The sequence below is a fragment of the Paenibacillus sp. CAA11 genome, assembly GCF_003060825.1.
Lineage (GTDB): Bacteria > Bacillota > Bacilli > Paenibacillales > Paenibacillaceae > Fontibacillus.
The window spans coordinates 2,618,700-2,734,042 of sequence record NZ_CP028922.1; the positions used below are offsets into that span (position 1 = coordinate 2,618,700).

A 115,343-nucleotide genomic window follows, 5' to 3' on the forward strand; every position below is an offset into this window, starting at 1 on the left:
AGTCATACCAATCGTATCTGAATAGCCATGAAGATTCTTCGGACAATAGTTACCGAAGCATTGCTTCTTGTTGCTGAGTTTGGAGTTTATTGTAAACTTCCCTGTCTCCAGAGCAGGTGCATAATCAATAATCGGCTTTAATGCTGAGCCTGGCTGTCTGCGGCTGTTAATCCGGCTAAAGCCTTTACGTTCATAATCGCGTCCGCCAAGCAGCGCCACAATCGCTCCGTTCTCATGGTTCATGATCACAATGGAGCCCTGTACCTGTTGATCATCCTTGCTCTTCTCAAATAGACTGTCATTCGCGAACGCCTTCTCAACCGCCTTCTGCGCCTGGGCATCCATAGTTGTGTAAATCTTATAACCTCCACGGACGATCTGGTCCTCGGTCAGTTCTGGCGCCACATCCTCCGCTTCATCCATGACATAATCGATAAAAGCGTTGTAATTCTGCTTCTTGACCGGAGGCTGGTAATCGTATTTGACGGCCTTCGCATGGTCCCGCTGCTCTGCGGTGATATAGCCCTGTTCATACATCAAATCCAGTACGACGCCCCTTCGCTCGGTAGATGCTTCCGGGTTGCGCAGTGGATTGTACTTCGATGGACCCTTCGGCATCGCTGCAAGGGTGGCCATCTGCCACAGCTCCAGTTTGTTAAGATCACCCTGACCAAAATATTTCTCGGCAGCAGCCTTAATTCCATAGGTGGTTCCGCCAAAATTAATTCGGTTCAAATACAAGGTCAGTATCTCATCCTTCGTCTTATTTCGCTCCAAGGCGGTTGCTATCGCAACCTCGGTAGCTTTACGGAAAAAGGTCTTATCCCGTGACAGGAAGATGTTCTTGGCAAGCTGCTGAGTGATCGTACTCCCGCCCTCCAGCTTCTTCCTGGCTACAATATCCTTAACGGCCGCCCGGCCGATGGACCAGATGTCTACCCCATTATGCTCGTAGAAACGCTTATCCTCCGTAGCTACAAAAGCGTCCTTGAGGAGCTTGGGGATCTGATTGCTATCCACTGGCTCACTCTTGTCGATAGACAGCTCACCCATCAGCTTGCCGCCGCGGTCATAAACCTTAGTCGATTCATAGACAACCAGCTTATCCTGGTTCTCGCGGAGCAGCTTTTCTCCGTTGAACATAATGAACAGATATCCGATTATTCCGCAAATAATTGCGAATGCCATGGTAAAAAACGTGGTCCACAGCACTTTCTTGGCAGACAATTTCTTCTTTTTTTTCTTTGGTTTGTCTTTGGATGAATCCGACGCCTTGTGGTTGCGATCCATTCTAGACGGTCTTTGTGTCGGCATGTTCTCTCTATAGACTCCCTTCATTCTAGCCTAAACGCCCCCGGAAAGGAAAAGAACAACCCTTATCGTTCAGGTTGCTCCATTCTAATTCCTATACATTTAAACGTTAAGGTTTTAAAAAAGTTTCAGGTCTTGGGGGTTAGCCCTCGCCTTGATTATCCTGCATCAGCGAAACATTTCGCTGCGGCTGGAAGGTGGAGATAGCGTGCTTGTACACCATTTGCTGGCGTCCGTCACTGTCGATAACGATCGTGAAGTTGTCAAAAGCTTTGATCGTTCCCCGAATTTGGAAGCCGTTCGTTAAGAAGACCGTGACCGGAATGCTTTCTTTGCGCAATTGGTTTAAGAACGTATCTTGGATATTGATGGATTTGTTCATTTAGCCGTACCCCCAAATGTTCAATTAGTGTTTTGTATTATATTCAAGAGATGCTCCGAACTTTCCTGCTATTATAGCATGGATGTCCGCCAAATTCTTTGAAAAATTTCCATCCGTGCAGTCTACCCAATGAATCTCCTTCATGTGGCGGAACCAGGACAGCTGACGCTTTGCGAAATGACGCGTATCCCGCTTCAGCTTGACAATGGCCTGATCCAGAGGGACTCCATCCACCAGATGCTCCACAATCTCCTTATAGCCAAGCCCCTGCATGGAGACCAGGTCTGGCGTATAGCCCTTATTCAGCAGAGACTCCACCTCTTGAACCAATCCCTGCTCGATCATGGCATCAATGCGTTCCTCTATTCGGTTATATAGCAATTGACGGTCCATTGTCAAACCGATCAGACATAGATCATATGGAGACTGCTTAGTCTGCCCCTCCAATTGAGCCGACATTGTGATTCCGGTGAGGTGGTGTATTTCAAGAGCACGAATGACCCTTCGCTGATCATTCGGATGCAGCTTGGCGGCAGAAGCCGGATCGATCTGGGCCAGCTTGTCATGAAGAGCCTGCACCCCAAATTCCTCGGCATATTTGACCTGAGCTTGTCTGAATTCCTCATCTGATCCTGCTTCCGAGAACTGGAATTCGTAACAAACCGATTCCACATACAGCCCGGTGCCTCCAACGATAAATGGCAGATGCCCCCTGGATGTAACTTCTGGAATCAGACGGCGGCAAGCCTCTTGGAACAGCGCTACCGAAAAAGGCTCGTCCGGCTTGAGAACATCAATAAGATGATGGGGGACCCCTCTCATTTCATCCTGAGTAATTTTGGCAGTGCCGATGTCCATTTCCCGGTAAACTTGCATGGAATCACCAGAAATAACCTCACAGGAATAAGCTTTGGCAATTTCAATACTAAGCCTTGTTTTTCCAACTGCTGTTGGACCTACCAGGACTAGAAGCTTAGGTTTATTCTCAGCTGTCAAGACGCATCACCCCGTACGTAATTTTGGAGCGGCTCCGGTCGGGCAGGTCAAATCCTAGCCGGGTGAATTCTCCGCTATCTCTTTTCTCCTTAAGGACCACTGCTTTACGTGCAACCCTTCTCGCTTCAGCTATCGCTTCCAAGCTGATTTGATCTAGATTCGCGTAACTGCGGAGAGGTGATATGGAGGATGACTCTGTCGTCGGCTCCCTGAACATCGGATCAAAATATACGATATCCGCGCTTTGATCAGGCATTTGCTTGAGCCAGTCCAGATGATGGCCGTGACGGACCTCAATCCGAGACAAGGCTTCATCAAACTCTTTTAACCCTGAATGGTAGCTTGCTAAACCCTCACGCAGCAGCATATATAATGGAAATGAGCTTTCGAGTGAGACCACCTCCCCCAAAGGCCCGCTGCCCATGGAGAAAATAATGGAATCTGCACCGAGACCGGCCGTGCAATCTATGATGCGATCTCCTGGCACAACACCAGCAGCTTCGAGCATGAGATCCTTCCCACCCTTTAAGAGACGTTTGGCTCTAACAAAGGACATGCTGGGATGAAAGAACATAGGCTCTCCATCCTCGCCTGCAATACGAATCCCGTTCTCCAGGACAATCAGAATATCCGGATCATTGTATTTCTTGCGAAGCTTGCTCAGCGAAAGGCCCGATCTGCGGACATAACGAAGTCCTGTGCCTGCGGCAATCTGCAAAGCGCGCTGCACCGATCCCTGCGCTTCATGATCACCAGTAGTTATAATCAAGGTTGATTCCTCCGTTCACTTACATTACTCTCTTAAACAGCTTTTCCAGGTCATAAGTGGAAAAGGATACAACAATCGGCCGCCCATGCGGACAAGTATAAGGCTGGCGGCATGCAGCCAGACGGCGCAGCAGCGTCACTGCCTCTTCCTGAGTCAGCTTCTGATTCGCTTTGATCGAGGCTTTGCAGGAGCAGAGAATAGATGATTTCTCCCGGATTTTTGCCAAATCAATGGACCGTTCATTCAGTACCCAATCAGCCATCTCCTCAATGATCGCCGCCTCTTCCCCTTTGGGGAACCAATAGGGGTGAGATACTACGCGGAATGTCTGTCCTCCGAAGTGCTCTAATATGACTCCAGCACTCTCGAACCAATGCAGGCGGTCCTTCAGCTTCTCACTGTCAGAAGGAGTGAATTCTAAGGTTATCGGCAGAAGCAGCTCCTGTGATGCATCCGCTGGCGAACCAAATTTCTCATAGTAATATTCGTAATTCACCCGCTCATGGGCCGCATGCTGATCTATCAAATATAATCCCGTGTCATTATTCGCAATCAGATAAGTGCCATGGTGCTGACCGATCAGAGTGAGCTCCGGGAATTGGGGAACCTGAGGCGCTTCCGCGGGCGATTCATACAACCTCTCAATATGTTCAGGCTTAGGCAGCGCTGACGTTCGCACCTCATTCTGCCAGCCCTTCTGGTTATAACTACCCCCTGCTCCTGCTCCAGCCGCATATCCAGCCGCAGCTCCTTCCCGAACTTGCGGACTCCGAACCTGGGACATGGAGGATGAGACAGAAGGGACGTCCATTCCCTGTCCTTGACCTCCAGCCGTACTCCCTTCCCTGGAAGGACTGCCGCTGACGGGAGCGGAGTTACCGGAATGTATAAACTCCTGCCGATTCGCAGTATCCACAGGCGCCTGAGAAGGAGACGGGAAGCTGAACTGCTCCTGAATCACAGAACGGCTGTCACCTTTCCCAATTTGTTGCTTAACGACCTGTGGAATCAGCACATGCTGGGACAAAGCCCCCTTGACAGCGGTCTCCACGAATGTGTTCAATTCCCCTTCCTTACTGAAGCGTACTTCCAGCTTCGCTGGATGCACATTCACATCGACCAGTGAAGGATGCATCGTCAGCTGGAGCACAACCAGGGGATAACGACCGATCGGCAGCAAAGTATGATAACCGCGAAGAATGGCTTGCTGCAGCCCTGTATTCCGAATATAGCGGCCATTGACTACGGTGGATATCGCGTTCCGGTTGGAACGGGTCAAGTCCGGCCGTCCGATGAATCCCCGCAGGGTGTAATCGGGATCTTCATACTCAATCGGTACCATCGCTCTAGCTGCATTATTTCCATATATGGCTGCAATTACTTGCAGCAAATCTCCGTTGCCCGGCGTCTGCAGCAGCGCGTTGCCGTTATGTCTGAGAGAGAAGCCGATCTCAGGATGGGCCAAGGCCTGGCGATACATCACGTCGGAAATATGGCCGAGCTCTGTCTGAATCGTCTTCATGTATTTCAGCCTGGCCGGGGTATTGTAGAATAATTCTCTGATGACGAGGTCCGTGCCCTTTGGGGCTGGTGCTGCTTCGCTCTCCTTCAGCTTTCCTCCCTCAATCGACACCTTATAGCCGAGCCCGGAGTCGCTGCTGGCGCTGATCAGCTGCACCTTCGCGACGGCTGCAATACTTGGGAGAGCCTCGCCGCGGAACCCTAGACTCCGGATCTGGAACAGATCCCGTCCGCTGGAAAGCTTGCTGGTGGCGTGGCGGTAGAATGCCGTCTCACAGTCCTCCGGTTCAATCCCCGAACCGTTGTCCGTGACACGGATGCTCATCAGACCGCCCTCCTCCACCATGACGTCCACCTTCGTTGAGCCTGCGTCAATCGCGTTCTCAACCAGCTCCTTGACCACGGAGGATGGCCGCTCTACGACCTCACCCGCCGCGATCTGGTTCGCAATATGCTCGTCCAGTATCTGGATTTTAGCCATATCTGAATCCACCCGCTCTCTTTCTATTTCAGAATTTCTAGCGCCTTAACATTCCAATTTACAATAAATGCCTGCCCCGGCAAAATAACTACAAATCTTTGGCCTTCATCTTCAAATCATTCAGAAACTGCAAAGCCTGCAGAGGTGTCATGTTCATCACATCAGCATCCTTCACCTGCTTGATGATCTTCCGGGATCTTGCGTCTTCCTGAGAACCCTGCGAAGGAACGACAGGAGCGGTCGGCTTTTCTGGCTCCTCCTCCCCGAAGATCGACAACTGCACCACGCCATCCGAAGTCTCAGCGGCTGAAGGCTCGGCCGATGTTCGGCGAGGCTCCACTTCCTCTAACGCAGGAAGTGAGACGGCCGAGTCCTCCTTCTTCTCCGCTACAGGCTTCGGCAGACTGGCTTCGGCCGCCGGCGCCGCTGCAGCGTCTCGATCTGACACTGGGCGGGGGGCTGCCTCTTCCAGGTCCTGCAGCAGGCCGTAAGCCCGGTCAATGATGCTGCCTGGTAGCCCGGCAAGGCGGGCGCAGTAGATGCCGTAGCTGGTGCTGGCCGCACCTGGCACCAATCTGCGGAGGAAATGGACCTTGTCTCCGCTCTCCTGAACAGCCATACAATAATTATGGAGCCCTTTAAGCTCTAACTCCAGATGGGCAAGCTCATGGAAGTGCGTTGACACCAGTGCTTTACAGCCTATATGGTCATGGACATATTCAATAACCGCTTGGGCAATAGCCATCCCTTCCGTGGTAGAAGTACCGCGCCCAAGCTCATCAATAATGATCAGGCTTCGAGGTGTTGCCTTCTCGGTCATCACCTGAATATCGGCCATCTCCACCATGAAGGTGCTCTGGCCGCCAATCAGGTCATCGGCAGCACCGATTCGGGTGAAGATGCGGTCAATCATCGGAATTTCAGCCTTAGTGGCAGGCACAAAGCAGCCGATCTGCGCCATGATGGAGATCAGGGCTACCTGCCTCATATAAGTGCTCTTACCGGCCATATTAGGCCCAGTGATAAGCAAAATATTGGCATCCTTCTGCCGAAGCTCTGTGCCGTTAGCGATAAAGGCTGTGCCTTCCATCACCGACTCCACAACAGGGTGGCGGCCCTGATCAACGACAAAATCATAACCGTCGGTGAGCACTGGCTTCACGAAGCCCGAATCCGCACTGACCGCTGCCAGAGAACGGTACACATCGATCTCCGCAACGGCTTCAGCTAAGCGCTGTAGCCGGGTGATCTCGGCATTGAGCCGTTCCCTGAGCTCTGTGAACAGCGAATATTCCAGGTCAAGCATCTGATCTTGTGCCTCCAGGATGAGTGTTTCTTTCTCCTTCAGCTCCGGCGTCACGAATCTTTCTGCATTAGCAAGCGTCTGCTTGCGTTCATACCGCCCTTCAGGAAGGGCGCCCAAATTGGACTTAGTCACTTCGATATAGTAGCCAAACACTTTGTTGTAGCCAATCTTCAGTGACTTAATTCCGGTCGCCTGCCGCTCTGCCGCCTCCAGCTCAGCAATCCAGCGCTTGCCATTCGCGCCCGCTTCACGCAGCTCATCGAGGCGTGCGTGATAACCGGGCCGGATCAGGCCTCCGTCCCGCACGGAGACAGGAGGATCCTCCGCAATAGCCAGATCAATGGCTTCCGCCAGATCCCGGCAGTCATCAAGCTCCTCCGAAATTCGCTGGAGCGTCTTAGACGACGAGGAAGCGCACAGCTCCTTCAAATCGGGAATCTGCCATAGCGACTGTTTCAGAGCCAGCAGGTCTCGCCCGTTCGCCGATCCGAAGGCGATCCGTGCGACCAGACGCTCCAAGTCATAAATCTCCTTGAGCTTCTCACGCAAGTCCTCCCGCAGCATATAGCCTGCATGAAGCTGCTCTACCGCTTCTAGTCTTGCCTCGATGCGGCTTCGCTGCAGCAGGGGCTTGTCCACCCAGCGGCGGAGCAATCGTGCTCCCATAGATGTCTCCGTCCGGTCCAGCAGGGACAATAGTGAGCCCTTCTTCGAGCGGTCACGCACCGTCTCAACAAGCTCTAGATTTCGCCGTGTGAACGGATCGAGAATCATGAAATTTTCCGGCTCATAGGACGAAATCCGGGTAAGCTGGCCAAGCGAGCGCTTTTGCGTCTCTGCAAGATAGGATACAAGAAGCGATACGCAGACCTGCCGTTCAGGCTCAAGCCGAACCCAGGCGGCCTCGCCAAACTGGCGGCGCCCAGCATCGTCCCGGCTCTTCTCGCGAGCGGTGTACACAATCGGGCGGGATATCGGACCAGCCTGCTCCCGCAGCCAATCCAGCAGCTCAGCATCGCCAATGATCTCGGACGGCGTGTACAGACCCACCTCATCGCGCAGCCATTCCCTGCTTGCAGGTGCGCTGGTCACATGCAGCTCTCCTGTAGACAAGTCGCAGGCGGCAACCGCCATCGACGCTTCCGTCTCGGTAACGCAAACCATGTAGTTATTGGATTTTTCCCCAATGGTCTTGCCTTCCATTACTGTACCAGGCGTAACAACTCTAACAATCTCACGCCTCACCATTCCTTTGACCTGCGCGGGATCATCCAGCTGTTCGCATATAGCTACCTTGTAGCCCTTCTCTATCAATCGGTGTATATAGTTCTCAGCAGAATGATAAGGGACCCCGCACATAGGAATGCGCTCGTCGCCGCCCCCGGCCCGTCCGGTAAGAGTGATTTCCAGCTCTTTGGCGGCAAGAATAGCATCATCAAAAAACATCTCATAAAAGTCACCTAAACGAAAAAAAAGAAAAGCATCCTTCGCTTGTTCTTTGATCTTCAAATATTGTTCAATCATCGGCGTATATTTGGCCATGACGTACCTCCATACCCATTCATAGAACTCTATTATACCAGAAAGAAATTAGAGGCGCTTGTGATAGACTTCCTCTTCCCTTCCGGTATGTGAATTCTCCACGGCGGGCGCACATCTGTCAGCTCATCCCAGACCCAGCCGTCCCGTACAGCTGCGAACATAGGCCTAATGTATGCAGCATGCTGCTCACATTCATCTAGTGTCTCCAGCTCCTGAAGGAGCGGCAGCACGGCTGTCCGAAGCTTCTCGCGTTCTCCCTGATAGAAGGCTTTCTGAATATGGATGTCCTGAAGAGGACGCTGCTTCAATTTCCCATATTGATTCGCAATCAAGAATGCTAGAGCAATTACAGCTTTGGTCACCATAGGGGACACAAGAAAGCTCGGCAATGTCCGGTATTCAAAACCGCCATGCGGCTGCAGCCTGAAGTCCCCCAAAAAACCGTAACGGGGACGGCGTTTCAGGCTTCTTGAATCCTCCAATACCGCAACCAGCAGAGCCAAATAATTATCCAGAGCGCGCAGCAGCTCCGGGCTGAAGGGAACCCCGCTGAGGTGAACATGCCCTCCTAGGGGCAATCCTTCAAGAGGCATGCCTCCTGCATACCAATGCAAAGAAGTATCCTCTATTTCACGAGCTGCCAGCGCCATCGAGGCTCTGAGCTGTCTGAACAAGGCGCTAGGATGAGTGGCAGGAGCTGGTCTTAACTCGGCTACTGGATAGTAGCATTTCCCGCGAATCCACACTGCGTCACAGCCCGCACGTCCCTGGCGTCCCAAAAAACGGGAAGCCGGTATGACTTTGCCGCTCTTGGGATCAAACAAAATAAATTCAGGATCCAGTCCCACCCTGACTTGCTGGGTCTGTATCTCATCCTCTGAAGCTGCTGCCAGGCCCGCTGAATTTGCCCGGACATAACGAGCAGCATCCTCCTGCCAGCCCTTATCTAGAGGCTTAATCCCTGCAACTGCGCTGCCGCGTTCTTCACCCGGTAAAATGGTGACGATCCCAGAATCCATTCCCAGGCTGTACAATGTACGAACTGCCAGCTTTTCCAGCCTCTTCGCAATCTTCTCTCCGGTCTTTCCCTCCCAAGATTGCCTGGACAGGAGCAACGGGGAACCAGAACGCCCTCCGGATTCTTCAACAATTCCTATAGACCGCAGCTGTGTAACATATACCTTGTAACCTTTCGCATAGCGGGTATTGGCATCCATATCAAAGGCTCCCTTATGAGAGAACTGATGCTTGATTCCAGCCATTCTCAGCCGTTCTTCCCAATTCCGAATTTCTCTAGCCGGGATCCAGTCCCATTTGTTCCGCTGCTTCTGCATACGTTACTTCTCCCCTTTTTAACAAGCTGCATCCAAATGAAATCAGAATATAAAAAAAGAGGGCATCCGCCCTCTCCGCCGTCATCACGACTGCATATAATGCATTACCTTTTCATACAAAGCGGATGGGCATAGGTCACAGATCTTCATCCAAGAGGTCCGGATCTAACTCATCGTAATCCCCATCATCCAGCGCGAAATCATATTCCTTGTCACCCTCATCACTGCCGGGCACTACGAGCACGTTGATCTTGGTCTCAGCCACCAGCTCAACAGCGAACTCCCGCTCAACCCGGATGATGACGCCGCCCCCACCCGAAACAACAGCCTCTACGGTGCTTGGCTCCTGCGTGGCTTCCGCCGATACCTCGACAGTGGAAGAACGATGTCTTCCGTCAAGGTAAGTGAGCGGCACATTCTCCACGTAGGAGACCTTTTCTTTAGCAACCGCCGTTTGCGAATTCTTGTCATACGAATACCAGATGTTCACATCGTAAGTACCAATAACTTCAATTCCTTCCCCCGCAGCAACCGCTTCGTACTGGTGGTTAATAATCCAAGCCCCCAGAATACTCGTCGGATTGTGAGGCGGAGTCACGGTATGTGTTACGGTAGAGAACTTACGACCCTTGCCGCAGATCGCTTTCGTTATAATCTCTCTACTTTGAAATTGCGATGGCATGTTTAAACCTCCTCCATACAATCATTCACTACATATGTATGCAGGAAGTAGGCAAATGTTGATAAGGAGGTTCCACTAAAAAAAGAATATTTAATCTACATTTATTCGCCTTGGTTAGAAGTGTCAGGAGCACCGGGAGGCTCGGAAGTTGCAGAACTTCCTGAAGAGCCTTCTACAAAATTTCCTACGGTAGAGTTTTGAGCCCCATTCTGCTGCATTTTCGCTTCATCGGAAATCGTAACCGTATCTCCGTCTTGGTTGGTTTGCGAAATCAAATTTTGCTTTGCTGCTGCTTCCTCGCTTTTCTTGTCCTGCTCCTTCTGAAATTTTTCAAGCTCTCTAAATTGGCCTGAATCTCTTTTGATTCCTTTTCTTGCATGAGAGCTTACAGCATTTTTCGTTTTTCCTTCTCGAAGGCACCACTGGACTAAAAGCTAAGCAGTTTTTGAAGTATTTCATCTTGCGGTTGACTTTTTCTTGATGCAGCAGCAGAACTTAGTGCAGCGGGGGCTGCTTGAGGCTGAATACGAGCATTCATGCTATCCCTCCGATATGTATTTTTCTGGAACATCTACATTAACGGACAGTTAGCGTCGAAAGGTTAGCCTTATCTTTAGCCAAGCTTCATCACAGCGGGATCCCAGGCTTTCCCTTGCGAACATTCAAAGCTCCTTTATCTTTCTTTGAAATACGCAAATATTGGTCAAGTTCCCGGCACAACTGAAGGATTGCAGAACGATTCTCGAACTCCTCTCGAGTTGAAGGCAGCTCCATTTGCGCAAACTTGACTTCCAATTCCAGAAGCAGCTTCTCTGTGACTCCGCAATAGGACTCCTCCATGACGTCCTCGCTAAGCTGGTCAAAAAGGGCTGCTGCAAGTTCCCCTTGAGGCATTCTTCGGTATACTTGCGAAATCAGCTCCATCATGCTCTCAATCCGCTCCAAGTGCTCCTTCCGCATGAAGAAATAGACCATCCACGACTCATCGGAAGAGATCACCTGATTCTCCAGCGCACGCTTCGCAATGGACAACCCCTTCTCAATCTCCCGGGAGGCCTGGGTCAGCTCCTTGCCATCCCATTCATCATCAGGATTTCGCAGGGTATCAGCAATATGCGCAAAAATCTTAGAAAAGAGCCCATCCACCTCCCGGCGGATCCAGCTGAGCTTCACTTCTTCTCTTGGCATATAAATGAGATTCACCAGCATCGCCGATCCGAGGCCGATCAAGAGCAGCAGAACCTGAGTAACAAACACCTCTAAACTGAGTGTTTCCTCGCCAAATACCCGAAAGACAACGACCGAACTAGTCACAATCCCTTCCTTAAAATGCGCTTTGGAGATAAGCGGAAAGGCAATAAGTATATAGACGAACAACACCCAAATATGAAATCCAAGAACATAAAATAAACCAAAAGATAAGGCCAGTCCTAAAATCGAAGCAAAAAAACGGGAGGAGACAGACTTGATGCTCCGTTTGCGCGTCACATCCACGCCCAGGATGGCTAGCAACCCAGCAGACAACGCCCCATGAACTCCGGCTGTATCTGCTATTAATATGGCCAGAAGCGTAGCAATCGCTGTTTTTATAACCCTAAATCCCATACGATCCCTTCCATTTCATTCTTTCAAAATCTGTTGTAGTCTATCGTACTCGATTTGGAAGTTGAGCTCAATCACCAATCTATAGATGCAAAAAAGGAAGCGTTACCGCTTCCTAAGAATCAGCCGCTCTATATAAACAACCATTTGGTACATGGCCGTCGCGACGATGGCAATGATGACAAGGCTGGCAAAAACCAGCGTGAAGTTAAAGACTTGAAAGCCGTAAATAATCAGGTAGCCCAGTCCAATCTTCGCCACAAGAAACTCCCCGACAATCACACCCACCCAAGCTAAACCAACATTGACTTTCAGTGTCGATACGATAGCCGGAAAGGAAGCCGGGAGCATGACCTTGCTGAAAATATCGCGCTTGCTGCCCCCAAATGTGCGCACCACCTTCGTATAATTCTGATCTACCTCTTGGAAGCTTGTATATACGACGAGCGTGGTCGTAATCACCGTGATAGACAGGGTTGTCATGACAATAGCGGTAAATCCGCCTCCAAATAACACAATAAAAATTGGCCCCAGAGCCACTTTAGGCATACTGTTGAAGACTACCAGATAAGGGTCCAATACCTTGGCCAAAAAAGGCGACCACCAAATAAGTACGGCAAGCCCTGTTCCAGCCACCGTACCCAGCAGGAACCCTGCAGCCGTCTCGAACACAGTCATTCCCAAATGGGGCCAAAGCTCGCCGCTTGTAATGTCTCTCATGATTTGAGCAAACACTTTGGACGGATAGCTGAAGATCAGCACATCGATCCATTTGAACCGACCTGCAAGCTCCCAGGCCAGAATACCGACGAGGAGGATTAACAGCTGTGTACCCAGCACCATGCGGCCTCTGGTTTTCCGCCGTTTCCGGTGCATTCCCAATTCTTGCTGCACCCATTCTTCAGCTGCTTGGGAAGATTGCGGTAGACTTTCCATATCAGCCATCACTCCTCTCTGAAGCTTCGAGCTCTCTCCAGATTTGCTGAAAGATCTCATTGAACCCTTCCTGCTCCCTGGCATAAAAAGGAACGGCTTCCCGGATTGCGGCAGGGATCGTGAATGTGCTGCGAATTCGGCCGGGCTTAGCACCCAGCACAATGACGCGGTCACTTACGGCAATTGCCTCACTGAGGTCATGAGTCACCAGCACGGCGGTCTTTCGCTGTGTTCTAAAGGTTTCTACAACCAGATCCTCAAGCTGCAGCTTGGTCTGATAATCGAGGGCAGAGAACGGCTCATCCAGCAGCAGCAGCTCCGGCTCAGCGGCCAGCGTTCTAACGAGAGCCACTCTCTGCCGCATCCCCCCGGACAGCTGATGCGGATACTGCTGCTCTGTCCCACCAAGCCCCATGCCTTCGAGCATAGAGCGCACTTTGTCTTTCGCCTCCCGGCCACTTTGACCCGTAAGCTCAAGTCCGAGCATGGCGTTCTCTAGGATCGTCCGCCATGGAAAAAGGTAGTCCTGCTGCAGCATATAACCGGCTGCGCTGGCTGGACCCATGACGGGTTTGCCTTCGAGCAGCACTTCCCCTCTCGACGGCTGAATAAGGCCGGCCATAATCGAGAGCAGAGTTGTTTTTCCGCACCCGCTTGGACCTACCAGGCTGATGAATTCCCCCGGCATCACAGATAGATTCATTCCCTCTATAGCCAGGACCGCTTCGCGATCCGTCACATAAACATGATCCACATTTTTAAGTTCCAGGACAGGCAATGACACTTGAGGCACCCCCTTCCTTGATGTGGTTACTGCTTTACAGCCTCATCTGAAAATTTAGAGTTGACCAGAACCTCTGGACCTACCTTCTCTTTGAGCTCCCCGGCATGGTCCATAATCTCCAGCAGGTGATTCCAGGAATCGGCAGAAATGGCAGGACTGTCCGCATAAGTTCCTTGTTCTTTATAGCGTTTGACAGAGCTTGCCAAGATAGCGGGATCTGTGTCCTTGAAGAAGGGGGCGATTACCTCTGCGGTCTCCTCAGGCGAATGCTCTTGTACCCATTTCTGTGCCTTATACAACGCATTCGTAAATTTCTGAATTTTCTCTTCATTCCCCTTCAAATAGCTTTCCTTCGCCATATAAGCCGTATAAGGGAGCTTTCCTCCTTCCGCGCCGAAGGAAGCTACCACATGTCCCTTCCCTTCCTTCTCGATGATGGATGCTTGGGGCTCGAACAGCTGTACATATTCACCTGTGCCCGAAGCAAAGGCTGCGGTAATATTGGCAAAATCAATATTTTGAATCAGTTCAAGATCTTTATGCGGATCAATGCCATGCTGGCTGAGCGTGTATTCCCCAGACATCTGCGGCATGCCGCCTTTCCGCTGGCCAAGGAAAACCTTTCCTTTCAGCTCAGACCAATCAAAGGAAGTTCCCTTATTCCGCGCAACCAAGAAGGTCCCATCCGTCTGTGTCAGCCCCGCAAAATTAATCACCTTATCTTCTGCCCCTTGCTGATATACGTAAATAGATGTCTCTGCGCCAACCAGCGCCACTTGAATATTGCCCGAGAGAAGCGCCGTCATGGTCTTGTCGCCTCCGAACGTGGTCTGAAGCTCAACCTCGAGTCCTTCTTCCTTAAAGAACCCCTTCTCGATCGCAACATATTGCGGTGCATAAAATACGGAGCGGGTAACCTCTCCCACTTGCAGCTTATGATCCTTGCTGCCGCAAGCACTCAGCAAAGAAGCCACCAGCATGAACACAAGCAGTGTGCAGAGCCTAGTTTTTCTCATCCCTTTCCCTCCTTATCTGTATGTCTGCAGCCGGCTCTTTTCCGGTTAAAAAACTAGTTTATGAATTAATGTATGCGAGAGTGGAGAGATTGGTTATGACATGCAAAAGGCCGAAGCGGGGTTGAATGCCCCGCTTCGGCCTTTTATGGCTTATGCTAATATTTTTATTTTTCGTTCAAACCGTAAATTTCACTGTATTTCTGCTCCAGGTAATCCGCGAGATAATCCGGATTTAGATCTTCTCCCGTAATATCACGAACGAGCTCAGCCGGCTTGCGGCTCTTGCCGTAGCGATAAATTTTTGCCGTTAGCCACTCGCGAATCGGAGCGAACTCTCCTTTGGACACAAGCTCGTCAAAGTTCGGGATCTCCTTACGGATGGTATTCGCAAACTGGGCGGCATACATATTGCCAAGCGAATAAGATGGGAAATATCCGAAGCTTCCGCCAGACCAGTGAACGTCCTGCAATACACCCAGACCATGATTTGGCGGGGTGATCCCCAGATATTGCTGATACTTCTCATTCCATACTTTTGGCAGATCCTTTACAGAAAGCCCATTGTTGAAAAGCTCCTTCTCAATCTCATAACGGATAATAATGTGCAGATTGTAAGTCAGCTCATCCGACTCTATGCGAATCAGGGAATTCTCCACCTTATTTACTGCGCGGTGGAACTGATCTAGCGAGACGTCAGCAAGCTGCTGCGGGAAGTGCTGCTGCAATTCGCCGTAGTAGCGCTCCCAGAAGAAGCGGCTGCGGCCGATCATATTTTCCCAGAATCGGGACTGGGACTCATGAATCCCCATTGAAGTACCTTGAGCAAGCGGCGTGCCGATCAAAGCTTCGTCCATATTTTGCTCATAGAGGGCATGTCCGCCTTCATGCAAAGAGCTGAATACCGCGCTAGCTACATCATCCTGCAGGTAATGCGTCGTAATCCGGATGTCTTTCGGATTGATGCCCGTCATAAACGGATGAACGCTCTCATCGATCCGTCCTGCCTCAAAGTCATAGCCCATCTCCTCCAGAAGATATCTGCTGAACTTATCCTGCTGATCTTCAGGGAAAATCTGGTTCATAAATGCCGTATCCGGTTTGTTTGGTGAAGCCAGAATAGCTTCCACAAGTGGCACCAGACGCGCTTTAAGTCTGCCGAATACTTCGTCCAGCTTGGCGGACGTGAGGTCCGGCTCATACATATGTAATAGCGTATCGTAGCGAGTATCCTTAGGTCCCCATAAGTCGATAAATTCCTGGGTCTTCTGTACAATTTGAGTCAGGTAAGGCTCAAATCCTTCGAAGTCGCCGCTCTCCTTGGCATCCTCCCATAAGGTTTCCGCATGTGCAGTTAGTACGGAGTATTCTTGGAATTTGTCCGCAGGAATTTTGATGCTGCGCTCGTATTCCTCGTGGACAGCAAGAACCGACCGGCGGTCAATGTCTTCCAACTGATCCAGCACTTCTGGCTGTGCTAGAGCCGATAGCAGCTCCCCCATCTCTTTGGATGTTTGCAGTTTAAAAGCCTCCGTAGACAGCATACCAATAGTTTGGGCACGAAGCTCAGCACCTTTGCGCGGCGCGCCTGTTCGCAGATCCCAAGCCATAAGCGATACGGCTTCGTAGTAGCTTCCAATCTTGGTGTTGAGCGCACGAAATTCTGTCAACTTATCCTGGATATGTTTTTCCATATTACCGGCTCACCTCACAGGTATATTTTACTTCCCCTCTTGATGATACTTTTTACAAACCCTATAATCAACATTTAGAACCTGCTTTTAAGTGGATGATAAGGAGATGACCAGTCTAAAATGCAGATAACTTTAGATCAGGCAGCCAAAGAAATGATATCCCGGCAGCTTGGAGATCAGGAAGGACAACTGCGCTTGGTTTATGATACGGAAGGCTGCGGATGCTACGGCATTACCGTACTTCACATTGTAAACAAGCCACAGCCTCATGACGAGAAGCTTCTGAACGATGATTTCCCTTTCTGGGTTGATCCGCAGCATGCAGTCTTCTATGAAGATCAGCTCACCCTCAAAGGGGAGCCGGTTACTCGATCCTTCAAACTTTCAGGCCAATCGCAAAGCTACAATCTCAACATGCGACTTGAAGATCAGCGCTGATTGCTGATCTATGCCAACCATGCATAAATATACACTCATATACAATTAGGAGGCTGAAGTACCTTGAGCAGAATTTCCGAAATATTAGATTACAACCGCAAGTTCGTAGAAGACAAAGAATATGAAGCTTACATTACAGACAAATTTCCATTCAAAAAGCTTGCCATCGTAACTTGCATGGACACCAGACTCGTTGAGCTGCTTCCTAAAGCTATGAACCTTCGCAATGGCGATGCCAAGCTGATAAAAATTGCCGGGGCGATCATCAATCACCCCTTCGGGAGTGCAATGCGAAGCGTGCTCGTGGCCATTTACGAACTGGGTGCCGAGGAAGTCATTGTCGTAGGCCATCTTGGCTGCGGCATGACCGGTCTGAATGCGAACCAGGTCATTTCGTCCATGAAGAAACGCGGAATCTCTGACGACGTTTTCAACACGCTTGAGAATTCGGGCATCAAGCTGGAGAACTGGCTGCATGGGTTTGACAACGAGAAGGACGGGGTAATCCATACTGTGGATATTATCAAGAAACATCCACTGCTTCCCCCAGGTCTGCCGGTTCACGGCATGCTCATCGACCCAACCACCGGCAAACTTGAGCTTGTCGTAAATGGGCAAGAACACATTTAGGCATCTCTCTAATCTAAACGAGCGTGGAACCTTAGCGGCTCCACGCTCATTTTTTATTCAGCAATTCTGTATGATCATTCATTATCAATTCATGATTATTGTCCGCGTCGTTGCTGCTCCTTAAGCAGGTCACGAATTTCGGTCAACAGCAGTTCCTCCTTCGTCAGCGAGGGAGCTTCCGCCGGCTTTTCCTCTTCCTTCCTTCTCAGCTTGCCCAGCAACTTGATAAACAGGAAGATGGAGAAGGCAATCAACAGAAAATCGATCACACTTTGAATAAAGTTGCCATAGGTAATGGAACTATCTCCTACGGTTAATTGCAACTTTTTAAAGTCAAGCCCACCAATGATGATTCCCATGATTGGTGTAATCAGATCATTTACGATCGAGGTTACAATTTTTCCGAACGCAGCTCCGATCACAACCCCAATGGCTAAATCCAGCGCATTCCCCTTAAAGGCAAAGGCTTTAAACTCTTTCCACATCCTAACCCTACTCTCTCTATAAAATTTCATGTAAAGTGTATTATAGCTGATCATTTGCCTTCAATTCCACAAAATCATCTAAGGAATCTAAACAATTATCAACGAACTGCCGAAATACTAGAGTTGAATCTAGATATGCCATAGGAGGAAACTATGCAGCGTTCGCTACGTTTAAGACATGTTCATGGACTACCTAATACAGAAGCATTCAAATCTGTTGTTCTCAGAGTTCAAAGCGATGGGATTCTTTTTAGCACGGACCAAAAACTCCCCTACAAGCGAATTCAGGGATGCGATCTCTATCAAAGCGTGATTAAAGCTCCCGGCTCCCCAACAGGAGAGGCCGTTTCTTACGGAATTATTTTATTTCTCCTTGGTGCCTTTCTAGGAGGAACTGTGGCGGACCTCCCTGCAATAGGCGTGCTGTCAGGCTTGATAGGAATCATTGTGGGGGCCATTAAGGGCACACAGGTATCAGAGAAGAACTACACTATTTTATCCGTACAATACAATTCCATTCACGGCTCACCTTCTGTTATTCAGTTGGCACTAGCTCAGAAGAATGCCAGAAAAACATTAATCGACATTGCCCGTCATATTAATCATAGCGTGGGATGTACTTTACCTTTTACCGACCCTCATTCCAGAAAGCCTTATGAAATCTAGTTAAAGAAAAGAAGAGTCGTTTATACGATTCTTTTTTATAAAATAAAATTGTTAATATATTGATATATTTACTATATATGTTATACAATAACTCCAGGATCGCTTTCTGGATCATTTGTCCATCCCTTCTGACGATCCATACGAATTTCTAGGGAGGTGAATTGGTAAGCGGTGATCGAATAGGCATATTCGCCAGCCTGCCCGATGTACGACTCACTTACAGAAATGCATCTGTGAACTTTCAAGTTGTAATAGCAGGAAAGCTACGCCTTCACTTTGCTTTACACAACTTATAAGGAGATGATCGTATGAAGCGGCTTCAAAAGTCCAAATTTTTGATTGCGCTTACATCCTTGCTTATTGTAGGTGCTGTGCCATTAAGTTCGCCAAGTCTGTCCGCAGCTGAGGACCAGGTTCAAATTGAAATAGCGGCCTCTGCATTAAACGTGATTTATGTCTCCCCTAACGGAAAAGATAGCAACGCCGGAACCCTCAATAGTCCGACAACCTTAGCCTCAGCTATAACCAAGGTTCAGCCAGGAGGAACCATATATCTGCGGGGAGGTACTTACAGCTTCGCCTCTCCTATTACCATTGAGAGAGATAACGCAGGAAAGTCTGGTTCATACAAGACCATCACTGCAACCCAAGGTGAGAAGCCCGTGTTAGACTTCTCTGCAGAGGCCTTTGATTCCGCCGCCCGCGGTCTGCAAATCTTTGGACACTACTGGCAGGTTGAAGGCCTAGAAGTGCGCGGGGCAGGCGATAACGGAATTTTTATCGGAGGCAATTACAATATTGTCAAGAATGTCGAAACCCATCACAACCGGGACTCAGGTCTGCAAATCAGCCGCTCTTCCTCCTCTCTCTCCAATATCAAAGACTGGCCAAGCTATAACCAGATTATCAACGTGTATTCCCATGACAATTTTGATCCGGACAACGGCGAGGACGCTGACGGCTTTGCCGCCAAACTGACCATTGGACCGGGTAATGTATTCGACGGCTGTATTGCTGCCTGGAATACAGACGACGGCTGGGACCTGTATTCCAAATCAGAGACGGGCCCCATTGGGATCGTCACGATTAAGAACAGTATCGCTTATAAAAATGGACAAACCTCGGATGGCAATTCAACCGCAGAAAGTGACGGAAACGGATTCAAGCTCGGTGGCGACAAAATTGCCGTCAATCACATTGTTCAGAATAGCATTGCCTTCCAAAACAAAAAACATGGCTTCACCTATAACTCTAATCCGGGCTCTATTCAGCTGACCAACAACACCTCTTGGAACAATGGCGAGAGCAATTTCGCATTCGACAAAGGTTCCCATATCTTTACTAACAATCTTTCCTTCGCTGGCGGATCCAGTGACAAGACTAGCGGAACTGACGTGCAGAACACCAACGTATGGTGGAAGAATAAAGCCAGCTCGAACGGCAAAGGCCTCGTTGTTAGCAGCAATGACTTTAAGAGCCTGACGCCTTCCGTAACAAGAAACGCTGATGGCTCTTTTACACTTGGCAACTTCCTTAAATTAGCCACCGGCAGTGACCTGATCGGGGCCGGAACGCCTAGCGGCACAAACATCGGTGCTACCCTGCCTTGACTGCTTACTGGACACAGCAATTAAGTACTGGAATTTTTAGATTTATCCAAAATGTACCACAAAATGGGCCGCAGTAAATGCAATAATGTCTACAGAAACCTAATTCAATCTCAATATGGAGGTAACATATTTGCCAAAGCACGTTATTCGAAACCTGCGGCCAGAGGACTACGGAGCTGTTGCGAAGCTGCTAAACACCATCTTGTCAGAGCCTACAACGGCTGAGATGCTGAAAGATGAAGAAGACAAAATCCCCCCAGGAAAACTGCATTATAGTGAGGAAGGGATGCTGCTCGGCTGGGATCGGCCCAAGTGGGTCGTGGAGAATGAGCAAGATCAAATTATCGCCTATGCGATTGCATGGCGGGCGCCATGGGCTGAACCGGGAGAGCTTGCCTTTACGCTCGTCGTTGACCCGGACCGTTGCAGCGAAGGTGTGGGGACTGCACTCTATAACACGATTCATCATTGGGCGGAAGAAGTGAGGGCATCACGGTTAGTCACATCCATTCGGGAATCGGACAGCCGTGCTTTAACTTTTGCACAACAGCGAGAATATGTACAAGAACGCCATTTGTTTGAGTCCGTCTTGGATCTGTCTTCCTTTGACGGCGAGCCGCTGTATCAATCCATAGAAGAAGCTAAGCAGAAGGGAATTCAGTTCACTACACTTGCAGAGGAACCTGGAGAACCTAATGAAAGAAAGCTGCATGAGCTCTATGAGATTACAAGCAAGGATATTCCTGGTTACTCCGGCAGCTATCCTTGGTTCGAAGAATGGAAAAAATGGAGTATCGAGCAGAATGGGGTACGCCCGGAATGGATTCATATTGCCAAGGACGGTGATCGCTACATTGGCGTTGCTACCTTGCAGCAGAATGAGCAAACCCGCGCGATGTACCATGAATTCACAGGTGTGCATCCCGAGTATCGCGGGCGCCATATTGCACTCGCCCTGAAAATGCTTGCTATACGGACTGCGCAGGCATATGGTGTTCCCTACTTAAGAACCCATAACGATTCCCTTAACGGCCCCATGCTGAGGGTCAACCGGGACCTCCTTGGATTTACAGGTGAACCCGGGCTGTTTAAGATGGTGCGGGAGCTAAGTTAATCCGTTCAACCCAGGAAGAGAAATAGCGGTAGTGAGCAACACCTTTCCGTGTCAACGCTACCGCTTGTTTTGTTTTATATATCTTAAGATGTTACTTTGCCTTGAATTCCAGCTTTCCGGAATCCCTTGTAAGAATCGAGCGCCGCAAATCCCTCATATTCAACCGGAATTGCTCGCTGAACAGGTTAGGATTTCTAAGGAGAACAACCAGCACAACAGAAGAAACTGTATGAACAGCTAGGTTAAAGATCGCGACAGCCAAGGTCCACTGCTGCTTCATCCACTTGAAGATAGCCACAGCAAACTCAAGTATCATGACAAGGACCACGAGGGGCCAGTAAGAATGAAGCACCTCTTCATTAAATACGGGGTATGAGAATTCAAAGCCGTTTACTCCTTTTACATATACGCGAATTAGCTTGGATGCATTGAAGTAAACGGAACCCCAAACAGCGGTCCATAATAATCCGCCAAAGATCTCAGACTTGGTGAATGCCTTTTCTCGATCAAGATATTTAATTCTCTTCAGGTCATCGGGTGTCCAAAATTCGGAATAGGCGGAGACTGTCCCTATCCCTTCTCCGACAATTTGCTGGATAACAGCTGAGATCATCTGCTCTCCGTTATTGTGAAAGACTTCATTAGCAATCACCGAGATCAGGGAGATCGTTACCACGATAGGCTATATCATCTTGAGAAGATGAATATACCCATCATAATATCTGGGACCAATCAGATGCATAGGCCGATCTTTATAATTTCCTGCAAGAACAGCCGGATTCCCCAATTGGGCAAGAACGCCCTTGACTTCTTCTTCGGTATATTCCTCCGGTAACATATCCTCGATCGTCGAACGCAGCTCAAGCGCAATATCCGCCCGCATTTTCTCGGGAAGCCTGCGTGTCACTTCCTGAATATATAGCTCAATTAGATTCATGTTGATCTTCCTCCCCCTTCAATAGTTGAACCAATTCTTGAGTGGTCTTCTTCCACTCTGCCTTCAACTGCTGATAGATTTCCATACCGTACTCGCTGAGTACATAGTACTTACGCGGCCTGCTCTCTGATGTATCCCAGCTGCTGGTGACCAAATCCTGTTTCTCCAGACGGCGAAGCAGGGGATACAAGGTGCTCTGATCGATCGAAATTCCGCTCGCTTCCAGCAATTGAACGAGGGAGTAGCCATATTGAGGCTTGCGCAGCTGGCTTAACACGGCCAAAGTTAACGTTCCTCTCCTTAATTCTGTAATCAAAGTATTTAATAAATCGTTCATCCAGCCACCTCAATTGATGTATGCTGTGTGACATACAGTATTTATATACTGTGTATCGTACACTATTATGATTCTGATAACAATAAGATTATGTAAATAATTCAAAAAGATCTAAGCAGGATAGGTTTAAGTTTAGGGATAATAGTAAGATGGGAGGTGTCTCTATGAAATGAATATTAAAGCGACCTTAGTCAGTAAAAATAGCAGCAGCCAAGGACGGAAAATATAGTCCTAGACTGCTGCTATTTTATTGAACTAATATGTATCGTTAGTCCATAAGACGCTTCACTGCTTTAGAGGGGGTGTTCCCCTCAGTTTATTCTTAACTAGGAATAGTATACTTGTTCTACATTATATAATGTATGCTCGATAGTTGGACAAAGTACGGCATCTACTTTGTGAAATTTAACTCGAAAGTATAAACTTTTCAAGAAGTTCTTTATATTATTTTTTTGCTTAAAGGCATGAAGGAATTCTGGATTTTTCTCCACGTCCCCAAAACTTTGGATCCATTTCTCTACATAGGTTTGACTAAGTATTTTTTTATTTAAAACACTAATTATAGAATTCACCATTCTTTCATCTTCCCCATCGGAGTAAACTCGATCCGTTATGGTCATCTTTTCATAGACTAAATCGAGGATGATTAAGAGGTCTTTTTTGTCCAGTTCTGAGCATTGGGCCAGATCGTCCAAAGCATCTGCTGCATGAGCTATGGCATGAGCCCACCCTTTTTCTTCATCATACCCACGGTAATCTCGCTCCTTATGTATATTATAAAATACTTTCTCTTTGATCTGATGAATATGCTTACTTGATAAAAATGGCGATTCCCTATGCTTCATCAGGAGAAGCGGTATAACTAGCATAGAGAAAGATCTAGTGAAGACAGAGTCTGTATTTGTTTCACCCAGCCTGAAAAGTAAATGGTTTTTATCCAAAACAACGGATAGGAGTTGTTCCAGTTCGTTTACAGTTAGAGCATTACCCGGAATCCAATTGGATAAGGTTGTATAAATTAGCTCATCACGTAATTGGGCATCTATAGAACCGATGTTATCCATCATCTCTTGTATCAATTGGAATGTACCCGAAGGCGCTTGGTAACCATTGGTTTTTATCAATATCAGCTTTTCTTTAAGCGTCATTTTACACACTCCTACTATAAAGTTACATTTGCATTCAAAGATATAATGTACGTGCTTACCTCCTTCATTTAAAATGACATATAATTTAGAGGCTTTATAAATATTCCGGATATCTGGGGCGACAAGTCTTGTGTTCCAAGGAAAAAAATATACCTGCCCCTTTTTTATTTCAAACGTAAATCAAAAGATAATTGTTCCACGCTAGGGGAAGCATATATACTGTAAAAAGATAAGCTGAGCAGCTAAAGAAACCGCTGTCTCTCGTTCATTGAGAAGAAAGATCGCGGTTCTTCATGCTTCAGAACTAATTTTTCATAACTGCTGCAGCGCGGCTTCAATCGACGTATCGCCGGATTTTAAATCAAATGCCCTGCGATATGTCCGCGTATCATCTAATACCGCTTGTATCATCCTGGCCACATCCTCACGCGGAATCGCTCCCCGCTCCAAGTCTTCGGCACAAGCAATTCGTCCGGTTCCAGGCTCATTCAGCAGTGCACCAGGGCGAATAATGGTATAGTCCAGCGAAGTTGACACCAGTATTCGGTCGGCATAGTGCTTAGCTGCGTAATAAGGCTTGATCTGCTCTACCCAGCGATCCCTTCGGTGGGCACCCATTGCGCTCACCATAACGAATCGCTTAACACCCGCCAGCTCTGCGGCTTCCATCATTTTAACGGCTCCATCCAGATCGATAAGAAGGGTCATGTCTGCCCCTGTGCTTCCTCCTGAGCCGGCTGTAAACACAATAGAATCAAAGCCCGTAACCAGGCGAACAAGCTCCTCTACGCCGGCTAGAAGGTTGCCGTTCACGGCCTGAATCCCCTCTTGTAATAGCTTGTCGGCCTGCTCTTGACGGCGAACCATGGCCGTAACCCGGTGCTTCCCACTCTCGGCAAGCATACGCACAAGCTGACGACCGATCTGTCCACTCGCTCCTACGACAAGTACATTCATGTGATCTCCTCCTATCCATAGCTCTATCGCTATTAGTATCGCATGAACTAGATCCATTTCCAAATCCCGTAAGCACAGCTAGCCTCAAACATTTTTAAAGTGGAAATCCCCTGTTTTGATTGTTTTTGGCATAAAAATAGCCATGTCCGATACAACCGGCATGGCTATTATTCATCCTCCTTGCCCTCAGGCGTAATACTCATTCTTCAGGCTTGGAATATACAATTTTCTTAATACTGTGGCAAGACAAGCAGAACTGTGCTGCCAGCTGGTCAATGGAGATGCCGCTAGCGAATCGCAGCCTGATCTCTCTATTTCTCTGCTGCAGGTATTTTCTGCCCCCCGAAGCCTCGCCCCATTTTTTGTGCTGGTCTTCGGGTTTGGGGATATAGATCATCCCGCCGTTTACATACTTTTGAATCTCCCTAATGAGATGATCTGGGAGAATAACATCCGCATTTACATATTTCATGACCGCTTCGCTCCTTAAAATGATTGGCTCTTCTTAAGGAAGCAAAGTCTGGTCTACAGCTTTCGAGTCGTTAGACAAATGAGTTGACGGAAAATACCCGCCCTATGCAAACAACCGCCATTGTCTGTAAACCAGACTTTGCATAGAGCGGCTCGGATACTTCACCTTGTCAAGCATTCCCATCTTAAGGTCACCCTCCCTTCATAAGCTATAAAGTTATCTCCGCAAAGGCTATTACTCTTCACTTTGCAGCGTAATTAAAATCTCCGTAATATTCTGACGAAGCTCTTCATGGTTCTGTTCCACATACTGTCTATGTCCATCAATGCCGCGATGGATGATCGCGTTCATCACTTGGTGAACATCCGGATTAGTCGCCTGAATAAGGTCCTCTGTAAAAGCAGCTGCCTGCTCGGGACTGTATGCAAATTTGCGGATCAACAGGGACAGCATCAGCGCATGCGCATCATGTGGAGCCATGTGGTCCCGCTGAACAATGGCGTTAACGGCCCCGAAGCAGAAGGCTGAGATGACCTGACGCTCCAGCTCATTCGTCTCTTCAAAAGTAATCCCCAATCCCTCATAAATCACATCTGTAAAATCAATTAATTCGTCTATTGCCTGCATAACGGTCATAAGTGACCTCCTCATTAAAATCGATCAGGCTCCAAATTTGTATTCCATACGGCTTTTTTGTACAGAAGCGAGCTCTGGTCCATCAGATTGAACATACTTGTCATCATCATATAATGCTTGATTTCCGGTTTTGGCGTATCGAAATGGGAGCCGATCGCATTAGCCACAAAGAAATCGCTCCAGCTGCCATAAGTGCTCTGAGCCATTTTCGCAGCCTCAAGCTTGAAGTGCCATGCTTCTTCTGGGCTAAACCAGCCCTTCAACTGTCCGGCACGGCAAAGGGCAACTGCCCAGGACACCCCGTATCCGGAAATATTACCGGAAGGCAACTGGTGGAGACAAACCTCCACCATGGTCAGCTTCGCATAGTCCTCGTGCTGCTTATGGGCTTCAATGTATCTACTGCGCGCCGCTTCTGAGAGGCTGAACAATGCCGCGTGAAACCGCCGATATTCCTCATATAAATCAGCTTCCGGGTTAAGGAGCTCGGAAACCTTGGCTTTCAACCCTTCCGCATCCTGAATCTTCCACTTCTCCAGCAGCTGGGTGATCTGGCCTTTACGGAACCACTGATTTATTCGATTAAACTCAAACACGATAAAATAATTCCCCATTACACCTTCAAATCGGCTCGCGGAGAGGCAGCGGAAATACTGCTCCAGTGTTCTCCGCCGGGGAGCGCTGTACTTGGATAACATCGCCTTCACCCTCCTTTCGCTCAGCTGAAAATTCTCCATGTTGTCTTTGCCGTCTTCCAGGTGTTCCACAGCACGACGACTAGAAAGACCAGCCCGAACGAAGGATGGAGGTCAAAGGTCAGCTCTAAAATTAGATAAAGGAATATATACAACCAGTTGAGCCTTAGGAACAAAAACAAAGCTTCCAGCAGCTTATATCTCAGGATCTTCCGTCTTTCTTTTGGCGTTCGAGGATTCTCCTTCTGGGAGAACAAGTGCCGATTACGCAGACGTGCCATAACGGCATAATACCGGAAATGGAACAAGCTCGCCGACAGCTCACTATATTCACTGGATTCCTTCCAAGCTTCACTGGTTTGCCCTAGGGCTACGCGGCTTTCTAAGGATAGACTCAGCGCATCCCTCATCTTAGGATGATGCTCAAGCAAGAACTCCGCATCTCCTAAAGCCTCTATGTACTGCCCCTGGTCAAATAATAAACGGCCTCGCATAAGATAGGCTTCACGCATATTCGGATTGAGCACAATTACCTCATTCAGCGTATCCAGCGCAGCGTCAGCAGCACCCAGCATAACGAAGCCCTTCGCACGCATTAGTTCAAGATCAGGATCTTCCGAGAACAGCGTGTGAGCCTGTTCCAGACAATCCATAGCCTCAGACCACCATCCTTGCAGCAAATACCGCTGTCCGGTCTGGCGAAGCTCAAGATAAGCCTCAATATCCAAATGCTGCGGCCAAGCTGCAAAGCAGTCATACCCTAATTCCAATGAACCATCAATTTGCGCCTTAACGAATTCGATCCATTCATCATCATGGCCATGTCCCTGTTCGAAATTTTCACGGATCAGGAACATCTCATCCAGCACCCTCCATACCTCAACCGGCATATAACGATGATCCTGCAGGAAAAGCATAAGCTTGCTAAAGCGCTGCTCTTGAGCATTAATATCCCATAAATAATCATGCTCTGCCATCGCGCTCCAAGCCATAGGGTCGACACGCCGATCAAAATCCTCGTATAATTCCATTAGCTTCTGCCAAAAATCCTGGGACAGACTTGGAGAAGGCGGAAGATCGCTCTCAGTTTGCTGAAAGTTAGAACAACTCTGTACTGTATGCTCTTCTCGATCTGTTTCGAACTTCCGTGCTTGCTCCAGCGCTGCATCATACGCCTCTCTAAGCGCTTGATACCCGCTTGGATTCTCTTCGGGGTGCACGATCTTTAGCCTATCAGCATAAGCTCTCTTAATTCGTGATTTGTCATGGGTTGGATCAATGCCTAATAGACTCCAATTAATCATAGACTCGCAGTATCACTCCTAAGAATTCAAGATTATGGAATACTATCTATTCTATCGAAAGATGCGCACGGAATCCATAAGAGCTTCTTCCTAAATTACTCCAGTTTCTTATCTTCCTTCCCCCTCAGGATCAATATGCTGACCAGCCGGGTTTGTAGGAAATCCTTCAGGTAAACTAAATAACCCCTCACTGGTGAGGGGCTTGAGCTCATGGATTTATCAAAGCATAACGAAGATAACAGCAGCCAGTACAATTCTGTATAAGGCAAAAGGAACCAGCTTGATGCGGTTTATGAGCTTTAGAAAGAAGCGGATAGCAATTAGCCCTACGATGAACGAACTGATGAAGCCTGCTATGAAAAAGGGCATCATATCCATGGTGAAGTACTCCCAGTTCTTCAGCAGTGATAACCCGCTGGCACCAAGCATAATCGGCACGGCCATAATAAAGGTAAAGTCGGAAGCCGCCCGGTGACTCATCCCCAGTAAAACCCCGCCAGAAATGGTTGAGCCGGAGCGGGAGAATCCGGGCCACAAAGACAGGCACTGAACGACCCCTACACCAAGCGCTTGAACATATGTAACCTGGTCTACTGTCTCGGCTTGCCGCCGCTTTGGCCGCCATACGTCGGCTGCAATCATTAGAATCGCTCCGAGGATTAACCCAATCAGCACCGTCCGGGCAGAGAACAAATGCTCGTCAATATAGTCATTAAACAGCACGCCGAGCACACCTGCCGGAATAAGGCCGACAAGGACCTGGGTCAACTTCAGGCGTTCCCCTGACCGGCTTCCTCCGGCCTCAGGCCGCCTTCTCCGCAGGCCAAGCAGGTCAAGAAAACGGCTCCAGAACACCACGATCACGGCTAAAATTGAGCCCAGCTGAATGACTACTTTAAAAGTATTGGCCACAGGCGAAGTCAAAAATTCTCCAGTCTTCAGCCACATATCATCCACAATAATCATATGCCCGGTCGATGATACTGGCGCGAACTCTGTCAGTCCCTCGACGATCCCGAGGAGCACTGCTTTCATCATTTCGATCCAATCCAAAACGCTACACAACTCCTTTAGTTTACTTCTCGCACAGTTTGATTATAGACAGAGTTGCTGGCAGCCTGCCATCGTAAAACATGACAATGAGCTTACACATTTGTAAGCTTGAACAGGATACAGACGGTGATCTCCTTCAAGTTCTGATGATTCATCTAGCAAAAAAGCCGCATATTGTCTTCCTCGGCAAATTTCAATTATACCGGTGTTGCCTTCGGTAAGGTGACAATAATGCTTGTTCCACGGTCCAGCTCGCTTTCCACTTGAATGTCGCCATGGTGAAGCAAAACGATCTGTTTAACTATGGCCAGCCCCATGCCGCTGCCCCCATTCTTACGGCTAAGAGAACGATCAGCCTTAAAAAACCTTTCAAATATACGCTGCTGATCCTCTGGGGATATCCCGATGCCAGTGTCGGTAATTCGGAAGATGTCAGGTTAGGGTTTGGAAACTCGCGTAACGCACGTAAATGAGGTCGGTGAAAGCCGCTTACAGATATCGCGTATATAGTGAGCCAAAACCAAAAGGATAATTGCAGCCGTCTTGAAGCAGCGTCTCAGGATAACCCTCTTCATCTACTTGCAATAAAAAAGTAAATGACTCCTCCTTCAGCTTCGCAAAGTAATAGTCTTCATTCTGAATTAGTCTCGGGTTCCCGCCTACCTTGATCAAAAAAGACTGATCCATGGATTGGTCGTCATGGCTTAATTCCCCGTCTGAAATGGTGTGCTTTACAAGACCTGGGTTAGTAAACACAGCTTTAGCGCTTTCCGTTGAAATGGGATGTTCAATCACTTTAATTGAGCAATTCGGATAAATATTGTTTTCCAAATACTCATCATAGTCTTCAGGGATAAAGATCGAGATCATGCTCTCCGGTTTGAAGGGATGGACGAGACTCAAGTAAAAAACATATTTTGGGTTGCCTACGTGGATGAGGTCTGGTTGATCGTCAAAGAATTCCGGTGCATTCCCGCCAATCCAGCCTGCGCCTTGTTCTAACGGTAGGCCAGAATCGGCATAATAAAGAATACTGTCTGTTCTCTTAACTAGAATATTGGTCTGATTGTCCATAAGATTCCTACAGCTCCCCCTCAAGAAACTTAATGAGATACACTTCAGGCTGCACGAGGAACTCTGTAAAACTGCATAAATCTTCATAAGTCTGGTGCTCCACGTCATAACAGCCGATGATCCCTTTTTTCTTCGGATTCCAAACCAGCTGCAGATCAGAGTAATTGTCGATATCAGCGGAGAGACGCAGCAGCTTTTGTTTGCCGATTTTCATCTGAATCGTATCGGTCAATGTGAAAAAATCGATATATCTGATTTCATATTCATTTTGCGCAAGCTCAAGACGCAGCTTGTCCCCTGTAAGAAAGCTGACCAGCTCATCGGTTAAATTAAATTTTTTCAGCTCATATTTTTTGTTTTCCACATTGTGAAAATCAGCAGGCTCCAGCGCTTTCAGATAATCTGCCATGGCTTTATCCTTATTGCTGACCGCAATCGTATACGGCCGCTCGCCGTCTTTTTCCGCTAAAGTCACGTCCGCACCGTGTTCAATCAGAAATTTGACCATCGCCATATTCCCCATCCGAGCAGCCACCGTTAACGGAGTCGCTTGATAAGGGTAGACCCTATCCGGCTTATTATAATTAATGTCCGCCCCCTGATCCAGTAAATACGTGAGTGTCCTCAGATCATGGTCCGACGCGGCTTGCCGCAATACGGGACCCCCATGCAGTTTGATATCTAATCCCAGCTCATGGATAAGCGGAATGTTCTTTTTGTTGCCATAGTAGGCCTGTGAATATGCATCTGACCCCGTTGCAGTGAGCTTGTCCAACTCGGCCCCTTGCTCTACAATGTACCTGACCATATCCTCCTTACAATAACGAACCGCTTGCAAAAAAGCCGGATTGTGATGGTCATTCAGATTGACACCGTGCTCTACCAGCAGCTTTACAACCTCCATTCTCTGCGATACGAGTGCCAAATCGAGCGGGCTTAACGTGATTCGTTTGCTAAGTACGATGCCCTCTTCAATATCCCAGCCTGCTTCAAGTGCAGCGTGCAAAGCCGGAAGGTTACCATTGTAAATATGCATTGCGATTTCCGGCAGCTCCTCGAACCTCCCTATATCTTTCAGAACGATCATCTATACCACTCCCGTTTCCAAATCTTATGTATTGTTTCGCACCCTCTTATTTCCCATTATAGTGTTCAGTTGACTGCCGGAACCTGGAACACCCCCAAGCTCCGGCCTTTCATTCTGCAGTAACCTAATATTGCTATAAGCCATACTAGTCCATAAACATGGTAGTGATCAGTCGAACTTCGATTAGCCGCTGATTGCTCGCATTAAATTTGAAGTTTGCAATTACCTGTTCACTGTAATAGGTTAAAAAGCAATACTCCTCCGTAGCATGTACTTCTCCACTGCCCATCGATGTCTCAATTTGCTCAATAGTGACCTCAACTTCAGCAGGAACGGTAATAGCGTAGATTACCTCATCGCACAGCTCAATTTGAAATCCACCGTAATCGTAATGATCGTCATCCAACTGTTTCAGAGCTTGAAGCCCTGGAGTTGTTGCCTGGACAAATTCAGAATAGCTCTGCCCTATTGGAATCCCTCGAAATAATGAATTAGCCATTGTGGACTTCATCTCATCAATCCATGGACCAAACCTCTCCGGTTCAGGCCCCGGAAGGCGAATCGACTCGTATGCCATTGCCCGTTCTATGATTTGCTCAGGCTCAAGGTCCTCCCAATAGATCAGGTCTGACACTTCAGGCATAGGTACATTGGCTTCAAGGAGCTGCATATAGAATTTTGTATCCCCGTGAGAAAGCTCCTCATCCTGCAGCCGGCGCGCAATTTCAACCAGCTCTTCTCTAGTAATATCAGGGATGCGTGTGGGCTCTCCTTGGCAGGCCTCCTCAATCAGGTCCTCAAGAGAGATGGCACTCCAATAATGTGAGAAAATATAGGCATCATAGGTTCGGCCTGTGAGCTCATTGAAAGCCTGGATCTCTTCCTCGGCCCCTTGGCCCTCCTCCAGCAGGGTCTCTATGTGCTCAATCTCCCTTTTCAGTCTAGCTTTAAACGCTGGATCCCGCTTAATCGGCTCCAAGCAAGCTCGTAATTCGATGGGGTTCACTTCCTTCTTCAAAATATTAGCTATGCTGCATAGCTTTTGTTCCTCACTGAAACGGGTTTGGAACTTTCTCCGGTGAGAGCTGAGGTCCATACACGGTCTGAACCATAATCTGATTAGGTTCTAACAGTGAGGAAGTAATCATGTCCAGCTCGCCCACTTCATGCTCCATACTTTCCAGCAAATGATCGAACACCCGCACAGTCGGTTCATAATCATGAAGCAGATATAACTTGCCGGATCGTCCAATCGCCGTTACCGCCGGATAATAATATCCGCTTAATCCTAGACAATAACAATCCTCCTGAGCTGCTGTGGTAATGATGTGCATCTCAGCCTGGCAATTCAGCTCTTCTACGGCGTTAGGCACAAAGTGAAATTCATACTCGTGCCATTCGCTTTCCCTTGCAGGCCCATCCAAATGATTCAGCATATATTTGAAATGGGCCACTCGGTCAATCCCAGAATACTCTTCAAGAAAAGCTGCGGCAGCCGGGAACAACTCAATCCCTTGCTCTGAGCAGCGCTCTTTATATTTTGAAATATCAATACGTCTTCCTTGATACCATCCGGATTTTTTCAGCAGCAGTATTACCTGCTCCCGAAGTTCGGATTCGAGTTGTTCCGGCGTTTGCCCATCTTGCGTCATACGACTATATTCTCCTTCGTCAAGTTCATAGGTTGCCGATATCCTTCATTCGCTTGGCCAGATATGAATTTCTGTATAATTTTTTTTCAACAAGGCAGATCTCAATGTGTTTTTGCCGGATAATTCATGAAAAAGACGCCAGTAATGCTCCTCCAGCAGCTCATATTGATCAAACTCATAAGTTTGCTCAGATGTCGTTCCTTGGCACCATAAGTATCCCTTGATTGGCCCCTCCCTGGAATCACGCCAGTCCCCTATTAAAGGTCGCTTCCAATTCTCTCCTAAAGCTGAGGATAACACACTTTTGCCATCAAACGGACTTGTCTGGGCATATTCATCATTTGTGCTAAACAAGCGCCCACAAGCTACGCACTGATAGAAAGGCTGGGTTAATTCATAAGCCAGATTGCGAATCCTCATCACTGCCTCTTCAATATCTACAGGTTCCTGCCCTGATTGCTCAATTGCCTCATCAACGGCATCTAGAAAGTCAAATAAATCCTGATCGGCTATCATATGACCCTTATAGGGAAGATAGTCGGTGTTATCACGGATAACATGACCGCATTTGCATGTAAATTTCATCCCTATCAATCCGCCCTTTGTTTATTTTTCCATTATATCATAACCGGGATTACCGGCTAATTCGGCATACTCCCTTTCTTACTTCATTCTATTCCAGCCCAGTCCACCTGTTTACTGGATTTGATGATGTAATCTTCACCGCTAAATATGTATGAACCCATACGCTCCAAAGACTTACGCCTGTAAGGCAAGTATCTGGCACCGGCCAGAAATTAGTATAATAGCCTAGGATAACAACTGTAAAAGCAAAGAATTTGATGGGATCGTCCCACCCCCAAAAGAGCATTTCGGCAAATGGGCTGACGATGATCGGAATTAATGGGGGATAACCACAAATCCCCGTCAACCTTATGATTCAAGGTAACGGGGATTCATGCCTTCAAACCACTATTCAATTCAATCCGATCCTCCAAGCTGCAACAACTACGCATGTTTTAGACATGCTGTGGGTTGTCCTCAAATTTCATGATTATGAGTTCCCACGTACTAAGACGGTTCTAGAACAACGCTGTCACGGGCGCTCTTCTACAAGGTGAACCCTCTGTGAAGTACGCTTCGCTAACGTTACTCTGGTGGAACCACGCTCCTTCAAGTGCCTGTAATGGACTTTCTTCTTGAGCCGCTCGTTCCTCATACGTCTGATCGCCTTTAGTCCCCACATACCTTCAGTCTGCTTAGACAATAGTGTCACGGCTATTCTCCAAATTTTGCAGCTGATTTCCAGTATGCTTCGCTAACCTAGATCATCGGAACTCTCTCCTTTCCCTCATCTCGTATACATGATAGGAATGAATCAAGCTCACCAGCGGAATTCTGAAGAATTTCCAGATATCCTTTGGTGATGTCTATATGATAACGCATTCTTTGGAAATTTGAAAATGCCCGTAACTAGGGTTAACCAGACTATAGCTTTATATTTCAACAATATAAGCGCTCGTCTGCATCATTCTTTTTTTCTCTCAAAATTATTCTTAATTTGTATAAATCCCTTAAAAATCCCTCGCTCGCTAACTTTCAGCAAGCACTGCCACAAGAAAAGAAAATTAAGGCTGATAAGGCATTTTATAAAATTTAGAACAGGAACAGCGGGATCCTTCTGTTAAAGAAAGGGACCCCGCTGCAGCTCCAACGACAATCATCGCCGTCATTGTAATGGTCTTAAAGGAGATTCAATCACGCTGCGTCTCCCCTCAATATGCCACTGCTCATAAATATCACCAATCTTCGCAAATGCTTGATGAAGCATAATAGTGACTTCCTTAACTCTATCAGCCGTGAATCTTAAAGGCCTCTCATTTCTGTATTCCTCTAGAAGCTTAAGATAAGCAATTCGGAAAAGGACATCCTCCATGATCCAAAATATCACCACATCCACCTGGTCCGTAAATTTATTCAGCGCAAGCATTCCCCGTTCATATTGAACAAGCTGGTATCCGTTCTCCAGAACCTCAATATATGGAGCAAGGTCGTCATGGAACCCGTTCTCTGGATAAAAAGCCCCGCTAACAAGCTTCTTATACTGGTCTTCATATAACGAAGTCTGCCGGAGCAAATCAATAATTCTCCCGATGATCTCCTGCTCCTCATAGACCTTTTCCATAGGGTAGCCCTCCTTCTTGTTAGGATTCCCAATCTTCAACTCGTGTCCAGGACTCCCCAAAATGTTCCCGCTCGTAAGCAGCCCCAATTCCACCCTTAAGCGGTTCTACTAAGCTCGGGTCCCCGTCAATCAGTTCAGCAACGCTGAGGATGACTATGTTTCCAGGATTATCGGTATACTCCTCGTCCTCTTCACCAGAAATTAGCCTCCATCCGCAATCCTCGGCATGATCCCCTTCCTCCCGGTACATCCAGCGGACAATACCGCCAGGTGGATCTTTCTCTGTAATCTCAACCCACATTCTCTCTCGCGCGAACTATCTAGTTCAGGCTGTGCTAAGACAAAATGGAGTCTTACCAAACTGCCCACTTCCTGTCCCTGTCGCTCCTGAAGAGGAGGAATAAAGAACGTTTCCGGATGAAGCCCTGCTGAACCCTCCTTCCTTGGATGTCAATGCCTTAATTTCTTTACATCCTATTCGACAGGGTACAGCAAAAATCCCCCAATTCTCTGTAGAATTGCCGACTATCTTCCCTGGTACAATTTATAATCCGAATGATCGCCTAATGCTTCTTGAAGCGTAGACGATGACGCCCCTTTCAGCTTCTCGTCAAAAAAAGCAAGAACGAATTTCTTGATCACACGGTGATTCTCCTGGGGAGCAATCCCTTGGAGCCTGGACAGCAGCGGGGAATAGAGAGGAAAATCCGAGAAACTCGTATGATCACTGCGCTTCACCGTCAGCACATAATTACCACCATCGGCCGCATGCTTCTGACGTTCCATCAGCTCGCTGATGGTAGCCTCATAATCGGCACGTGTCTTATTTAGCCTTTGCAGCTCTTTATCCGAGACAGCATCACTTGTAAACGTGCTGTCAGCACTGATCAGCATGAATGGATGATTCAATCCGTTTATCGCTCTATGCTTACCGAAGAAACCGCCGTCCATATTGATTCCTGCCTTAACCCGTTCATCCGTAAGCATAGTCTGCACTGTTGTTGCTCCTCCCAAGGAATAGCCAAGCATCCCGATACGGTCAAGATCCAGGCGGCCGGTAAATCGGCCATCCTTGTCATGGGTATTCAGCTGTTCAATCTGGTCCAGCACAAACTTCGTATCCTTGATCCACACCTGGTCAACAAGTCGGTCAAATTCGGAATTGCCTAGCGTATGTCCAGCATCCGGAAAATATTTAAATACCCTTCCATCGGGGAACACGGTGACATTGGAGCTGCCTACATAGTCGATAGCAATTACTATATAACCATGGCTGACTAACGACTCTGTCAAAAAAGTGCTTTGACTCCTCCAACCCATATTGCCATGGGAATAGACAATCACCGGATACTTGGCTTCATGGTTAGCCAGGGCTACACCCGGAATGGAATGGGTCTTTACAAGTTTAAGGGAGCTATAGAACATCTCGGGCAGCCCCTGATTCTTGCTGATTGCCTTCGTGAAAATAGCAGGGTGCTCCACATAGGGGGCGGTTTCTCCCGTCGCATTCGCATCTGCCGGATACCAGATTTGAACCATCAGTTCACGCTGAGTACCGGGCCCAGTATGAACTTGCTCTCTGGATGAATCGGTCCATAGATAGGATACCGTCCCTATTTTGTAAGGTCCATCTAAGGGACTGAATGAGAATACTGGAAACGTAGTAGGAACGACAATCCCTACACCAGCTAACAAGACCGCTCCAACGATCCGTAATATGAATCCAGCTTTACTTCTTCGCTGCCGGGGCTCATTCGATTCTTTATCACTGCGTCTCCATCCTTTTCGGCGAATCCACACCGCGAGCGGCAGGATGCCGATCACATAAACGAATGTCATTTCCCAGCGAAGACTTTCCATAAGGCATTGAAGCAAGGTGGCCGCTACAGAGATTGCGAAGCCTGCAAGCAGCATTCGCTTAGCTTTCTTAGGATAAAAAAGCAGCCATGCCAAAATAGCAAAATTAATAACTGCTAAAGCGATTTCCAAGGGTCTCATAAGTTGCTACTCTCCCACTCTCTATAAATATGAATTGAGTACAAGTTAATTTTTTTAAAGTGCTGCAGCATCTATTTAATACACTCGTACTAAATCGGATTTATTTTAGCACATATGTATTAAAAAATACAACAAAAAAAACCCTTCAACCATGAAGGGTTCTCAAAAGCTATTAAACGGGTTACTGAATGAAGATTTCTTCAATTGAAATATCTCTTTCCTTCGACAAATCTCTGAACTCCTCACCGACTTTTACTAGGGGTCTGAAGATGTCCGTAGGATTGTTGTAGACGATCGTTGCCGTCTCTCCTGTCGATAGCTTAGCATTCTTACCAATAAAATTCGGCAGAAGGTTACGTGTCAGCGCTTGGACCGGCTTCTCATTTAGTTTACCGAAACCAAGCTCATGAATTTCCTTCAATATGGTTAACAGGCCTGGCTTAGGTTCTCCACTGCGTGAAGAGGTTCTTTCGATATAGGCGTTGGCCACAGCCACGATTTGGGCATAGGGGTGGATTTCACCTTTGCCGATCCCGAGCGGATACCCGCTTCCATCCTCTAACTCATGATGCTGCAAAGCTGCCAAGGCAAGTGCTTCATCATTCAGTGATTTGCGGATTAGCTCATACCCGTAGGAGGTATGCCGTTTCAGTTCATCAAGCTCCTCCAAGCTTAGGTCTTCAGGATGATTCCGAATGGATTGACGTACCTTGCTCTTGCCAATATCATGCAAATAGCCTGCTTTGCTAACCTCATAGCTTTCTTCCCGGCTATAGCCGAGCCATATAGCGATATAGAAAGACAGCAGTCCGACTTGGAGGGAATGGTTATACAGATTCACATCCTCCCGTCCCAGAGAAAGCAGCAGACTCACTACATCCTTACGCTCATCTACGACTTCCAGCAAGGATAGAAACTTCTCTTCAATGCTATCTTGGTTAATCTTCCCGTTCGTCAAAGCTTCTAGAAATACGGACTGGTACGCCTGAATTGTGAACTCAAAGTTATCCCGCAGTCTTTGGCTGAAGCTGTGAGCAAAGCTCTGCTCCTCTTCAGAAGAACCATCGATGCTGATCTGCCGCGGCTCAATATCAACATAATCTATGCTCTGTCTAATCAGCAGTGCGATTTCTTCATTGCGGATTCGCGTTCCTTTCGCAAGTACGTGCAAGCCTGCCTGATTAAATGTATCCGACTTTAGCTGATCACCACTAACCAGCTCCATTACATGGGTTCTCATGAAATCGGAAGTCCCCTCTTTCTATGTATGTATTCTTTCAAAAGAAATCATAAGTAACCTGCTCTCTATTATTAATATCGTGCATAGCAAGTTCGTTCTAAATAGTTCAAAAGACTACTTTTCTGCTGTGGATTTCTCAAATCTAGTAAGTTTGGCATACGAAAATCAGTAAATGATCATCATAGAACCATGGACGAAATGAAGGATCGCTTGCTAAATCAAAATACCTTAGATCACTTGAAAGCACTAAAGCAAGTAGATCTAAGGCATCTTCATCCCCTAACTTAGTTAGGTTTTCTTACATGAAATCACTCAGTTTTTTTGAACAAAGTAGCTCTTGTACTCCCCTTGCTCATTAATTTCAAGACAATTCAGCCGTTTTCCATAAGCACATGCCCCATCAATACCGATTTTATCGTCATTGATCCAGATCTCTTCACAATCATGCAGGTTGAGCACAGGCGTATGTCCAAAGACTACGGGCTTGTCCAGGTTGGTAGAATGGTTAAAAAAGGCTTCTCTAATCCATATAAAATCCGACTTTGGCTGCTGCTTCCAATCCTTATAAGCAGGGTTAATCCCGGCATGCACGAATATATACTGCTCTGACTCATAATAAAGCTCCAAGCCATCCAGAAACTCAAGATGATGAGCATAATTCTGCTTGATCCAGCCTTTTGCCTTCTCATATGTACTCGAATTATAGTTCTCTACGTCGATCTCATCTCCGTAATAGCTCTTAAGCGTATAAAGTGCACCATTTTTTAACCAGCGCTGGTCCTCATCACGAAGCAATGCATCCAGCATCATCTGATCATGGTTCCCCCTTAAAATAATGACCTTAGCTTCCTCTTGAAGACGAATCAACAGGTCAATGACCTCCCTGCTTCGCGGTCCCCGGTCTACATAATCACCGACCAAGACAAGGCGGTCCTCTGCAGAATTATAGTTCACCTGTTCCAATAAGTCACAGAACTCCTCATAGCATCCATGAATGTCACTGATCGCTAGTATTCTCAAGGGATTCATCTCTCCTGCTGTAATAGTTTGGTAGATGGTTCATAGTTCTCTACTAGTTTAATTGTACTAAAATTTAGAGGGGCCGTTAAGGCCCCGATCTTTAGCAGCTGATTACCAGCCGCATTTACGGTGATGGTCATGATGGCGACGTTTAGGACAAGGATGGACTTCGAAGTGTACGAAGGATTTGTGGAACTTTTTCACTTTAGGCACATAGGTGACTTTTTTTACGAATGTCTTAACGTGCGTTTTAGTGAAGCATTTCAGTTTGCGGTGATGATGCTTCTTCCGCTTATGGCAGAATTCGAATCCTTCATGGTCAAAAAATTTTTCCATCTTCTCTTTACCACCTTTTGAGCGAATTTGAATTACAAAATAATGTATGTTCTGTAGCCTCACGAGAAGACGGCTCCTGTACTTCTTTAAGTGATTTGGGCACTTTTTCCCCTGCAGCAGGGCACGAAGAAATAAAAAAAACACTTGGTCTCCTTGCTGCTTCGGTGTGTACCTAAGCGGGGAGAATCCAAGCGCTTCACTGTATATAGCGATTATACAATTAGACGAGGGGTATTAGGACGATTTTTAGCCAGCCGAAGAATGGCTTCATACTGCGCTTTTGCAATTTTTCGCTGTCCGATCGATACATTGGAGTTGTTGACGATATTAGCCAGCTTCTCCAGCTCCTTATACTCGTGTGAAGTTACATTGATTTTACTATTCATCACACATCGCCTCCTAATTTTTACATTATAGATGAATCTACTCTATGTCTATAGGCATCTATTTCATATTTCCGGGCTGCTTAATAGCATCTTCATCGCGGTGCTGCTCCCCTTGCAATGAAGCTTCGGCTACATCACTCGGGTTCAGCTGGCGATCAAGTCCAAGATCTTTCTGCTGTCTTTCCCGTATGTAAGATAACCCCGCAAAACCTGCAATAAAGGCAGCACTTACCTCTGCATAAACACTCTCACTTCCTGCCATCTCAACCGCTGTCTTAGCCAGTACACCCGTTCCGATCCCTATCAGAATATCTCCAAGCAAACCAAGCTCAAGATAAACACGCTTACCCGAGCGAGACTCGTTTCTGGCTCCCAGAACAAACAAGATCACGTCCAAGGGAATGAGCAGCACATATAAGACGGCCTTGCGCAACCCGTCGGCCCGCTTCCAGGTCATATTCCGAATATTCTCTATCCAGCCTCCCCGTTCATAAGGAATGACAAACAGAGGAAACTGAATCACCCCATTCTTCGAGTAATGGCCGATCAGTGCGCCGAGCAAGCTCATCAGTACGGATAAACGAAAGGTCGGCCAGAAATTAATCCAATCTGTGATCCCGTTCTCCATCATACTCTCCTGCCTCCGAATTAGTGCCCTCTTTCAGACCTTGCTTTTAACATATTCCCTTGAACGCGGGTTCAGAATATAAATTTGCACAAGAAAAAGAGAAGCTGTACAAGCTCCTCTTTGCCTTCATTCTTCATTTAATTTTGCTTGCCGGTAATGGATTCGATGTCAATGAACGGGGTGGCTCCTCCGGTAACGGATGGCAGTTTGCCGTCCCACTTCTCCAACGCTTTCTCCTGCACCTCGATTTGCTTTAACTGTACAAGCTCTTGCGTGACCTCTAGCTTCTTCAGTTTCAGCGCCTGCGCTTCAGCCTGAGCCTGAGCGATTTTCTGCTTAGCTTCAATTTCTACACGCTTGAGGTCATTCTCTGCCTTCAGCGCCTGCTGCTGGGCTACCTGCTTGGCTTCGATCGACTGATTAAACGCTTCTGAGAATTTAAAATTCACAATATTGATATCTTTAACAGTCAAGTCGTATTTGAGCAGCCGCTTGGTTAAATGCTCTGAAATTTCCGTCGAGACTGCATCACGCTTTGCGATCAGATCCTCTGCCGGATATTTGGCCGTCACTTCCTTAACAATCTCCTGAATGGCCGGATTAATAATGACGGAATCAAAATTACCGCCGATATTATTCATTAAATTAAATGCAGTATCCTTGTTCACCGAATAGTTCACCGCAACATGGGTTGAAACCGGCTGAAGGTCTTTGGAAGAGGCCGATGTATCCGTCTCTGTCTTGGTAACCTGAGTATTTACCTGAATGACAGTCTGAATAAATGGCAGCTTCAGATGAATTCCCGGGGATAGCACGTTATCATTGAGCTTCCCGAAGGTTTTGTACAATCCAACATGACCATATTGAACCTGTGCAAAGCTGTTAATCCCGATTAAGACCAATACCAAAGCTGCAACAATCCATCCAGCAGCTTTCCCGACGTTAACATTTTTCCCCGGCTTATTCGGTTTTGCTTCTGTCCCTGCTTGCATCTGCATTCCTCCATTATCAATAACATACTATATAAGAACTATATGGATATTTACGTTATTTAATAAAGAAAGGTCGCAGATTATATTCTAGTTTCTGGCAAGCCAGGCTCGATCATGACTCCAATTGACATCAACCGGCATTTCGAAGAAGTCACTGAGACGCTCTGCAGTGAGCATTTCCTTCGTCTGGCCACTTCCAAACACCTTGCCCCGGCGCAGAAGAAGCGCATGTCCAAATACAGGCAAAATCTCTTCCGTATGATGTGTTACATACAGCATATGCGGCGCATCCGGCTGGCTTGAGAGCTCTTCAATGCTGTCCAGCAAACTCTCTTTGGATATAAAATCAAGTCCATTACATGCCTCATCCAAAATTAGCAGCTTGGGGTTTGCCATCAGTGCTCTGGCAATGAGAAGCTTTTGCTTCTCCCCCTGGGAGCATGTTTGATAGCTGCGGTCCAGCAGATGCTGGCATCGCAGCTGCTTCATCAGCGCCTCTGCCTTCTCATAATCCTCTGCTGCAGGCTTCTCATATAAGCCAATCGAAGCATATTTCCCGCTGACAATTAGATCTTGAGCGGTATCCTTACCATACAATTTCTCTTGCAAAGATGAGCTTACCCAACCGATCGAGCGGCGAAGCTCCCGCATATCCACCGAACCAAGCTTGTGTCCCAGGACATAAATTTCTCCCTCCGAAGGCCAGATATATCCATTGATCATATTTAACAATGTAGTTTTACCGGATCCGTTCAGACCGAATAAGGCCCAGTGCTGCCCAGCATTCACTGTCCAATCAATGCCGCTTAACACAGTCTTACCCTCACGACGCCAAGTTACATTCTTCATCTCGATTACAGCCGCCATCTTGTCCTCCTGTAGTGCGTTAATATTACAAAGCTACTCCCCTTGTCCTGTTCTTGTCAAGAACGAAGGAAACACGGTGAACTTATAAAAATCCGCATGTCGTTGTGTTCAAGTTCAATTCTGCATAAAATATAAATAAATGGAGATTAAGGAGGCCTATTATGCTACGTTGTCAGTACAATTGGACACAGGTGAAGCAGCTGCAGCAGCGGGTTGAGGCTGCGGATCATATCGCTTTAAAGCTGAATTGGGATACGCTGCTTAAGCGAAAGGAGAACGAAGATCAGCTAGAATTCGCAATCTGGGACAATAAGAATATGATTGCTTTTTTGGCGCTTTACCCTTTTGGAGACAAGATGGAAGTCAGTGGTATGGTTGACCCGGATTACCGAAGGCTTGGCCACGCGACAACCCTCCTTAAGGAGGCTCTGACAACAATACATAACAAAGGCTTCAGTGAAATCCTGCTCATCACCCCATCCAAATCCTCTTCCGGAAAAGCGTTTGTTGAAGCATCTGGTGGAAGCTTTTCGTTCTCGGAGCATCAAATGAAGTTTCTGGATAAAGACGCCATAAAGGATGCCCTGCCCAATCAAAGTTGCCAGATCAGAGAGGGAAAGCTCGAAGATAGAGAAGCAGTTATCAGCATGAACGTGCTAAACTTCGACTGTACAAGAGAGGAAGCCGAGAACTGGTACGATGAACAGCAGCAGGAGGAAGGGTCCGTACTGTATGTAATGGAGACTAAGCAGGAGATCGCGGGGTCGCTCCGTGTCAGCACCAGCCAGAATGAGAGCCTAATCTATGGTTTCTCAATTTTTCCGCATCTTCAAGGTCAGGGACTTGGCCGGAGATTTCTGCGCTATATCGTCGCTCAAGAGGCAATGCAGGGACGAGAGGTTCTGCTGGAGGTTGCTGTGACCAACGACAAAGCTCAGCACCTCTATCAGGCCTGTGGATTTCAATCCGTCCATGTACAAGATTACTATCGTCTTGACCATCACCTTTTATAACCGGATCATTTCTTTGACCCATGGTGGCATGATGCAGGCAAAATGAGGTACAATATAATCTAAATGTAAATATAACGGCTCCGCTCTTCTTTTTTTATGAAGGCGGAGCCGACGTTTGTTCATGTGGAAGGATGGATCATGGCATGTATGTTGCAAATGACTGGCAAGACTATGAATTAATTGATACCGGCAGCGGTGACAAGCTTGAACGTTGGGGAGACGTTATTCTGCGTAGACCCGATCCGCAAATCATCTGGCCGATCGCTAATGAGACTGGGCTCTGGAAGAATATTCATGGCCACTATCATCGCAGCTCCTCCGGAGGCGGTCAATGGGATATGAAGAAGCCGCTCCCCGAACGATGGACAGTTTCCTATGATCACCTCAAATTTCATATTCGTCCAACCAACTTCAAGCATACCGGCTTGTTCCCAGAACAGGCCGCCAACTGGAGATGGATGATGGACAAGATTGCAGATGCGAAGCGCCCGATCTCGGTGCTTAATCTCTTCGCCTACACCGGCGGTGCCTCTGTAGCCGCAGCTTCGGCTGGTGCAAGTGTAGTTCATGTGGATGCAGCCAAAGGCATGGTGCAGTGGGCCAAGGAGAATCTTCAGCTCTCCGGTCTTGGAGACCGGCCGGTCCGCTTCATTACGGATGACGTCTTCAAATTTGTACAGCGGGAACAGCGCCGCGGCAACCGTTATGATGCAATTATTATGGACCCCCCTTCCTACGGAAGAGGACCTGGCGGGGAAATGTGGAAGCTCGAGCAGAGCCTCTATCCGTTCCTGGAGTCCTGCCTCTCCATTCTGTCGGACAAGCCGCTCTTCTTCCTGATCAACTCTTATACGACGGGGATTTCCCCGACCGTGCTGCATAACATGCTGTCTATGACTGTGAAGAAAACATATGGCGGCCGGATTTCGGCCGGTGAACTGGGACTGCCAATCACGGCTTCCGGCCTGCATCTGCCTTGCGGAATTTTGGGCCGCTGGGAGGAATAGACGTGGGAGAGGAAGCTTGCCCTAGAACCGTCAGTCAGCCCTCCATGCGCATTCTTTACGAGGATAATCACCTGTTAAGCGTGGAGAAGCCCGTAAATGTGCCGACCCAGGAGGATGCAAGCGGGGATCCCGATATGCTGACCCTTCTTAAGGAAGATCTGAAACACAGATATCAAAAGCCTGGCAATGTCTACTTAGGGCTTGTTCACCGGCTTGATAGACCGGTAGGAGGCGCTATGATCTTTGCCAAGACCTCGAAGGCAGCCTCACGTCTTTCGGAAGCGGTTCGCAGCCGAAGCTTTGAGAAGACGTATCTGGCCGTCATCCACGGAGCGCCCAAAGTCAGTCAAGGGCGGCTCACAGACTACTTACTGAAGGATGAACGGACCAATACCGTTAGTGTGGTTCCTAAAGGGACGCCTGGAGCCAAAGAAGCAATCCTGGACTATCGAATCCTAGGCACGGCGCAAGACGGCTATAGCTTGGTTCAGGTAGAGCTTCACACCGGACGTCCACACCAAATCCGCGTCCAGTTCAGCCATCGAGGATGCCCCCTGTACGGGGATCAGAAATACGGGGCACAGGTGAACAAGCCCGGACAGCAAATCGCGCTGTGGTCCGCCTTTGTCGGTGTCCCCCATCCGGTTACGAAAGAGCCTGTGGAGCTGAAGTCTGCCCCTCCACAGCAATATCCTTGGAATCTATGGCCTGAGCGCACTCTTCAGCTGTAAATTCTTCGCAGGTGCCATTAACACAAGAAGGGATGAGCAGAAATCTGCTCATCCCTTCTTGTACCTTCATCCAAGCTCATCCTAGCTGTTTCGTCATAAACACGCTGTAGGGATCCTCTATGTAATCTGCAAATGGACCGCAGACTTCAAATCCGAACACCGCATACAGCTTCCTAGCTGGCTCGAAAAAATCGGGGGATCCTGTCTCCAAGCTAAGCCGGCTATAACCACGTCTCCTAGCTTCTTCAATAAGATGCTTAAGCAGCTGCCTAGCAACTCCCTTCCCCTGATGGGATGAGACTGTTCTCATAGATTTAATCTCTCCATGCTGGGCATCCAGCTCCTTGATAGCTATGCAGCCCAGGAGATCACCCTGCTCCCAAGCTGTCCAAAAGGTAATATCAGACTGTCTCAGCTCGTCTAAATTAAGAGCGTGCATACTTTCTTCCGGGGAATGGAGCGCCATCTCCCGGTGATGTTCCCTGATCAGCTCAGCCACTTCCGGGCTTGATAAATCATCCACTTTAATCAACATTGTATCACTCCGGTTGCCCTCATTAGTCTGCATCTTACGCATCTACGCCTTACAAGCGCGAAAGATCTGTAATCATTGTAAAGGTTACACTACCAAATCACAAACATAAGCTATTTCTGACTCGTGATCTTCCCCAGTAAGTATACAAGCAGCTGTTGATTATGTGTCGATATGCGGTCCAATACTTCGCCCAGAAAACGGCTGCGAACCTCCTTTCCCCGCTCCGCTTCCTCTTTCCCATGCTCGGTGATGGAGACCCACACAATTCTGCGGTCCGCTTCATCCCGTTCGCGGTGAATAAGTCCTCCCCGTTCCATTCGATCAAGCAGCATCGTAACTGCCGCCGGTGTTGTTGCCAAATAGGGGATCATTTCCGATGGTTTCATCTTAGGCTGATCCCCGAGCAGTTCCAGCACAGCAAGCTGCGATTCCGTTAAAGAAGGCGTAAGTTCACTTTCCATATGCATCTGGTAATCCTTCGTCAATTTGGACCATAGCTTGGCAAAATCGTCCGTATACATCATCATCCCCCCAGTTATCGGGCACCTTAGCGCGTGATTGATTTGGCTTATTTTCGCGATCTAAGAAGCAAATTCCTGCTGCATGGCTTTAAACGACAAAAGAAGAGCTATTCCTCGGAAATTTGATCCTTGGAATAGCTCTTCTTCGTCATTTATCGCACGTAGTATAGGGGAGGTGTAATGCTGGAATCAGCGTTTTGTCTCCTCACGAACCAGTAAATCTATAATATAATCGTCCTTCGCTACGGAGGCAACAGCCTTGCCGATCGACTTCCGCTCAGCTAATGGAGCCTGTTCTGAAGTAAATGGAATCATTTGTCCGATCCGAGTCACCGCGGCCAATTGGAGCGGCTCTTTACAATGGAACCCGCCCACAATGTAATTCCCGTTCGGTTTCACACGCTTGCCTTCCTTGAATTCAAAGGTCTGTATTCCTTTGCCGCCCCGGCTTTGAGTCGCATAATCAAGAAGCAGTGACCGCTTGGCATAACCTAAATCAGAGATGACTAGAATCTCGCCTTCTTCGCCTTCTACCCATAACGATGCCGCAACTTCATCTTCTGGTCTTAACTGAATCCCGCGAACACCTGCTGCTACACGGCCCATGCTGGCGACCTCGCTTTCCTGGAAGCGAATAGCCATTCCAAGCTTGGTTAAGAGCAGAATATCTTTGTTGCCTTGGCTTACCTTAACAGAGATAACTTCATCCTCTTTCCCTACCTTGCATGCAGCAACCGCACCAGACCGCTTGGTCTCATATTCCTTAAGTGCAGTCCGCTTGACTTGCCCCCGCTTGGTCACAAAGACAAGACTTACTTCCTCTTCGAAGCTTCGTACAGGCAGCACACTAACAATACGATCCTCCTTGGAAAGAGGTATTACATTAACAATGGCCGTGCCGTTGTCCTTCCACTTAAACTCAGGAATTTGATGAACCGGCAGCAGGAAGTACTGTCCCCGCTGTGTGAAGATCAACAGATTCTCCAATGTGTTCACATCAAAGATATACTTGACGTAATCCTGCTCCTTCACACCCGATCCCTCACGCTCCCCGCCAGAACGGGTAAAGGAAAGCATGCTGGTCCGCTTGATATATCCTTCTCCAGAAAGGGTGACAAGCACATCCTCCTGATTGACCAGGACTTCAAGATTCACCTTAAGTTCCTCAACTTCACTTTGAATGACGCAGCGTCGGTCGATACCATACTTGTCCCGAATCTCCAGCAGCTCCTTCTTGATAACGGAGATCAGCTTCTTCTCACTGTCCAGAATAGCGCGAAGCGCTTGAATCTTCTTCTGAACATCTGCAAGCTCCTTCTCCAGCTGCGTGATTTCAAGATTAGTAAGCCGGTACAGCTGCAGGGTCAGGATGGAATCCGCCTGGCGCTCACTGAAGCCGAACATCCATTGCAGATTGTTCTGTGCATCTGCCCGGTTCTTAGAGGCTTTGATGGCTGCGATCACTTCATCCAAAATATTCAGTGCCTTGACCAGACCCTCCAAGACATGGGCCCGATCCTCCGCTTTCTCCAGCTCATACTGTGTCCGGTGCGTGACAACCTCTTTTTGGTGAGCAATATAAGCATCAATAATTTGCTTTAAACCCAGCTGCAGCGGTGTCCGGTTAACAATCGCAACCATATTAAAGTTGTAGTTGACCTGAAGGTCCGTCTTCTTAAGTAAGTAGGCTAGAATTCCTTGTGCATCCGCATCCTTTTTCAGCTCGATCACAATGCGAAGCCCTGCCCGTCCGCTCTCGTCACGAACCTCGGCGATCCCCTCAACCTTCTTCTCCAAACGGATATTCTCCATGGCTGTTACGAGTCGAGACTTCACGACTTGGTAAGGGATCTCGGTTACTACAATTTGCTGCTTGCCCCCCCGAAGCGTCTCGATGTCTGTCTTCGATCTTAAGTATATCCGTCCTTTCCCCGTACGATAGGCTTCCCGGATTCCTTCTTCCCCCATAATGATGCCGCCTGTAGGGAAATCCGGACCCTTCACAATCTCCATCAGCTCTTCAAGCTCAGTTCCCGGCTTCTCCATCAGCCTAATGCACGCATCAATAACTTCCTTCAGGTTATGAGGAGGAATTTCCGTGGCAAAACCGGAAGAGATCCCGCTGACCCCATTCACGAGCAGGTTCGGATATCTTGCCGGAAGCACGACCGGCTCCTTGGCCGTATTATCAAAATTATCTTTGAACAGAACCGTCCGCTTCTCAATATCCCGAAGCAGCTCTAAGGCAATAGGAGATAGTCTCGCCTCGGTATAGCGCATAGCTGCTGCTGGATCATCATCCTGCGAGCCCCAGTTCCCGTGCCCGTCCACGAGCACGTGCCCCATCTTCCACGGCTGCGCCATCCGCACCATGCCCTCATAAATTGAGGAGTCCCCATGCGGATGATAGTTGCCCATCACATCTCCGACGGTCTTGGCTGACTTCCTGTACGGCTTGTCGGGGGTGTTGCCTGAATCGTACATCGCGTAGAGAATCCGGCGCTGCACGGGCTTTAATCCGTCTCTCACATCGGGAATAGCCCGGTCTTGAATAATGTATTTCGAGTATCTTCCAAAACGGTCACCGACCACCTCTTCTAGATAAGCCGGCAAAAAGCTTTCCAGCATACTCATCCGTTCACCTTCTATTCTTCAAACTCTGTAAAATCAACATTCTCGACAATCCAGCGCTTCCGCGGATCTACCTTGTCTCCCATGAGCGTCGATACACGGCGTTCCGCCTTAGCCGCATCCTCAATCTGAACCTGAAGCAGTGTGCGTGTATCTGGGTTCATCGTGGTCTCCCACAATTGCTCAGGATTCATCTCACCCAAGCCCTTGTAACGCTGAAGTTCAAAATTCTTTCCGAATTCCTTCAAGTAGTTCTGCAGCTGGTCATCGGTCCAGGCATATCGCACTGTCTCCAACTTCCCTGAACGTCTTGTCAGCTTGTAAAGCGGCGGTTGTGCAATATACACGCGGCCGCTATCAATTAGAGGCTTCATATACCGGTAGAAGAAGGTAAGGAGCAGCACCTGTATGTGAGCGCCATCCGTATCCGCATCCGTCATAATGATGATTTTGGAAAAATTGCTGTCCTCAACGGAAAATTCCGTCCCTATACCAGCGCCAATCGCTGCAATAATAGCACGATATTCATCGTTCTTCATAATGTCAGCAAGCTTCGCCTTCTCCGGGTTCATCGGCTTCCCCTTCAGCGGCAAGATCGCTTGAATCTTGGAGTCCCTTCCCTGCTTGGCAGAACCTCCAGCGGAGTCCCCTTCGACAATGAACAGCTCGGTTCTGGTGAAGTCCTTCGATTGAGCCGGGGTCAGCTTGCCGCCCAGGTTCGAGCTCTCGCTACGCTTCCTGCCGCTACGCATATCATCCCGCGCCTTGCGGGCCGCCTCGCGTGCTTTGGAGGCCTGAACCGCCTTCTTAATCAGTACCTGTGCTACCTGTGGATTCTCCTCCAGGAACACCTGAAGCTTCTCCGATACAACGGCATCCACAGCACTCCGTGCGGAAGCGCTCCCGAGCTGATCCTTCGTCTGTCCAACGAATTCCACTTCAGACATCTTCACACTGATGACCGCCATCATGCCTTCACGTAAATCTCCGCCTTCAAGGTTCTTATCCTTTTCTTTGAGCATATTTACCTTCCGGGCGTAATCGTTCATTGCCCGGGTGTAGGCTGTCTTAAATCCTGTCTCATGGGTTCCGCCTCCGCGGGTCGGAATGGAGTTCACGAAGGACACCAGTGTCTCAGTGTAACCCACGTTGTACTGCATGGCAATCTCTACTTCAATATCGTCACGTTCGGCGCTAAAGTGTATGACATCGTGAAGCACATCCTTGCCTTCATTGAGGAACTCGACGAACTGGCTCGCACCGCCCTCGTAAAAAAACTCGTCGAAACGGTCGGAGCGCTCATCCTTCAGGGTCACTTTCAGGCCCGAATTCAGAAAAGCAATCTCCTGTAAACGTTCCGCGAGTGTATCGTAATTCAGTGATATTCCACCTTGAAATACCCGAATGTCTGGCTTAAAAGTGACCTTGGTACCCGTACGATTCGTATTTCCCAGCACTTCAAGACCGGTCACGGGCTCACCTACATGCTCTGTCCCCTTCTTATCGACCCAATATTCAAAGCGCATCTTATGGATTTTGCCTTCCCGGTAAATCTCTACTTCCAGCCATTCAGAGAGGGCATTCGTCACTGAAGCGCCTACACCGTGAAGACCTCCGGATTTCTTATAACCTCCACCGCCGAACTTTCCGCCAGCATGCAGGATCGTATATACGACCTGAGGTGTTGGAACACCCGTCTTATGCATTCCTGTCGGAATTCCCCGACCGTTATCAAATACCGTAACCGAACCGTCCTTGTGCAAGACAATGTCAATCTTCGTACAATATTTGGCAAGATGCTCGTCCACTGCGTTATCCACGATTTCCCAAACCAGATGATGTAATCCCGACGAGCTCGTGCTGCCGATATACATACCTGGTCTTTTGCGGACCGCGACAAGCCCTTCGAGCACCTGAATGTCGTCCGCGTCGTATCCAGCGGTGCCCGTGTTATTCCCGGAGCCATCCGCGAACAAATCGATTTGATCGACCATTCATGCTCCCCCTTTATTTACTCTCTATTTAGGATGAAAACTCCCAAATGCAAACAGATGTTTTGTTATACTTGTCCATTTTAATTCAATATATCCTGTTTCGTAAAGACAGTGAATGAAACTACGAGCGAAGCTGCCCCCCAAACTGCAAGCACCGCCAGTGAAAATCCAAGCGTCATCCCCTCTATAGGGGCCGGTGAGCCTGCCAGATAATCAGTCAAATTCAAATTAACCATGAACAGATACTTGGCGCTTTCCCAAGCAGACGCCATATTCGATAGAATGCTTCCCGCAATGAGAGCTGCCATCATTATGACAATGCTTGCAGCCGTACTGCGCACCAGAACCGATACCATGAAGGCCAGCAAGGATACGACGACGCTCACAAACCAGATCAGCCCGAGCTGCATGAACAGGTACAGCCATTGCGGCACGGAATGCACGCCGGAAATATCCATATCGGAGCCGCTCAGCTGAAAGCCCGTGAACACTGGCATATCAAACCCTTGATAACCGAATACAAGCCCCGAGATCAAATAGCATATCACAAAAGCTGAAACTACGATCAGAGATACGAACATAATCAAGGTAATCAGCTTGCTAAGGAGCACCTTCCATCTTCTAACCGGGCGTGTAAGCAGCATTTTAATGGTCCCACCTATCCGCTCAGAAGATACGATGTCTGCTCCAACCCCCATAATCAGAAGCGGGATGAACAGGGAGGCGGCATTATTCATAAATTCGCGAGTAAAAGTCACCCCTCCGGGTTCCTTAGGATTCACGTCATGATCAAGATAATATTTCATCTGCTGAATATAGATCTGACGGTATTTTTTCCATTCATCAGGGACACGGTCGCTGCTAAGTGAATTCTGGTTATCCGTAATTGCCTGCTGCAGCTCTCTGCGCCAATCCGCCCCGAACTTGCTTCTGTTGTTCTCCGCAGACTTCATCTGAGCGTATGTGAACATCGGCACCAGGACCAGCAGGACAAGAATTACAACAAGAAATCGTTTTTTCTTGATCATTTTGATCGTTTCATTTTTGATTAACGGCAGAACACTACTCAATCGCTTCACCCTCCGTCATTTCCAAGAACAGCTGTTCCAGTGTAGGATTGATTTTATGCACAGACAGAACTTCGACACCTGCTTCAACCAGACGGGGAAGCATCTTCGCAATCTGATCTTCCTCCATAATGGCCACCACAGCATTCTTTCCCATGCCAGCAATGATCGCATCATCTAGAATAGACTCCGGATCTTCAATAAGTTCAATGCCTGCCTCCTTCATAATCTCCGAACCCTTCTGGGCTATATTGAAATTCCAAACCACATAATTAGAGCTTCCTTGGATCAGCTCATCCACATTGCCTACGGCAAGCACGCGCCCTCGGCTAATAATCGCTACCCGGTCACAGAGCAGCTGAATTTCGCTTAGCAAATGGCTTGATACGAAGACCGCCATCCCCTCCGCTGCCAGCCTGCGGATAAACTCTCTCATCTCCTTAATTCCCTTAGGATCAAGACCATTGGTCGGCTCATCCAAAATCAGCAGCTTAGGTCTGCCCAGCAGTGCTTGGGCAATGCCGAGACGCTGACGCATCCCCAGAGAATATGTGCGAACCTTATCATGAATCCGCTGTTCCAGTCGAACCGTGTCCACAACCTCCTGAATCCGCTCCTGGTCAATTCCAGGCTGCATTCTTGCAAAGTGCTCCAGGTTCTCCCAGCCGGTTAAATAGGGATAAACCTCCGGATTCTCTACGATGGAGCCCACATAGGCTAATGCTTGTTCAGGATCACGATTGACGTCATAGCCGCAAACCTTAACAGAGCCCTCGGTGGGCTTGATCAAATCAACCAGCATACGGATGGTTGTTGTTTTGCCTGCACCGTTCGGCCCCAGGAAGCCAAAAATTTCACCTGCCCTCACGTCAAAAGTAACATCCTGAATGATCCATTTGCGTTTGATCTTCTTCTTTAAATGCATTACATCCAGAACGATATCGCGCCGGCTGCTGTCAGATGAGTCATTTGCGACCATGAACTATTACACTCCTTTACTTCTTTATTTCTTTAACCTCTTAATCTAACCCTTGTACGATACGTTCAGCAATTTGCTGATAGCCGTCTCCATTCGGGTGAAAATGATCACCTGAAATATATACAGATAGGTTGTTTACAAACAGATCATAGGTAGGTGTGACATTGGCTCCGGCTACCCCATTCACTATATCCAAGGCCACACGGTTCCACCTTGCTACGGCTTGATTGCCAATCTCCCGCATATCTTTCAGATCAGAAAAGGGATTGTAGAGTCCGATATATACGAGGCGCGCATCCGGGTTAATGGAGTGAATCCGTCCAACGATCGTCTTAAGCCGTTTTGAGGCCTCTACAACTGAGGCCTCCAGCTCCTGCTCTGTAGGAAGATCTCCGGTCTGCATCGCTTGCGCCCCTGCAAACAGATCATTGCCGCCGATAGACAGGAGAATGACGTTAGCTTCCTTGAGCATATGCTGAACCCCTGTCTCCTCCAGCATAGGCACCAGCCGCTGGGTCGTTAGGCCGTTGATGCCCAGATTGCCCAGCAATTTGACGGTATGCGCCTTATTCTCAGCCTGAAGCAGATCCACTGTCCGGCGGGCAAACCCCTTGCCTTCATCATCACCTGTACCTTTTGCCAAAGAATCTCCGATCACAACGACACCCGTCTGACCCGGTGGAAGTCCCGGACTTGTTGCCTTTGGTTCCGCTGCTGTATTTGTTCCCACAGAATGCTCTGCGGAAGGATTCATAATGTCCCTCACTGCATAAATAAAACCACAAAGCAGCAGGATGGTAGTTACAATTGATGCCACACTTGCTATCCGCCATATCCATGCCGTTGACCGCATATTCTTGATCCCTCCAGCTTGTCTCACGCAATTTCCCTTTATTTAAACGGGTTCATAATTGATGACTTTAATAAACATAAAACTTCTTTTCTCATTTTGCAAATCAGCAATTTCTAAATATTTCTCTTTATTCTTCCTACGGCTTCAATAACAAATAAGCCGCCCTCCGGATTAACCGAAGGACGACTTATTGTTATTTACCTATGAATTCTTGTGACCAAAGCCCGTTATAATAACCGACGCCGATCAAGGTATAATGGGGATTCAATATATTCTGCTTATGACCCGAGCTGTTCATCCAATCTTTAACCACTTGCTCTGGTGAGCGCTGCCCTTTAGCCAGATTCTCGCCTGCATATTTAAAAGAGATTCCATAAGCGTCCATCATATCGAAAGGTGATCCGTACTTGGAAGAGGTATGGCTAAAATAATTATGAGTATACATGTCAATGGCCTTCGTCTTTGCCAGCTTAGTCAGATTTGTATGAACCGTAAGCGGCTTTAGTCCTGCCTTCTTCCGTTCTTTATTAACAAGCTGTACAACCTCGGCCGCATAATCACTCTGAATTTGTGAATAATTTAATTTGGTTGGCACGGACGCCGCAGCCATCGGAGCAGTTAATGAACCTCCTGCTGTGAAGATCATTAATCCCAAAGCAACAGATAATATGCCGAGGGTCCGACTTTTTGTGCTCTTTTTCATGCTGTTTCCCCTTCCGGTATCATTTTCTCCCATTGATAAGGTTTCTTGTCACATTTTAACATGTTTCAAAGAAGAGGTCATCTTGAAAATGATAGGAAATATCTTAAATCAGCGAGAGCGCCGAACAGAAGCCTTGGTCGCATCCCACTCGGGCGTAAAATAAATCGGTGGTCCCTATCCCCCAGAGTTTGGGATAGAACTGCCAAACACAAAAAAATCATCCCCAAAAGGGGATGATTCGAGTAACTTGAAGATTTTATAAGGTTTTGCTCAAACGATATCCGTTGCACTCAAAGCCCAAACGCTCATAGAAAGCTGTTGCCTTTACAGAAGGTCCATCAGCCTTGCAGCCAACTAGCAGATGAGAGGAGCCTAATCTTCTTACCCGGCTCTCAACTTCGTTAACCAGCCTCTTGCCAAGGCCCTGCTTTCGATGTTTCTCATCAATGACCAAAGAAGTGATCTTAGCGATCGGCTTTGCCATATCTTGAGTCCGTACCACTTCTAAGGCAATAGTACCCACAATAGCTCCATCTACTTCGGCGACCAGCGTAGAATGCTGACTATCATTCTCAAGCATGGCCAGCTGCTCCTTCATGACGTTTAGCGTTGTCGGATAATTTAATTGACGCATAAGTGACGTCATTGCTCTCGCATCTTCCGTGCAGCATTCACGGATCACAAGCATTGGTGCACAAACCTCATTACTCATTCTGGCCACTCCACCTTTATTATACTTGCCGCTTTTTTGGCGTGGAGGCGGGCGGTCTCCACATTCTCAGATGCACTGAGTGCAACAGCCATCCGGCGTCCTGGCTTACAAACCGGTTTGCCAAAGACGCGAACCTGTGTACGGGGAATCTCCAGAGCTTCAGCCAGACCGGAAATCATGAAGGTCTCACCTTCACGATCTGCCTTCAAGGTGGCCGAGGCTCCAGGTGTAAGCAAGTGTACTTCATTTACAGGAAATCCAAGGATAGCACGGACATGCAAAGCAAATTCAGATAAATCTTGTGTCACCATCGTCACCATTCCCGTATCATGCGGGCGAGGAGACACTTCACTGAATACAATACCTTGAGCTGTCACGAACAGTTCTACGCCGAATAATCCGTAACCGCCAAGCGCATCCGTCACCTTTCTGGCAATCTCCTCCGCTTCGTGAAGCTGCGCTTCACTCATTAGATGAGGCTGCCAGGATTCTACATAATCCCCATCCTTCTGGATATGACCGATCGGTGGACAAAATACGGTGCCGGACACAGAGCGAACGGTAAGCAGCGTTATTTCACTCTCAAAAGGAACAAATGACTCGACAATTACCCGAGTCGTTTTAGCTCTTGCTCCTTCTACGGCTGCAGTCCAGCTTGCTCTCGCATCTTCGACGGTGCGGCATACCGACTGTCCCTTGCCCGAGGAACTCATCAACGGCTTCACTATGCAAGGTGCGCCAAGTTCCTTCACAGCAGCCTCCAGTTCTTCAAAGCTGTTCGCAAAACGGTAAGCCGCTGTCGGAAGACCCAGTTCTTCTGCAGCCAGCCTACGGATGCCTTCCCTATCCATGGTCAAACGGGCAGCCATAGCTGTCGGAACTACGTGAAAGCCTTCAACTTCAAGTTCAAGCAGCGCTTCAGTCGCAATAGCTTCAATCTCCGGAACGATCACATCCGGTCGTTCGCTGCGGATCAACCGCTTCAGCGCTTCACCATCCAGCATGTCCATCACATGATGCTCATGGGCAACCTGCATAGCGGGCGCATGGGCGTATCGATCTACAGCAATCGTCTTCACACCTAGACGTTGAGCCTCAATAATTACTTCCTTGCCCAATTCACCGCTCCCAAGAAGCAGCATTTTTTTGGGTTTTTCGCTAAAAGGAGCACCCCACATTGGCTCAAAATCCCCCTTAGATCATCAAATGACTCTTCTATCTATTTTCAGGGTTTCTTGTGCAGAATGCAAGAGTGCTCCGCTATAAAATTATGGATTACGACAAAAAGTTACAAAAATCGAAACTGTGCTTCAATCAAACCGTTATAAATTCCCCCTTGCTTAACCAACTCAGCATGGGTACCTTCCTCTTTAATTTCACCATGATCCAGCACTACAATTTTATCTGCGTGTCTAATCGTGGAGAGTCGGTGTGCAACGATGAAGGAGGTTCTTCCCTGAAGCAGAACCTTCAGAGCCTCCTGAATCTTCAGCTCTGTTTCAGTATCAATGCTTGCCGTAGCCTCATCCAGAATGAGAATTCTCGGATTGGCCAGCAGCGCTCTCGCGAAGGAGAGGAGCTGTCGCTGTCCCATGGACAGTGCACTGCCGCGTTCTTCGACCTCGGTATCATAGCCGGCCGGAAGCTTGGATATAAAGTCGTGAGCATCCACTGCCCGCGCTGCAGCTTCTACCTCTTCGTCTGTGGCATCCAATCGACCAAACCGGATGTTGTCGCGAATGGTGCCTGAGAAAATAAATGTATCCTGAAGTACTATACCAATCTGTCCGCGCAAGCTTTGTAGAGTCACATCGCGAATATCATGGCCATCTATTGTGATTTGTCCATCTGTGATGTCGTAGAACCGGCTAATCAGATTAATAATAGTACTCTTCCCTGATCCCGTATGGCCAACCAATGCGATGGACTGCCCAGCCTGCACATCAAGATCAATCCCCTTGAGGGCGGCCCGCCCTTTCTCATATTCGAAGATCACCTTATTGAATTTGATCTCCCCGCGAATCTTCGGAATAGGCTGAGCACCCGGTTTATCCTTAACCGCCGGTTCCTCATCCAAGTATTCAAAGATCCGTTCGGAAGAAGCCATGGCAACAAGCAGCTGGTTATACATTTGACCAAGGCGGTTAATCGGGTCCCAGAAGTTCCCGACGTAGTTGCTGAAAGCAACCAGCAAGCCAACTGTAAGTTCGCCAGACTGAATCAGGTAGGCACCGAGCCAGAACAGAATCAAGGTCCCGAAGCCGCCTGTAATTTCAATCAACGGGCCAAATGCCTGGTTCATTGCAGAAGCCTTATCCCAAGACTTCTTGCTCGTCATGTTCATTCCGTCAAAGAACTGCATGTTCTCCTGTTCCTGGGTATAGGCCTGGGTAACGCGTATGCCCTGGATAGATTCATTCAAGTGGGAATTGATTCGCGAATTCTTCATGCGTACATCCTGCCAGGCGATACGGATTTTCTGGCGCAGCTTGGTAGAGATGAAGAACATAATAGGAACGGTCACAATGACAGCCAGCCCCAGCTTCCAGTTAATCAGAAGCAGGATTACAACAATCCCGCAGAGCTGGACACAGTCGATCATCAGGTTTACAACGCCGTTCGTAAACAAATCCTGAAGGGAATTGATATCGTTCGTTACCCGAACCAATACAGAGCCTGCTGGGCGTTTGTCAAAGAAATTAAAGGATAATTTCTGAATATGCCTGAACAAGTCAGAGCGCAGATCATAAATGACCCGCTGTCCAATGATATTCGTATATTTAATCCGGTATATACCGGCGATCCACTGAACAAAGTACAGAAAGATAACACTTGCTGCAATCATATAGAGCAGCTGTAAACTAGTGCTTCCGACCTTTGGAGCAATGGCCTTGTCAATTGCCAAACTTGTCAAATAAGGAACGGTCAGCTTCGTTATGGTCCCCAGCACCATCATAATAATGACCAGTGGAAGCATCTGCTTGGCATAAGGCTTCATGTAGGAAAACAGTCTCACGAACTGCTTCCAGTCGAACGCCTTATCAATCACATCATCGTCCTTATATACAAACCGGTCGTTCGTGGAGCCGGCGGGCTGGGCTTTCTTCGGGTCAGGAGATGTATTCAAATGGGCTTCTGTACTCATAAAGCGTCACTCCTCTCCTGTCCCTGATGTGCGGGACAAATAATCGGCATATTGAATGCGGTATACATCCTGATAAGGACCTGGAACCGCAATGAGCTCGTGATGCTTGCCGCGCTGGGCAATCCGCCCTTGATCCAGCACCAGAATTTCATCGGCATGTCGCAGTGATGAGATGCGGTGTGCAATGATGAACGTCGTCCGCCCCTTCATCACTTCCTGGAATCCTGCTTGGATCTCATGCTCAGTCTCCATGTCCACAGCACTGGTTGCATCGTCCAGAACTAGAATTCGTGGATTCTTCAGGAGCGCTCTCGCAATGGCAATCCGCTGCTTCTGTCCTCCCGAAAGCCCCATGCCCCGTTCGCCGACGATCGTATCATAGCCGTCAGGCATCTCCATAATAAAGTCATGTGCTTTTGCCAGCTGAGCGGCCCGAATGATCTCCTCCAAAGTGACATTATTCATGCCGTAAGCAATATTATTGCGAATTGAGGATGAGAACAGGAAGGTCTCCTGGAATACCGATGCAATTTGGCTTCGCAGGCTTTGCACCCCAATCTTGCGGATATCCTGACCATCCAGCGTGATTAACCCTTTATTCACATCATAGGCCCGCATTAACAGCTGGATAATTGTCGATTTTCCTGAGCCTGTTCCGCCAAGGAAACCAATTACTGCCCCTGGCTTGACTTCGAAATCAATGTCTACAACTGCAGGCATTTTATTGCCATATGCAAAGGTTACATGATCAAATTTCACATGTCCTTGAACATGCTCCGGCACTAACTCAATCGCGCCCGGCTCATCTTGAACATCAATCGGCTGATTAAGCACCTCAAGCACACGTTCACCCGAGGCTTTGGATTGCGTATAATTGTTAATATGGAAGCCAAGGCTCCACATCGGGCCAATTATGTACCAGACCAAGCTGAAGAAGGCAACGAGTTCGCCCAGCGACATGTGGCCCTTAATGACCAGGGTTCCCCCTACACCCAGCAATAGAGCTACACTGATCGAAGCCAAAAACTCCATGACCGGAAAAAAGCGGCTCCAGAGCTCGGAAGCGAACAGCTGATTATTTTTGTAGCGCTCATTTCGCTGAGAGAACTTTTCGACTTCATAATTCTCTCGTGCAAAGGCTTTAACGGTACGAACGCCCGTCACATTCTCTTGAACCGCTGTCGTAAGTGAGCTAAGTGCAAGCCGCATCTCCTGAAACGCAGGATGAATACGGGATTCAAAGCGCAGCGCTATAACAGCCAGGAATGGCATTGTAATCAACGTTGCAAGGGTTAACTGCCAATTGATCGAGAACATCACAGCCGCACCGAAAACAACCATAAAAAATACATTCAGCAGCTGCGCGAAGCCAAAGCCAATGAAGTTACGAATGGCTTCCAGATCACCGGTCAGACGGGACATCAGATCCCCTGTCTTCGCGGTATCATAATAACGAAACGACAGAAACTGCAGTTTTTCATAACATGCATTGCGAAGACGATAAGCCAGATAATTGCCCAGCCGGCCGCCAAAGAAACCATGTGCAAACTGCAAAAACGCTTTCACAATAACGACCACAAGAACCATTAATGCTAGTCTCGGCACATCTTCGAAGTGCCTTGGAAGAATAGCGTCATCGATCAGACTTCTTAATAAGTTCGGGGTGATCAGACCGAGTGCGGTTGCGGCGGCAAGGCACAATATCGAAAGAATCAAATAATGTCTCCTCTCCCGATAAAACCCCCGCAGTTGCCTGAGAACTTCCATGTCTCTCCTCCTATCAACCTCTTTCGAATTTAGGAACTTTAAGCAGTTTATCATCCTAATTTTTCTTGAGCAAAGAGGAGAAAACCCCATTTAACACCTTGTAGCCAGCAAAGCGCTTTATTCCGAAGATAAAACGTGTTATATCGAATAAAATGCTTTCATTTCCTTCTAATTCCTACACAAGTTGCTGCTTCGTTTCGAGAAGTTCGAAATAAATGGATTCCCAGTGCTGAATCTCCGCAGTTTCCATACTCGTCTTGCTAAATCCCGACAGCCATTCCTCAAGCTGGCTTGACAAGCGCTGCTGATACATGGCAAGCCTATAGCGGATCCCCTCTTTATAATGAGAGCAAAAGAATTCTAACATCTGATCAAGCTTCTGCTTAATCGCCTCCGTGAGTGGAGACTGCACTGCTTCCCGCAGCTTATCTTTGCCATCCCCTTCAAAAAAGGACTTTGGATTTTTGAAGAATGACCAATATGCCTGCCAGTCTACCGCTGAAACCATAGCCTCCTCGGGAATCTGTGGTGTTATCCATTCCTCCTGAAGTTCAGGAAGACTAAGCGGCATTTCCGTTAGGGGCTGATGGACAAGACACCAGTTTTGCACTTCCCGGGTCAAAAGCTGGTCCGCCTTCCGTTCTAGCCTTAAGGCTGTCGCCTGCAGTTCACGAGCGAGTTCAACAGACAGATGAGACAACCAGCCTTCCATAGACGCGCGGAATGCAGACTTAATTCCGCCCTTCTCCGTCTGAAGCAGCGAAGGATGGAAAAATTCGTGAAATAGTCCTAAAGCGTATAGCACTAGACGCTGTCTTAAATGGAATAAAAGCTCTTCGCACTCCTGCATCCATTCGCGCTCCACATCCAGCTCGCAGATCACCTCAAGAGCGGTAAGCACCCTGTGCCGCTCCTCGTCTAACTGCTGAATTCGTAATGCTTGATCCCGAGCATTACGCTGTGAAGCATCACACCAGCTTTTCAGCCGGTGAGCCGCCCTCTCGATTTCGAAGGCGGCTGAAGAGACCGAAAGATCGGCTAGGTCCTCCGCTAGGAATCGAACAAAACTGTCTTTGAAACTTGTAAATCCCTTGTCTCTAGATGAAGCGCCAGACTGGACGGCCTCCAGCTCCTTCATGCTGGACACCGGATAAATTTGCGGTGACTGGATGCCAGCCGTCCTCAGCCGGTCGGACACATAAGCCACAACCTTATCCAGTTCTTCAGCGCCAGCAGCTAAATCCGCAGCATTCACAATAAAGAACATTTTATCGAGCGCGAAGCTCCCTTTTACCCTGCCTAATTGAGCTAGAAATTGTTGGTCCGCACGCGAGAAGGCATGATTATAGTACGTAATAAATAGAATAGCATCCGAATTTTTCATATATTGAAAGGTGATATTGGTGTGTCTGGCATGTATGGAATCCGCCCCTGGCGTATCCACCAAGATCTGTCCCTGCTCGGTCCAAGGGCAAGCGAAATAGATGTCGATACCTGCCACAAAACAAGCCTTCTGCTCAACTGCAGCATAGGCTTGAAACTGAGCAAAGTCCGCGGCCTGCGAGCTCCCCAGCTTGTCTGCTTCCTGATTCCATCCGGCTGCTGCCGCTGCTAAGAAGCTATAATGCGGTCGGCCGGCTGCCGGAATGGAAGCTGCTTTTAGCCCGCTTACCTGCTGTCTCCAATCCTGTTCCTGCCATTGCCCCAGCTGCAGCACACCAAATGAATAAGTCAAATCCTCAACCATGGCCTCACGGGTCTTGAAGATAACGCGGGCCGTTCCATGAGGGAACTCATCGGTTGGAGCAAGCACTCTAGTGATTGAAGCCGTTGTCGGATGCGGAGACACCGGCAGAATCTCTTCGCCAAGCAGCGCGTTGGCGAAGGAGGATTTGCCTGCGCTGAACGCACCAAACAGCGTCAGGGTGAGCCGCCCGCGGCGCAGCGCCTCTGCGCGCTGCTTGAGCTCCTGCACACCCGATTCCATGGCCGGATGCTGCTCCAGCAGCTCAGCGGCGTGCTCTAACGCCGCCGCTGCCTTCAGTGTCCGGCCGCGCAGCGGCGCGCCGGACAACGATTCTCCGGGCACAGCCTTCGGCGTGCCCGGTACGGCTGCTGCCGCCGGTGCCGAAGGCCCGGCGGGCTGAGCGGGGCCCGGCGCCTTCGCCGCGGCAGCCGGCAATTGCGGCAGCAGCCCTGACATCGCGGGCGGGCGCTCACCAAGCAGCGCGTACAGCCGGCGCTCATGCTCTGCTGCTGCGGCTTCAAGCTCACGCAGCTGCCGGACATATGGCACGCGTGCCTCCAGCTCGAATCTTCGCTGCTGCAGCGCCCTCTGCTCGGCTTCCAGCCGCGGCTTCATCTCCTCAAGCAGCTGATCGAGCAGCGAGACAGCTGCCCGGCGGTAGCGGGCGAGTACCTCGCTTGCCAGAGCTTCCGTATAACGGAGAACAGACTCGCCAGACAGGACCGCCCCAGACGGAATTGCATCCAGCATCCAGCTCTCTTCTGGCTTAGGGAGAGTCTCGTCAAGCTTCTTCTCCCAGGCTTCATTCCATAATGCCTGCTGCTGCCCAAGACGGCGGAACTCTTCACGAAGATGCCAGTCGATTTGAGCAGACGCCTGCTCTCTCAGCGCTTGAAGGAACAGATTACAGCGCCGAGCCTTCTCCTCCTGAGTACGTTGGCCGCTCTTCAGCCATCCCCTAGCCTTAAAACCAGGCTGAGTGCTCTCCAGGAAGGCTGCAGCTGCCTCGCGGAGCGGTGGAGTCATCAGCCGCGCACCCGCTAACAGCTGATCCATTCTCTGAATCGACTCCCTTCGCAGCGATTCCGCTTTCAGCTCCAGACTGCTGCTGTCCTCTTCAAGCTGCTGGAGCTGCTGCTCCAGCGAAGCTATTTCGTCTTTACCGCCCATTTGCTCCAGCAATTTCTCACGTTCTGCCTGGTGAAGAGCACGCTGCCGGCCAAGATGATCATTCATCAGATGATCAACAGACAAAGCCAGGCTTAGCTTAAGCAGACGATCCCCCTCCCGTACCAATGCCCGGATCAAATCCTCTAGCAGGCCAAGCATAGACCACGGGTGGCCAGGGACTTTTAATGAAAGATAAAATATCCCTGCAGGTATAACATTCCAGGCTGAAAATGAGGCTTCCACTCTTTGCTGATACTCCTGAAACGACAGCTCTTTCTCCCGGTGCTTATCAATTTGATTCACTACCAGATACAGCGGCTTGCCCCATTCGGAGAGCGACTTAGCAAATGAAAGATTGCTCTCAGACTGTACATGATTGTAGTCCATCACATAGAAGACAATATCGGCCAAGTGAAGTGCCGAGTCGGTTGCCAGAGCATGTCCCTCATCCGTAGAATCCACACCAGGCGTATCTATGAGAACACCGCGCTCGCCAAGCAGAGGCACATCATCCCATATTTCCACGCGGGAATACTCCTGGCCGTTTTTGCAGGCTTCAAACAGCTCGGATCGTGTAAGGCATTTATGTTCTTCCCTATGCTCTTCCTGATGATCTGGCCGCGTGAGTGCCCCGCGCGGAGCTCCACATCTTACCATAACAATATTGCTGCTGGTTGGCAGAGGACTGGTTGGCAGAACCTGTTTACCGCAAAGTGTATTAATGAGGCTTGACTTCCCGGCAGAAAAGTGACCGCAGAACGCAAGCATCAGCTCGCCGCGCTCCCATTTATCAGCAAGCTCTACCAGCCCGTCAGCCGCCTGGAGGTCAGAAGCATCTAATAAGGCCTGCTTAAGTGCCTGAAAATTCAATAAACCGTCAGAATCGCTCTTTTCTGTAATCGCTTCCATACCTATCTCTCTCCTCCCGCTCCCTTTGGCAAATATCACTTTTTTAATTATTCATATTTTAGCATTTAGCCGCCGGGAAAGATATTAGGCTCTTGGGATAAGTGAGATGAACGTAAAAAAATAAAACCGACAAATGTCGGTTTTATTTCAGTTCCCTCTCCAGCTTAATCTAACGCCTACCTACGATTGAGCCAGAAATATGAGTAATTAGTTAGATGTCTCCGCAAGCGCCTCTTCCCCTGGAAGCAGGATTTCAAAGACTTTGCCATGTTGAAGAATTGTGATTCCCTTCTTCTTATCCTTCATGACGACAACCTCTGGCTTGGCGGACATGCGCTCCAGATAGTGTTCAGGAACATCGCCAGAATCGCTGACTACGATTCCCTCCACCTCACGTTCATCATTCTCCGCAAGCTCCAGCTTAATCACTTCATCAAACATGTCGGAAAATTGTTCAAAGTTGTCAGTATATACAGAAATGCATCTCATGGTTCTCATCCTCTACTATCAATTGTCTGAAGCCTTATCTTCCCTATCTTTTCTAGGTTGTGCATGTTTCATACGTTTCTTTCCTTCACGACATACATCGAGAAGTGGACATACCTGGCATTTAGGATTCTGTGCCTTGCAGTGATATCGGCCAAAAAAGATCAAGCGGTGATGCGTCAGTGTCCATTCTTCCTTAGGCACCCGCTTCATCAGTTTCTTCTCTACTTCCAGCACCGAATCCTTCCAGCCCGCAAGGCCAAGACGCTTGCTGACACGCTCTACATGTGTATCCACTGCAATTGCCGGCTCTCCAAACGCATTGGACACTACCACGTTCGCCGTCTTTCGTCCTACTCCGGGCAGCTGTGTGAGACGATCATGCTCTCTCGGCACTTCTCCACCGTACTGGTCAATCAATATGCGGCACAAATTATGTATGTGCTTGGCCTTATTTCGATACAGTCCAATTCGCCGGATATCCTGCTCCAGCTCCTCAATAGGCACAGAGACATAATCCAGCGGGGTTTTATATTTCTTGAACAGATCTGCAGTTACCTTGTTGACCGTAGCGTCCGTACACTGGGCAGACAACAAGACCGCAATGGTCAGCTCAAATGCATTCTCGTGGTTCAACTCACAAGCTGCATCAGGGAACATCTCGCCAATCGTATCCAAAATATGCCTCACATCTGCCTTATTCATGAGCTCAACCTCCCGGCAAAAAAAAGTCTTGATACGGGAAGATCCCGTATCAAGACGGTGAATCTTTAGAAAATGATTATTGTTTTTCAATTTCAACGAGCTTGTCTCCGCTGAAATACAATACAATATTATCATTTTCCTTAAGGGATTGCACGGTCAATGTAGTGTCGCCTTGGTGAACATATGTCTCAGGTGACAAAGTAAAACGATACTGCGGGTCGTTAAACTCGCGCTTAACGAACACTTCCTTGGTTGTAGAGTCATAGCGGCTAAACGGACGGTAAATGGCAGTCAGCACATTCACAACCGTTGAGCCGTCCGCATCTTTACGAATTTCTACATGGTCCGTTGTTGTCAAACTTGAGACCGTATAGCTCGCCGCAGTGCCTCGGATCACTTTCACAGCACTGGCAGGGAAGGTGGCGGTAGCACCTGTGTAGGTCTTAAGCGTAATTCCCGACGCATCAGCACTCTGAACTTTACCATAGGTCAGCTTGACGGTTTGTACCGAAAGCGGCGTCTGACCGCTAAAAGCGACATTAATAATCTGGCCTGCAGCAAGATCCGATACCTTAATTACAGCTCCTGCATCGTTCAGCAGTGCAGCATTATTCACATAGAAGCTGGTTGTAATTCCATCTGCTTTAGCCGTAACCCGGCTGTAATAGGTATCCACTGATGTGATCTCAAGCTGCTTGAAGGTTTTTAGCGCTATGCTTTGAACGGCGTCCTGATTTGACGTAAGTGTAACAACCACAGGATCTCCCGCCTTCACATCAGCCAAAGAGCCATTGGTTCTTCCATAAGTTTCAACTGATGGAACTGTACCGTTATACGGAATAACCATTGGATTGCCTGTAGATGGCTGTATTGTGATCGTCTTGGCAGTCGTATTGGCACTCACAAAATTCCCTTCATATCTATAAATTACCGATAAGGAAAGGACCCGGTCTCCAACGTGAGTGACATTCACTTTGCGATTCTTGGTCAGAAGCGGCTCAATTCCGGACAAGACAGGCTGTGCGCTATTGTAATCCACTTTTGTTTTGTCGTCAAGCTGGAGTGCAATCAGTTTCTTGTTAGTGTCCACGAGCGTCAATGCTTTAAGCTTTGCGTCATAAGACACTACGGTCAACCCTGTCAGCGATTCGGATTGGCGCCCAACTACCTCAATCTTGGTGATGCTGTCCTCCGGATTCAAGGTTAGCTCTACTTTGTCTCCCCCGTTCACATCGGCAATCAGATCGTTCAGCGATGCTTCTGTGATGCCATTAACCACAATAGCTGGCTTATCTACCATGGCTTTCGTTTCATAAGTGCCATCGGATTTCTTATAGGTAAGCAGTTTGCTTCCTTCAATGCTGATCAGCGTTCCTTGAATCGTCCGCTCAACGCTTTGGGTCACCTCCAAGGTGGAAATGGCGCTGTCCTTAACGGTATAGCTGACAACGACACCGGGCTTCAGCTCACTGAGGCTGATAATTTGGCTTTGGTAGCGCAGAATGGAAGAATTTCCAACAGTGAGTTTATCTTCGCTTCCGGAAGCATCCTTCACCGTGATCGTCTTGGCTGCTGTGTCCACAGATTGAACAGTGCCTGTTCCGGATTTGTTCACAAGCCCAGACTTCACTTGAACGATAACCGGTTTCTTAGCGGTGGTGAAGGTTTCCCGCTGCACAATCAATGTGCTGTCATTGCTTATGGACTCAGGAGTAATGGATTTTCCGTTCTGATCTATGAACGAGGTGTTCGCATCATATTCAAAAGTTTGAACATCATTATTCACCAGAAGAAGGAGTTTTCCGTTTAACACGCGAAGCAGGCTGCCCTCGGTTGACTCCAGCTGAGGCGTTGTATCCGTAGTCTCCACATAAGCTGCAGAGCCCGCTTTGTCTACCACCATAACCTTGGTATACAGCTTAAGATCATCCTTTGAGACTGCGGTTTCGGAATCCTTAGTATAGTATACAGAACGATTATCCAGTGTAAAGGAGCGGTTCTTCCCGTCGGTATATACCGAGAGACTGTTATCCTTCAAACTTGTAACAACGCCTTCGAATACATTTGTGTACCCAGGCTTGATATACCCCTGTGCGCGACTGAAGAACGCGGCAATTTGAGCGCGCGATACAGAACCTTGCGGGTCAAAGCGGTTGTTATCCACTCCCTTAGTCAGGTTCAGATCGAGCGCAGTGTTCACATAACCGCGGGCATCAGCAGAAATCTTGGAGTTATCAGTAAAGGTTGTTCCGCGCCCGGCTGCAGCCTTAGCTTCACTTTCCTTGCCTAACGCCCGGACAAGAATCTTAGCGATCCATTCACGTGTTGCTTTCTTCTCTCCCCAGGATTCCTTGGCTCCAGTAGCTGCTACTTCCTCATTCTCGTCAATCAGCTTGTTCTGAATGGCTAGAGCAATATAAGGCTTAAAGTAATTGCCCGATTTGAGCTTAGCGCTTGCCGCACCGCTGTTTAGGCTTCCTTCCGCATTCATAAAACGAATCGCGATCGTAACCGCTTCTTGCTGGGTTACGTAATCATTAGGGCGAAACTTGCCGTTATCCCCCAGGATGATGCCTTGGGCAGCAAGCTTGAAAATATGCTTCTCAGCCCAGTATCCGCTCTTCACATCGCTAAAAATTGAACTAGTGGTAGCTGATTGCGTGACCGCAGATTGGGTGGTTTTTGTTGTTGTCTCTGCAGCAAAGGCGGCAGAGCCGCCTGTAATAAACATCAGAGTAACGAGCATGGTAGCTATCGTTTTTTTGGTGTTTTGTTTTACGCTGTGTCTTTGTGTCAAGTCCCATTCTCCCTTTCAAAAAAAGTTCTGCACTTAACCAAGTTCGACAACCGAGGACCAAATCCTGCTAATTTCGCGTAATTGGATGATCCAAATCTGCTTGTCCCATCAAGCTATCCAGCTTTTGGCCATCTACAAGCAGCTCGATGCTTTTCACTTCGTCGAATTGGAACAGCGTTTTTTTGAGGGAATCCAGTATAAACAGCTCGCCATCTGTCCCCTGTCTTGCCTCATCAGGCAGCGTAATATCAATCGTAACTTCCCCGTTCTTAAACTTTACACTTTTGATGTCGATTTTAGCCCATAATGCAATCAGCTTTGGATCTTCAGTCTTCTGCAAAGCCTGCAGTACCGCTTCGTACTTGCCGGCTTCATCCTTGAAAGAGATCGTCCGCTCAGCCTCTTTAAGCTCGAGAAGCTGGTCGTCTGCATAGTAAACCTTGATGTGCTCTGTTTTTTGAGCCGTACTTTCCTTTTTATCCGTATTGCTCGCAGACGCTTTACCGTCGCCTGTATTAGTACCAGGTGCTGCAGAAACTGTATTGTCATCCTTAGACATCGGCTTCTGGGAAGCCCCTTGATTTGTCAGGTCCTGGCTAACTTGGCTTCCTTGGACCGTGTCGTTCTCCGTGGGTGCAGAGGCCTCCGGCTTCTTGCCGCAGCCTGCGAGCATGGTTAGTGAGATTATCATAACGATTGCAGTTGTCCATGTCTTGTTCATCTTCATGCTGTCCCCCCTCTTTTTTGATCACAAAATGACTGACCTTATTTACTTAATACCCAAAATATTCTTTAATGCCTGCAACAATCCCTTCAGCCACTCGCTGCTGGAACGAATCCGTGAACATCTGCGCCTCATCACCCTTATTGCTCAGGAATCCCCCTTCAAGCAGCACTGCGGGCATTTTGGTCTCCCTCGTGACATGCAGGCTCGCTGTTCGAACCTTACGATCCGGTAGGCCTGTGGCCTTAACCAAATATTTGTGCATAATTTTTGCAAGCGCAGCACTGTCGCCGCGTGTATAATATGTCTCCACCCCGGTCGCTGCAGAGCTGCCGCTGTTCCCATGTACAGAAACGAACAGATCTGCGTTCAGATCGTTAGCGATCTTTACGCGTTCAGATAAAGAAGGATAAGTATCACTATTGCGGGTTAGCACATAATTAATATTTGGTTCTTTCTTCAAAAGCTTCTCTACCTTCAGCACGACTGCTAAATTGAAGTCCTTCTCCTTCTTCTTGGTTACACTAATCGCTCCCGGGTCACTGCCGCCGTGGCCGGCATCAATGACAACCAGCTTCTTTCCACTGCCGGAATTGCCAGGTGAATCCGCTTTATTCAGATCCAAAATAATCAAACCATCATTCAAATTAATCAAGTCATAAGACTTGGCTTTATTCAGATCAAGCACAATTCGAATCGTAGATGGAGAGCTGTTATAAAGAGAGTAACGCACCTTGGAAGCCACCGGATAGCCCGAAATGTCAAGCTCCCCCGTCTGCTGAGCGCTCAAAGGGTAGCCTGCAGGGAACGAATCTGCAAATTTCGTATTAGGCAGATCCATGACAATGCGGTTCGGTGAAGTTAAGGTTGACATCTTCGGTGTCACACTTCCCTCCACAGATACAACCAGACGATTCTCAGTGAAGGTAATCCCTGACACAGCGGCCAGGTTATCTTGGCTTTCATTGCTTCCTGAAGAATTGCCGGAATTGCTGCCTGGCAGTGTCGTGTTTCCTCCCCCGTTAATCGGGGTAATTAGATATACGGTTTTGGTTTTTTGATCCCAATTAACCTTAAGGCCCGTCTCCTCACCAACAAAACGAAGCGGCACAAAGGACGTACCGTTTTTAATCATTGGAGCTGCACTTAGAGTCTTCTTCACCCCATCAACGGTAGCTGTTTTACTGCCGACAACCAGCTTAATTGTTTTTCCAGACTGCTGTATAGTGACCGTGCTCGTCTTGTTATTCCATCCAACGTTGTAACCAAGCTCCTCCATGACGACACGAATAGGAATCAACACAGTGTTTTGAACCACTTGAACCTGTTTTTCCTTTTTCAGGTTAAGTTGTTTGCCATCCAGGTTGATGTGAGTCCCGCTCGCTGCATGTCCAATCCCCGGAAATGCCAGTACACAAAGAAACAATACTACCAAAAAACCAAATTTCTTCATTCTTCACCCTTCCATTCTTTAGATTTGTCAGAAGGATGCCTTAGGGTTATTTCACTTGATCAAAGAGCAGCTTCTGACGGTTTATTAGACGCCTCTCTCGCTCAAAAGTTGCGAAATTTTAACCATTTCCCTATGAATTTGTCTTTTTATTTCCAGTTTCCACCTAAAAGCTGCTAGATTTGCACAGAAAAAAAGCCAAGCTTAGGAACTGCTGCTCCTAACTTGACTTTATTCATACTAAACGCAGCGCATGCCGCTTTGTTCATTAACTCGGACTATCATTGGCCAAAGAACTCTTTTAGTCCTGCAACAATTCCTTCAGCCAAACTCTGCTGAAATTCCTCTGTATACATAGCCTTTTCATCGGTTGGGTTACTTAGGAAGCCACATTCAAGCAGAACAGCAGGCATTTTGGTATTCTTCGTTACATATAAGTTCCCTGGCTTAAGACCGCGGTCTTTAAGTCCTGTTGCCTCAAGCATATATTTTTGCATAATCCTCGCCAAGTTCTGGCTGTTCTTATTCGTGTAATGGGTTTCGACTCCATTTGGAATAGGATTAGCATCCACCTTGTTGCCATGAATCGATACGAACACATCCGCGTTCAAGTCATTCGCAAGCTTAACCCGCTTTTGCAAAGTGGGGTAAGTATCATCGTCCCGAGTCATTACTACGTCTAGCCAGGACTCCTGTTCAAGGAGCTTCTGTACCTTAAGAGCCACAGCTAATGTAAACTCCTTCTCATTCCGGTTAGTAATGCTGCCAGCACCCGGGTCGCTCCCTCCATGACCGGCGTCAATAACAACTAGCCTCTGACCTTCCTTTCCTTCTCCCTGAGAAGGTTCTGCCTCGGAAGTGTTCAGATCAATAATGATCAACCCGTCTTTGTTATCAACTACGCTGTAATTCACAGCCTTGGTTAAATCAAGCACAACTCGTATAGTCGAAGGATTCGAGCTGAACAGGGAATATCTTACGTCCTTTACATCCGGGTATTCCTCGATACCAATCTGCCCTGTAAGGCTGCTATCGAGAGGAAGACCGCTATCAAAGTTCGCAGCAAAGGACGTATTAGCTAAATCAACGACAATTCGGTCCGGACCGGTCATCTTGAACACTTTTGGAGTAACAGAGCCTTCAACCGCAAGAATCAATCGATTTTCGCTAAAGCTCAAATTCTTCAGAGATGCCGATGTAGACGTGGATGGTTGATTGGTTGCTGGAGTGATCTCAGAGCCGCCTCCTGGGGCCGGAACTGTGCTTCCCTGCGAACTTCCCGCACTTCCCTTACCGGGCACACTGACATCTCCATTCCCTGATAAAGCTGCAGCAGACTTCACATACACCGTCTTGGCATCACTGTCCCATTTTACATCAGCACCCGTCTGCTCTCCAATAAAGCGCAGCGGTACAAACGTTGTCTTCGTGCTTGAGGAGCCGCTGAGCATGGGCGCTGCAAGCATCTTAACTTCCTTGCCGTTGACCTGGGCAGTCTTGCTGCCTACGATCAGCTTAAGTGTCGTTCCACCCTGCTCGATGGTCACGGTTTGCGTTTTGTTGGCCCAAGTAACTTTGTAACCGAGCTCCTCGGTAATCAAGCGAAGAGGAACCATGACCGTATTGCTGATCGTCTTCACTTGTTCATCCTTCGAGAGACTCAAAGCTCTGCCGTCCAGATTAATATGTGTCTCCTTCCCTGCCGCTTGGGTCAAACCCGGAAGCAGCAGTAAGAACAGCAGTAAGAACGCAACAAATCCATACTTCTTCATCTGTAATCCCTACCATCCCGATTTTTTTGCCCTTTAAAGGACTGTGCTGGGAATGATTCCATTCCCTGTAAACTGTAATCTACTAATATAAAGGACGACACGACATGGCAAAAGTTGCACCTGTCTAACATTTTAACAGGTAATTTTTCCCCATGATAGACTTAATTTTTCTTTTTTGGACAATCCCTTAGATGAACGCAGATATACAAAGACCCCCATTCCCACATAGGTGGAATTGGAGGCCCGTTTAACTAATCTAATTGTTCTGCTAGGCAAACAGCCGGTCTGCGTTCTTTTGTTCGTAGGCAGTGATCCGATCCTCATGCTGCAGGGTTAATCCGATATCATCCAGCCCTTGGAGCAGAAATTGACGGCGATGCTCATCCAAGTCGAATTCCAGCTTCAGCCCGTAGGGATCCGAAATCACCTTGTTCTCCAAATCTACTGTCAGCTCATACCCCTCATGGGCAGCAGTACGCTGGAACAGCTCCTCGACTTGTTCTTCCTCCAGCTTAATCGGCAGAATTCCATTCTTGAAGCAGTTATTGTAGAAGATATCTGCAAAAGAAGGCGCGATTACACAGCGGAACCCATAGTCCATAATAGCCCATGGCGCATGCTCTCTGGATGAACCACAGCCGAAGTTAACCCTGGATATCATCACGGATGCACCTTGATAGCGTGGCTTGTTAAGCTCAAAATTTGGATTCACACTGCCATCCTCGTGAAATCGCCATTCGTAGAACAAAAATTGTCCAAACCCAGTCCGTTCAATCCGCTTAAGGAATTGCTTAGGGATTATAGCGTCCGTATCCACATTCACGCGGTCAACGGGACCGACGATGCCTGTTAATTTAGTGAAAGCTTCCATCTTCATCTCTCCTTATTATCCGCTCAAGCTTCTTGCTTCTTTTTATCTTTAGCTCACAACTTCTGTCTTAAATGTCCAGTCGCGTACATCAACAAAGCGCCCCTCGATCGCTGCCGCTGCAGCCATGGCTGGTGAAACCAGATGGGTTCTGCCGCCGCGGCCCTGACGCCCCTCAAAGTTACGGTTCGAAGTCGATGCACAGCGCTGGCCCGGCTGGAGTACATCGGGATTCATCGCCAAACACATGCTGCAGCCTGCTTCGCGCCATTCGAATCCGGCTTCTGTGAATATTTTATCAAGCCCTTCCTTCTCGGCCTGAATTTTTACCCGGCCGGAGCCTGGCACAACGATTGCAGTAACCTTATCGGACACTTTATAGCCTTTGGCTACTTGAGCCGCTGCGCGCAAATCCTCAATACGCCCGTTCGTACAGGAGCCGATGAAGACATAATCGATCTCAATCTTAGACATAGGTGTTCCAGGAACCAGTCCCATATATTCAATCGCCTTTTCTGCCGCCTTACGTTCATTCTCACTTTCAAAATCGGCTGGATTAGGCACTGTAGAATTAATATTTGTCCCCATACCCGGGCTTGTTCCCCAGGTTACCTGTGGGATCAGCGTGTCCACGTCAAATTCCACGACGCGATCAAAGATCGCACCTTCATCAGTCGTAAGCTGCTTCCAGCGGGCAACCGCTTCATCAAAGGCAGCCCCTTGCGGAGTATACTGGCGTCCGCGCAGGTATTCAAAGGTGATCTCATCCGGGGCAATTAAGCCGGCACGCGCCCCGCCCTCAATGGACATATTGCAGACAGTCATTCGCTCTTCCATAGATAACTCACGAATGGCTTCACCCGTATATTCGATGACATAGCCTGTGGCGAAATCAGTTCCGTACTTGGCAATAACACCGAGAATCATATCCTTTGCGGTCACCCCTGGCTTCCGCTTCCCTGTGAAGCGGACCTCAAGCGTCTTCGCTTTAGCCTGCTGCAAGCATTGGGTAGCCAGCACATGCTCCACCTCGCTCGTCCCGATTCCGAAAGCAAGCGCGCCGAATGCGCCGTGGGTTGAAGTATGGCTGTCTCCGCATACAATCGTCTTGCCCGGATGGGTAAGACCAAGCTCAGGGCCCATCACGTGAACTACCCCTTGATCAACTGTATCCAGGTCAAACAAAGTAACGCCAAAATCCCGACAGTTCTGCGAAAGGGTATCAATTTGCTGCTTAGAAATTGGGTCAGTAATATTGTAACGGTCCTTTGTCGGCACGTTGTGGTCCATAGTTGCAAACGTGAGCTCAGGTCTGCGTACCTTTCGGCCGCTAAGTCGTAGTCCTTCAAAAGCCTGCGGAGAGGTCACCTCATGCACCAAGTGCAGGTCGATATATAAGACGCTCGGCTTTCCGCTTTCCTCGAAGATTACATGGTTATCCCAAATTTTCTCATACATCGTTTTCTTTTGACTCATTCTTCGTTCACCTCTGCTAACAATATCGTTCATGGGACAAAGCAGCTCTCCGGCAATATTAGCCGCTGCTTTGAAGCTGTTATCAGCATACCATTGAAGCGGTTCATTGATCCAAGATATAAAATCTATAACATTAATAGGTTTATCCTATATAATTGCAAAAAGCCGGGGATTAGGCATTACAGCCACTTCCCTCGGCTTTGTATGTTATCAGTGATGACAAGGTCTTTGATAGACCGTTACACTAAATTCAGCTAGACCGCTGCTTAACGTTCTTCGCCTCCTCTAAGCTGCTAGCGGCTTGTACAGTTACTGTTATATTCCCTACCTCAATACCTTCGGCCAAGGATCTGAACACAACCTGATAGCTGCCTGGTATGGCCAAGTCAATTAATCCTACTGGCACACCGTTAGGGTTCCTAATATCCGCCTGGATACCTAAGCTTCTGATCTCATCTTCAACATCGAATCCCGATGCCAGAAAACTTGCGTTCTTCAACAGGAAATAATCCGTCCCTCTCGCGCTTTGAACTTTCAGATTCCCTATAAGGTCATATTCACCTATCGCAGCAGGGACTGATACATTCCCTGAAGTTCCCCGAATATACGGCTTCGGCTTCTGACCATCCAGCTTTACCTGAGCTCCTGCTGTAATCAGCCCATCTACCCATACTTGCTCAGGTGTTCCCTTTGTGAAATCCAATCCTGCATTTGAAAGGTCAACCGTGCGGAGTGCAGCGTATTGTTCAGGCGAACTCGACATGACTTTCTCAACACTGGATTTGCTTAAATCCACAGAAATCAGTGCGTAATCCCCCTCTATGTTAATCACCAAAGGATTTACCGTTCCGGTAAATGCAGCCTCAATCGTTGCCAGCCTCTCACAATGGGATATATCCAGTTTCTTCAGAAGGGCCCCATCAAATATTCCTTCCGGAATCGTCGTGATGTTCGTCCGGCTCAAATCAATTTCAGATGCGCTCTTTAGCAGCTCCAGCCCCTTCAGGTTCGTAATCGGCAGGCCGGATAGATCAACTTTGCCCTGATAATTCACAATTTCCTTAAGCGTGACCCCGGCCTGAGCCTCAATAGCTTTCAACAATATGGGGTCCGGTACATCACTGGGCGTGAGCTGTGCATCTGGATTAAACAGGACAACGTGGCTGGAAGGATCGGACAGATTACCAGCATAGTCTTCCAGATACAAAGTTAGCATCGTTCGGTCTTTAAACTTATAATCCATGCTGTTTTTCCCAGTCTCAATATCCATCAGCTGGCTTTTCCCTCTAACTTTATAAGGAAAATCCGCAGTGTCTGTCTCAATCTTGCCCATCCGAACCGCACCATCGGCATAGGTATACAGATGCCACCAGTCGTAGGCTACTGGAGTATCTAGCTTTAGCGGTCGGGTATCCCTGCCTTCGCCAAAATGATAATCTCCGCTATAAGGCTCCGGCGGAACTACATCTGTCAATTTTCCAGTGTGATAGATTCCCGTAGAAGCCTTGCTATGTTTATCCACCGAAGTAATCTTCAGCGAATAGTCACTGCCATCTACGAGCGGTACCGCCAGCTCAGCTTTACCCGCCGATGCCTCCACCTCCGAAGAATATACAACATCACTCGGCTTATGAGTAAGAAACACTTCGAGACGAAGCTTTTCCACATTTGCAGAGGGGCGTTCCCAGCTTACTTTCAAGTTACCTGCATGCAGATAACTCTCGACAGAAGTAACATGGATCTTCCTAGCTTCCTTGGAGAAATCATAGCTGGTCTCAGCGGCCGCCCCTTCACGTCCATCTGCACCCACAGCCTTAAGCATAAGTTTGACTTTGCCGGTCTCCCCATATAAGGACTTCACATAAAAGACATCATCATAAGTTCCACCGAGAAACACCGTCGAACCATTTGACAGCTTCGCATACAGATTATATTTCTTCACCTTGCTGTAATCGTCCAGCTTCCAGGATACATACATCTCCCCTGTATCCAAGGCCTGGTCGATCTTAAAGCCCTCTGGAGCCGGCAATTCCTTTACATCCTGCTGTAATACCTTAAGCTCACCAATATGAATCTGATAGTTCACAATGGGGATATCTGAATCGAAGTTCAGCCCGATCGCAGCAATATCCCGTCCCGTATAAGCACTTATATCAAGCACCTCGGTATCCCAGCCAGCTGTCTTTGATTTTCCAATTTCAAGGTACTCTATTTGATCTGGCGCATCCTTAAAGATCAGCCCGACCTTCATGTGGGTTGCCTGGTTTGCCTTCCCTGTCTTATAGGTCAACGAAAGCTTGGAGTCCGTCTGTACAGGAATATCCGTCTTATAAAGACGCAGATCGTTAGTTCCATCCAGAATCCCGCTAACAGCGAGCGAGCTACCGCCCTCATAGGCCATTCCGTAATCAAAGTCGGCCTTCAGCTTGTGCGAACCCGTTGAGTCCATCCACCACTGCCAGGTTGGCAGCAAATCCTGAATCGTCATATTGGACCATTCATGCTCGTTAGACACTTTACCTTTGCTGAAATATGTTGTCCCGTGTCCTGTGTTGAAGTTTGTAAAAAAGGTCGAATTAATGACAGAGCGCTCAGTAATATAATGGGCAACTCCATCCCAGTAGCTACCGTTCGTTTGAGTTCGTCCCGTGTGTGTCGGATCTTCATTTGGGCCGGACCACCATTTACGCTCGCGTTTGAATACCTGTGCCTGATACTGCGGCTTCGCACGATTGTTCTGATCCGGGGATGAGGTGCCTAAATCTTCATCAAGTCCATTGAAAACAAATTCAGCGCCCAGCATGGCAATACCTGTAGTGGTGTTTCCTTCTGCATCAAGTGTATTGCGTAGATCGTTGCGCATGTTCCCAAATCGGTCTCCACCGGCTTCAACTCCGGCATACAGCGTTGTCAACGGGTCTACTCCTAGAGATTTAGCCAAAGACACTGAGTGCTGAATTTTGGTCTTATTCCACGGATAATCGATAAAGATAGAGTCGGATACCTGTCCCAGCTTTGGATCATAAACAAACGTGCTGTTCTTGCTGTTAAATTCCCGCTGGTATTGCACTTCTCCTGTAGTATTAATGACAGAATCATACCACTGTATATAAAGACCATGATCCCGAATATATTTAGTGAATTCTTGAAAAACGGGGATTTCTTCTTTGGTAATATCCGTCTCCTGGTTCAGGAAATATCCGTCGAAGCCGTAATACTTGGCAGCCTCAATCAATTTATCCGCCATCGGCATCTTCCCATCCGCCGTTTTGTAGACCCAATCCTTATGGTACTGGCCCTCTCGCGGCAGGAAAATACAGCCTAGAGACATAACGCCATTTTTGTGGGCTGCATTCGTATAGGCCGGGTTAGGGAAATTGAGAATACCGAATTCGAACTTCCGCTGTGTCCAATCTGCCGTTGGATCGTACAGCTCCTTCGGAACCGAAGAGGTGGCCATCCCGTGCCATGAGCCATAATAGTCTGTATACTGCCAGAAATTAAACAAATAATTACTAAAATTATCATTGTAAGCAAAGGACTCAAAAAAGGAATTGCCGTAATCACCAGCTAGATTGAATAAAGAAGTTTTCGGATTTAATTTAGGATTAGCCTGGGTTGCCCTATAAGCATCGATTCTTGGCTGCAGCGGAATACGAGCCCTTAAGTATTCAGCAAAAGGATCTGCCGCAGGATTCCAATTCAGAAAATCCTGTGCCCGGTATCCATGCTCCACAGGCTGATTGCTGCCGATTTCGCCCTGCCCGATTATCGGCAGCGTATCCCCAGCCAAGGCTGCCGGTAATAGGTTTCCGTTCCAGAAGGAAAAAGCTAGAGATACCGCTGCTGCCGCAGCCACTACCTTGCTGCTGCGTCTTCTTCTCATTCTTCCCATGATCAAACTCCCTTTCTTCCCCGGAATTTGAATGTTGGATAGCCCTTGTCAGCCTTCCTGCCGTGCCATCCAAAATTCAAGTAATACACTAGCTTTTGAAAGCACTTTCATAAAGAGGAATAATTAAAGATTAGCTGTTCAAATTAAAGAATTCAGCTTATATTCGGGACTTTAGGCGAGGTTCTATGTTACTTTATTTAACATTTTTATACCGGGCATTGATATTAGGGTGTAGTGTGCCAATTGCCTAAAAAAGGCCGCCCACAGGCGGCCATACTTCTAGATATATCCGATTTATTTAAAACCTTTGGTCGCCAGTACATGATCCATGGGAATAAAGCCGATCATGCGGCTGTCATTACTGTTATTCCGATTATCTCCCATCACAAAGATATGATCCTCCGGCACGTTCCAAGTCTGATCAGGAAGCAGTTCCATTTGTTCCTTAATGTAAGGCTCATCCAACTGTTCACCATTGCGGAATACTTTGGCATTCTTAATCTCAACCGTATCTCCAGGCTTACCGATGACCCGCTTTACATAGAAAACTTCATCCATCGTATCTCCTGTTAGCAGACTGATCAGCGGGTGCTCCCGGGCACTGTCCCAGAAGGTACGCTTGCGCTCGACCCGGCTATCAACAATGACAATATCGCCGTAATCCGGCTGATTTCCTAAGGTGTAGCTCCATTTCTCGGCATAAATCCGCTGCTTATCATGGAGCGTCGGATCCATAGAATGCCCGTAGACCTTATAAGGCTGGAAAATAAAAATGCCGATGAACATGCTCAGGATAAAAGCAAGACCGATAGATAAAGACCAGCTTCCGATTTCCTTCCAAATTCTCATCTTCCAATTACCTCCATTTCCTCTCTTAGGTTGATTTTAGCACAATCTATTGAAATTGGAAAAATATCAAAAAAAGCCGCCCAGATGGGCGGCTCTCAGTTATTTAAACTCTTTAATTCCCATGACATGATCCAGCGGTATAAAACCAATCATGCGACTGTCCTTACTGTTGTTCCGGTTATCTCCCATAACGAATATATGATCCTCGGGGACCGTCCATTTCTGATCCGGAGTGACTTCCATCTTCTCCTTAATGTAAGGCTCCACCAGTTCCTCTCCATTGCGGTACACATTACCGTTCTTGATTTCGATCGTATCTCCCGGCTTGCCGATCACGCGCTTCACATAGAAGATCTCTTGTTTGGAATCTCCCGTAAATAGGCTAATCAGCGGATGTTCAACGACATCATCCCAGAAGTTTCTTGAACGGTCCACCCGGCTGTCGATAATGACGATATCTCCATAATCAGGCAAATTTCCAAGCGCATGACTCCATTTCTCTGCATAAATCCGCTGTTTGTCATGAAGGGTCGGATCCATGGAATGCCCATCTACTTTATAGGGCTGAATAACAAAAATACCGATAAATAAACTGAGCACGAAGGCGATGCCTATTGACAGCAGCCATCCTCTTAGCTCTTTCCAAACCTTCATCATTGCCAACCTCCAAATGTATTCATAGAGCGATTATAGCATAGGAGATCAGCTGCTGAAAAATTCTCCTGTCTTTTCAAGTTGACATCCTGGCCTTGCAACTATATATTCTCATTAACTCATAGGTTTTTTCTATAAGCATACTGTACACAAGGGGATACACTGCCATGGAATTACGCCAATTTCAATATACGCTGCAAATCGCGGAGGAGCGCAATTTCTCCAGGGCTGCAGAGAAGCTCCACATTGCCCAGCCCTCGCTCAGCCAGCAGCTGTCGAAGCTTGAACAAGAGCTGGGGGTAATGCTGTTCCAGCGCAATACAAGTTCGGTAGAATTAACACACGCTGGTGAGAGCTTCATTGTCCACGCCCGCAAGATTATGGATGCGGTGGAGCAGCTGAGACAGGAGATGGACGATATCTCCAAGCTGCGAAGCGGACGGGTCATCGTTGGAAGTATGCCAATTACAGGCTCCCATCTATTACCCTACGTGCTGCCTGTATTTAAAGAGACTCATCCGGGAATCCAAATCACCTTGCTGGAAGATACCTCCTTGAATTTGGAGAAGCTAACCGCCAGCGGGGGAACGGACTTAAGTCTATTGTCACTTCCCCTTCAGGAACCTTCTCTGACTTATGTCCCGATTGGTGAGGAGCAGATTCTGCTTGCCGTGCCTCCCGGTCACCCGCTTGCCAGCCGCACTTCCACTTCCGGGGGAGTAAGAATGGAGGAACTCCAAGAGGAGCCATTTATTGTGCTAAAAAAAGGACAGGGATTCCGCAAGCTGACCGTCGGCCTTTGCCAGGAAGCCGGATTTGAGCCAAAGATTGTGTTTGAGAGCAACAACATTGAAACCGTTCAATCCCTGGTCGCTGCGGGTATGGGCATTACGCTCGTCCCCCGGTTTATTGCCCGCGCCAAGCGAAGCGAGCTGATCCCCGTCTATGTGCCCTTGGCTGAGCCGGTTCCCAGCCGCACGCTGGTCATTGCTTACCGAAAAGGACGCTATTTATCGAAAGCAGCAGAAGCATTTATAGATACATTTAAAGAGACCTTAACCAGCCGTATGGGGCAAGATTAAGGCCTCGAACTGGAAGCATATTGAATTTAGCGGTAAAGCTCGGGACGGCGGTCTTCAAAAACAGGAATTCTACCCCTAACCTCGTCCACCGTCCCGAGAGATATGCTGCCTGTAATAATTTCTTCCTCTTCACCGCCCTCAGCCACAATTTCACCCCATGGATCAATGATCAGGGAGTGTCCGAAGAAACGGTCTCCTCCGCCTTCGCCCACACGGTTGCAGGCAACCACATACATTTGGTTCTCAATGGCTCTTGCCGTAAGCAATGTCCGCCAATGCTGCAGGCGAGGATGCGGCCACTCCGCTGGAACGAAGAGCACCTTTGCTCCCTTAAGGGCCAGCAACCTGGCAAGCTCCGGAAACCGGATATCATAGCAGATGGAGGCCCCTGCCAGTGTGCCGTCGAGCTCAAATGTTACAGGATGCTGTCCGGCAGCCAGGTGCTTCTCTTCCTGCATCAGCCGGAATAAGTGAATCTTGGAATAAACCCCGGCTTCCTGTCCCAACCTATCGATGACATACATCGTATTTCGAACCTGTTCCCCCTGCTTCTCCGCAATAGAGCCGGCAACAAGGTGTACATCGTGTTCCCGGGCAAAATCCCGAAGCCAAGCCCTGCTGTTTTGGCCACCGGGATCCGCAAGATCCTGAATTTGTGCTAACGCATAACCTGTATTCCACATTTCTGGCAGTACCAGAACATCGGGCTTATTCTCGGCTTGAGCGGCCTTCTTCATCAGATCGTACAAATGCCCGCGATTCCGCTCCGGCTCACCAAGCGCTATATCCGCTTGAATTAACGCTATATTCCAATGGGTTGCAGCTGTGCTCATCCATCTCTTCCCTTCTCATTGCAGTAGTTTTTATATTTGGTTCCATCATATTAAAGCTCAGATGGTCACGTCAATCCGGGGTATACAGCTGGGATAAATCATGTTAAATTTAATCTATTCTATTTTACTACAGACCGGAGTGTTGAATTTGGATTTGAAGCCTACCCCTTTATCAGCACAGCACCAGCCATTTTCCATCGAAGCCGCTGAGGTCATGAAGCGCCTGCCCAAGCAGTTCTTTGCCGGACTTGTACAGAACGTAGGACGTGAAGTTGCCGCAGGCCATGATGTTATCAACTTGGGCCAAGGAAATCCCGATCGTCCGACTCCCCCACATATCGTGCGCGCCCTTCAGGAGGCTGCTGCAAATCCGTTATACCATAAATATTCTCCGTTCACAGGGCACCGTTTCCTGAAGGAAGCGGTTGCCGAACGTTACAGGGAGGATTACGGGGTTGTTCTGGACCCCGACAAGGAAGTGGCCATCCTTTTTGGCGGGAAGACAGGGCTTGTACAGATCAGCCAAATCCTGCTTAATCCTGGAGACCTGTGCCTAGTTCCGGATCCGGGTTATCCCGATTATTGGTCCGGTGTTGCCCTTGCCGGTGCGGAAATGTCCTTCATGCCGCTTCGTGAAGATAATGACTACCTTCCCGACTACAGCCAAATCTCTCTGCAGGACCGCGAGCGTGCCAAGCTGATGTTCCTTAACTACCCGAATAACCCTACGGGCGCTTCCGCTACCGCTTCCTTCTATGCGGATACGGTGGAATTTGCTGCAAAACATGGTATTGTGGTTGCCAGCGACTTTGCTTACGGGGCGATCGGGTTTGACGGCAAGACGCCGATCAGCTTCCTGCAGACGCCAGGCGCCAAGGAAGTCGGCGTAGAATATTACACCTTATCGAAGACCTACAATATGGCAGGCTGGCGTGTTGGTTTCGCCCTTGGCAATGAGCGAATCATCTCGCTCATCAACCTGCTGCAGGATCATATTTATGTGAGCTTATTTGGAGGCATCCAGGAGGCGGCCAAAGTCGCCCTTACGGCGAGCCAGCAGAATGTAAAAGACCTCGCCGCTCTTTATGAGTCCCGTAGGAACTCATTCTTTGACGCTCTGGCTGAGATCGGCTGGGAAGCAAGGAAGCCAAGCGGCTCCTTCTTTGCGTGGCTGCCCGTACCAAAAGGGATGGACTCGGTTTCCTTCTCCAACCTCCTCCTTCGGGAGAGCAAAGTTGCCGTTGCTCCCGGTGTAGGCTTTGGACGCTACGGTGAAGGCTATGTGCGTGTCGGGCTGCTCAGTGATGAGAACAGACTCCGAGAAGCGGTCCAGCGCATCGGAAAGCTTGGCCTGTTCTAACAGAAGCCTATATGCTTTGCAAAGGCTGATCGGGCATGGTATTCTTACACTAAATATCTAAACGTGATGACGGGACCTGGCGAAAGGTCAATACGGTGATTTAAGAGAGTAAATTCCTTAGGCTGCGAGAATTTACCGCCGGATCTTCCGCACTATCCTACCCCTGAGCGGCCGGCTTCCTGCCGGACAGCACCTGCTGTTACCAGGCCCAAAGTGGGATGATGCTTCGCATCATCAATAAAGGTGGTACCGCGGAAGATTAACTTTCGTCCTTTGCAGCAATTGCGATAGGACGGAAGTTTTTTTATTAGGGAAAACAAGTCATGGACGATTATGAGCTTTAGGAAGGAAGGATCTTCATGCTTCATCGTATCGTTGTCAAAATCGGCAGCAGCTCCTTGGCCTCCGAATCCGGCGGGCTTCGAAGCGAAGCCGTCGCTTTCTTTGCCTCCGAGCTTGCAGGTCTTCAAAAAGCCGGGTATCAGGTGATTCTTGTCTCTTCAGGAGCCGTCGCGGCAGGGTTCCGCGAAATCGGTTACAGAGAGAGGCCCAAGCTCCTTCATGAGAAGCAGGCTGCGGCTGCGGCAGGGCAAGCCTTCCTGATGCAGGCTTACCGTGAGGCCTTTGCTCTGCACGGCCTGCTGGCTGCCCAGGTGCTGCTGACAAGAGCCGACTTTAATAACCGGCGTCGAACCGGGAATGCAAGCATGGCCATGGAGGAAATTCTTAAGCAGGGAGCCATTCCGATCATTAACGAGAATGATACCGTCTCAATCGACGAGCTTAAGTTCGGAGACAACGATACTCTCTCCGCCCTTGTCGCCAACTTGCTTAAGGCGGATCACCTGCTCATTCTGACGGATATGGATGGCCTCTATACTAAAGATCCGCGCATCGACCCTGCAGCGGTCAAGATTGATCGCGTCGATGAAATTACCGACGAGCTGTACGCAGCTGCTGGAGGAGCAGGTTCAAAGGTGGGAACCGGCGGGATGCGATCCAAGCTGGATGCAGCCCGAATCGCGATGCGGGGCGGTGTTCATGTATTTGTCGGCAAGGTTACCCTGCCAGGAGAAATGCTCGATGCTGCGAAAGGTAGCGGACGGGGAACCTATTTCCATACCTCGCTAGCCTCCCTGTCCCGTAAAAAGCAGTGGCTGGGCTTCCTCTCCACCCCGCTCGGCTCCATCTCTGTCGATGCCGGAGCCGAAGAGGCCCTGCTCCATGGAGGACGCAGCTTGCTTCCAGTAGGCGTGCAGCAAGTGAAGGGCAGCTTTCATGCCGGAGATGTCATTGAAGTGATGGGCCCGGAGCAGGAGACGATTGGACGTGGCATTGTCAACTATGATGCAGACCAGCTGGAAGATATCAAAGGGCTTTCCAGCGGAGACGTATTAAACCAGCTTCATGATGTTCACAGACTTGAGGTCATTCACAGAGACGAATGGATCTCATTGAAATCATAACCTTGATTCAAATCATCCCTACTTCTGGAGGTATCCTTTATGAGTGAAGTCGTAGCCAAAGCCAAGCTGGCGGGCTCGGTAGCAAGGCTGCTTGCCAAGCTGACCGCAAGCCAAAAGAACGAAGCGCTAAGCATCGTGGCGGATTCCTTAATTTCTTCTGCCGACTCCATTCTTGCTGCAAACCGCGAGGATTTAGAACGCGGCCGAGCGCAGGGCATTTCTGAGTCGCTGTTGGACCGTCTTGCCCTTACAGAGCAGCGTATTGAAGGTATTGCTGAAGGACTTCGGCAGATCACACAGCTGCCGGATCCAGTCGGTGAGCTGCTGGAGACGATTGAGCGCCCGAACGGGCTGAAAATTTACAAGAAACGTGTGCCCCTTGGCGTTATCGGCATGGTCTATGAGGCACGGCCGAATGTTACTGTAGATGCTGCGGGTCTCTGTCTGAAGACAGGCAATGCCGTCGTGCTGCGGGGCGGGTCAGCGGCATTATCCTCAAACCGCCGCATGGTCGAAATTATGCATGACGCCTTGGAGCATACATTTATCCCTAAAGATGCCCTGCAGCTGATCGAAGAAGCTGATCGAGGGGCTGTCGATGAAATGCTTAAGCTGAACGGGCTGCTAGACGTCATTATTCCAAGAGGCGGCAGCTCCCTCATCCAGCATGTCGTGCAAAATGCCACTGTGCCGGTGATTGAGACCGGAGCGGGCATCTGCCACACCTACCTGGATGAGACTGCTGAGCCGGAGATGGCCCGTGCGATCGCTTTGAACGCCAAGGTATCCCGCCCTTCGGTTTGCAATGCGATGGAGACCTTGCTCGTACACTCAGGCTTTGCGGCTTCACAACTGCCGAAGCTCGCAGCTCAGCTTCGCGACGCCGGGGTAGAGCTTCGCGGTTGTCCGCGCACGCTTGAACTCGTTCCGTTTGCCAAGGAAGCCTCCGAGCAGGATTATGCCACAGAATATAACGACTATATTTTAAACATTAAAATTGTGGACGGACTGGATGAAACTCTGGCCCATATTGATAAGTACAGCACCAAGCACTCCGAGTGCATCGTAACTGGAAATCGGGTCAATGCTGATCGCTTCTTAAACGAAGTCGATGCCGCCGCAGTCTATCACAACGCCTCTACCCGCTTCACCGATGGCTTTGAATTTGGCTTCGGCGCGGAAATCGGCATCAGCACCCAGAAGCTTCATGCCCGCGGTCCGATGGGACTGCCTGCACTTACCTCAACGAAGTATCTTATCGAAGGAAACGGTCAAATTCGGGAATAATAAACTTTTTATCTAAGGAGGTCGGGCATAATGTCCATATCACCATCTGCAGCAACCCCTTCCATCGTATTCAGCGGTGCCGGATCTATGGCCGAAGCTATAGTCCGCGGCATGATTAATAGCAAAGTAGCCGAGCCGAAAGCGATCGCGATGCTGAACCGAAGCAACCAAGAACGGCTAGCCTATCTTTCTAACCGCTACGGCGTGTTAACCGCCCAGGAAGAAGAACAAAAACAGCACATGATCTCATCGGCTGACATTGTTGTGCTGGCTATGAAGCCAAAAGACGCCGGTTCTGCGCTAAAGGACCTCAGCTCATTGCTGTCTCCAAACCAGCTGATCGTGTCGGTCATTGCCGGACTGTCCATTGCCACCATCCAAGCACTGCTTGGACGTAAAATTCCGATTGCTCGTACAATGCCCAACACCTCCAGCATGATCGGCCTTGGCGCTACCGGCATCTCCTTCTCGGATGAGGTCACAAGCGAGCTGCGTGAACAGACCATGAAGATTTTTGAAGCGATAGGCACCGTTAGTGTCATACCCGAGGACCAGATGGAGATTCTAACCGGTGTATCTGGAAGCGGACCTGCTTACATTTACTTCCTGATGGAAGCCATGATTGAGGCGGGGATTGAAGGCGGCCTTACGCCACAGCAATCGCGAGAATTGACAGTTCAGACCGTGCTGGGAGCCGCTTGTATGATGCGAGAAACCGGTGAAGAACCCGCTGAGCTCAGACGGGCGATCACCTCGCCGAATGGATCCACCCAGGCTGCACTTGAAGTTCTTGCATCAAGGGGATTTCAAGAGGCCGCCAAAGCCGCTGTGCATCGCGCAGCCGCGAGATCCAAAGAGATGGGAGCTAAGGTCGAGGAGGAATTGAAATGAGCTATTGCATCGCAACCTACCGTATTTATGACGATAAAGCGGATTTCCGCAAGAAGGCCGAATCCATTGCGAATGGCATGACTGTCGGCAGCTGGACAGAGCTGCCCCAGCTTCAGCAGGAGAATATGCGCAAACATCTAGGCCATGTGGAGAACATAGAAGTCTACGAGCCACAAGGAGCTGAGCCTGGTGAACGCTATGCAGATGTGAAGATCGCTTATCCGGATATTAACTTTACCCGGGATATTCCTGCTCTCTTGATTACGGTATTCGGTAAAATATCGATGGATGGCCGGATTAGACTGCTGGATATTGGACTGTCAGAGAATTTCCTCAGTGCGTTCCCAGGACCAAAATTCGGCATTCCCGGCGTTCGCGAGCTGCTTGGCGTACATAATCGCCCGCTTCTCATGAGCATCTTCAAATCCGTCGTCGGCTATGATCTGGATGGGCTGAAGGAGCAGTTTCTGGCTCAGGCGCTTGGCGGAGTGGACCTCATCAAAGATGATGAGATTCTGTTCGAGAACCCGCTTACTCCCATTGAACGCCGTGCTGAAATCTGCCGGGAAGCAGCGGAAGAAGCTGAGAAGACAACCGGCAAGAAGCTGCTATACGCAGTCAATCTGACTGGAAAGACATCCGAGCTGAAAGCTACGGCCAAGCGGGCTATCGATGCCGGAGCGACGGCTTTGCTCTTCAGCACACTAGCTTATGGTTATGACGCCCTCCAGGAGCTAAGCAGCGATCCGGACATCTGTGTCCCCATCGCTGCCCATCCTTCCCTAGCCGGGGCTATCTATCCTTCTCAACATTACGGTATTTCACCTGCGCTGCTGTTAGGGAAGCTGCTCCGAGCGGCAGGAGCGGATCTCGTACTCTTCCCTTCACCGTACGGTTCGGTTGTCATGCCGCGGGAAGAGAATCTTGCGATTCGTTACGAGCTTACGCGTGACGACATACCGCTGCGGCAAAGCTTCCCTGTACCTTCAGCTGGCATTCATCCGGGTCTTGTTCCTCAAATTCTCACAGACTTCGGTACAGACGTTGTTGTAAATGCCGGCGGGGGAATTCACGGTCATCCAGGCGGAGCACGGGCGGGCGGCCAGGCCTTTCTTCAAGCTATTGACGCCGCTATGAACGGCGTCACTTTGGAGGAAGCCTCCCTTCGCCTTCCAGAGCTCAAGGCAGCACTAGATCTATGGGGAGGGCGAAAATGAGCGCAAAGAAACGGCCCGTCATTTTCTGTGATTTTGACGGTACCATCACCTTAAGTGACAACATCGTCGCCATTATGAAGCATTTTAAGCCCGAAGGCTATGAGTCCATTATGGAACAAACCGTTGCCCAGCATCTCTCTATTCAAGAAGGTGTTGGAGCGATGTTTAACCTCATTCCGGCGGGGTTCCAGGATGAAGTGACCCGCTTTGTACTGGACCAGGCCGGCATTCGCGACGGATTTAAAGAGTTCCTTGAGTATGTTCGGGAGCAGGATATTGAATTCAATGTAACCAGCGGGGGAATCGATTTCTTCGTGCTTCCGCTACTTGAACCGTTCGGAATCCCTGCTGAGCATATTTACTGTAACCATGCAGATTTCAGTCAAGACACGATCCGGATCGAGTGGCCGTATCCCTGTGATGAGCACTGTTCCAACGGCTGCGGCATGTGCAAAACAACAGTGATGCGCAAGTATCCGGCAGAGCAATATGAGCGCATCTTAATTGGAGACAGTCTGACAGACTTTGAGGGAGCCAAGCTGGCTGACCGCATCTATTCAAGAGCCCGGCTTACAGAGAAATGCCGCGAGCTTGGCGTCGCCCATATTTCCTTCGAAACATTCCATGATATTATTCGCGATATGCGGCATAGAGAGGAAGGTTAACCGTCATGCCATCATTTAACCAGATTACGACCGAAGACAAACTTCGTGCTTTAGGCGAGCTGCGGGATGTCAAAGAATTATTCGCCTCCCGCAACTGGTTTCCGGGAACGAGCGGCAATCTTTCTATTCGGGTAGGCGAATTTTCGGAGGATGAATTCCACTTTGCGGTAACTGCCAGTGGTAAGGATAAATCCATTAGCACCCCTGAGGATTTTTTATTCGTAGATGCGAAGGGCAAAGCTTGTGAAGCAACTCGCCTGAAGCCAAGCGCCGAAACCCTGATTCATGCTGAAATCTACCGACTTACCGGCTGCGGAGCTATTTTCCATGTGCATACCATCTTCAACAATGTAGTCAGCGAACGTTACGGGGATCAGGGATATGTTCCGGCTCAAGGTATTGAGCTCATCAAAGGGCTTGGGATCTGGGAAGAGAATGCCGCCATTCAGATTCCGGTGCTGCCCAACTATGCAGACATTCCCTCCATTGCAAAGCTAGTTCCTGACGCACTGAAGCCTGATATCCCTGGCATTGTGCTGCGCAACCATGGCATTTATGCCTGGGGCAAAAATGCCTTTGAAGCCAAACGGCATCTGGAAGCGTTCGAATTTATCTTTGAGCATATTTATTATTCTCTACTGCTTGCTGGCGGAGGACGCTGATCCCCTCACTCATCACATACCTTGCAACTATATAGATTGAACTAGAGTTTTACATTGACCTTTCTATATATAACGGCCTAATACGGCCCTATAACATTCGTTTCTTTAGTTAAATCTATATTAGATCAAAAATTTAGCATATATCATTAGTGCTGCTATGTCATGATGACATTTAGCGGCGGAGAGAGACATAGGATGTCTTCCTCCGCCGCTGTTTTATTTAACCGCTTGCTCTGAAGTCAAATACTTTTCTAAAGAAAATATAAATCCCTATTCAATTAGGTTCAACAAAAGCCGATATACGTAAAAAAAGGAAATTTACAGGAGGATGAGAATAATATGCGAGTTGCGGGAAATTCTACAGCCCCAACCAGAGCCACTAGTTCACTGCCTAAGCTGGACCTAACGAGTGAAACTTCAGAAAAACCACAACTGAGAATGGGGGATTTTAACCGAGAACTGAAGCACGATCGGGTTGAAATTAGTGCTGAAGGCCGTCAGCTAGCAGCTGGCGCAATTGAGTCGCACCCTGCTAAATATTTCGGTACATCAGAGATTAATCAATCTCTTACCCAAGTGCTGCAAGGACAATCGGAGCAAGTAACTGATGCAGTATACAGCATGATTCAATCCAACTTTATGCCCACAGAAACATTAAGTGAAGATCAGCGGTCGGGATTGATCGAATTAGGACTATCACAAGCAAAGTACATAGCAGATCAATACATGAGCGGCTCCCAGGCTGAAGAATTCCTAAACACGATAAACACCATTGCCACGATTGCAAAATCGCGATCTGTCGACCCCGCAACAGGACAAGTGGATTTCATGACTCCCCAAGAACGCCCTGTTGGCGCCCCCAAGGACTACATCAGCCCTTCTGAACTGATGAAGCACGCAGATCCTGCGGAATATAAGAAATTTCAAGAGGATATTGCCAGTGGCGGAAACGGGCTTGAGGTTCTGCTTGACTTCACCAAACAAATTCCGAAAAATCCGAAGTGGGTGAAAGAATACCGAGCAGAAGCAAATCAGCGTGATGCCTTATTCCAAAGCAATCGGCCACAAAACCTCTTTAGCGGTGTTGACACCAGTTCTCAGGCTGCTTACAAAGAAAGTGTGCAGAACCTCATGAACCAGCTCTCCTTCAACGATGAACTGTACAAACAGAATATGCAAAGCTTCTATAAAGTTCTTGGAATGAATTGAAATAAGTAGAGTCCATCTTTGCGTAATCCAAAAAAGCTCTGAGCTACAGGTTAAAAGTTAAGGCCTGTAATCCAGAGCTTTCTTCATGATTGCCAGCAATGTTCATTTCATTAACCAGCAATTATTCCTCTGTATGCTTACGGTAAGCTTCTTCGTTCAGCAGCTTTCCTAGCGCATGACTACTATCTTCCGACAGACGAATTTCCACCATCCATCCAGCACCGTAAGGGTCATTATTTACGAGCTCTGGTGCACTTTCAAGCTCCCCATTAATTGCGGTCACATGCCCGCTGACCGGAGTGAACAAATCGGATACGGTCTTTACAGATTCAATCGTGCCGATCCCGTCTTCCGCCTCAACCTTGGTGTCAATGTCAGGCAGCTCTACGAATACAATATCCCCAAGCCGGTGCTGTGCAAAATCCGTAATTCCGATCCGTACACTGCCATTCCCCAAATCCTGAACCCATTCATGCTCTTCACTATACCAAAGTCCGCTCTTCACTTCACTCATCGCTCGTCTCCCACTCCAATCCCTAAAATTTCATCCCAATATGGTGGTGTCATATTTACTCTAACAGCCTCCGATTACAAGTCTAGATTATTCATTCAGAAGGCAAATGTCAATATACCTCACACCTTTATTGCGATATTTGGGAAATCATAGATAATTTAATTATAGAAAGCGCTACCGAAATATTCAATTAAAATTTTTATGACAAATTAGTTGACATACATGCTCTCTTCACGTATTAATGGACTTATGAAGAGCGGGTGAACGTAAAGGGAGAGATTACCCTATTAATTTGTATGAGGTAACGCCGAAGGAGCAAGCTATCCCTTCCTTGGGATTGTGAATCTCTCAGGCAAAAGGACCTTTACCGGACGCATCTCTGGAGAGCATTTGGCCATATCGTCGTTAGGGCCAAATCACCCAAGGGGAAACGCGCTGCATCAGATGAAGGTGCATTTGCGGCAACTCTCAGGTACCGAGGACAGAGCCTTCGAAGGACGAATCGCATAAAAGCCGGTAGCCCCGGCATTTTGCGATCTCTTCTTTCGCTGCCTGTCCTTTTTTGGCGTACTATCACATTGATTAAGAGGTGATTTCATTTGTCAGATCTGCAAAGAACCCCGCTTTACCCATGCTACGCTACCTTCCCGGGTGTTAGATGCATCGATTTTGGGGGCTGGGAGCTTCCCGTTCAATTCGAAGGCATTCAGAAAGAGCATGAGGCTGTTCGTAAACGTGCAGGGTTATTCGATGTGTCTCATATGGGTGAGTTTCTCCTTCAAGGCCCTGGCGCGCTAGCATTTATTCAGCAAATGACTACGAACGATGCGGCCTCCCTGCAAATCGGAGCGGCCCAATATACTTTGATGTGCTATCCGGATGGCGGCGTTGTGGATGACCTGCTTGTATATCGGCTGGCCGAGCAGCAATTTATGCTCGTTGTGAATGCCTCCAACCTCGCCAAGGATTGGGAATGGCTGCAACAACATCTATCTGAGGAAGTCTATCTGACGAACATCTCTGATCAAACGGCCCTCCTCGCGCTTCAAGGACCTTTGGCCGCCGACATTCTGGTAAGCGCTGCTGGGAAGGAGCCGTCTAAGCTTGCCCCTTTCAGATTTATCCAACATGTGCAGCTTTTCGGGGCCGAGGCGCTCATTTCTCGTACCGGTTATACCGGAGAAGACGGCTTCGAGCTGTATCTTCCTGCAGAGAACGCCGCAGCCGTCTGGAACGGCCTGCTTGAAATCGGCAGCAAGCACGGGTTACAGCCTGCGGGGCTTGGAGCCCGCGACACTCTTCGCTTCGAGGCCAAGCTGCCGCTTTACGGGCAAGAACTGTCCAGCACAATCTCTCCGCTTGAAGCCGGTGTCGGCTTCTTCGTGAAGCTGGACAAAGGCGATTTCATCGGCCGCGATGCGCTGGCTGCTCAGAAGAATGCTGGCCCTCCCCGCAAGCTGGTCGGGGTTGAAATGATAGACCGGGGCATTCCGCGGAGTCATTATCCCGTCTATTCCAGTGGTGTTCGCATTGGTGAGGTAACCACTGGAACACAGTCTCCTACGCTAAAGCGTAATTTAGGGCTTGCTCTAATTGACAGCCGTTATGCCTCGTTGGGAACACCGGTCGAGGTAGAAATCCGGGGCAAGCGCCTTCAAGCCCAAGTTATTAAGACTCCTTTTTATAAACGACAACCATCCCCTCCAAAAGGAGCTGAACCGTCATGATCAAACACCACTATTTGCCGATGACAGAAGAATCTCAGGCAGAAATGCTAGCTACCGTTGGCGTCAATTCTATGGACGAACTGTTCAAAGATATCCCTGCATCCATCCGCTTTCAGGGCGAACTGCCTGTATCTTCCCGCCTGGATGAATACAGCCTGACACGCCATATGTCAGCACTTGCTGGCCGCAATGCTCATTTTGATAGTCATGTCAGCTTCCTTGGCGCAGGAATCTATGATCATCATGTTCCTTCCGTCATTAATCACATCCTCTCCAGATCCGAATTCTATACAGCTTACACCCCTTATCAGCCGGAAATCAGCCAAGGAGAGCTGCAGGCCATTTTCGAATTCCAATCGTATATTTGTGAGCTCACCGGCATGGCTGTAGCCAATGCCAGTATGTATGACGGAGCAACAGCATTAGCTGAAGCGGGATCGCTGGCTGCCGCCGCAACCAAACGCAAGCAGATTATCGTCTCTCAAACCGTGCATCCCGAGTCAAGACAAGTGCTTCATACGTATGCCCATGGGCTAGGTTTAGAGATCGTAGAGATTGAAATGCAAGATGGAACTACAGATTTATCCGCTCTACAACAGGCGGTTAATGAGAACACGGCTGCCGTCCTGATTCAAAGCCCGAATTTTCTCGGTTCCATGGAGGACATCGAGGAGATCGGCAAGCTGATCCATGCCTACAAAGGGCTGATGGTTGTAAGCAGCAATCCATTGTCATTAGGCCTGCTGGAGGCTCCGGGTATGCTAGGGGCGGATATTGTGGTCGGCGATGCGCAGCCTCTGGGAATATCAGGCTCCTTCGGCGGCCCAACCTGCGGCTTCTTCGCCGTCTCCGAAGCCCATATGCGCCGCATGCCAGGACGAATTGTCGGTCAGACCACCGACAAGAATGGCAAACGCGGCTTCGTGCTGACCCTGCAAGCCAGAGAACAGCACATCCGCCGGGAGAAGGCAACCTCCAACATTTGCTCCAACCAAGCCCTGCTGGCACTCTGCGCTTCAGTCTACCTCTCCGTCATGGGAAGACGCGGTCTTGTTGAAGCAGCCACTTTGAATCTTCATAAGAGCTGCTATGCGAAAGAGCGATTAAGCCAGATTCCCGGGATAAGCATCCCCTTCTCCGCCCCAACGTTTAATGAGTTTGTCATTAAGCTTCCGCAAGGGGCACAATTTGACACGCTGCAGAGCAATCTGCTCGCGGCCGGCTTCATTGGCGGCTATGATCTTGGACGTTCCTACCCAGAGCTCGCCGGCCACATGCTGATTGCCGTTACGGAACGCCGCAGCAAGGAAGAAATTGACCGGTTCGCCGGTGTACTGGAGGAATTGCTATGAGTGACAACCAACAGGCAACCCATGACAAAGCTCTGATCTTCGAGCTTAGCCGCCCTGGGCGGACGGCTTATTCCCTGCCAGAGCTGGACGTGCCTGCACAGCCGCTAAAGGAGTTAATCCCCAGCAAGATGCTGCGCAAGGAGGAAGCTGCCCTGCCGGGGGTCTATGAAGTGGATGTGATCCGCCATTATACCGAGCTGTCGCGGCGGAATTTCGGTGTAGATAACGGCTTCTACCCGCTCGGTTCCTGCACGATGAAATACAATCCCAAGGTCAATGAAGATGTAGCCCGATATGCAGGGTTTGCCAAGATTCATCCCTTGCAGCCGGAACAAAGTGTGCAGGGAGCCCTTGAGCTGCTCTATACCCTGCAGCAGGATCTGGCCGGGCTGACCGGTATGGATGCGGTTACCCTGCAGCCTGCTGCAGGCGCTCATGGGGAGTGGACCGGGCTGATGATGATCCGTGCCTATCATGAAGCGAGAGGCGAGCATCGGACGAAAGTCATCGTGCCGGACTCCTCCCACGGGACCAACCCTGCCAGCGCCTCCGTTGCGGGCCTGCAGACCATTACCATTCCTTCCACAGAAGAAGGCCTGGTTGATTTGGATGCTCTCCGCGGTGCAGTAGGCAATGATACTGCGGCCCTCATGCTGACCAATCCGAATACGCTTGGCTTATTTGAAGAACAAATCGTTGAAATTGCGGAAATTGTCCACGATGCTGGCGGTCTTCTCTACTATGACGGAGCCAACTCGAATGCCATCATGGGGATTACACGCCCGGGAGATATGGGCTTTGATGTGGTGCACCTTAATCTGCATAAGACCATGAGCACGCCGCATGGCGGCGGCGGACCCGGTGCGGGTCCGGTAGGAGTGAAGAGCCTGCTGTTTCCTTACCTGCCTCAACCTGTGGTAGAGAAGCTGGAGGATGGAAGCTATGCATTCAGTAAACCGAAGAATACATCCATTGGACGTGTAAAGGCCTATTCCGGCAATTTCGGTATTCTGGTCCGTGCTTACGCTTATATCCGCAGCTTTGGCCCGGAGGGCTTAAGACGTGTCTCCGAGTGTGCAGTATTGAATGCCAACTACATGCGGGCAAGGCTGGCCCCCTATTTTGAGATGCCATATGACCGGATCTGCAAGCATGAATTTGTCATGTCCGGCAGCGGTCTAAAGCCTTTCGGAATCCGCACCTTGGATGTCGCCAAGAGACTGCTGGACTTTGGATATCATCCGCCTACCGTCTATTTTCCGCTCAATGTTGATGAGTGTATTATGATTGAGCCTACAGAGACGGAAAGCAAAGAAACGCTGGACGGCTTTATTGATGCTATGATTCAAATTGTACAGGAAGCCAAAGAGAATCCTGATCTTCTGCTCAACGCCCCCTACAGTACACCTGTTACCCGCTTGGATGAGACGGGAGCAGCAAGAAAACCAGTGCTTAACTGTGCTTGCAGCTAAGAGTTAAATTCGGGGAGGCACACTAATAAACCCCAGAGTTATGGGGCCTATAAGGTGTTCTGCGATACCTTAAGGCTAACCGCTCTGGGGTTTTTAAGATTGTGTTGATACTGCTTATAACTTAATGATCTCCTGCCGATTCACATTTGGAACTATTTAAGAACTCTTCCAGTGTATATTGATTCTCCCGACTTTTATAGAAATCCGCTGGCCGGAGGCATCTGGAGTGTGCCTTCTTCGTCACTGAATTCTGTATCGAAATACTATCAATTTTGATAGGAAGCTGTTTCTGCCATTCATAGAGCTCCTTATACGCCGCCTGTTGATCCTCATTAGACTCCACAGGAAGTGCAACCTGAACTTCATGAATACGGCAGATGTTAAGATCAGCACAACCGCGTGCAATAAGGAAGGTATCGTCTTTTTTGCCACCCTTACCCTCCGGATACTGATAGCCCTTCTTGAGTAATTGCTCCTTCACCTCGTCATTCAGCAGGCGCAGCTTCATATTGGTATAGCTGTAAGACAGCTTGTAATCACTCACCTTCCCGGCCCGATGATCCACAATAAGCTGGAAGCTCGATTGGTATTTATCTTGAAAATGTCCATCCACCAAATACCCCAGGAAGCCACTGTGCAGAAAAACTTCATCAATAACAGCTTCTTCCCTATATTGGGTGCTGACATACTGCTTGGCGATCTCCTCGGCTCTCTGTTCGCTCACATGTACATTACCTGCGGCCAATACCGTAACCGCCATTACAATCCACAAGGCTGGCAGATTCGCTGCCACAACCGCCAGTTTGTATTTCCGAAACACAAAGAATAGCCAGCAGCATAACGATATCAATAAGGCAGCAGGATAATATATTAATAGCTTATCAAATACGTACAAATATAAGGGAAGCTGATAATCCTCGGGAACCTTTAGATTAGAGCTAGCTATCCAGTAGAAAACGGGATAAAGCACCACTGCCAGCAGCCAGAGCACATGTGACACAGTTTGTACAATTATAGCGTTCTTCTTAGACATCATGTCCCTCCTTGATGAAGATTCCTCATTTACCCATGTGAGGTCTATCATACCTAATTATGACCAACAAAAAAAGACCGGCAATAGGCCGGTCCTCCATGCTTAAGCTGCGTATAGATTTTCTTATTTAAAGACTTTCACGCGTTCTTCAACGGGTTGGAACTCTTTGTCGCCAGGTTCGAAAGTTGGCTTACCAAATGGCATTTGACCAATCAGCTTCCAGCTGGAAGGCAGTCCAAAAGTGGATCTAACCTCTTCATCAATCAGTGGATTGTAGTGTTGAAGCGATGCGCCAAATCCTTCTTCCTCAAGCGCAGTCCATACCACTAATTGCAGCATGCCGTTGGATTGATTTGCCCAAATCGGGAAGTTATCAGCGTAAAGTGCGAACTGCTCTTGCAGTCCTTTAATGACATTCTCATCCTCAAAATAAAGCACGGTTCCATGTCCTGCACGGAAAGAAGCGATCTTCTCGGAAGTGCTTGCGAAAGCCTCCTCGCTCTTAGCAATCTTTCTTAGAGCTTCAAGAGTGATATCCCACAATTTATTATGGTTCTCGCCGAAGAGAACAACAGCGCGGCTGGTCTGGGAGTTGAATGAAGTTGGTGTGTATTTAACAGCATCTTGAACAATTTCAACAACGCGGTCATCAGAGACAGGAGCTTCTTTGCTGATTCCGTAATAAGAACGTCTGTGCTTCAATGCTTCAAAAAAAGATTTTGCCATTAGAAATGCCTCCTCAAAGTTCTGTTTCATTATTCTGGATCCATGATCTAGTCATCTAAGGTTGTGACAAAACAAGAGCTGTTATTCACTAAATCATTACTGTAGAATCCCAAAATCGAATCAATTAATAAACAATTGTTAATTACTTTTCGTTATATAATATATAATAGTAATACTACGAAGTCAACATTTTATTTACATCTTTTTCTTTCTATACCCTTATTCTCTTCAACTTCTATGTTGCCGCACCCTTTCCTTTAACCTTCGGCAGCCCAAAAAAAGAAAAATACGCTACTCCTTATGCGGAATAGCGTATCTCTATTACATTCGTTATTGATAAAATTACACTTGGATAAACAGGCTGAATTCAGGACCGTTCTTGACCGGCTCCTGTGCCATGGTATAACCGTGCTTCACAACTTCCTCCGGAACGTTCCGAAATGCAGAAGAACAGTCTGAAATCACCTGGAGGGTCTCTCCCTTCTTCATCTCTTGCAGTGTCTCGAGGGTGTAGATGACTGGATAAGGGCAAGATTCACCCCGTAGGTCTAATGTCAAATCAACGTTCATGTGTAACATCACCTTTCTTGAATCCAACGCCAAAGCGGTAATTTTTTTGCCAGTACGAAGCAATCGCAAATCCGACGCCAAGTACAAGCAGGGTAACAATCAATGCAGCCGCCGGCCCCATGACAGTGATGAGGTTCACAGGCGAGCCACTCTTCACAAGAAGATTATATACCCCCATGTGATCCCATGCATATGCCAAAGAAGTGGCGCCGATAATATTTCCAACAAACACAGGCAAAAAGACGACCTGTCCTTCCATCAGTCGGTACATCATACCGGTCTCACAGCCACCGGCCATAACAATCCCCAAGCCGAACAGCAGACCGCCGATCAAGGTGCTCGGGGCGGCAATTTTCGTAATCGGATCCATGCCATGAACAAGAATAATGATCAGCGTAGCGACAGAACTAACCGCCATACCAATAGTAATCGCCTTCGTCATCGTAGCCCGGCCGCTGATCCACAGATCGCGAAAGGCAGAAGTGAAGCAGATTTGTCCACGTTCTATCAAAATACCGAATGCAGCCCCAAAGAGAGCAGCTGTCCCCAGCATAATCCGGCCATCAACATAGAAATAGACGACCACCCCCCCGTAGACAAGAGCCAAAATCGCGCCCAGGAGCGGCTGCCGGGTCTTCCCCTGCTTCACTGACGGCACGGCAGTGCCCTTTCTCAAGACAGGCTTGCCTTTCCACCACTTGGTGTTGACCAGCTTGGCCCCCAAGAAAGTCCCTGCAGCCGTTGCCATAATAAAAATCCAGGAATGGAGCGAGAATTGAGGCACTCCGGTAAAAAAGGCTGCAAGATTGCAGCCCAGAGCCATACGAGCTCCGAAGCCGGCAATAATTCCGCCAGCAAACCCCTGTACATACCGCCGTTTCTGTCTTGGCAATCGAATCTTAAAATTACCGCTTAGGAGAATTGTAATCAAGGCTCCAGCAAACATCCCCCATACGATCCAGCCATCGGTCCGCGTCCAGGTTGTTCCGTTCATGTGAACCAAACCGAAATAAGCCCAGCCAGATACATCTACCCCGAAAAACTCCAGAATATGCCCTCCCAGCCGGGTAAACTCACCGGTCACAGCCCATACCGTATTGGTAATACCGAAATAGACTGCGCTCAGAATCCCAGCCAGAGACATAACCAGATAGGGGCTCCAATAACTTCCAAACCACATTGAATATAACTTTTTCACTTGCTCCAATAACTCCTCATTCGCTAGAGTCGACCACTCTATTCTATTTTTATCCCATTAGTATATTTTACTACAAAATCCTCCTCTCTTGTTGGTGAAATTTGACTTGTATTAATTCAAAAGAACGTGGAGTGCATAAAGCCCCAGTCTTGCTAAAACCTGCTTATAAATAGGTTAGCCATGCCGGCCCTGCACCGTACAGATCATCAATGGCTTCGATAATCACCTTCTGCGCGATATCATAAGCCGCAGCAATGTTACCAATCTGATGGTCGACATCTATCTGCCGGGTCACCCGGTACGGTTTCATGTGGTCAGCAGCAGCAGGTAGGCTAAACTCATGCTTCCACAGCGGCCCTTCTATGCTGGCTTCGCACAAGACATTCACGTCAAATTCACCCCGATGGAAGGTAAGCTTTACAAGATAGTGATGCTTAGTCACTCTCGTAATCGTGTAAGTACCACCGCTGCTATATTTAGAATTATAGCTAAAGCCGCGCTTTAGGAAATGACGCTTAATCGCTTTTTTAACAGATAACGGTTCTGCGATATAATCTCCAATCCCAAGTGGTTCCAGCTTAAACGGATAACAGGCCCCTTTTAGATTGCCATCTTCATAATATGATTGCACGATTCGCTGTCCGGCCATTATTTTCTCGAATACTGCGGCTGCTTCTTCCTCATTCGAAGGAACCGCAAAAATGCGTTCATGATAAATCTCACCAATTTCCTCCAAAAATTGTCGTTCGCCTTCCATAAGCTCCAGCTGAGGAGTTCCTTCGGAAAGATCACCAAGCTCCACGATCGCATCCATAAAATTGCTTCGTCCCGAAATCCACCAATCACTCTGCACCCGAATGCACGGTGAAGGATAATCGCTCTCTCCAGGGATACCAGGTACAAACAAGCTCGTCTGAGCATGCATTCCCTTTGCAATAAAAGGGGCCGGCACTGCCTTTACAGCATCTGGATTCCGGCTAAGCATTGGAAGACGATCAAATATAAATATCGCTTGATTCAGTGGGTAGCGGCGTGGAATCCCGCTAATGATTTCTACGGTATCTTGCATCTTAAGTGATGTGGTACAACCACTTGGATTAGCCCCCTCCCATGCAGTTGGGAGGTTGGACAACCTTCGCTCATGTCCCAGTACCGTCTCCGACGTGTAGAGAAATCGCTCCAGTGCCGGATTGTGTTTTACGAGCCGATCAATTCCAGATACTCCGTTCACCAAATCGCTAAGGAAAAATTTAATATCTTGGGCCTCATATGTAGCCCCCATAAATGCCTGTCCGATCCGTTCAATCAATACTTGGGGCGTGTCCTTCTTGCCTAATTGATAAATGATGTTCCGATATAACTTCATGAGCACACTCCTTATTTGTCGTACTCTCTCTAGTTCCTCCTGTTCATTCTTGAGAAGCTAACTCCATTCCTTTTTATCGTTTATGAATAATCTTCCTTCCTTGTAAAAATACTACGGAGTAAAGGGAGGCTGATGCTTTATGTGTCAACGTTTTTCCATGACGGCAGAGCTGCCTGAGGTTCAAGAGCATTTTCAAATCGACCGGGTGATGTTCTACTATAGGAACCGCTATAACATCAGTCCAACACAGCTAACATCGGTAGTGCTGCTGCAGAACGGGGAGCGAATTCTGGATGAGTTCCGCTGGGGCTTGGTTCCGTACTGGGGAAAAGATGCAATCAACGCAGATATCCGCAATGTGCACGGCAATCCAAGTTACCGTAAAATCGTGGACAAGCAGCGGTGTGTCATCCCCTGCAATGGATTTTATTATTGGAAAAAAGAAGGCAAGAAAGCATACCCTGTACGAGTGGTCATGAAAAACCAAGGCATGTTCGGAGTAGCCGGTCTGTACGAAATTTGGCGGGATGCACGCGGGGAACCACTCCGTACCTGTACCTTGGTCATGACAGAAGCCAACCCGCTGATCGGCGAATATGAGAGCCGGATGCCAGCGATTCTGTCCGCGGAGGACATGAACCGATGGCTCGATGAGAAGGCGAACGACCTAAGCTCGCTGGGTCCGATTCTGCGGCCGCACAGGGCCGATGAAATGCATGCCTATGCGGTGACACCCCTGATTGACGACAGCCGATATGACACTGCTGAATGTATTCAGGAGATGGATCTGCAGCAAGCATGGGTTAAGAGACGCTGACTTTTAGTACTTTTGGAAGCGGATTTTATGAGGACAGAGCTTTCTCTATAGCTTATAGATTTATTAATTACTGGTCAGCGAGCTACACCTATAAAAATTGATGCAGGGCACCTGGGATTCCTTTGAATACCAGAGCCCCGCTGCTAACCAGACTCCAGATTCTATACTTTATAAAAGAGAGACCGATAATCTGCTGCGAAGATTCTACTACTCTAGTTACGACACATCCAGCGTCAATGAAGCAAGCATCATTTTGTTCTTCTTGCAGTTCCTTCACTGATTTCACAATGAGTTCATCCAGTTGATCTTCTCCGCAACCTTTGACCTTGCCATATTCCCACAATCGCAGCAAATGAGCTTCGTTTGCAAGCTCCAGCCATTCTGATTCGTATTGTTGTCTACATACAGCTCCCAAGGGGAATCCATCACTATATTTACTTACGATTTCACCGTAGTGTTCTTGGCTTAATAACCCTCGAGCAATCGGAGAGATCCCTTCTTCTCGTTCTAGTGTAATCGTATTATAAAGCTCTGAAATATTGACTATATTTACGGGCTGCTTTCGTTTCCTCAACAAATACAATACAAAGCGCAGCCCCGTCTGATCGTGTGCATTATTAGCACACCATATGACAACATTTTTACTCTCCGAAATGCCCTTTATTAATCTCACCATGGGCTCAAGCTGATGATCTTGATTGTAGCTAACCCCATATCTGTAGTCTTCGTCATGTTCAATTAGCCAATCTAGCCTGTCTTGCTGTCCAGCTGACTTATCTAAATTTTTGATTGGACCCATCGCGAACATCTCATTAAATGACAGCACTTTGCAATACTTCTGTTTTCCGGTTTTACTAAGAGCCACTTTCAAAGACCCCGCATCAGAGAGGCTAAATACGATGTGGACCGTTGTTTGCAAAGCCTCAGCCTGCAAGCGAAGGCCTACCACTGCCTTCATACGCTCCTGAATTAAATGAAGCAGTCCTTCTGCTACCCTCTTCTCTTCTCCTTCTGCATTAGCAGCGTTAACATTCGCGGTTCTTACTAAGTCATATAGAAGCGCCCTAACTTCTTTTTCTCGTAACTGGCCGAGGTTCTCGTAAAGGTTGTCCATTCATTATCCTCCAATCTATATAGAATGAATTAAAGAAATGAACGTTATAAAGCCGTATTAGGCCCTGATAATAGAAAGTTCAATGTAAAACAAACTTTAGTTCAATCTATCTAGCCCCAAAAACAGAAGCAAATCTAAAGAATCTATTCTATATTTGTTCTTTAGTATCCTGCACATTAGTTGTAACCTGCATCCTAAATTTGTCTGCTGTCTCTTCCTATACTTCTGCCTTCATTACATTTCATAAGAAAAAAGAGCACTTGCTGCAGCAAGTGCTCTATCTTCCTCCTCTAAAGCGCTGGGTATAGGCTTTTGCATCCTCCACCGTGCGCACTCTGTTGCGGCTCCACTCCAGCAGAATCCGATCAATATAGCGAAAATGGACTTTTCCCGCAAAGACCGCTTCTTTAAGGGCCATACGAATTAGATCCTCAGGATATCCATCCTGATCCAGCCAGCCGGATATCGTCTCACATTCCATCGGTGATAACGGGCGGGCAAATTCTTTCTCGAACACAATGAATAGATTGTGATTCGGCTCCGGGTCTTCCGGCTGAACGGCTGCCTTCGTATCATGAATCTCCTCTGTGCGGCCGTTTTTGCGGGCAGCAGCAAATTCTTCAGCCAAGCAGCTCCCAAGCTTTCGGTACATCCCTGTGAAGTTATAGCGTTCCGCTTGCTTCCCGGTTGCTTCATCCGTTACTTCGTCAATGGCCAGCCAACCTTCCTTCACCAAACGGCGAATCGCAGTGGAGACGGTACCGGAAGCCGCGCTCATTCTTTGCTCGATTTCCTCCATCGATGGAAAATCTCGGCCTTCCACCTGCCGGAAGGAAAGAAGGTGGATCAGCAGCATCGCCTCCATATCACTCAGCTTTAGACGGCGGTAATGTGTCAGCAGCACAAAAGGGATATTCGCTGTTCCTGTCTCTAGCCCATAGGCGATGCCACTGGCCCACAGCTTCCATCCATCGCTCATTGCCATCGATCTCACCTTTCTCTTCATTGCTTTATAGCGAGACAACGACCAGAACAGAATGCCTTTTGCGCGCTCTGTCCTGGTCGCTTATATGTTTGCTTGTACTATGCTATTAAATATAACTGATTATGGATAGAGACGGTACAGCGTACGAGGAAATGGAATCGTCTCACGTACATGATCCAATCCGCAAATCCAAGCCACTGTGCGTTCCAGCCCCAGACCGAAACCGGAATGAGGAACCGATCCGTACTTACGAAGGTCCATGTACCACTGATAAGCATCCTCAGACAGATCATGCTCCTTGAAGCGCTGCTCCATAAGTTCAGGATCGTCAATCCGCTGCGAGCCTCCAATGATCTCTCCATATCCTTCTGGAGCAATCATATCGGCACACAGCACAACCTCTGGACGATTCGGATCCGGCTTCATATAGAAAGCCTTGATCTCGGCCGGGTAATGCGTGATAAAGACTGGCTTGTCGTACTTCTCAGCGATAGCCGTCTCATGCGGCGCACCGAAGTCTTCTCCCCAAGGGATATCGAAGCCCTGGGATTGAAGAAACTCAATGGCCTCATCATACGTAATGCGTGGGAACGGTACGGTGATGTTCTCCAGCTTGGATACATCCCGGCCGACCGCTTCCAGCTCGGACCGGCAGTTCTTAAGCACAGATTGCACGACATGTGCAATGAACTGCTCCTGAACCTGCAAGCTCTCCTCGTGCTCAGTGAAAGCCATCTCTGGCTCAATCATCCAGAACTCGATTAAGTGACGGCGGGTTTTGGATTTCTCGGCGCGGAAAGTCGGTCCGAAGGAGTATACTTTGCCAAGCGCCATGGCTGCAGCTTCCATATACAGCTGACCGCTTTGCGTCAAGTATGCATCCTCTTCAAAATATTTGGTGTGGAACAGATTCGTTGTTCCTTCTGCCGAGGTTGGCGTAAGGATCGGAGGATCCACAAGCGTAAATCCGTGCTGGTCAAAAAATTCCTGTACTGCGCGAATAATCTCGGCACGAATCACCAGGATGGCACGCTGTTTGGATGAACGCAGCCACAGATGGCGGTGGTCCATTAGGAAATCAACCCCATGCTCCTTCGGTGTAATCGGATAATTCTCTGTAAGATGAATAACCTCGATATTCGTAACCGTCATCTCGAAGCCGGAGGCGCTTCGGGGCTCCTCACGGATCACACCTGTCACATACAGGGAGCTCTCCTGGGTTAAGCTCTTGGCATTCTCCCAGGTTTCTTCCGATACCTCACTTTTTACTACTACCCCTTGAATATAGCCTGTCCCGTCGCGAAGCTGAAGGAACTGGATTTTACCGCTTGAGCGCTTGTTGTTCAGCCAGCTGCCGATCACGACAGTCTCTCCAACATGCGCATTAACCTGACGGATCACCGTTTTGGTCGCCATCTGAATAACCTCTCCTCTTACCTGCAAAAATTTAAATGATTACTTAGACTCCAGTACAATACGATGCGTATCGCGGGCAATCATAAGCTCTTCATTCGTAGGAACGACAAGAACCTCTACCTTGGAATCCGGTGTGGAAATACGGCGTGGATCGCCAGAACGAACCTTGTTCAGCTCAGGATCGATCTTCACTCCGAGATAAGTCAGGTTCTCACAAACCTTCTCGCGGACAACAACAGAGTTCTCACCTACACCTGCTGTAAAGACGATCACGTCAACTCCGTCCATAGCGGCCGCATAAGAACCGATGTACTTCCGTAGACGGTATTCGTACATTTCAAATGCCAGTGTAGCATTAGGCTCGCCTTCTGCCAAGCCGTCTGTAACGTCGCGCATGTCACTGCTGCTTCCGGAAATAGCGAGAAGTCCGCTGTGTTTATTCAGCATCGAGTTAACTTCGCTGATGGACAGCTCTTCCTTGTTCATAACAAAAGTAACGACTGCCGGGTCCAAGTCTCCGCTGCGCGTACCCATCATCAACCCTTCTAGCGGTGTAAGACCCATGGACGTGTCATAAGACTTCCCATTCTTAACAGCCGTCAAGCTTGCACCATTACCGATATGGCAAGTAATGATCTTAAGGTCTTCGATAGGACGGTCCAGATATTCGGCTGCTGCCTTACTTACATAATCATGAGAAGTACCGTGGGCACCGTAACGGCGAACATGATGCTTCTTATACAGCACTTTCGGGATTGGATAGAGGTATACCTTCTCTTCCATCGTCTGATGGAACGCGGTATCAAAAGCTACGACCTGCGGAACGCCAGGCATGTTCTTCTCTGCTGCAGTGATCCCCATAATCGCTGGCGGATTGTGCAGTGGCGCCAAGTCGAACAGACGGCGGATCTCCGACTTCACTTCGCCGGTAACTAGTGCGGAGCTCTTAAATGCCTCGCCGCCGTGAACTACACGGTGACCTACCGCTTGAATCTCTTCCACAGATTTCAGCACGCCATACTCAGGATCAACCAGCTTCTCAAGTACCTTGCGAATGGCTGTTGTATGTTCAAGAATTTCCGATACCTCGGTTACTTCTTCCTTGCCTGTTGGCTTATGATTCAGAATGGAAGAATCCATACCGATTCGCTCTACCAGGCCTTTTGCCAAAACAGATTCGTCTGTCATATCGTATAGCTGATATTTTAGGGAGGAACTTCCCGCATTGATTACGAGAACTTTCATATCCGGTCACCATCCTTGTCGTATTTGAAAAATCCTTCGCCGGTCTTCACGCCCAGATGCCCTGCGCGAACCATCTTCTTCAATACGAATGAAGGACGGTATTTCAGCTCGCCGAACTCGCGGAACATCCGCTCCAGAGCTGCCAGCACGGAATCAAGGCCGAATCGGTCTGCCATCTCCAAAGGTCCGTATTGGAATTGATATCCGACACGCATCGAGTCGTCGATATCTTCAGCAGAAGCTACGCCCTCTCCGAACACATGAAGAGCTTCATTGATCATAAGGCAAATAATCCGCGAGGTTACAAATCCCGGAGATTCATTGACCATAATTCCTCGTTTGTCAAGGATTTCCTCTACAAATCCCTTTGTTTCTGCGAAAGTTTGCTCAGAGGTCTTCAAACCGCGTATAATTTCAACCAGGTTAATTTTGGCTACTGGATAAATAAAGTGCATGCCAATTACGCGCTCAGGATACTTCGTTGAGCCCGCAATTTCAGTCAAGCTGAGTGTGGATGTGTTGCTCGCCAGAATGATATGGCTCGGGCATACCTGATCCAGCTGATTGAACACTTCTTTCTTCGCATTCAAATCTTCCGAGATGGTCTCGATAATCATATCGCAAGAACCCAATTCAGCATAATGGGTCACCTTATGAATTTTGGATAAAATTAATTTCTTCTCTGCTTTAGTAATTGCCCATTTCTCGAGCTGTTTGTCCAAGCTCAATTCAATCAGGTCATAAGCTTGGTTCAGCTTCTCCTCGTTTGCTTCTACCAAGAGAACATCCAGTCCTTTGCCAGCCAGCATTTCACTGATCCCTTGGCCCATTGTTCCGCCGCCGACGACGCCTATTCTTTTGAAGTTCATGGTTCGTTTGCTCCATCCTTTCGTTGTATCTTCTCCATATTATACCCGGGATGGTGAAGAATACATCTTTATATACCCAACATATAATAATATCTTAGCACGGACAAAAAGTAAAAAAAAATAACCGGCATAAAAATTTATGCCGGTAAAAGGGTGCTGTCACGAAATTGACAACGGAATTCATCGCCAGAGAGGCGCTCTTCTTTTAGAAGGATGTCTAAAGAATGCTCAAATACCGCCGCATGCTCTTCAAGAAGCTTCTTAGTTCGTGCGGCGAGGTCATCCAGAATCATCTGATTTTCCTTCATCAGCACCTCGGTAGTCACCATATCCATACTCATGATCCCAAGGCTGGTCAGTCCGGATTTCATCATCGTCTGAACCATGTTAAGGGCCTGCTCAAAGTCATTGCTGGAGCCGGTGCTTCGGCCTCCATAGTAGATTTCTTCGGCTGCCGCACCCGCAAGGGCAATCATAATCTGGCCTTCCAGATATGCCTTGGTATAAAGGTATTTCTCTTCCTGGGGGTTATGCCGTACATAACCTAACGCTTTACCGCGAGGACTGAGCGCGACCTGATTCACACTGCCCGGTGCCACAATCTCAGCGAGCACTGCATGCCCCAGCTCGTGAACGGCCACCCGTCTCTTCTCTTCTTGCGTAGATTCCCGGTCTGTCTTCTCACCAAGCATCACCTTATCAACGGCCATTGATAGATGGCGCTGCTCAATCTGGCTGAGATTCTCACGCATCGCGTAGATAGCAGCTTCGTTCATCACACTCTCGAGCTGCGCTCCAGAGAAGCCGTAGGATTCTTCGGCTACCTTTGTCATGTTCACATCCGGATGAAGCGGCTTATTCTTCGCATGAATGTTCAGAATATGCATCCGGCCTTTCTTGTCTGGCAGATCCACTTGGATGTGACGGTCAAAGCGGCCAGGCCGCAAGAGCGCACTATCAAGCATTTCCTTCCGGTTCGTTGCCGCGATCAGCAGAATCCGCGGAGCATCTGACGTATAGATCCCATCCATCTCAGTCAGAAGCTGGTTGAGCGTCTGATCGTACTCGCGCTGCTGCCCGCCTTCCCGCTTGCCGCCAATAACATCGATTTCATCAATAAAGATAACCGCATTCTCTTTATTCTCCTTGAGCGCTCGGGTACGCGCATCCTTGAACAAATCACGGATACGGCTTGCACCTACACCTACATACATCTCTACAAACTCACTGCCGGAAGCGGCAACAAAGACTGCATTCGTGTAGCTTGCCGCTGCCTTTGCCATCAACGTTTTCCCCGTTCCCGGAGGCCCTGTCAGCAGAATCCCTTTGAGCGGACGAATACCGAATTTCTTAATTTCCTCATGTCTAATCATGAAATCCAGAGCTTCACGCAGCTCCTGCTTCGCACTGTCTTGGCCGCCGATCTCTTCAAAGGTCAGTTTGGCAGGGGGAGCCTTCTTCCGCTTCCGCTCCTGAGCGGCACCAACCGTAATTCCGCCTCTCATCACCGTCACGGCATATAACGCTCCCAGCATAATAAGCGCAATAACTACAGGCAGAATATTAACTCCAACGTATGCAAGGAAGATTAAGAGGACGGGAACAAACCCTATCACAATTTCCTTTGTCCATTTAGGCATTATTCCACACTCCTATCTTTTCTGGTATACGCGGGAGAATGATAAATTTGCTAGCTTGTCCATCTGTCAGTGCTATATATACGTTCTGATCATCCATCTCGGCTGTTGCCTGGATACTACTATTTGTCTTGACCAGCTTGCTCAAAGTCTCTGGGATCTGCGTATAATTCCTGTTCTCCATAGCCTCCGCGATTGGAAACATGGCATTGCCCCACCATTTGTCCAAAGCAGGGGAAGAATGATCCTCTACATCGAGCTTTAAGGAGCGATTGCCGAGCAGGGACTTACCGTCTTTATTAATATAATCAACAAGGCCTTTTAGATCAGTTCCTGGCTTCAAATCAAGTTTCAAACCTACCGTGCTTTGGGTAATATCAAGTTGAGCCTCTTTCACACCTTTATAATTTTTAACCAATTTCTCCAGTGGACCCTGGAGTGCCATTTGCCGATAGGTGAACCAGCCTCCAAACAGTAGGACAGCCGTCACGGCAACCGTTGCAACAATCGGGAAAATGCGCAGTTTCACTTAAGGTCCTCCTTCATCTATTTGAGATAATCTATGAATCTTATAATCTGTGAGCCATATTAGTCTTTCACAGGTGCGAGTTGTTCGCGCCTATTTCTGCTGCTTCAAAGTACAGACTATAGTATATCACAGAATATATACCGATAGGCAAAAAAGTATGAACTTAATTTAAATTTTCAAGATTATCTGGAAATGACTATGACTATAATCGCAAAAAAAAAGAGTCTCTCCCTTCTGCGGGCAGAGACTCTTGCTATTTGTTAAACTAAAGTTTTACATTGAACTTTCTATTATAACGGCCTTATAAGGCTCTATAACATTCATTTCTTTAGTTCATTCTATATATTTCTATTGCTTACACTATCGGTTAGGCACGGTGAACTGTTCCGATAAAGGCTGTCCGTTGCTAAATCGATAGAATCGGTAATAATAATGATCATCCGCTTTATAGAATAATTGCCATACATATTGGCCTTCATAGACACCTGGCAGCAGCCGGACAATTCGGGCATCCGGAAGCTCGCTTTTGACTTTGTTGGTCATCGCTTGCTTGGACAGGCCGTTGCTCTTCAGCTCTATATGGGGAGCGCTGTCCCCATCAAGCCAGACCATGATGTCCTCACCATCGGCATTCTTGCCTTCCACTACCCAGCAAACCGTATCCCAGACCGATTTCGTTACCTCCGTCGTCTGAACCAGTCCTGCTTCCTTCTTGGCGCGCAAAATCGCTGCATCCTCCGCCTTCCAGGTGTCCTTCTGCACATAGATGTAATACTGATATACGCCGATAAATACCAGTATAACAGCCATTATAGCAACCAGAATCCACCTCGTCCTGTTCTTCATGCGCGTCACTTCCTTTCCCTGAAAAGGAGAGGAGCTTTCGGCCTCCTTAAACTTGCCTTATGGCTCTTTGCCTTAAGCTCCACTCCACCTAGCTATTCTTATCTTGCGAGCAGCCCTTCAAAAGCTAGCTGAGCCTCCCGCCGGATCCGTTCCTCATCCAGGGTCAAGCAGACGCCGTGCTTCACGATCTGTTTTCCGTCAATCCAGACATGGGCTACATCCTTCGGCCCCGCCGAATATACAGCATGAGAGATATAATCCGTTCTCGGCAGCAAATGCGCTTGATCCGTATCTAGTGCGATAAAGTCCGCCTTCATTCCGACCGCAAGCTTGCCTGTATTGTGTAAAAAGACAGACTTCGCACCGTACTCTGTGCCCATTTTGAGTGCTTCCAAGGCTGGAACCGCAGTAGGGTCACCGGATACACCTTTGTGAATCAGAGCCGCCAAGCGAATCTCTTCAAACATATCCAGATTATTATTGCTGGCTGCACCGTCCGTTCCCAAGGACACAGTAACCCCGGCTTTCAGCAGATCCGGTACACGGGCTACTCCACTCGCAAGCTTCAGATTACTGCCTGGATTATGAGACACAGCTACCCCGTGAGCTGCAAGAATCTCAATCTCTTGATCTTCCAGGTGAACTGCATGTGCAACAAGTGAAGGCCGGCTAAACATGCCAAGCTTCTCAAGATGTGCAACCGGACGAAGGCCATAATCCGCGACGTTCTGCTGAACCTCTGCAGCCGTCTCCGACATATGTGTATGCATCGGCAAATTCAAATCATGTGCGAGCTGCACAAATTTCTCAATATAATCCGGAGGACAGGTGTAAGGAGCATGCGGTGAAATCACCGTTGTAATTCTTCCATCAGCTTGTCCGTGCCAGTCTTTGGAGAAGCGAGCGGCCTCCTCCAGCTTCTGCTGCTGTACATCAGGCGGACACAGACCAATCACGCCGCGTGACAGCACGCCGCGGATTCCGCTTTCTGAAGTCACCTTAGCCACTTGGTCCATATGGTCATACATATCGAGAAAGGTCGTCGTACCTCCCTTGAGCATTTCCAATACAGAAAGCGAGGTTCCCCAATATACATCCTCGCTGGTAAACTTTGCTTCCATCGGCCACATCTTCTCCTGAAGCCATACCTGAAGCGCTAGATCATCACCATAACCCCGCAGCAGAGACATTGCTGCATGGCCATGTGTATTGATCAAGCCAGGCATGAACAGAAGATGCCGTCCGTCAAATACTTCAGTACCCTCCTGAACCTTTGGGCGCTGTTCTCCAATATAGGCTATCTGATCATCTTCGATCAGCATATAGCCATGGATTACAGGCTTCTCTGCCTGCATTACGGCAAAAGCTCCGTTCTCAATCAGCCACTTCCGACTCATTCGTCTGATTCTCCTTCCCGTTATCCAAATAATATGCCAAGCTGAGCAAATCTGTAGTGAAATCGGCGGCATGCACCCTAACTTCAGATGGAACCTTCAGAATGGACGGAGCAAAATTCAAGATCGCTTGAATTCCTGCACGAACCAACTGATCCGCAACACGCTGTGCTTCAAAATCAGGCACCGTAATAATGGCGATTCGTATGTTCTCTTTGATGACAGTCTCCTCAAGCTCCTCGATCGGCTGGATCATCAATGAATTGATCTTTGATCCCACCTTCGCAGGAGATGCATCAAAGACAGCGACAATCTTCATATTGTCGTTCAAATAAGTATTGTAGTTGGAGAGGGCCTGGCCTAAATTACCGGCCCCCACCAACGCCACGCTAATCTGCTGATCCAAATTCAGGATGTGCCGAATCTTCTCAATCAGATAGGTCACATCATAACCGATCCCCTTGCGCCCGAAATCACCAAAATAAGCTAGATCCTTACGGATTTGAGCCGGATTCAAATCCAGCTTCTGCCCAAGCTCCTGTGAAGATACTGTCGATACATCACGGCTGCTCAGTTCATTCAAGTAACGCAGGTAGACCGGAAGACGCCGAACTACGGCATCTGATATTTTCTCTGTTTTCATCTCTAGTGTTCCCCCTTATTTACGCCCCGTGTGCGTACTATTCGGCTGAGTCAAGCCAGTCCGAGATCCGGGAAACCATTTGGCTCATAGGCATATGTTCCATCTTGGGACCCGGCAAAGAATACAAGAAGTACTTGCCGTAATAAGATTCCAGTATACGTGTATCATAAACAATGACAATTCCTCGATCCTTAGAGGATCGTACCAGTCTACCGAACCCCTGCTTAAAACGAATCACTGCCTGGGGAACCGACAGCTTCATGAACGGGTTCTTCTTCTGCTGCTGCAGCCGCTCGCTCTTCGCCTCAACCAGCGGATGATTGGGCGGTTGAAAAGGGAGGCGGACGATAGCAAGACTGGTCAGAGCTTCCCCAGGAATATCGACCCCTTCCCAGAAGCTGCTCGTCCCCAGCAGAACCGAAGCTTCCTTGCTCTGGAATCTGCGGGTCAGCTTGGTACGGCTGCCGCTATCCACCCCCTGCCCAATGACAGAAATTCCATGGGCAGACAGTCTCTCCTTCAAAGGATCATAGACTTGACGAAGCATGCGGTAAGACGTAAACAGAACAAGCATCCGGCCCTGTGTGGCTATAGCGGAATCCGCAAGTGAGCCTGCTAAGGTCTGAATAAAATGCTCATCTCCTACACTTCCCTTTACGCTGGGAAAGTCCCGCGGAATGACAAGCAGCGCCTGCTCCCGGTACCGGAACGGCGAAGGAAGCATGCTTGTTATGAGCCGATCCTGCTCTGCCGCCTCCTGCAGTCCGAGCTGGTCGATCATATATTGGAACGACTTATCTACAGACAGTGTCGCCGAGGTCATCACAACACTCTTTTTCTTGTCAAAAAAATAGGCCTTCAGCTGTTCGCTCACTTCAATCGGCACGGCATACAGCTGGAGAGACTTGCTGCGATAATGACCGTTGCCTTCAAGCCAATACACCGTATCCTCGCTGTCCAGCTTCATGAAAAAGCGCAGTGTATCTCTTAGCGCTCCCAAGTCTTTGAACAAGCCCCCCAGGTCGGTCAGGAGACCTTCAGAGCCATAATCCTCTTGTTCATCCTTAATTTCAGACAGCATTCGCTCTCCCTTGCGGACAACCTCGCTGATGGAGATATGGATTTGATTCTCCAATACCTGCAGCTGATCCCAGTTCTTCGGCTTCTTCATCGGAAGGAGCCGCTGCACGAACTGCCCAGGCTCACCTGGCGCAGCATCACTGCGTTCAGGCATCAGCCCGAACAGAAGGTCACTCAAGCGGTCCCAGCTCTCCTTCACCTCAATTAGAGGAGGATACAAGGTGTCAATCACGCTGCTCCATTCAAGGGCCTTCTCCGTGCCTGTGCTTTGCAGCTGCATGCGCAGGTTCGGAAGCTGGCCTGTCCGGCTGTCCTTATAAAGGCGGGTCAGCGTGTGAATGATCGTGAAATATTTCATATGCAGTCCGAGATGCTTGCCAGCAACATCTTCAAGATGGTGGGCTTCATCGATCACGAGGCGTTCGTAGCTTGGAAGGAGCTGATGTCCGGCCTGGATATCGGTGAACAGCTTGGAATGGTTCGTAATGACGACATCCGACACTCCAGCTTCATGCTTGGCACGATGGTAGAAGCATTTGCGGAACCATGGGCATGAGCGCCCAAGACAGGAATCTGATTCACTGGCCACCGATTCCCAAAAGTCTCCGCCGCGGCCCAGATTCAGCTCTTCGTCATCACCGTTCTGTGTTTGGGTTAACCATACGATCATTTGCCCGGCCGTGATTGCTTCTTCCTTAGGATTGGCAAAATCCCGCCTATTGATCTTATGCTCGAATTTCCGCAGACACAAATAATGCTGACGCCCCTTGAAAACCGCAGCGCGGAAAGGGAATGGAACCGTTTCGGTCAGCAGCGGCAGATCCCGCTCCCGCAGCTGTTCTTGAAGGTTGATCGTATGCGTGCTGACCATGACCTTCTCACCGGTCTTCACAGCAGAATAAATCGCGGGAAGAAGGTAACCGAGCGATTTGCCGGTGCCCGTTCCCGCCTCCACCAGAAGATGCTTGTCTTCTTCAAAAGCCTTCATCACTTCATGAAGCATCAAATTCTGAGCGTCCCGCTCTTCGTAATTTGTCAGCTTCTCCCGCAGACGCTCTCTGACGAGCTCCAGAAAACCGTCAAAGGATACACCTTCCAGCGGGTTCTTCTCCTCATTCATCCGTGCGGGAAGAATATCCATCCAATCTTCAGCTTGGAGCGCAAACTGGCGGTAATACGTAAAGCCATCGCTGTCCGTAGTTTGCAGCGCCTCGCTTTCTCTTTGCTGCACTAACGCATCAAAAAACCAGCCCAAATCACTGTCCTCACCTGCAAATAAATCAGACAGCCTTTGAAGGGTAATCAGCGGCAGCGCTTCAAGCTCCTCCAAACACTTCAGGAAAATAAGTGCCGTTGCAAGCGCATCGCTGTCGGCCTGGTGCGGCCGATCATGCTCCAGACCAAACTCTGCACTTACGAGGCCTAGCTGATAGGACGTAAGGGATGGAAAGCAGATTTTCAGAAAATCCATGGTGTCGAGTATGCGTCCGGTAAAGGGGAGATACCCTGACTGATCGAGCGCATTTTGTAAAAAGTTAAAATCAAATGCTACGTTATGCCCAACCAATACAACATCGTCCAGCATGGGCACAACTTCCATCATCACCTCTTCGATTCCTGGCGCCTGGGCGACGTCCTCGTCGGTAATTCCAGTAAGTCCGGTAATGAAGGGCGGGATGGGCATCCCCGGGTTGACGTAAGAACCGTAAACCTGGGTTACCTGTAAGTCATGATCTATGATGGCAAGCCCCACTTGTATAATTTTATCAGAGGACTGGTTACCCGTCGTTTCAAAATCGAGTACGGCATATTTCATTGTTATTCAGAATCCCTTTCGTTCCAGTCTGTCTTTAAGCATAACAAAAAAATGGCCGTTTGAAAATTGAAGCCAAAAAAAGCAATGCGTTCCTGACGCTCACGGGGCGCCAGGAACGCATCACAGATGGTTCGCCTGTTAAATCAAGGAGGCAAGCTCGCTCTCAAACCGGTAGATCCCCTGATCTGTAAGGCACGCTTCCAGATTGTGCAGTGGCTCGGGAAGCGAAGGATCCAGGCGATACGCCGTCATAAACATAGCCTTCGCCAGATCGGTACGGCCTCCCATAGCTTCTATACAGCCTAGTGCATTACAGCAGATAGATCGGATCCGCTTGTTTGGGGTGGTCTGAAGCACTTCTTCAAAGTGCCCGGCAGCCTCAAGAAATTCGGCTAGATTCAATAAGGACATGGCCAGATACAGACGGGCCAGTACACTGGAGGGATAACGCTGCACGGCTTCTTCGAACTGCTTAACCGCGTCTGTGAACATCTGGAGCTGATAATAGCCCTGCCCTTTAACAAAGGCAGTGCTATCCAATTCCGCGGCTTGAAGATCGGAAGCAGCTTCTTCAGGTTTCCACTTCTGCTGAATCTCCCCCATTTTTTCTTCCAGGGTAAGCCATTCCTCAATGATCCCGTCACTCATATGCTTCAGCAGCCGCCACTTCCGGCTCAGCTCCTGCTTTTGATGACCTTCTGCAGCCGGATAATTTAAGGCGATTTCATCAAGTATTTCGTTCATTTCGGCAAATACATGCTGAAACATCATCTCCACCTCACCTAAACGAAAATGAAATCAGTGCAAAGCATAGGTTCATTTTTTGTTTAGGAGGGGGTTTTCATTCTCGGCTCCAGTTATT

Annotated in this window: 104 protein-coding genes, 2 pseudogenes and 2 riboswitches (1 of these 108 only partly in view); of the genes and pseudogenes, 21 read left to right on the top strand and 85 right to left on the bottom strand. The window is 48.4% G+C overall.

The annotated features are described in order from the left end of the window. From DCC85_RS12100 to DCC85_RS12160, 14 genes are all read right to left on the bottom strand, one after another. On the bottom strand, positions 1-1,314 hold the start of the coding sequence (locus DCC85_RS12100) for a PBP1A family penicillin-binding protein (RefSeq protein ID WP_108467839.1). Its footprint begins 1,359 nt before the window's first position; 1,314 of the gene's 2,673 nt are visible here — the first part of the coding sequence; its start codon is at positions 1,312-1,314; the stop codon falls past the left edge of the window. Between the two features lie 139 nt (positions 1,315-1,453). Further along, positions 1,454-1,693: an RNA chaperone Hfq gene (gene hfq / locus DCC85_RS12105; protein WP_108465822.1), complete on the bottom strand. Its 240-nt coding sequence runs from the start codon at positions 1,691-1,693 to the stop codon at positions 1,454-1,456. Between the two features lie 24 nt (positions 1,694-1,717). Continuing rightward, positions 1,718-2,689 carry a tRNA (adenosine(37)-N6)-dimethylallyltransferase MiaA gene (miaA, locus tag DCC85_RS12110; protein WP_108465823.1) on the bottom strand — a complete coding sequence of 324 codons (972 nt, stop codon included), beginning with the start codon at positions 2,687-2,689 and terminating at the stop codon, positions 1,718-1,720. After that, complete coding sequence (locus DCC85_RS12115) at positions 2,679-3,458, bottom strand: class I SAM-dependent methyltransferase (protein WP_108465824.1); 780 nt, start codon at positions 3,456-3,458, stop codon at positions 2,679-2,681. Before DCC85_RS12115 ends, miaA begins: the two co-directional genes overlap by 11 nt. Before the next feature lie 19 nt (positions 3,459-3,477). Further along, positions 3,478-5,460 (bottom strand): DNA mismatch repair endonuclease MutL, encoded by a 1,983-nt coding sequence (mutL, locus tag DCC85_RS12120; protein ID WP_108465825.1) that lies wholly within the window; start codon positions 5,458-5,460, stop codon positions 3,478-3,480. Positions 5,461-5,548: 88 nt separating this feature from the next. After that, on the bottom strand, positions 5,549-8,308 hold the full coding sequence (gene mutS / locus DCC85_RS12125) for a DNA mismatch repair protein MutS (protein WP_108465826.1): 2,760 nt from the start codon (positions 8,306-8,308) through the stop codon (positions 5,549-5,551). A gap of 32 nt (positions 8,309-8,340) precedes the next feature. Then, a complete protein-coding gene (locus DCC85_RS12130) occupies positions 8,341-9,642 on the bottom strand; it encodes a putative amidoligase domain-containing protein (protein WP_108465827.1) in 1,302 nt (433 codons plus the stop codon). Positions 9,643-9,778: 136 nt separating this feature from the next. After that, a complete protein-coding gene (gene cotE / locus DCC85_RS12135; protein WP_108465828.1) occupies positions 9,779-10,324 on the bottom strand; it encodes an outer spore coat protein CotE in 546 nt (181 codons plus the stop codon). A 101-nt stretch (positions 10,325-10,425) separates the two neighbouring features. Then, positions 10,426-10,599 carry a hypothetical protein gene (locus tag DCC85_RS22980; RefSeq protein ID WP_159081865.1) on the bottom strand — a complete coding sequence of 58 codons (174 nt, stop codon included), beginning with the start codon at positions 10,597-10,599 and terminating at the stop codon, positions 10,426-10,428. Between the two features lie 352 nt (positions 10,600-10,951). Beyond that, positions 10,952-11,929, bottom strand: coding sequence for an aromatic acid exporter family protein (locus DCC85_RS12140; RefSeq protein ID WP_108465829.1), 978 nt, complete (start codon positions 11,927-11,929; stop codon positions 10,952-10,954). A gap of 102 nt (positions 11,930-12,031) precedes the next feature. Further along, on the bottom strand, positions 12,032-12,802 hold the full coding sequence (locus DCC85_RS12145) for an ABC transporter permease (protein ID WP_442789542.1): 771 nt from the start codon (positions 12,800-12,802) through the stop codon (positions 12,032-12,034). 61 nt (positions 12,803-12,863) lie between these two features. Continuing rightward, complete coding sequence (locus tag DCC85_RS12150; RefSeq protein ID WP_234414473.1) at positions 12,864-13,640, bottom strand: ABC transporter ATP-binding protein; 777 nt, start codon at positions 13,638-13,640, stop codon at positions 12,864-12,866. Positions 13,641-13,672: 32 nt separating this feature from the next. Continuing rightward, positions 13,673-14,662, bottom strand: coding sequence for an ABC transporter substrate-binding protein (locus tag DCC85_RS12155; protein WP_108465831.1), 990 nt, complete (start codon positions 14,660-14,662; stop codon positions 13,673-13,675). 164 nt (positions 14,663-14,826) lie between these two features. Beyond that, positions 14,827-16,353 (bottom strand): carboxypeptidase M32, encoded by a 1,527-nt coding sequence (locus tag DCC85_RS12160; protein WP_108465832.1) that lies wholly within the window; start codon positions 16,351-16,353, stop codon positions 14,827-14,829. 120 nt (positions 16,354-16,473) lie between these two features. Here DCC85_RS12160 and DCC85_RS12165 point away from each other — a divergent pair, with 120 nt between their 5' ends. Both DCC85_RS12165 and DCC85_RS12170 read left to right on the top strand, forming a co-directional pair. After that, positions 16,474-16,791: an iron-sulfur cluster biosynthesis family protein gene (locus DCC85_RS12165; protein ID WP_108465833.1), complete on the top strand. Its 318-nt coding sequence runs from the start codon at positions 16,474-16,476 to the stop codon at positions 16,789-16,791. Positions 16,792-16,854: 63 nt separating this feature from the next. Further along, positions 16,855-17,421, top strand: coding sequence for a beta-class carbonic anhydrase (locus DCC85_RS12170; RefSeq protein WP_108465834.1), 567 nt, complete (start codon positions 16,855-16,857; stop codon positions 17,419-17,421). Between the two features lie 95 nt (positions 17,422-17,516). Here DCC85_RS12170 and mscL read toward each other — a convergent pair whose 3' ends face one another. After that, complete coding sequence (mscL, locus tag DCC85_RS12175) at positions 17,517-17,906, bottom strand: large conductance mechanosensitive channel protein MscL (protein ID WP_108465835.1); 390 nt, start codon at positions 17,904-17,906, stop codon at positions 17,517-17,519. A 153-nt stretch (positions 17,907-18,059) separates the two neighbouring features. On the opposite strand from mscL, the gene DCC85_RS12180 reads away from it, so the two are divergent. After that, the gene (locus DCC85_RS12180) at positions 18,060-18,572 is read left to right on the top strand and encodes a hypothetical protein (protein WP_108465836.1); all 513 of its coding nucleotides are present in this window, start codon (positions 18,060-18,062) and stop codon (positions 18,570-18,572) included. An 80-nt stretch (positions 18,573-18,652) separates the two neighbouring features. On the opposite strand, the gene DCC85_RS22985 is transcribed toward DCC85_RS12180, so the two are convergent. Then, on the bottom strand, positions 18,653-18,817 hold the full coding sequence (locus DCC85_RS22985) for a hypothetical protein (RefSeq protein ID WP_159081866.1): 165 nt from the start codon (positions 18,815-18,817) through the stop codon (positions 18,653-18,655). Positions 18,818-18,880: 63 nt separating this feature from the next. Here DCC85_RS22985 and DCC85_RS12185 point away from each other — a divergent pair, with 63 nt between their 5' ends. Both DCC85_RS12185 and DCC85_RS12190 read left to right on the top strand, forming a co-directional pair. Further along, on the top strand, positions 18,881-20,182 hold the full coding sequence (locus tag DCC85_RS12185; protein ID WP_108465837.1) for a right-handed parallel beta-helix repeat-containing protein: 1,302 nt from the start codon (positions 18,881-18,883) through the stop codon (positions 20,180-20,182). Positions 20,183-20,312: 130 nt separating this feature from the next. After that, entirely contained in the window at positions 20,313-21,296 is a 984-nt protein-coding gene (locus tag DCC85_RS12190) for a GNAT family N-acetyltransferase (protein WP_159081867.1), read from the top strand. 91 nt (positions 21,297-21,387) lie between these two features. On the opposite strand, the gene DCC85_RS12195 is transcribed toward DCC85_RS12190, so the two are convergent. From DCC85_RS12195 to DCC85_RS12310, 25 genes and pseudogenes are all read right to left on the bottom strand, one after another. Continuing rightward, positions 21,388-21,972, bottom strand: a complete 585-nt coding sequence (locus DCC85_RS12195; RefSeq protein WP_234414152.1) for a hypothetical protein — start codon at positions 21,970-21,972, stop codon at positions 21,388-21,390. 6 nt (positions 21,973-21,978) lie between these two features. Further along, complete coding sequence (locus DCC85_RS23420; RefSeq protein ID WP_234414153.1) at positions 21,979-22,233, bottom strand: HAAS signaling domain-containing protein; 255 nt, start codon at positions 22,231-22,233, stop codon at positions 21,979-21,981. Further along, positions 22,220-22,570: a PadR family transcriptional regulator gene (locus DCC85_RS12200; protein WP_108465839.1), complete on the bottom strand. Its 351-nt coding sequence runs from the start codon at positions 22,568-22,570 to the stop codon at positions 22,220-22,222. The genes DCC85_RS23420 and DCC85_RS12200 overlap by 14 nt, the downstream gene beginning before the upstream one ends. Positions 22,571-22,896: 326 nt before the next feature. Next, complete coding sequence (locus DCC85_RS12205) at positions 22,897-23,718, bottom strand: DUF2785 domain-containing protein (RefSeq protein WP_108465840.1); 822 nt, start codon at positions 23,716-23,718, stop codon at positions 22,897-22,899. A 312-nt stretch (positions 23,719-24,030) separates the two neighbouring features. Then, positions 24,031-24,675: an SDR family oxidoreductase gene (locus DCC85_RS12210; RefSeq protein WP_108465841.1), complete on the bottom strand. Its 645-nt coding sequence runs from the start codon at positions 24,673-24,675 to the stop codon at positions 24,031-24,033. A 199-nt stretch (positions 24,676-24,874) separates the two neighbouring features. Further along, positions 24,875-25,147: a CD3324 family protein gene (locus DCC85_RS12215; protein ID WP_108465842.1), complete on the bottom strand. Its 273-nt coding sequence runs from the start codon at positions 25,145-25,147 to the stop codon at positions 24,875-24,877. Between the two features lie 234 nt (positions 25,148-25,381). Next, positions 25,382-25,783, bottom strand: coding sequence for an Imm48 family immunity protein (imm48, locus tag DCC85_RS12220; protein WP_234414154.1), 402 nt, complete (start codon positions 25,781-25,783; stop codon positions 25,382-25,384). 14 nt (positions 25,784-25,797) lie between these two features. Beyond that, a complete protein-coding gene (locus DCC85_RS12225) occupies positions 25,798-26,481 on the bottom strand; it encodes a DUF1266 domain-containing protein (RefSeq protein WP_159081868.1) in 684 nt (227 codons plus the stop codon). Positions 26,482-26,501: 20 nt separating this feature from the next. Continuing rightward, entirely contained in the window at positions 26,502-27,782 is a 1,281-nt protein-coding gene (locus DCC85_RS12230) for a J domain-containing protein (protein ID WP_108465844.1), read from the bottom strand. 219 nt (positions 27,783-28,001) lie between these two features. Beyond that, a complete protein-coding gene (locus DCC85_RS12235; RefSeq protein ID WP_199910020.1) occupies positions 28,002-28,820 on the bottom strand; it encodes an undecaprenyl-diphosphate phosphatase in 819 nt (272 codons plus the stop codon). Positions 28,821-29,032: 212 nt separating this feature from the next. Next, positions 29,033-29,257 (bottom strand): annotated as a pseudogene (locus DCC85_RS12240) (sensor histidine kinase); the annotation flags it as partial. Between the two features lie 67 nt (positions 29,258-29,324). Next, on the bottom strand, positions 29,325-29,909 hold the full coding sequence (locus tag DCC85_RS12245) for a hypothetical protein (protein ID WP_108465846.1): 585 nt from the start codon (positions 29,907-29,909) through the stop codon (positions 29,325-29,327). A 7-nt stretch (positions 29,910-29,916) separates the two neighbouring features. Then, positions 29,917-30,996, bottom strand: a complete 1,080-nt coding sequence (locus DCC85_RS12250; RefSeq protein WP_108465847.1) for an ankyrin repeat domain-containing protein — start codon at positions 30,994-30,996, stop codon at positions 29,917-29,919. Positions 30,997-31,141: 145 nt separating this feature from the next. Next, on the bottom strand, positions 31,142-32,014 hold the full coding sequence (locus DCC85_RS12255) for a hypothetical protein (protein ID WP_159081869.1): 873 nt from the start codon (positions 32,012-32,014) through the stop codon (positions 31,142-31,144). 31 nt (positions 32,015-32,045) lie between these two features. After that, positions 32,046-32,648 (bottom strand): SUKH-3 domain-containing protein, encoded by a 603-nt coding sequence (locus tag DCC85_RS12260; RefSeq protein WP_108465849.1) that lies wholly within the window; start codon positions 32,646-32,648, stop codon positions 32,046-32,048. Between the two features lie 45 nt (positions 32,649-32,693). Continuing rightward, positions 32,694-33,164, bottom strand: a complete 471-nt coding sequence (locus DCC85_RS12265) for a hypothetical protein (RefSeq protein ID WP_234414155.1) — start codon at positions 33,162-33,164, stop codon at positions 32,694-32,696. Between the two features lie 1,213 nt (positions 33,165-34,377). Continuing rightward, entirely contained in the window at positions 34,378-34,833 is a 456-nt protein-coding gene (locus DCC85_RS12270; RefSeq protein ID WP_108465851.1) for an Imm63 family immunity protein, read from the bottom strand. A gap of 19 nt (positions 34,834-34,852) precedes the next feature. Further along, positions 34,853-35,134: an immunity protein Imm33 domain-containing protein gene (locus tag DCC85_RS12275; protein ID WP_199909916.1), complete on the bottom strand. Its 282-nt coding sequence runs from the start codon at positions 35,132-35,134 to the stop codon at positions 34,853-34,855. 224 nt (positions 35,135-35,358) lie between these two features. Beyond that, a complete protein-coding gene (locus tag DCC85_RS12280; RefSeq protein ID WP_108465852.1) occupies positions 35,359-36,831 on the bottom strand; it encodes an alpha/beta hydrolase in 1,473 nt (490 codons plus the stop codon). Positions 36,832-37,012: 181 nt separating this feature from the next. After that, on the bottom strand, positions 37,013-38,071 hold the full coding sequence (locus DCC85_RS12285; protein WP_108465853.1) for an HD-GYP domain-containing protein: 1,059 nt from the start codon (positions 38,069-38,071) through the stop codon (positions 37,013-37,015). A gap of 312 nt (positions 38,072-38,383) precedes the next feature. After that, the gene (locus DCC85_RS12290) at positions 38,384-39,091 is read right to left on the bottom strand and encodes a metallophosphoesterase family protein (protein WP_234414156.1); all 708 of its coding nucleotides are present in this window, start codon (positions 39,089-39,091) and stop codon (positions 38,384-38,386) included. 548 nt (positions 39,092-39,639) lie between these two features. Continuing rightward, positions 39,640-39,813 (bottom strand): hypothetical protein, encoded by a 174-nt coding sequence (locus tag DCC85_RS22990; RefSeq protein ID WP_159081871.1) that lies wholly within the window; start codon positions 39,811-39,813, stop codon positions 39,640-39,642. Positions 39,814-39,871: 58 nt separating this feature from the next. Continuing rightward, positions 39,872-40,444 carry a hypothetical protein gene (locus DCC85_RS12300; protein ID WP_108465856.1) on the bottom strand — a complete coding sequence of 191 codons (573 nt, stop codon included), beginning with the start codon at positions 40,442-40,444 and terminating at the stop codon, positions 39,872-39,874. 134 nt (positions 40,445-40,578) lie between these two features. After that, on the bottom strand, positions 40,579-41,433 hold the full coding sequence (locus tag DCC85_RS12305) for a prohibitin family protein (RefSeq protein ID WP_108465857.1): 855 nt from the start codon (positions 41,431-41,433) through the stop codon (positions 40,579-40,581). An 87-nt stretch (positions 41,434-41,520) separates the two neighbouring features. Then, positions 41,521-42,300, bottom strand: a complete 780-nt coding sequence (locus tag DCC85_RS12310) for an ABC transporter ATP-binding protein (protein ID WP_108465858.1) — start codon at positions 42,298-42,300, stop codon at positions 41,521-41,523. Between the two features lie 161 nt (positions 42,301-42,461). Between DCC85_RS12310 and DCC85_RS12315 the strand changes: the two genes are divergently transcribed. The 3 genes from DCC85_RS12315 (at position 42,462) to DCC85_RS12325 (ending at position 45,051) form a co-directional block, all read left to right on the top strand. Next, the gene (locus tag DCC85_RS12315) at positions 42,462-43,313 is read left to right on the top strand and encodes a GNAT family N-acetyltransferase (protein ID WP_108465859.1); all 852 of its coding nucleotides are present in this window, start codon (positions 42,462-42,464) and stop codon (positions 43,311-43,313) included. Positions 43,314-43,456: 143 nt separating this feature from the next. Continuing rightward, entirely contained in the window at positions 43,457-44,320 is an 864-nt protein-coding gene (locus tag DCC85_RS12320; RefSeq protein WP_108465860.1) for a class I SAM-dependent methyltransferase, read from the top strand. A gap of 44 nt (positions 44,321-44,364) precedes the next feature. Next, complete coding sequence (locus DCC85_RS12325) at positions 44,365-45,051, top strand: RluA family pseudouridine synthase (RefSeq protein ID WP_108467842.1); 687 nt, start codon at positions 44,365-44,367, stop codon at positions 45,049-45,051. A 76-nt stretch (positions 45,052-45,127) separates the two neighbouring features. Here DCC85_RS12325 and DCC85_RS12330 read toward each other — a convergent pair whose 3' ends face one another. From DCC85_RS12330 to lepB (DCC85_RS12445), 24 genes and pseudogenes are all read right to left on the bottom strand, one after another. Next, on the bottom strand, positions 45,128-45,586 hold the full coding sequence (locus DCC85_RS12330; protein WP_108465861.1) for a GNAT family N-acetyltransferase: 459 nt from the start codon (positions 45,584-45,586) through the stop codon (positions 45,128-45,130). A 110-nt stretch (positions 45,587-45,696) separates the two neighbouring features. Beyond that, on the bottom strand, positions 45,697-46,107 hold the full coding sequence (locus DCC85_RS12335) for a MarR family winged helix-turn-helix transcriptional regulator (protein WP_108465862.1): 411 nt from the start codon (positions 46,105-46,107) through the stop codon (positions 45,697-45,699). Between the two features lie 189 nt (positions 46,108-46,296). Next, complete coding sequence (gene gyrA / locus DCC85_RS12340; protein WP_108465863.1) at positions 46,297-48,741, bottom strand: DNA gyrase subunit A; 2,445 nt, start codon at positions 48,739-48,741, stop codon at positions 46,297-46,299. Between the two features lie 11 nt (positions 48,742-48,752). Then, the gene (gene parE / locus DCC85_RS12345; RefSeq protein ID WP_108465864.1) at positions 48,753-50,732 is read right to left on the bottom strand and encodes a DNA topoisomerase IV subunit B; all 1,980 of its coding nucleotides are present in this window, start codon (positions 50,730-50,732) and stop codon (positions 48,753-48,755) included. A gap of 80 nt (positions 50,733-50,812) precedes the next feature. Next, positions 50,813-51,802, bottom strand: a complete 990-nt coding sequence (locus tag DCC85_RS12350) for an ABC transporter permease (protein WP_108465865.1) — start codon at positions 51,800-51,802, stop codon at positions 50,813-50,815. Beyond that, a complete protein-coding gene (locus DCC85_RS12355; protein WP_108465866.1) occupies positions 51,795-52,778 on the bottom strand; it encodes an ABC transporter ATP-binding protein in 984 nt (327 codons plus the stop codon). Before DCC85_RS12355 ends, DCC85_RS12350 begins: the two co-directional genes overlap by 8 nt. A gap of 40 nt (positions 52,779-52,818) precedes the next feature. Continuing rightward, a complete protein-coding gene (locus DCC85_RS12360; RefSeq protein WP_108465867.1) occupies positions 52,819-53,631 on the bottom strand; it encodes a GDSL-type esterase/lipase family protein in 813 nt (270 codons plus the stop codon). A 193-nt stretch (positions 53,632-53,824) separates the two neighbouring features. Further along, a pseudogene (locus DCC85_RS12365) lies at positions 53,825-54,196 on the bottom strand (CAP domain-containing protein); the annotation flags it as partial. 394 nt (positions 54,197-54,590) lie between these two features. Next, positions 54,591-55,046, bottom strand: coding sequence for a GNAT family N-acetyltransferase (locus DCC85_RS12370; RefSeq protein WP_108465868.1), 456 nt, complete (start codon positions 55,044-55,046; stop codon positions 54,591-54,593). Next, entirely contained in the window at positions 55,043-56,224 is a 1,182-nt protein-coding gene (gene purT / locus DCC85_RS12375) for a formate-dependent phosphoribosylglycinamide formyltransferase (protein ID WP_108465869.1), read from the bottom strand. Before purT ends, DCC85_RS12370 begins: the two co-directional genes overlap by 4 nt. A 110-nt stretch (positions 56,225-56,334) precedes the next feature. Beyond that, a complete protein-coding gene (locus DCC85_RS12380; RefSeq protein ID WP_108465870.1) occupies positions 56,335-58,191 on the bottom strand; it encodes an ABC transporter ATP-binding protein in 1,857 nt (618 codons plus the stop codon). A gap of 6 nt (positions 58,192-58,197) precedes the next feature. After that, positions 58,198-59,958, bottom strand: a complete 1,761-nt coding sequence (locus DCC85_RS12385) for an ABC transporter ATP-binding protein (protein WP_108465871.1) — start codon at positions 59,956-59,958, stop codon at positions 58,198-58,200. A gap of 175 nt (positions 59,959-60,133) precedes the next feature. Beyond that, complete coding sequence (locus tag DCC85_RS12390) at positions 60,134-63,784, bottom strand: dynamin family protein (protein ID WP_108465872.1); 3,651 nt, start codon at positions 63,782-63,784, stop codon at positions 60,134-60,136. A gap of 207 nt (positions 63,785-63,991) precedes the next feature. After that, a complete protein-coding gene (locus DCC85_RS12395; RefSeq protein WP_108465873.1) occupies positions 63,992-64,273 on the bottom strand; it encodes an NAD/NADP transhydrogenase alpha subunit in 282 nt (93 codons plus the stop codon). Positions 64,274-64,291: 18 nt separating this feature from the next. Next, positions 64,292-64,975, bottom strand: a complete 684-nt coding sequence (gene nth, locus DCC85_RS12400) for an endonuclease III (RefSeq protein ID WP_108467844.1) — start codon at positions 64,973-64,975, stop codon at positions 64,292-64,294. Between the two features lie 76 nt (positions 64,976-65,051). Next, positions 65,052-67,772 (bottom strand): S-layer homology domain-containing protein, encoded by a 2,721-nt coding sequence (locus DCC85_RS12405; protein ID WP_234414157.1) that lies wholly within the window; start codon positions 67,770-67,772, stop codon positions 65,052-65,054. Positions 67,773-67,839: 67 nt separating this feature from the next. Then, the gene (locus DCC85_RS12410; RefSeq protein WP_234414158.1) at positions 67,840-68,499 is read right to left on the bottom strand and encodes a GerMN domain-containing protein; all 660 of its coding nucleotides are present in this window, start codon (positions 68,497-68,499) and stop codon (positions 67,840-67,842) included. A gap of 46 nt (positions 68,500-68,545) precedes the next feature. Beyond that, the gene (locus DCC85_RS12415) at positions 68,546-69,949 is read right to left on the bottom strand and encodes an N-acetylmuramoyl-L-alanine amidase family protein (protein ID WP_108465874.1); all 1,404 of its coding nucleotides are present in this window, start codon (positions 69,947-69,949) and stop codon (positions 68,546-68,548) included. A 278-nt stretch (positions 69,950-70,227) separates the two neighbouring features. Further along, the gene (locus DCC85_RS12420) at positions 70,228-71,718 is read right to left on the bottom strand and encodes an N-acetylmuramoyl-L-alanine amidase family protein (RefSeq protein ID WP_108465875.1); all 1,491 of its coding nucleotides are present in this window, start codon (positions 71,716-71,718) and stop codon (positions 70,228-70,230) included. Positions 71,719-71,986: 268 nt separating this feature from the next. Next, positions 71,987-72,589, bottom strand: coding sequence for a 3-isopropylmalate dehydratase small subunit (gene leuD, locus DCC85_RS12425; RefSeq protein WP_108465876.1), 603 nt, complete (start codon positions 72,587-72,589; stop codon positions 71,987-71,989). 48 nt (positions 72,590-72,637) lie between these two features. After that, positions 72,638-74,062 carry a 3-isopropylmalate dehydratase large subunit gene (gene leuC, locus DCC85_RS12430; RefSeq protein ID WP_108465877.1) on the bottom strand — a complete coding sequence of 475 codons (1,425 nt, stop codon included), beginning with the start codon at positions 74,060-74,062 and terminating at the stop codon, positions 72,638-72,640. 250 nt (positions 74,063-74,312) lie between these two features. Then, positions 74,313-77,957: an endo-beta-N-acetylglucosaminidase gene (locus DCC85_RS12435; RefSeq protein WP_108465878.1), complete on the bottom strand. Its 3,645-nt coding sequence runs from the start codon at positions 77,955-77,957 to the stop codon at positions 74,313-74,315. A gap of 294 nt (positions 77,958-78,251) precedes the next feature. After that, positions 78,252-78,806 carry a signal peptidase I gene (lepB, locus tag DCC85_RS12440; protein WP_108465879.1) on the bottom strand — a complete coding sequence of 185 codons (555 nt, stop codon included), beginning with the start codon at positions 78,804-78,806 and terminating at the stop codon, positions 78,252-78,254. A gap of 99 nt (positions 78,807-78,905) precedes the next feature. Then, on the bottom strand, positions 78,906-79,460 hold the full coding sequence (gene lepB / locus DCC85_RS12445; RefSeq protein ID WP_108467847.1) for a signal peptidase I: 555 nt from the start codon (positions 79,458-79,460) through the stop codon (positions 78,906-78,908). 167 nt (positions 79,461-79,627) lie between these two features. Between lepB (DCC85_RS12445) and DCC85_RS12450 the strand changes: the two genes are divergently transcribed. Further along, complete coding sequence (locus tag DCC85_RS12450; protein WP_108465880.1) at positions 79,628-80,542, top strand: LysR family transcriptional regulator; 915 nt, start codon at positions 79,628-79,630, stop codon at positions 80,540-80,542. Positions 80,543-80,568: 26 nt separating this feature from the next. Here the strand turns inward: DCC85_RS12450 and DCC85_RS12455 are convergent, their stop codons facing one another. Continuing rightward, complete coding sequence (locus tag DCC85_RS12455) at positions 80,569-81,375, bottom strand: carbon-nitrogen family hydrolase (RefSeq protein WP_108465881.1); 807 nt, start codon at positions 81,373-81,375, stop codon at positions 80,569-80,571. Positions 81,376-81,475: 100 nt separating this feature from the next. Here DCC85_RS12455 and DCC85_RS12460 point away from each other — a divergent pair, with 100 nt between their 5' ends. Further along, a complete protein-coding gene (locus DCC85_RS12460) occupies positions 81,476-82,735 on the top strand; it encodes a pyridoxal phosphate-dependent aminotransferase (protein ID WP_108465882.1) in 1,260 nt (419 codons plus the stop codon). Positions 82,736-82,887: 152 nt separating this feature from the next. Here DCC85_RS12460 and DCC85_RS12465 read toward each other — a convergent pair whose 3' ends face one another. Next, positions 82,888-83,103, bottom strand: a complete 216-nt coding sequence (locus DCC85_RS12465; protein ID WP_108465883.1) for a hypothetical protein — start codon at positions 83,101-83,103, stop codon at positions 82,888-82,890. Here DCC85_RS12465 and proB point away from each other — a divergent pair. The 7 genes from proB (at position 83,095) to DCC85_RS12500 (ending at position 90,132) form a co-directional block, all read left to right on the top strand. After that, entirely contained in the window at positions 83,095-84,201 is a 1,107-nt protein-coding gene (gene proB / locus DCC85_RS12470; protein WP_108465884.1) for a glutamate 5-kinase, read from the top strand. The two genes, DCC85_RS12465 and proB, sit on opposite strands and share 9 nt — an antisense overlap. A 39-nt stretch (positions 84,202-84,240) precedes the next feature. Next, the gene (locus tag DCC85_RS12475; RefSeq protein WP_108465885.1) at positions 84,241-85,488 is read left to right on the top strand and encodes a glutamate-5-semialdehyde dehydrogenase; all 1,248 of its coding nucleotides are present in this window, start codon (positions 84,241-84,243) and stop codon (positions 85,486-85,488) included. A 30-nt stretch (positions 85,489-85,518) separates the two neighbouring features. Next, positions 85,519-86,379 (top strand): pyrroline-5-carboxylate reductase, encoded by an 861-nt coding sequence (gene proC / locus DCC85_RS12480; RefSeq protein ID WP_108465886.1) that lies wholly within the window; start codon positions 85,519-85,521, stop codon positions 86,377-86,379. Beyond that, positions 86,376-87,596 (top strand): 2,3-diketo-5-methylthiopentyl-1-phosphate enolase, encoded by a 1,221-nt coding sequence (locus tag DCC85_RS12485; RefSeq protein WP_108465887.1) that lies wholly within the window; start codon positions 86,376-86,378, stop codon positions 87,594-87,596. The genes proC and DCC85_RS12485 overlap by 4 nt, the downstream gene beginning before the upstream one ends. Beyond that, positions 87,593-88,261, top strand: a complete 669-nt coding sequence (locus DCC85_RS12490; RefSeq protein ID WP_108465888.1) for a 2-hydroxy-3-keto-5-methylthiopentenyl-1-phosphate phosphatase — start codon at positions 87,593-87,595, stop codon at positions 88,259-88,261. The genes DCC85_RS12485 and DCC85_RS12490 overlap by 4 nt, the downstream gene beginning before the upstream one ends. Before the next feature lie 5 nt (positions 88,262-88,266). Continuing rightward, positions 88,267-88,923, top strand: a complete 657-nt coding sequence (mtnB, locus tag DCC85_RS12495; protein WP_108465889.1) for a methylthioribulose 1-phosphate dehydratase — start codon at positions 88,267-88,269, stop codon at positions 88,921-88,923. A gap of 339 nt (positions 88,924-89,262) precedes the next feature. After that, positions 89,263-90,132 carry a hypothetical protein gene (locus tag DCC85_RS12500; protein WP_108465890.1) on the top strand — a complete coding sequence of 290 codons (870 nt, stop codon included), beginning with the start codon at positions 89,263-89,265 and terminating at the stop codon, positions 90,130-90,132. A 121-nt stretch (positions 90,133-90,253) separates the two neighbouring features. Here the strand turns inward: DCC85_RS12500 and gcvH are convergent, their stop codons facing one another. Further along, positions 90,254-90,646 carry a glycine cleavage system protein GcvH gene (gene gcvH, locus DCC85_RS12505; RefSeq protein ID WP_108465891.1) on the bottom strand — a complete coding sequence of 131 codons (393 nt, stop codon included), beginning with the start codon at positions 90,644-90,646 and terminating at the stop codon, positions 90,254-90,256. Between the two features lie 260 nt (positions 90,647-90,906). After that, positions 90,907-91,020, top strand: a riboswitch (glycine riboswitch). A 3-nt stretch (positions 91,021-91,023) separates the two neighbouring features. After that, positions 91,024-91,133, top strand: a riboswitch (glycine riboswitch). A gap of 112 nt (positions 91,134-91,245) precedes the next feature. Here gcvH and gcvT point away from each other — a divergent pair. From gcvT to gcvPB, 3 genes are read left to right on the top strand one after another with little or no spacing between them, the layout of a single operon-like run. After that, positions 91,246-92,373, top strand: a complete 1,128-nt coding sequence (gene gcvT / locus DCC85_RS12510) for a glycine cleavage system aminomethyltransferase GcvT (RefSeq protein WP_108465892.1) — start codon at positions 91,246-91,248, stop codon at positions 92,371-92,373. Next, positions 92,370-93,725, top strand: a complete 1,356-nt coding sequence (gcvPA, locus tag DCC85_RS12515) for an aminomethyl-transferring glycine dehydrogenase subunit GcvPA (protein WP_108465893.1) — start codon at positions 92,370-92,372, stop codon at positions 93,723-93,725. The genes gcvT and gcvPA overlap by 4 nt, the downstream gene beginning before the upstream one ends. Next, complete coding sequence (gene gcvPB, locus DCC85_RS12520; RefSeq protein WP_108465894.1) at positions 93,722-95,197, top strand: aminomethyl-transferring glycine dehydrogenase subunit GcvPB; 1,476 nt, start codon at positions 93,722-93,724, stop codon at positions 95,195-95,197. The genes gcvPA and gcvPB overlap by 4 nt, the downstream gene beginning before the upstream one ends. Positions 95,198-95,318: 121 nt before the next feature. On the opposite strand, the gene DCC85_RS12525 is transcribed toward gcvPB, so the two are convergent. The 5 genes from DCC85_RS12525 to DCC85_RS12545 form a co-directional block, all read right to left on the bottom strand. After that, positions 95,319-96,230, bottom strand: coding sequence for a DUF4118 domain-containing protein (locus DCC85_RS12525; protein WP_108465895.1), 912 nt, complete (start codon positions 96,228-96,230; stop codon positions 95,319-95,321). 123 nt (positions 96,231-96,353) lie between these two features. Then, the gene (locus DCC85_RS12530; RefSeq protein WP_108465896.1) at positions 96,354-96,956 is read right to left on the bottom strand and encodes a nitroreductase family protein; all 603 of its coding nucleotides are present in this window, start codon (positions 96,954-96,956) and stop codon (positions 96,354-96,356) included. Positions 96,957-97,298: 342 nt separating this feature from the next. Continuing rightward, positions 97,299-97,526 carry a sulfurtransferase-like selenium metabolism protein YedF gene (gene yedF / locus DCC85_RS12535; RefSeq protein WP_108465897.1) on the bottom strand — a complete coding sequence of 76 codons (228 nt, stop codon included), beginning with the start codon at positions 97,524-97,526 and terminating at the stop codon, positions 97,299-97,301. Continuing rightward, positions 97,516-98,724: a selenium metabolism membrane protein YedE/FdhT gene (gene yedE / locus DCC85_RS12540; protein WP_108467848.1), complete on the bottom strand. Its 1,209-nt coding sequence runs from the start codon at positions 98,722-98,724 to the stop codon at positions 97,516-97,518. The genes yedF and yedE overlap by 11 nt, the downstream gene beginning before the upstream one ends. A 163-nt stretch (positions 98,725-98,887) precedes the next feature. After that, positions 98,888-100,090, bottom strand: coding sequence for a hypothetical protein (locus DCC85_RS12545; RefSeq protein ID WP_108465898.1), 1,203 nt, complete (start codon positions 100,088-100,090; stop codon positions 98,888-98,890). A 139-nt stretch (positions 100,091-100,229) separates the two neighbouring features. Here DCC85_RS12545 and DCC85_RS12550 point away from each other — a divergent pair, with 139 nt between their 5' ends. Beyond that, positions 100,230-100,907, top strand: a complete 678-nt coding sequence (locus DCC85_RS12550; protein WP_108465899.1) for an SOS response-associated peptidase — start codon at positions 100,230-100,232, stop codon at positions 100,905-100,907. Between the two features lie 88 nt (positions 100,908-100,995). Here the strand turns inward: DCC85_RS12550 and DCC85_RS12555 are convergent, their stop codons facing one another. The 12 genes from DCC85_RS12555 to DCC85_RS12610 all read right to left on the bottom strand — a co-directional run bounded on the left by DCC85_RS12555 (position 100,996) and on the right by DCC85_RS12610 (position 115,252). Beyond that, a complete protein-coding gene (locus tag DCC85_RS12555) occupies positions 100,996-102,021 on the bottom strand; it encodes a DUF1835 domain-containing protein (protein WP_108465900.1) in 1,026 nt (341 codons plus the stop codon). A 277-nt stretch (positions 102,022-102,298) separates the two neighbouring features. After that, positions 102,299-103,000: a DnaD domain-containing protein gene (locus DCC85_RS12560; protein ID WP_199909917.1), complete on the bottom strand. Its 702-nt coding sequence runs from the start codon at positions 102,998-103,000 to the stop codon at positions 102,299-102,301. Positions 103,001-103,126: 126 nt separating this feature from the next. Beyond that, complete coding sequence (gene asnS / locus DCC85_RS12565) at positions 103,127-104,422, bottom strand: asparagine--tRNA ligase (protein WP_108465902.1); 1,296 nt, start codon at positions 104,420-104,422, stop codon at positions 103,127-103,129. A gap of 39 nt (positions 104,423-104,461) precedes the next feature. Beyond that, entirely contained in the window at positions 104,462-105,667 is a 1,206-nt protein-coding gene (locus DCC85_RS12570) for an acetate/propionate family kinase (protein ID WP_108465903.1), read from the bottom strand. Continuing rightward, the gene (locus DCC85_RS12575; RefSeq protein ID WP_108465904.1) at positions 105,664-106,536 is read right to left on the bottom strand and encodes a 3-hydroxyacyl-CoA dehydrogenase family protein; all 873 of its coding nucleotides are present in this window, start codon (positions 106,534-106,536) and stop codon (positions 105,664-105,666) included. The genes DCC85_RS12570 and DCC85_RS12575 overlap by 4 nt, the downstream gene beginning before the upstream one ends. A gap of 137 nt (positions 106,537-106,673) precedes the next feature. Next, positions 106,674-108,176: an AAA family ATPase gene (locus DCC85_RS12580; protein WP_108465905.1), complete on the bottom strand. Its 1,503-nt coding sequence runs from the start codon at positions 108,174-108,176 to the stop codon at positions 106,674-106,676. Next, positions 108,169-108,702 carry a hypothetical protein gene (locus tag DCC85_RS12585; protein ID WP_108465906.1) on the bottom strand — a complete coding sequence of 178 codons (534 nt, stop codon included), beginning with the start codon at positions 108,700-108,702 and terminating at the stop codon, positions 108,169-108,171. Before DCC85_RS12585 ends, DCC85_RS12580 begins: the two co-directional genes overlap by 8 nt. 360 nt (positions 108,703-109,062) lie before the next feature. Beyond that, entirely contained in the window at positions 109,063-109,548 is a 486-nt protein-coding gene (locus DCC85_RS12590) for a cell wall elongation regulator TseB-like domain-containing protein (RefSeq protein ID WP_108465907.1), read from the bottom strand. Positions 109,549-109,646: 98 nt separating this feature from the next. Continuing rightward, entirely contained in the window at positions 109,647-110,945 is a 1,299-nt protein-coding gene (locus tag DCC85_RS12595; protein ID WP_108465908.1) for an amidohydrolase, read from the bottom strand. Continuing rightward, on the bottom strand, positions 110,923-111,585 hold the full coding sequence (locus tag DCC85_RS12600) for a redox-sensing transcriptional repressor Rex (RefSeq protein WP_108465909.1): 663 nt from the start codon (positions 111,583-111,585) through the stop codon (positions 110,923-110,925). The genes DCC85_RS12595 and DCC85_RS12600 overlap by 23 nt, the downstream gene beginning before the upstream one ends. A 37-nt stretch (positions 111,586-111,622) precedes the next feature. Further along, positions 111,623-114,481 carry an ATP-dependent DNA helicase DinG gene (gene dinG, locus DCC85_RS12605; protein WP_108465910.1) on the bottom strand — a complete coding sequence of 953 codons (2,859 nt, stop codon included), beginning with the start codon at positions 114,479-114,481 and terminating at the stop codon, positions 111,623-111,625. A 138-nt stretch (positions 114,482-114,619) separates the two neighbouring features. After that, on the bottom strand, positions 114,620-115,252 hold the full coding sequence (locus DCC85_RS12610; protein ID WP_108465911.1) for a tetratricopeptide repeat protein: 633 nt from the start codon (positions 115,250-115,252) through the stop codon (positions 114,620-114,622). Positions 115,253-115,343: the final 91 nt, after the last annotated feature.

Bases quoted from the DNA above. Each gene is read 5' to 3' on its own strand.
- hfq (WP_108465822.1), bottom strand. From the start codon at position 1,693: ATGAACAAATCCATCAATATCCAAGATACGTTCTTAAACCAATTGCGC.
- mutL (WP_108465825.1), bottom strand. From the start codon at position 5,460: ATGGCTAAAATCCAGATACTGGACGAGCATATTGCGAACCAGATCGCG.
- mutS (WP_108465826.1), bottom strand. From the start codon at position 8,308: ATGGCCAAATATACGCCGATGATTGAACAATATTTGAAGATCAAAGAA.
- DCC85_RS12130 (WP_108465827.1), bottom strand. From the start codon at position 9,642: ATGCAGAAGCAGCGGAACAAATGGGACTGGATCCCGGCTAGAGAAATT.
- cotE (WP_108465828.1), bottom strand. From the start codon at position 10,324: ATGCCATCGCAATTTCAAAGTAGAGAGATTATAACGAAAGCGATCTGC.
- DCC85_RS12140 (WP_108465829.1), bottom strand. From the start codon at position 11,929: ATGGGATTTAGGGTTATAAAAACAGCGATTGCTACGCTTCTGGCCATA.
- DCC85_RS12145 (WP_442789542.1), bottom strand. From the start codon at position 12,802: ATGCACCGGAAACGGCGGAAAACCAGAGGCCGCATGGTGCTGGGTACA.
- DCC85_RS12155 (WP_108465831.1), bottom strand. From the start codon at position 14,662: ATGAGAAAAACTAGGCTCTGCACACTGCTTGTGTTCATGCTGGTGGCT.
- DCC85_RS12160 (WP_108465832.1), bottom strand. From the start codon at position 16,353: ATGGAAAAACATATCCAGGATAAGTTGACAGAATTTCGTGCGCTCAAC.
- DCC85_RS12165 (WP_108465833.1), top strand. From the start codon at position 16,474: ATGCAGATAACTTTAGATCAGGCAGCCAAAGAAATGATATCCCGGCAG.
- mscL (WP_108465835.1), bottom strand. From the start codon at position 17,906: ATGTGGAAAGAGTTTAAAGCCTTTGCCTTTAAGGGGAATGCGCTGGAT.
- DCC85_RS12180 (WP_108465836.1), top strand. From the start codon at position 18,060: ATGCAGCGTTCGCTACGTTTAAGACATGTTCATGGACTACCTAATACA.
- DCC85_RS12185 (WP_108465837.1), top strand. From the start codon at position 18,881: ATGAAGCGGCTTCAAAAGTCCAAATTTTTGATTGCGCTTACATCCTTG.
- DCC85_RS23420 (WP_234414153.1), bottom strand. From the start codon at position 22,233: ATGAATCTAATTGAGCTATATATTCAGGAAGTGACACGCAGGCTTCCC.
- DCC85_RS12200 (WP_108465839.1), bottom strand. From the start codon at position 22,570: ATGAACGATTTATTAAATACTTTGATTACAGAATTAAGGAGAGGAACG.
- DCC85_RS12205 (WP_108465840.1), bottom strand. From the start codon at position 23,718: ATGACGCTTAAAGAAAAGCTGATATTGATAAAAACCAATGGTTACCAA.
- DCC85_RS12210 (WP_108465841.1), bottom strand. From the start codon at position 24,675: ATGAATGTACTTGTCGTAGGAGCGAGTGGACAGATCGGTCGTCAGCTT.
- DCC85_RS12215 (WP_108465842.1), bottom strand. From the start codon at position 25,147: ATGAAATATGTAAATGCGGATGTTATTCTCCCAGATCATCTCATTAGG.
- imm48 (WP_234414154.1), bottom strand. From the start codon at position 25,783: ATGACCGTTATGCAGGCAATAGACGAATTAATTGATTTTACAGATGTG.
- DCC85_RS12225 (WP_159081868.1), bottom strand. From the start codon at position 26,481: ATGTTATCCAAGTACAGCGCTCCCCGGCGGAGAACACTGGAGCAGTAT.
- DCC85_RS12230 (WP_108465844.1), bottom strand. From the start codon at position 27,782: ATGATTAATTGGAGTCTATTAGGCATTGATCCAACCCATGACAAATCA.
- DCC85_RS12235 (WP_199910020.1), bottom strand. From the start codon at position 28,820: ATGATGAAAGCAGTGCTCCTCGGGATCGTCGAGGGACTGACAGAGTTC.
- DCC85_RS12245 (WP_108465846.1), bottom strand. From the start codon at position 29,909: ATGGACAATCAGACCAATATTCTAGTTAAGAGAACAGACAGTATTCTT.
- DCC85_RS12250 (WP_108465847.1), bottom strand. From the start codon at position 30,996: ATGATCGTTCTGAAAGATATAGGGAGGTTCGAGGAGCTGCCGGAAATC.
- DCC85_RS12260 (WP_108465849.1), bottom strand. From the start codon at position 32,648: ATGACGCAAGATGGGCAAACGCCGGAACAACTCGAATCCGAACTTCGG.
- DCC85_RS12265 (WP_234414155.1), bottom strand. From the start codon at position 33,164: ATGATAGCCGATCAGGATTTATTTGACTTTCTAGATGCCGTTGATGAG.
- DCC85_RS12270 (WP_108465851.1), bottom strand. From the start codon at position 34,833: ATGGAAAAGGTCTATGAGGAGCAGGAGATCATCGGGAGAATTATTGAT.
- DCC85_RS12275 (WP_199909916.1), bottom strand. From the start codon at position 35,134: ATGTGGGTTGAGATTACAGAGAAAGATCCACCTGGCGGTATTGTCCGC.
- DCC85_RS12280 (WP_108465852.1), bottom strand. From the start codon at position 36,831: ATGAGACCCTTGGAAATCGCTTTAGCAGTTATTAATTTTGCTATTTTG.
- DCC85_RS12285 (WP_108465853.1), bottom strand. From the start codon at position 38,071: ATGAGAACCCATGTAATGGAGCTGGTTAGTGGTGATCAGCTAAAGTCG.
- DCC85_RS22990 (WP_159081871.1), bottom strand. From the start codon at position 39,813: ATGAATAGTAAAATCAATGTAACTTCACACGAGTATAAGGAGCTGGAG.
- DCC85_RS12300 (WP_108465856.1), bottom strand. From the start codon at position 40,444: ATGATGGAGAACGGGATCACAGATTGGATTAATTTCTGGCCGACCTTT.
- DCC85_RS12305 (WP_108465857.1), bottom strand. From the start codon at position 41,433: ATGCAAGCAGGGACAGAAGCAAAACCGAATAAGCCGGGGAAAAATGTT.
- DCC85_RS12310 (WP_108465858.1), bottom strand. From the start codon at position 42,300: ATGGCGGCTGTAATCGAGATGAAGAATGTAACTTGGCGTCGTGAGGGT.
- DCC85_RS12315 (WP_108465859.1), top strand. From the start codon at position 42,462: ATGCTACGTTGTCAGTACAATTGGACACAGGTGAAGCAGCTGCAGCAG.
- DCC85_RS12320 (WP_108465860.1), top strand. From the start codon at position 43,457: ATGTATGTTGCAAATGACTGGCAAGACTATGAATTAATTGATACCGGC.
- DCC85_RS12325 (WP_108467842.1), top strand. From the start codon at position 44,365: ATGCGCATTCTTTACGAGGATAATCACCTGTTAAGCGTGGAGAAGCCC.
- DCC85_RS12330 (WP_108465861.1), bottom strand. From the start codon at position 45,586: ATGTTGATTAAAGTGGATGATTTATCAAGCCCGGAAGTGGCTGAGCTG.
- DCC85_RS12335 (WP_108465862.1), bottom strand. From the start codon at position 46,107: ATGTATACGGACGATTTTGCCAAGCTATGGTCCAAATTGACGAAGGAT.
- gyrA (WP_108465863.1), bottom strand. From the start codon at position 48,741: ATGAGTATGCTGGAAAGCTTTTTGCCGGCTTATCTAGAAGAGGTGGTC.
- parE (WP_108465864.1), bottom strand. From the start codon at position 50,732: ATGGTCGATCAAATCGATTTGTTCGCGGATGGCTCCGGGAATAACACG.
- DCC85_RS12355 (WP_108465866.1), bottom strand. From the start codon at position 52,778: ATGGTCGCAAATGACTCATCTGACAGCAGCCGGCGCGATATCGTTCTG.
- DCC85_RS12360 (WP_108465867.1), bottom strand. From the start codon at position 53,631: ATGCGGTCAACGGCATGGATATGGCGGATAGCAAGTGTGGCATCAATT.
- DCC85_RS12370 (WP_108465868.1), bottom strand. From the start codon at position 55,046: ATGAGTAATGAGGTTTGTGCACCAATGCTTGTGATCCGTGAATGCTGC.
- purT (WP_108465869.1), bottom strand. From the start codon at position 56,224: ATGTGGGGTGCTCCTTTTAGCGAAAAACCCAAAAAAATGCTGCTTCTT.
- DCC85_RS12380 (WP_108465870.1), bottom strand. From the start codon at position 58,191: ATGAGTACAGAAGCCCATTTGAATACATCTCCTGACCCGAAGAAAGCC.
- DCC85_RS12385 (WP_108465871.1), bottom strand. From the start codon at position 59,958: ATGGAAGTTCTCAGGCAACTGCGGGGGTTTTATCGGGAGAGGAGACAT.
- DCC85_RS12390 (WP_108465872.1), bottom strand. From the start codon at position 63,784: ATGGAAGCGATTACAGAAAAGAGCGATTCTGACGGTTTATTGAATTTT.
- DCC85_RS12395 (WP_108465873.1), bottom strand. From the start codon at position 64,273: ATGAGATGCATTTCTGTATATACTGACAACTTTGAACAATTTTCCGAC.
- nth (WP_108467844.1), bottom strand. From the start codon at position 64,975: ATGAATAAGGCAGATGTGAGGCATATTTTGGATACGATTGGCGAGATG.
- DCC85_RS12410 (WP_234414158.1), bottom strand. From the start codon at position 68,499: ATGAAGATGAACAAGACATGGACAACTGCAATCGTTATGATAATCTCA.
- DCC85_RS12415 (WP_108465874.1), bottom strand. From the start codon at position 69,949: ATGAAGAAATTTGGTTTTTTGGTAGTATTGTTTCTTTGTGTACTGGCA.
- DCC85_RS12420 (WP_108465875.1), bottom strand. From the start codon at position 71,718: ATGAAGAAGTATGGATTTGTTGCGTTCTTACTGCTGTTCTTACTGCTG.
- leuD (WP_108465876.1), bottom strand. From the start codon at position 72,589: ATGGAAGCTTTCACTAAATTAACAGGCATCGTCGGTCCCGTTGACCGC.
- leuC (WP_108465877.1), bottom strand. From the start codon at position 74,062: ATGAGTCAAAAGAAAACGATGTATGAGAAAATTTGGGATAACCATGTA.
- DCC85_RS12435 (WP_108465878.1), bottom strand. From the start codon at position 77,957: ATGGGAAGAATGAGAAGAAGACGCAGCAGCAAGGTAGTGGCTGCGGCA.
- lepB (WP_108465879.1), bottom strand. From the start codon at position 78,806: ATGAGAATTTGGAAGGAAATCGGAAGCTGGTCTTTATCTATCGGTCTT.
- lepB (WP_108467847.1), bottom strand. From the start codon at position 79,460: ATGAAGGTTTGGAAAGAGCTAAGAGGATGGCTGCTGTCAATAGGCATC.
- DCC85_RS12450 (WP_108465880.1), top strand. From the start codon at position 79,628: ATGGAATTACGCCAATTTCAATATACGCTGCAAATCGCGGAGGAGCGC.
- DCC85_RS12455 (WP_108465881.1), bottom strand. From the start codon at position 81,375: ATGAGCACAGCTGCAACCCATTGGAATATAGCGTTAATTCAAGCGGAT.
- DCC85_RS12460 (WP_108465882.1), top strand. From the start codon at position 81,476: ATGTTAAATTTAATCTATTCTATTTTACTACAGACCGGAGTGTTGAAT.
- proB (WP_108465884.1), top strand. From the start codon at position 83,095: ATGCTTCATCGTATCGTTGTCAAAATCGGCAGCAGCTCCTTGGCCTCC.
- DCC85_RS12465 (WP_108465883.1), bottom strand. From the start codon at position 83,103: ATGAAGCATGAAGATCCTTCCTTCCTAAAGCTCATAATCGTCCATGAC.
- DCC85_RS12475 (WP_108465885.1), top strand. From the start codon at position 84,241: ATGAGTGAAGTCGTAGCCAAAGCCAAGCTGGCGGGCTCGGTAGCAAGG.
- proC (WP_108465886.1), top strand. From the start codon at position 85,519: ATGTCCATATCACCATCTGCAGCAACCCCTTCCATCGTATTCAGCGGT.
- DCC85_RS12485 (WP_108465887.1), top strand. From the start codon at position 86,376: ATGAGCTATTGCATCGCAACCTACCGTATTTATGACGATAAAGCGGAT.
- DCC85_RS12490 (WP_108465888.1), top strand. From the start codon at position 87,593: ATGAGCGCAAAGAAACGGCCCGTCATTTTCTGTGATTTTGACGGTACC.
- mtnB (WP_108465889.1), top strand. From the start codon at position 88,267: ATGCCATCATTTAACCAGATTACGACCGAAGACAAACTTCGTGCTTTA.
- DCC85_RS12500 (WP_108465890.1), top strand. From the start codon at position 89,263: ATGCGAGTTGCGGGAAATTCTACAGCCCCAACCAGAGCCACTAGTTCA.
- gcvH (WP_108465891.1), bottom strand. From the start codon at position 90,646: ATGAGTGAAGTGAAGAGCGGACTTTGGTATAGTGAAGAGCATGAATGG.
- gcvPA (WP_108465893.1), top strand. From the start codon at position 92,370: ATGATCAAACACCACTATTTGCCGATGACAGAAGAATCTCAGGCAGAA.
- gcvPB (WP_108465894.1), top strand. From the start codon at position 93,722: ATGAGTGACAACCAACAGGCAACCCATGACAAAGCTCTGATCTTCGAG.
- DCC85_RS12525 (WP_108465895.1), bottom strand. From the start codon at position 96,230: ATGTCTAAGAAGAACGCTATAATTGTACAAACTGTGTCACATGTGCTC.
- DCC85_RS12530 (WP_108465896.1), bottom strand. From the start codon at position 96,956: ATGGCAAAATCTTTTTTTGAAGCATTGAAGCACAGACGTTCTTATTAC.
- yedF (WP_108465897.1), bottom strand. From the start codon at position 97,526: ATGAACGTTGATTTGACATTAGACCTACGGGGTGAATCTTGCCCTTAT.
- DCC85_RS12545 (WP_108465898.1), bottom strand. From the start codon at position 100,090: ATGAAGTTATATCGGAACATCATTTATCAATTAGGCAAGAAGGACACG.
- DCC85_RS12550 (WP_108465899.1), top strand. From the start codon at position 100,230: ATGTGTCAACGTTTTTCCATGACGGCAGAGCTGCCTGAGGTTCAAGAG.
- DCC85_RS12555 (WP_108465900.1), bottom strand. From the start codon at position 102,021: ATGGACAACCTTTACGAGAACCTCGGCCAGTTACGAGAAAAAGAAGTT.
- DCC85_RS12560 (WP_199909917.1), bottom strand. From the start codon at position 103,000: ATGAGCGATGGATGGAAGCTGTGGGCCAGTGGCATCGCCTATGGGCTA.
- asnS (WP_108465902.1), bottom strand. From the start codon at position 104,422: ATGGCGACCAAAACGGTGATCCGTCAGGTTAATGCGCATGTTGGAGAG.
- DCC85_RS12570 (WP_108465903.1), bottom strand. From the start codon at position 105,667: ATGAAAGTTCTCGTAATCAATGCGGGAAGTTCCTCCCTAAAATATCAG.
- DCC85_RS12575 (WP_108465904.1), bottom strand. From the start codon at position 106,536: ATGAACTTCAAAAGAATAGGCGTCGTCGGCGGCGGAACAATGGGCCAA.
- DCC85_RS12580 (WP_108465905.1), bottom strand. From the start codon at position 108,176: ATGCCTAAATGGACAAAGGAAATTGTGATAGGGTTTGTTCCCGTCCTC.
- DCC85_RS12590 (WP_108465907.1), bottom strand. From the start codon at position 109,548: ATGAAGAACAGGACGAGGTGGATTCTGGTTGCTATAATGGCTGTTATA.
- DCC85_RS12595 (WP_108465908.1), bottom strand. From the start codon at position 110,945: ATGAGTCGGAAGTGGCTGATTGAGAACGGAGCTTTTGCCGTAATGCAG.
- DCC85_RS12600 (WP_108465909.1), bottom strand. From the start codon at position 111,585: ATGAAAACAGAGAAAATATCAGATGCCGTAGTTCGGCGTCTTCCGGTC.
- dinG (WP_108465910.1), bottom strand. From the start codon at position 114,481: ATGAAATATGCCGTACTCGATTTTGAAACGACGGGTAACCAGTCCTCT.
- DCC85_RS12610 (WP_108465911.1), bottom strand. From the start codon at position 115,252: ATGATGTTTCAGCATGTATTTGCCGAAATGAACGAAATACTTGATGAA.